This is a genomic window from Pseudomonas sp. B14(2017) (assembly GCF_002113255.1).
GTDB lineage: Bacteria > Pseudomonadota > Gammaproteobacteria > Pseudomonadales > Pseudomonadaceae > Aquipseudomonas > Aquipseudomonas putida_Z.
The window spans coordinates 1-98,058 of sequence record NZ_NEJY01000026.1 but is presented as its reverse complement, the minus strand read 5'-3'; the positions used below and the strand labels follow the sequence as shown (position 1 = coordinate 98,058).

The 98,058-nt window shown below is 64.1% G+C and carries 91 protein-coding genes and 5 tRNA genes; 39 read left to right on the top strand and 57 right to left on the bottom strand.

Annotated features, from left to right (window positions below; genetic code table 11):
• Positions 1–274 precede the first annotated feature (274 nt).
• Positions 275–739, top strand: coding sequence for a nuclear transport factor 2 family protein (locus CAG34_RS24685; protein WP_085592957.1), 465 nt, complete (start codon positions 275–277; stop codon positions 737–739).
• Here the strand turns inward: CAG34_RS24685 and CAG34_RS24680 are convergent, their stop codons facing one another.
• Entirely contained in the window at positions 740–2,095 is a 1,356-nt protein-coding gene (locus tag CAG34_RS24680) for an ATP-binding protein (protein ID WP_085592955.1), read from the bottom strand. It lies immediately after the preceding gene.
• On the bottom strand, positions 2,092–2,802 hold the full coding sequence (locus CAG34_RS24675; protein WP_085592953.1) for a response regulator: 711 nt from the start codon (positions 2,800–2,802) through the stop codon (positions 2,092–2,094). The genes CAG34_RS24680 and CAG34_RS24675 overlap by 4 nt, the downstream gene beginning before the upstream one ends.
• Positions 2,803–2,970: 168 nt before the next feature.
• Here CAG34_RS24675 and CAG34_RS24670 point away from each other — a divergent pair, with 168 nt between their 5' ends.
• The 5 genes from CAG34_RS24670 to CAG34_RS24645 all read left to right on the top strand — a co-directional run bounded on the left by CAG34_RS24670 (position 2,971) and on the right by CAG34_RS24645 (position 7,532).
• Entirely contained in the window at positions 2,971–3,753 is a 783-nt protein-coding gene (locus CAG34_RS24670) for a VacJ family lipoprotein (RefSeq protein WP_085592951.1), read from the top strand.
• Positions 3,754–3,766: 13 nt separating this feature from the next.
• The gene (locus CAG34_RS24665; protein WP_038408308.1) at positions 3,767–3,976 is read left to right on the top strand and encodes a hypothetical protein; all 210 of its coding nucleotides are present in this window, start codon (positions 3,767–3,769) and stop codon (positions 3,974–3,976) included.
• A gap of 257 nt (positions 3,977–4,233) precedes the next feature.
• On the top strand, positions 4,234–5,466 hold the full coding sequence (locus tag CAG34_RS24655) for an MFS transporter (RefSeq protein WP_085592949.1): 1,233 nt from the start codon (positions 4,234–4,236) through the stop codon (positions 5,464–5,466).
• Between the two features lie 36 nt (positions 5,467–5,502).
• Positions 5,503–6,276 (top strand): helix-turn-helix domain-containing protein, encoded by a 774-nt coding sequence (locus CAG34_RS24650; RefSeq protein ID WP_025338469.1) that lies wholly within the window; start codon positions 5,503–5,505, stop codon positions 6,274–6,276.
• Positions 6,277–6,383: 107 nt separating this feature from the next.
• Positions 6,384–7,532, top strand: a complete 1,149-nt coding sequence (locus CAG34_RS24645; protein WP_085592947.1) for a M14-type cytosolic carboxypeptidase — start codon at positions 6,384–6,386, stop codon at positions 7,530–7,532.
• 187 nt (positions 7,533–7,719) lie between these two features.
• Here the strand turns inward: CAG34_RS24645 and CAG34_RS24640 are convergent, their stop codons facing one another.
• From CAG34_RS24640 to CAG34_RS24610, 7 genes are read right to left on the bottom strand one after another with little or no spacing between them, the layout of a single operon-like run.
• The gene (locus tag CAG34_RS24640) at positions 7,720–8,688 is read right to left on the bottom strand and encodes a spore coat U domain-containing protein (RefSeq protein ID WP_085592945.1); all 969 of its coding nucleotides are present in this window, start codon (positions 8,686–8,688) and stop codon (positions 7,720–7,722) included.
• Positions 8,685–11,078, bottom strand: coding sequence for a fimbria/pilus outer membrane usher protein (locus CAG34_RS24635; protein WP_371858058.1), 2,394 nt, complete (start codon positions 11,076–11,078; stop codon positions 8,685–8,687). The genes CAG34_RS24640 and CAG34_RS24635 overlap by 4 nt, the downstream gene beginning before the upstream one ends.
• Positions 11,079–11,090: 12 nt before the next feature.
• Positions 11,091–11,867 carry a molecular chaperone gene (locus CAG34_RS24630; protein WP_075044624.1) on the bottom strand — a complete coding sequence of 259 codons (777 nt, stop codon included), beginning with the start codon at positions 11,865–11,867 and terminating at the stop codon, positions 11,091–11,093.
• A 39-nt stretch (positions 11,868–11,906) separates the two neighbouring features.
• Positions 11,907–12,410, bottom strand: coding sequence for a spore coat U domain-containing protein (locus CAG34_RS24625; RefSeq protein WP_085592943.1), 504 nt, complete (start codon positions 12,408–12,410; stop codon positions 11,907–11,909).
• 3 nt (positions 12,411–12,413) lie between these two features.
• Positions 12,414–12,944: a spore coat U domain-containing protein gene (locus tag CAG34_RS24620; protein ID WP_085592941.1), complete on the bottom strand. Its 531-nt coding sequence runs from the start codon at positions 12,942–12,944 to the stop codon at positions 12,414–12,416.
• A gap of 18 nt (positions 12,945–12,962) precedes the next feature.
• Positions 12,963–13,499 carry a spore coat U domain-containing protein gene (locus CAG34_RS24615; protein WP_075044621.1) on the bottom strand — a complete coding sequence of 179 codons (537 nt, stop codon included), beginning with the start codon at positions 13,497–13,499 and terminating at the stop codon, positions 12,963–12,965.
• A gap of 30 nt (positions 13,500–13,529) precedes the next feature.
• On the bottom strand, positions 13,530–14,057 hold the full coding sequence (locus CAG34_RS24610; RefSeq protein ID WP_024086641.1) for a spore coat U domain-containing protein: 528 nt from the start codon (positions 14,055–14,057) through the stop codon (positions 13,530–13,532).
• A 263-nt stretch (positions 14,058–14,320) separates the two neighbouring features.
• Between CAG34_RS24610 and CAG34_RS24605 the strand changes: the two genes are divergently transcribed.
• Genes CAG34_RS24605 through CAG34_RS24595 form a run of 3 tightly spaced genes read left to right on the top strand, consistent with a single transcriptional unit; the run spans position 14,321 to position 19,448 of the window.
• Entirely contained in the window at positions 14,321–16,570 is a 2,250-nt protein-coding gene (locus CAG34_RS24605; protein ID WP_085592939.1) for an ATP-binding protein, read from the top strand.
• 15 nt (positions 16,571–16,585) lie between these two features.
• A complete protein-coding gene (locus tag CAG34_RS24600; protein WP_015269730.1) occupies positions 16,586–17,047 on the top strand; it encodes a response regulator in 462 nt (153 codons plus the stop codon).
• 13 nt (positions 17,048–17,060) lie between these two features.
• Complete coding sequence (locus tag CAG34_RS24595) at positions 17,061–19,448, top strand: response regulator (protein ID WP_085592937.1); 2,388 nt, start codon at positions 17,061–17,063, stop codon at positions 19,446–19,448.
• 91 nt (positions 19,449–19,539) lie between these two features.
• On the opposite strand, the gene CAG34_RS24590 is transcribed toward CAG34_RS24595, so the two are convergent.
• A tRNA-Gln gene (locus CAG34_RS24590) sits at positions 19,540–19,614 on the bottom strand.
• 260 nt (positions 19,615–19,874) lie between these two features.
• Between CAG34_RS24590 and CAG34_RS24585 the strand changes: the two genes are divergently transcribed.
• Entirely contained in the window at positions 19,875–20,117 is a 243-nt protein-coding gene (locus tag CAG34_RS24585) for a DUF465 domain-containing protein (protein WP_025338457.1), read from the top strand.
• Between the two features lies 1 nt (position 20,118).
• Here the strand turns inward: CAG34_RS24585 and CAG34_RS24580 are convergent, their stop codons facing one another.
• Positions 20,119–20,544, bottom strand: coding sequence for a DUF1810 domain-containing protein (locus tag CAG34_RS24580; RefSeq protein ID WP_085592935.1), 426 nt, complete (start codon positions 20,542–20,544; stop codon positions 20,119–20,121).
• A gap of 159 nt (positions 20,545–20,703) precedes the next feature.
• Between CAG34_RS24580 and zapE the strand changes: the two genes are divergently transcribed.
• Complete coding sequence (gene zapE / locus CAG34_RS24575; protein ID WP_085592933.1) at positions 20,704–21,774, top strand: cell division protein ZapE; 1,071 nt, start codon at positions 20,704–20,706, stop codon at positions 21,772–21,774.
• Between the two features lie 127 nt (positions 21,775–21,901).
• On the opposite strand, the gene CAG34_RS24565 is transcribed toward zapE, so the two are convergent.
• Positions 21,902–23,791, bottom strand: a complete 1,890-nt coding sequence (locus CAG34_RS24565) for a propionyl-CoA synthetase (RefSeq protein WP_085592931.1) — start codon at positions 23,789–23,791, stop codon at positions 21,902–21,904.
• 180 nt (positions 23,792–23,971) lie between these two features.
• Between CAG34_RS24565 and CAG34_RS24560 the strand changes: the two genes are divergently transcribed.
• The gene (locus tag CAG34_RS24560) at positions 23,972–24,838 is read left to right on the top strand and encodes a LysR family transcriptional regulator (RefSeq protein WP_085592929.1); all 867 of its coding nucleotides are present in this window, start codon (positions 23,972–23,974) and stop codon (positions 24,836–24,838) included.
• Here the strand turns inward: CAG34_RS24560 and CAG34_RS24555 are convergent.
• The 5 genes from CAG34_RS24555 to CAG34_RS24535 form a co-directional block, all read right to left on the bottom strand.
• Positions 24,812–25,966, bottom strand: coding sequence for an HPP family protein (locus CAG34_RS24555; protein WP_085592927.1), 1,155 nt, complete (start codon positions 25,964–25,966; stop codon positions 24,812–24,814). The two genes, CAG34_RS24560 and CAG34_RS24555, sit on opposite strands and share 27 nt — an antisense overlap.
• A 567-nt stretch (positions 25,967–26,533) precedes the next feature.
• On the bottom strand, positions 26,534–27,853 hold the full coding sequence (locus CAG34_RS24550; protein ID WP_025338451.1) for a sensor histidine kinase: 1,320 nt from the start codon (positions 27,851–27,853) through the stop codon (positions 26,534–26,536).
• Complete coding sequence (locus CAG34_RS24545; protein WP_013971919.1) at positions 27,850–28,518, bottom strand: response regulator transcription factor; 669 nt, start codon at positions 28,516–28,518, stop codon at positions 27,850–27,852. Before CAG34_RS24545 ends, CAG34_RS24550 begins: the two co-directional genes overlap by 4 nt.
• Positions 28,519–28,833 carry a PepSY domain-containing protein gene (locus tag CAG34_RS24540; protein ID WP_025338450.1) on the bottom strand — a complete coding sequence of 105 codons (315 nt, stop codon included), beginning with the start codon at positions 28,831–28,833 and terminating at the stop codon, positions 28,519–28,521.
• Complete coding sequence (locus tag CAG34_RS24535; protein ID WP_025338449.1) at positions 28,833–29,144, bottom strand: PepSY domain-containing protein; 312 nt, start codon at positions 29,142–29,144, stop codon at positions 28,833–28,835. Before CAG34_RS24535 ends, CAG34_RS24540 begins: the two co-directional genes overlap by 1 nt.
• Positions 29,145–29,423: 279 nt before the next feature.
• Between CAG34_RS24535 and CAG34_RS24530 the strand changes: the two genes are divergently transcribed.
• Complete coding sequence (locus CAG34_RS24530; RefSeq protein WP_075044611.1) at positions 29,424–30,503, top strand: patatin-like phospholipase family protein; 1,080 nt, start codon at positions 29,424–29,426, stop codon at positions 30,501–30,503.
• 53 nt (positions 30,504–30,556) lie between these two features.
• The gene (gene queD / locus CAG34_RS24525; RefSeq protein ID WP_025338446.1) at positions 30,557–30,913 is read left to right on the top strand and encodes a 6-carboxytetrahydropterin synthase QueD; all 357 of its coding nucleotides are present in this window, start codon (positions 30,557–30,559) and stop codon (positions 30,911–30,913) included.
• A gap of 39 nt (positions 30,914–30,952) precedes the next feature.
• On the opposite strand, the gene CAG34_RS24520 is transcribed toward queD, so the two are convergent.
• Together CAG34_RS24520 and CAG34_RS24515 are read right to left on the bottom strand one after the other, a co-directional pair.
• Positions 30,953–32,221 (bottom strand): hypothetical protein, encoded by a 1,269-nt coding sequence (locus CAG34_RS24520; protein WP_085592925.1) that lies wholly within the window; start codon positions 32,219–32,221, stop codon positions 30,953–30,955.
• A gap of 71 nt (positions 32,222–32,292) precedes the next feature.
• On the bottom strand, positions 32,293–32,760 hold the full coding sequence (locus CAG34_RS24515; protein WP_161795747.1) for a DUF1289 domain-containing protein: 468 nt from the start codon (positions 32,758–32,760) through the stop codon (positions 32,293–32,295).
• Positions 32,761–33,166: 406 nt separating this feature from the next.
• On the opposite strand from CAG34_RS24515, the gene acnB reads away from it, so the two are divergent.
• On the top strand, positions 33,167–35,776 hold the full coding sequence (gene acnB / locus CAG34_RS24510) for a bifunctional aconitate hydratase 2/2-methylisocitrate dehydratase (RefSeq protein ID WP_025338443.1): 2,610 nt from the start codon (positions 33,167–33,169) through the stop codon (positions 35,774–35,776).
• A gap of 185 nt (positions 35,777–35,961) precedes the next feature.
• Here acnB and prpD read toward each other — a convergent pair whose 3' ends face one another.
• From prpD to CAG34_RS24475, 6 genes are all read right to left on the bottom strand, one after another.
• Entirely contained in the window at positions 35,962–37,446 is a 1,485-nt protein-coding gene (prpD, locus tag CAG34_RS24505) for a 2-methylcitrate dehydratase (RefSeq protein ID WP_085592923.1), read from the bottom strand.
• Between the two features lie 170 nt (positions 37,447–37,616).
• Positions 37,617–38,807, bottom strand: coding sequence for a 2-methylaconitate cis-trans isomerase PrpF (gene prpF, locus CAG34_RS24500; RefSeq protein WP_085592921.1), 1,191 nt, complete (start codon positions 38,805–38,807; stop codon positions 37,617–37,619).
• A gap of 157 nt (positions 38,808–38,964) precedes the next feature.
• A complete protein-coding gene (gene acnD / locus CAG34_RS24495; RefSeq protein ID WP_025338440.1) occupies positions 38,965–41,553 on the bottom strand; it encodes a Fe/S-dependent 2-methylisocitrate dehydratase AcnD in 2,589 nt (862 codons plus the stop codon).
• Positions 41,554–41,747: 194 nt separating this feature from the next.
• Positions 41,748–42,875, bottom strand: coding sequence for a 2-methylcitrate synthase (gene prpC / locus CAG34_RS24485; protein ID WP_075044544.1), 1,128 nt, complete (start codon positions 42,873–42,875; stop codon positions 41,748–41,750).
• Between the two features lie 167 nt (positions 42,876–43,042).
• Entirely contained in the window at positions 43,043–43,933 is an 891-nt protein-coding gene (gene prpB / locus CAG34_RS24480) for a methylisocitrate lyase (RefSeq protein WP_085592917.1), read from the bottom strand.
• On the bottom strand, positions 43,930–44,646 hold the full coding sequence (locus tag CAG34_RS24475) for a GntR family transcriptional regulator (protein ID WP_085592915.1): 717 nt from the start codon (positions 44,644–44,646) through the stop codon (positions 43,930–43,932). The genes prpB and CAG34_RS24475 overlap by 4 nt, the downstream gene beginning before the upstream one ends.
• Positions 44,647–44,975: 329 nt before the next feature.
• On the opposite strand from CAG34_RS24475, the gene CAG34_RS24470 reads away from it, so the two are divergent.
• The 5 genes from CAG34_RS24470 to CAG34_RS24450 all read left to right on the top strand — a co-directional run bounded on the left by CAG34_RS24470 (position 44,976) and on the right by CAG34_RS24450 (position 50,445).
• The gene (locus tag CAG34_RS24470) at positions 44,976–45,512 is read left to right on the top strand and encodes an ATP-dependent zinc protease (RefSeq protein ID WP_023662146.1); all 537 of its coding nucleotides are present in this window, start codon (positions 44,976–44,978) and stop codon (positions 45,510–45,512) included.
• 5 nt (positions 45,513–45,517) lie between these two features.
• Complete coding sequence (locus CAG34_RS24465; RefSeq protein WP_085592913.1) at positions 45,518–47,053, top strand: inactive transglutaminase family protein; 1,536 nt, start codon at positions 45,518–45,520, stop codon at positions 47,051–47,053.
• Entirely contained in the window at positions 47,053–48,033 is a 981-nt protein-coding gene (locus tag CAG34_RS24460) for an alpha-L-glutamate ligase-like protein (protein ID WP_025338436.1), read from the top strand. Before CAG34_RS24465 ends, CAG34_RS24460 begins: the two co-directional genes overlap by 1 nt.
• Before the next feature lie 201 nt (positions 48,034–48,234).
• The gene (pabB, locus tag CAG34_RS24455; RefSeq protein WP_085592911.1) at positions 48,235–49,578 is read left to right on the top strand and encodes an aminodeoxychorismate synthase component I; all 1,344 of its coding nucleotides are present in this window, start codon (positions 48,235–48,237) and stop codon (positions 49,576–49,578) included.
• 132 nt (positions 49,579–49,710) lie between these two features.
• Complete coding sequence (locus tag CAG34_RS24450; RefSeq protein WP_015269712.1) at positions 49,711–50,445, top strand: phosphoadenylyl-sulfate reductase; 735 nt, start codon at positions 49,711–49,713, stop codon at positions 50,443–50,445.
• Between the two features lie 139 nt (positions 50,446–50,584).
• On the opposite strand, the gene cysB is transcribed toward CAG34_RS24450, so the two are convergent.
• The 3 genes from cysB to CAG34_RS24435 all read right to left on the bottom strand — a co-directional run bounded on the left by cysB (position 50,585) and on the right by CAG34_RS24435 (position 53,256).
• The gene (gene cysB / locus CAG34_RS24445; protein ID WP_013971904.1) at positions 50,585–51,559 is read right to left on the bottom strand and encodes an HTH-type transcriptional regulator CysB; all 975 of its coding nucleotides are present in this window, start codon (positions 51,557–51,559) and stop codon (positions 50,585–50,587) included.
• A gap of 128 nt (positions 51,560–51,687) precedes the next feature.
• The gene (locus tag CAG34_RS24440; protein ID WP_085592909.1) at positions 51,688–52,185 is read right to left on the bottom strand and encodes a universal stress protein; all 498 of its coding nucleotides are present in this window, start codon (positions 52,183–52,185) and stop codon (positions 51,688–51,690) included.
• Between the two features lie 123 nt (positions 52,186–52,308).
• Positions 52,309–53,256: a putative 2-dehydropantoate 2-reductase gene (locus CAG34_RS24435; RefSeq protein WP_085592961.1), complete on the bottom strand. Its 948-nt coding sequence runs from the start codon at positions 53,254–53,256 to the stop codon at positions 52,309–52,311.
• Between the two features lie 231 nt (positions 53,257–53,487).
• On the opposite strand from CAG34_RS24435, the gene CAG34_RS24430 reads away from it, so the two are divergent.
• Positions 53,488–54,564 (top strand): 3-deoxy-7-phosphoheptulonate synthase, encoded by a 1,077-nt coding sequence (locus CAG34_RS24430; protein ID WP_085592907.1) that lies wholly within the window; start codon positions 53,488–53,490, stop codon positions 54,562–54,564.
• Between the two features lie 131 nt (positions 54,565–54,695).
• On the opposite strand, the gene CAG34_RS24425 is transcribed toward CAG34_RS24430, so the two are convergent.
• A complete protein-coding gene (locus CAG34_RS24425) occupies positions 54,696–54,977 on the bottom strand; it encodes a GNAT family N-acetyltransferase (protein ID WP_025338432.1) in 282 nt (93 codons plus the stop codon).
• Positions 54,978–55,486: 509 nt separating this feature from the next.
• On the opposite strand from CAG34_RS24425, the gene oprI reads away from it, so the two are divergent.
• A complete protein-coding gene (gene oprI / locus CAG34_RS24420) occupies positions 55,487–55,738 on the top strand; it encodes an outer membrane lipoprotei OprI (protein ID WP_003259780.1) in 252 nt (83 codons plus the stop codon).
• Positions 55,739–55,870: 132 nt separating this feature from the next.
• Here the strand turns inward: oprI and CAG34_RS24415 are convergent, their stop codons facing one another.
• From CAG34_RS24415 to CAG34_RS24405, 3 genes are all read right to left on the bottom strand, one after another.
• The gene (locus tag CAG34_RS24415; RefSeq protein WP_085592905.1) at positions 55,871–56,848 is read right to left on the bottom strand and encodes a L,D-transpeptidase family protein; all 978 of its coding nucleotides are present in this window, start codon (positions 56,846–56,848) and stop codon (positions 55,871–55,873) included.
• Positions 56,849–56,959: 111 nt separating this feature from the next.
• Complete coding sequence (locus tag CAG34_RS24410; protein ID WP_025338431.1) at positions 56,960–57,250, bottom strand: hypothetical protein; 291 nt, start codon at positions 57,248–57,250, stop codon at positions 56,960–56,962.
• 58 nt (positions 57,251–57,308) lie between these two features.
• Positions 57,309–57,914: an arylesterase gene (locus CAG34_RS24405; RefSeq protein WP_085592903.1), complete on the bottom strand. Its 606-nt coding sequence runs from the start codon at positions 57,912–57,914 to the stop codon at positions 57,309–57,311.
• Positions 57,915–57,924: 10 nt separating this feature from the next.
• Here CAG34_RS24405 and CAG34_RS24400 point away from each other — a divergent pair, with 10 nt between their 5' ends.
• Together CAG34_RS24400 and CAG34_RS24395 are read left to right on the top strand one after the other, a co-directional pair.
• Positions 57,925–58,608, top strand: a complete 684-nt coding sequence (locus tag CAG34_RS24400; RefSeq protein ID WP_016714756.1) for an ABC transporter ATP-binding protein — start codon at positions 57,925–57,927, stop codon at positions 58,606–58,608.
• Positions 58,608–61,115 (top strand): ABC transporter permease, encoded by a 2,508-nt coding sequence (locus CAG34_RS24395; protein WP_085592901.1) that lies wholly within the window; start codon positions 58,608–58,610, stop codon positions 61,113–61,115. Before CAG34_RS24400 ends, CAG34_RS24395 begins: the two co-directional genes overlap by 1 nt.
• Before the next feature lie 126 nt (positions 61,116–61,241).
• Here the strand turns inward: CAG34_RS24395 and greB are convergent, their stop codons facing one another.
• The 4 genes from greB to CAG34_RS24370 form a co-directional block, all read right to left on the bottom strand.
• Entirely contained in the window at positions 61,242–61,715 is a 474-nt protein-coding gene (greB, locus tag CAG34_RS24385; RefSeq protein ID WP_013971895.1) for a transcription elongation factor GreB, read from the bottom strand.
• A gap of 11 nt (positions 61,716–61,726) precedes the next feature.
• Positions 61,727–62,035, bottom strand: a complete 309-nt coding sequence (locus tag CAG34_RS24380) for a hypothetical protein (protein ID WP_025338428.1) — start codon at positions 62,033–62,035, stop codon at positions 61,727–61,729.
• A gap of 223 nt (positions 62,036–62,258) precedes the next feature.
• Complete coding sequence (locus tag CAG34_RS24375; protein WP_015269705.1) at positions 62,259–62,696, bottom strand: DoxX family protein; 438 nt, start codon at positions 62,694–62,696, stop codon at positions 62,259–62,261.
• Between the two features lie 113 nt (positions 62,697–62,809).
• The gene (locus CAG34_RS24370; RefSeq protein WP_085592898.1) at positions 62,810–64,216 is read right to left on the bottom strand and encodes a transglycosylase SLT domain-containing protein; all 1,407 of its coding nucleotides are present in this window, start codon (positions 64,214–64,216) and stop codon (positions 62,810–62,812) included.
• Between the two features lie 158 nt (positions 64,217–64,374).
• Between CAG34_RS24370 and CAG34_RS24365 the strand changes: the two genes are divergently transcribed.
• The 3 genes from CAG34_RS24365 to CAG34_RS24355 all read left to right on the top strand — a co-directional run bounded on the left by CAG34_RS24365 (position 64,375) and on the right by CAG34_RS24355 (position 67,313).
• Positions 64,375–65,172 (top strand): TatD family hydrolase, encoded by a 798-nt coding sequence (locus tag CAG34_RS24365; RefSeq protein ID WP_085592896.1) that lies wholly within the window; start codon positions 64,375–64,377, stop codon positions 65,170–65,172.
• Positions 65,173–65,390: 218 nt separating this feature from the next.
• Positions 65,391–66,869 (top strand): methyl-accepting chemotaxis protein, encoded by a 1,479-nt coding sequence (locus CAG34_RS24360; protein ID WP_085592894.1) that lies wholly within the window; start codon positions 65,391–65,393, stop codon positions 66,867–66,869.
• 75 nt (positions 66,870–66,944) lie between these two features.
• Positions 66,945–67,313: an Mpo1-like protein gene (locus CAG34_RS24355; RefSeq protein WP_038409214.1), complete on the top strand. Its 369-nt coding sequence runs from the start codon at positions 66,945–66,947 to the stop codon at positions 67,311–67,313.
• Between the two features lie 136 nt (positions 67,314–67,449).
• Here CAG34_RS24355 and CAG34_RS24350 read toward each other — a convergent pair whose 3' ends face one another.
• The 3 genes from CAG34_RS24350 to CAG34_RS24340 all read right to left on the bottom strand — a co-directional run bounded on the left by CAG34_RS24350 (position 67,450) and on the right by CAG34_RS24340 (position 69,400).
• Positions 67,450–68,247, bottom strand: coding sequence for an acyl-CoA thioesterase II (locus CAG34_RS24350; protein ID WP_085592892.1), 798 nt, complete (start codon positions 68,245–68,247; stop codon positions 67,450–67,452).
• 77 nt (positions 68,248–68,324) lie between these two features.
• Positions 68,325–69,104, bottom strand: coding sequence for a CHAD domain-containing protein (locus CAG34_RS24345; RefSeq protein WP_085592890.1), 780 nt, complete (start codon positions 69,102–69,104; stop codon positions 68,325–68,327).
• Positions 69,105–69,121: 17 nt separating this feature from the next.
• Positions 69,122–69,400 (bottom strand): hypothetical protein, encoded by a 279-nt coding sequence (locus CAG34_RS24340; RefSeq protein WP_003259403.1) that lies wholly within the window; start codon positions 69,398–69,400, stop codon positions 69,122–69,124.
• A 178-nt stretch (positions 69,401–69,578) separates the two neighbouring features.
• Between CAG34_RS24340 and CAG34_RS24335 the strand changes: the two genes are divergently transcribed.
• Positions 69,579–70,619, top strand: coding sequence for a patatin-like phospholipase family protein (locus CAG34_RS24335; protein ID WP_085592959.1), 1,041 nt, complete (start codon positions 69,579–69,581; stop codon positions 70,617–70,619).
• A 177-nt stretch (positions 70,620–70,796) separates the two neighbouring features.
• On the opposite strand, the gene CAG34_RS24330 is transcribed toward CAG34_RS24335, so the two are convergent.
• From CAG34_RS24330 to CAG34_RS24300, 7 genes are all read right to left on the bottom strand, one after another.
• Positions 70,797–72,668, bottom strand: a complete 1,872-nt coding sequence (locus CAG34_RS24330) for a SurA N-terminal domain-containing protein (protein ID WP_085592888.1) — start codon at positions 72,666–72,668, stop codon at positions 70,797–70,799.
• Between the two features lie 183 nt (positions 72,669–72,851).
• The gene (locus CAG34_RS24325; RefSeq protein WP_003259401.1) at positions 72,852–73,124 is read right to left on the bottom strand and encodes an HU family DNA-binding protein; all 273 of its coding nucleotides are present in this window, start codon (positions 73,122–73,124) and stop codon (positions 72,852–72,854) included.
• Between the two features lie 152 nt (positions 73,125–73,276).
• On the bottom strand, positions 73,277–75,673 hold the full coding sequence (gene lon, locus CAG34_RS24320) for an endopeptidase La (RefSeq protein WP_015269697.1): 2,397 nt from the start codon (positions 75,671–75,673) through the stop codon (positions 73,277–73,279).
• 163 nt (positions 75,674–75,836) lie between these two features.
• The gene (gene clpX / locus CAG34_RS24315) at positions 75,837–77,120 is read right to left on the bottom strand and encodes an ATP-dependent Clp protease ATP-binding subunit ClpX (RefSeq protein ID WP_025338419.1); all 1,284 of its coding nucleotides are present in this window, start codon (positions 77,118–77,120) and stop codon (positions 75,837–75,839) included.
• Between the two features lie 108 nt (positions 77,121–77,228).
• On the bottom strand, positions 77,229–77,870 hold the full coding sequence (clpP, locus tag CAG34_RS24310; RefSeq protein WP_003259400.1) for an ATP-dependent Clp endopeptidase proteolytic subunit ClpP: 642 nt from the start codon (positions 77,868–77,870) through the stop codon (positions 77,229–77,231).
• A 91-nt stretch (positions 77,871–77,961) separates the two neighbouring features.
• Positions 77,962–79,275, bottom strand: coding sequence for a trigger factor (tig, locus tag CAG34_RS24305; RefSeq protein ID WP_024086620.1), 1,314 nt, complete (start codon positions 79,273–79,275; stop codon positions 77,962–77,964).
• A 247-nt stretch (positions 79,276–79,522) separates the two neighbouring features.
• A complete protein-coding gene (locus CAG34_RS24300; RefSeq protein ID WP_025338418.1) occupies positions 79,523–79,822 on the bottom strand; it encodes a DUF6388 family protein in 300 nt (99 codons plus the stop codon).
• A 206-nt stretch (positions 79,823–80,028) separates the two neighbouring features.
• On the opposite strand from CAG34_RS24300, the gene CAG34_RS24295 reads away from it, so the two are divergent.
• Positions 80,029–80,385, top strand: coding sequence for a type II toxin-antitoxin system RelE/ParE family toxin (locus CAG34_RS24295; protein ID WP_085592886.1), 357 nt, complete (start codon positions 80,029–80,031; stop codon positions 80,383–80,385).
• Positions 80,382–80,684, top strand: a complete 303-nt coding sequence (locus tag CAG34_RS24290; RefSeq protein WP_085592884.1) for an XRE family transcriptional regulator — start codon at positions 80,382–80,384, stop codon at positions 80,682–80,684. Before CAG34_RS24295 ends, CAG34_RS24290 begins: the two co-directional genes overlap by 4 nt.
• Positions 80,685–80,757: 73 nt before the next feature.
• Here the strand turns inward: CAG34_RS24290 and CAG34_RS24285 are convergent.
• The 4 genes from CAG34_RS24285 to CAG34_RS24270 form a co-directional block, all read right to left on the bottom strand.
• Positions 80,758–80,833: transfer RNA gene (locus CAG34_RS24285), tRNA-His, on the bottom strand.
• A gap of 44 nt (positions 80,834–80,877) precedes the next feature.
• Positions 80,878–80,962, bottom strand: a tRNA-Leu gene (locus tag CAG34_RS24280).
• Between the two features lie 52 nt (positions 80,963–81,014).
• Positions 81,015–81,090 (bottom strand) — tRNA-His (locus tag CAG34_RS24275).
• 41 nt (positions 81,091–81,131) lie between these two features.
• A tRNA-Arg gene (locus CAG34_RS24270) sits at positions 81,132–81,208 on the bottom strand.
• A 271-nt stretch (positions 81,209–81,479) separates the two neighbouring features.
• On the opposite strand from CAG34_RS24270, the gene folD reads away from it, so the two are divergent.
• The gene (gene folD / locus CAG34_RS24265) at positions 81,480–82,334 is read left to right on the top strand and encodes a bifunctional methylenetetrahydrofolate dehydrogenase/methenyltetrahydrofolate cyclohydrolase FolD (protein ID WP_025338415.1); all 855 of its coding nucleotides are present in this window, start codon (positions 81,480–81,482) and stop codon (positions 82,332–82,334) included.
• Between the two features lie 170 nt (positions 82,335–82,504).
• Here the strand turns inward: folD and CAG34_RS24260 are convergent, their stop codons facing one another.
• The 6 genes from CAG34_RS24260 to CAG34_RS24235 are packed head-to-tail and all read right to left on the bottom strand — an operon-like array spanning position 82,505 to position 88,436.
• Positions 82,505–84,244 carry an ABC transporter substrate-binding protein gene (locus tag CAG34_RS24260; RefSeq protein WP_013971878.1) on the bottom strand — a complete coding sequence of 580 codons (1,740 nt, stop codon included), beginning with the start codon at positions 84,242–84,244 and terminating at the stop codon, positions 82,505–82,507.
• Between the two features lie 39 nt (positions 84,245–84,283).
• A complete protein-coding gene (locus tag CAG34_RS24255) occupies positions 84,284–84,556 on the bottom strand; it encodes a DUF2160 domain-containing protein (RefSeq protein WP_013971877.1) in 273 nt (90 codons plus the stop codon).
• 12 nt (positions 84,557–84,568) lie between these two features.
• Complete coding sequence (locus tag CAG34_RS24250) at positions 84,569–85,369, bottom strand: carbohydrate ABC transporter permease (protein WP_085592882.1); 801 nt, start codon at positions 85,367–85,369, stop codon at positions 84,569–84,571.
• Between the two features lie 3 nt (positions 85,370–85,372).
• Complete coding sequence (locus CAG34_RS24245; protein WP_013971875.1) at positions 85,373–86,236, bottom strand: carbohydrate ABC transporter permease; 864 nt, start codon at positions 86,234–86,236, stop codon at positions 85,373–85,375.
• A complete protein-coding gene (locus tag CAG34_RS24240) occupies positions 86,233–87,342 on the bottom strand; it encodes an ABC transporter ATP-binding protein (protein WP_085592880.1) in 1,110 nt (369 codons plus the stop codon). The genes CAG34_RS24245 and CAG34_RS24240 overlap by 4 nt, the downstream gene beginning before the upstream one ends.
• Complete coding sequence (locus CAG34_RS24235) at positions 87,342–88,436, bottom strand: ABC transporter ATP-binding protein (RefSeq protein WP_025338412.1); 1,095 nt, start codon at positions 88,434–88,436, stop codon at positions 87,342–87,344. Before CAG34_RS24235 ends, CAG34_RS24240 begins: the two co-directional genes overlap by 1 nt.
• A gap of 224 nt (positions 88,437–88,660) precedes the next feature.
• On the opposite strand from CAG34_RS24235, the gene CAG34_RS24230 reads away from it, so the two are divergent.
• The 7 genes from CAG34_RS24230 (at position 88,661) to CAG34_RS24200 (ending at position 96,962) form a co-directional block, all read left to right on the top strand.
• Entirely contained in the window at positions 88,661–90,409 is a 1,749-nt protein-coding gene (locus tag CAG34_RS24230; RefSeq protein ID WP_085592878.1) for a sigma-54-dependent Fis family transcriptional regulator, read from the top strand.
• A 339-nt stretch (positions 90,410–90,748) separates the two neighbouring features.
• Positions 90,749–91,813 (top strand): ornithine cyclodeaminase, encoded by a 1,065-nt coding sequence (locus tag CAG34_RS24225; protein WP_085592876.1) that lies wholly within the window; start codon positions 90,749–90,751, stop codon positions 91,811–91,813.
• Positions 91,814–91,965: 152 nt separating this feature from the next.
• On the top strand, positions 91,966–92,475 hold the full coding sequence (locus tag CAG34_RS24220) for an Lrp/AsnC family transcriptional regulator (RefSeq protein ID WP_085592874.1): 510 nt from the start codon (positions 91,966–91,968) through the stop codon (positions 92,473–92,475).
• 437 nt (positions 92,476–92,912) lie between these two features.
• Entirely contained in the window at positions 92,913–94,223 is a 1,311-nt protein-coding gene (locus CAG34_RS24215; RefSeq protein ID WP_003260726.1) for a C4-dicarboxylate transporter DctA, read from the top strand.
• Between the two features lie 44 nt (positions 94,224–94,267).
• Entirely contained in the window at positions 94,268–94,972 is a 705-nt protein-coding gene (locus tag CAG34_RS24210) for a FadR/GntR family transcriptional regulator (protein WP_025338408.1), read from the top strand.
• Positions 94,973–94,988: 16 nt separating this feature from the next.
• Positions 94,989–95,657, top strand: coding sequence for a GntR family transcriptional regulator (locus tag CAG34_RS24205; protein WP_025338407.1), 669 nt, complete (start codon positions 94,989–94,991; stop codon positions 95,655–95,657).
• Positions 95,658–95,900: 243 nt separating this feature from the next.
• Complete coding sequence (locus tag CAG34_RS24200) at positions 95,901–96,962, top strand: hypothetical protein (RefSeq protein ID WP_085592872.1); 1,062 nt, start codon at positions 95,901–95,903, stop codon at positions 96,960–96,962.
• A gap of 44 nt (positions 96,963–97,006) precedes the next feature.
• Here CAG34_RS24200 and CAG34_RS24195 read toward each other — a convergent pair whose 3' ends face one another.
• Positions 97,007–97,435, bottom strand: coding sequence for a PACE efflux transporter (locus CAG34_RS24195; protein WP_085592870.1), 429 nt, complete (start codon positions 97,433–97,435; stop codon positions 97,007–97,009).
• A 102-nt stretch (positions 97,436–97,537) separates the two neighbouring features.
• On the opposite strand from CAG34_RS24195, the gene CAG34_RS24190 reads away from it, so the two are divergent.
• The coding region (locus tag CAG34_RS24190; protein WP_143516536.1) for a LysR family transcriptional regulator at positions 97,538–98,058 on the top strand (521 nt) is incomplete at its 3' end.

Below are 98,058 nucleotides of genomic sequence, written 5' to 3'. Positions count from 1 at the left end.
CACAGCTACAACGGATACGAGACCCCGGTAGCCATGGAGGAAAAACTGAGGGCAGCGGCATAAACCTTAACCGGTGTCCAAAATTACTTGACCAGATCAAGGCCGCTCCCACAGGGATTGCGCAAGCTTTCAAATTTGAGCAAGACAGTTGCCCCATCTCGAGCGGTCTCAATTGTTCCACGCACTGCAATTATGATGTGCCAGGCACACCCATTCTCTGTTCGGCCAGCGGCTACTACTCTCCTACAAGCCAATCGAACTGAGGAGTACCCCGATGTCCCGCCCACCCCTGCCGCCCTTCACCCGCGAAAGCGCCATCGAAAAGGTCCGCCTGGCCGAGGATGGCTGGAACGGCCGCGACCCGGCCAAGGTCGCGCTTGCCTATACCATCGACACCGTCTGGCGTAACCGCGCCGAGTTCCCGCGTGGCCGTGCCGAGGTCGAGGCGTTCCTGACGCGCAAATGGAACCATGAACTGGAGTACCGCCTGATCAAGGAGCTGTGGGCCTTCACCGGCAATCGCATTGCTGTGCGCTATGCCTACGAGTACCACGACGACAGCGGCCAGTGGTACCGCGCCTATGGCAACGAGAACTGGGAGTTTGCCGACGACGGGCTGATGCAGAACCGTCATTCGAGCATCAACGAGCACCCTATCAGCGAAGCCGAGCGCAAGTTCCGCTGGCCGTTGGGCCGGCGCCCGGATGATCACCCCGGGCTCAGCGAACTGGGGCTCTGATCAGCCCTGCGGCAGCATGACCCTGACTTCCAGCCCGCCACCCGGGCGGTTGCCCAGGGTCACGCTGCCCCCCTGCTCAAGCACGATGGCCCGTGCTGCGGGCAGGCCCAACCCAACGCCACCGGTATTGCGGTTGCGTGAACCTTCGATACGGTAGAACGGCGCGAATACCTGCTCATGCAGCTCCGGCGCGATGCCCGGCCCGCGATCCAGCACGGTAATCTCGATCTGCCTGGCGCTTACCGCCAACACCACCGTTGGCTCACAGCCGTATTTCGCGGCATTGTCGATCAAGTTGACCAGCACGCGCTTGATACCCACGGGCCGCCCCGTGTACACACAGCGGCGCGGCCCGCTGAGGCCGACCTCGACCCCCGCGTCCTTGAAGTCGTCCACCACGGTCAGCAGCAGCTCGCCCAGGTCGAATACGGTCGTCTGTTCCAGCCGTGCGTCATCACGGAAGAACTCCAACGCCGCATCGACCATCGCCTGCATCTCGTCGACGTCCTTGAACAACTTGGCCTGTAGCTGGGCATCGTCGATGAACTCGGCGCGCAAGCGCATGCGCGTCAGCGGTGCACGCAAGTCATGGGAAATGGCCGCAAGCATCTGGGTACGGTCGTTGAGAAAATGCTTGAGCTGCGCCTGGGTGGCATTGAACGCAAGAATGGCCTGGCGCAGGTCGTGCGGGCCGACCACCGGAATGGGCGGGGCGTTGAAGTCCTTGCCAAAACGCCGCGCGCCTTCGGCAAAGCGTTCCAGCGGCTTGGCCAGGTAGCGCGTGGCCAGCAGCGCGACGGCAAGGCTGGAAACCAGCATCAGGCCGAGGATGATCAGGTTGCGCGGCAGTTCATCCAGGCCCCAGCTACGGCTGGTGGCACGGAACAGCACCCAGGACTTGTCGCTCAGCTCGATCATCAGCGCATAGCCACGTTCAGGTGCGTACTCCGGCATGTCGGACGGTTCGAAAGCCTCCACCCTGGCATCCGGGCGCTTGAGCAGCGCGCGCAGGATAGGCGTGCCCTCGCTGAACTCGGCATCGACCAGCACTGGCACGCCCGCTTCGTCATGGCGGCGCAGCCAGCGCACGGAATATGAGCCGTCGCCCGCCGCACTGGCGATGTTGGCGCGCTGCGCCATGGGCGCGGCATCGAGGATGCGGGTGACCGCTGCAACCTTCTCGATCACCCCGCTCTCCAGCAGCGGTGGCTGCGCCCAGACGCTCAGCAACAGGCTGAACAACCCCTTGAGCAGCAGCAGGAACAGCATCGCCGTCAGGGTGGTCAGTGCGATCCAGCGGGCAATGGTGATCCTGGGCCGTGGCAGGGCCTGGCGAACCCTGGCCAGCAGCTTCATCGCTTCGCGACCGTGGGCGTGAACAGATAACCGGCGTTGCGCAGGGTACGGATCAAGGGCTCGTTGCCGTTGTCGGTTTCAAGCTTGCGGCGCAGCCGGCTCACCTGGACGTCGATGCTGCGGTCATAGGCGTCGTAAGCATCGCCACGAGCCATGTCCAGCAACTGCTGGCGGCTGAGCACCCGCCGCGGATGCTCGGCGAACACCAGCAGCAACTCGAACTCACCGTTGGACAAGGGGATCATGACGTTGTCCGGCGAACGCAGCTCGCGTCGCACCACATCCAGCCGCCAGCCGGCAAACTCCAGGGTCGCGCAGGCATGGCCCGCCGTGCCACCGGCCGCTTCACCGGCACGGCGCAGCACTGCCCTCACCCGGGCCAGCAGTTCACGGGCGGCGAACGGTTTGGTCAGGTAGTCGTCTGCCCCCAGCTCCAGGCCAACCACCCGGTCGCTCAGCTCACCCATGGCGGTGAGCATGATCACTGCCACCTTGTGCTCGGCCAGCAGGCGCTGGCACAGCACCAGGCCACTGTCGCCAGGCAGCATCACATCCAGAATGACCAGGTCCGGCACCCGCCGCTCGACGGCCTGCCACAGCGCCTTGCCATCCTTGGCCACATCAACCTCGTAGCCATGCTGGCAGAGAAACTTCTGCAGCAGGTCGAGCACCTCGACATCATCGTCGACTATCAGCAAATGGCTCACAAAAAAGCACCGCAAAACAAGGTTACCAAGCCGTACTTTAAGGCCATCCCCACGCAGCCGTCATATATTTCAACCCGGAAACAAAGTGTCGACGCCGAGACAATCCGGACATTCCCCGGCAAAGAAAACTGCGCAGCATCGCCGCCAGTTCTTGCCAGGAATGTATCTATGTCCCGTTCATCATCCGCCTCCCGCTCAGCGCGCTCAGCCGCGCTGGCCTTGTCGCTGCTTGCGGCGGGAGGCTGCAGCCAACGTGCACCGGCCACGGCGGCCTGCGGCAATGTCGCCTATCAGGTCAGTGACCCGGCCGAGCCCGCCAACCGCGCCGTATTCGCCTTCAACCGCACGGTCGATGACTATCTGCTGGCCCCCGTCGCCCGGAGCTACACCGCGCTGCCCGGTTTTGCCCAACAGGGCATGCACAACTTTGCCAGCAACTTCGGTGAGCCCAAGGTGTTCGTCAACGACCTGCTGCAGGGCAATGGCGAACGGGCGATGACCAGCCTCAGCCGCTTCATCTTCAACACCACCCTGGGTGTGGCGGGGCTGGTCGACGTGTCTGGCAAGATGGGGCTGAGCCAGCATCGCTCGGACTTTGGCCAGACCTTCGGGGTGTGGAACATCGCCGCAGGCCCCATCGTCGAGCTGCCGCTGCTGGGCACCCACAACCTGCGCGATGCCAGCGGCACGCTGCTGGGCCTGGCACTGGACCCGTTTGGCGGCAACAGCGATACCGTCGAAACCATGGGCAACGTAGCCACGGCCGGCGGCATCGTCGATGCACGGGCCGAAGCACTGCCATTGACTGACCTGCTGCGCACCTGGCCTGACTACTACCTTGCGCTGCGTGACTATACCGCGCAGCGGCGCAGCAACCGGGTGGCAGAAGGCAAGGCCGGCGAGCCGGGGGAGTGGCCAGTGGATTGTGCAGGGGGTGCCCGTGAAGAATGATGCCCAAGCCGCCATGCTGCTGTTCAGGCGCCTGGAAGGCGCTGCCCGGCAACCGCTTTTGCTGCATGAACTGGAGGCCCGGGTTTCGGCCGATGGCCGGAGCCTGGTGCTGAGCCGCTATCGCGAACGCTTTACCGCCGAAGGCAAGCCCTACCGGCACGAGGCTCACCGCAGCGTACCGATTGCAGCATTGCTGCGCTGGGTGGCGCGGCAGGGTCAGTGAAATTGGGGCCGCTTTGCGGCCCTTCGCGGGCACGCCCGCTCCCACAGGTGTCGCGCTGAGCTCAGGAAGTACGCGGTTCCGGTGGGAGCGGGCGTGCCCGCGAAGGGCTGCAAAGCAGCCCCAATAAAGCCGCAGCCTCGATGGATATGTCCGAAACGCGACAGTGGCTGCCTGTTCGGCGTGAGACAGGCAAACCGGGCACTGGCTACCCTTCTTCGGCAAATGCCTTGTTCCCTTTCGCCAGAAGAAGATCGCCCATGACGACCTCCACCGCCTCCATGGCCGCCACCACACCTGCCGACCAACCCCAGGGCTTTCTGGTCCGCATCGTCGGCGCTGCCGCATTCGCCCATCTGCTCAACGACCTGATCCAGGCCGTGCTGCCATCCATCTACCCGATGCTCAAGAGCGATTTCGCGCTGAGCTTTGCCCAGATCGGCTGGATCGCCCTGATCTACCAGGTGACCGCGTCCCTGCTGCAACCCTGGGTCGGCCTGTACACCGACAAGCACCCGCAACCCTACCTGCTGCCGGCCGGCATGCTGGTGACGCTGGTGGGCATCGCCCTGCTCGCCTTCGCCAGCAGCTATGAAATGCTGCTGGTGGCCGCCGCGGTGGTCGGCGTGGGCTCGGCGACCTTCCACCCCGAAGCCTCGCGAGTGGCCAGGATGGCCTCCGGTGGGCGCTTCGGCACCGCGCAGTCGACCTTCCAGGTCGGAGGCAACACCGGCTCGGCCCTCGGCCCGCTGCTGACCGCTGCCATCGTCATTCCGCACGGCCAGCCGGCCATTGCCTGGTTCATGCTGGCGGCCGCGCTGGCGGTATTCGTGCTGCTGCGGGTGTCCGGCTGGACCGTACGCCACGGCCAGACCCGGCTCAAGTCCTTCGCCGGCCAGCAGGCCCCCGGCCTGTCGCGTGGCGCCATGTGGCGCGCCGTGGCGGTTATCGCCGTGCTGATGTTCGCCAAGTTCGTCTACATCGCCTCGTTCACCAACTACTTCACCTTCTACCTGATCGAGCATTTCGGCCTGAGCGTGCAGCACAGCCAGCTGTACCTGTTCGTGTTCCTCGCGGCCGTGGCCCTGGGCACCTTCGCCGGTGGCCCGGTGGGTGACCGTATCGGGCGCAAGGCGGTGATCTGGGTCTCGTTCCTCGGCGTGGCGCCCTTCGCCCTCGCCCTGCCCTACGCCAACCTGGCCTGGACGGCGGTACTGGCGGTGGCCATCGGCCTGGTGATGTCCTCGGCCTTCGCCGCCCTGGTGGTGTATGCCCAGGAGGCCGTGCCGGGCCGGGTCGGCATGGTGTCGGGGGTGATGTTCGGGTTGATGTTCGGTATCAGCGGCATCGGCGCCGCCGGGCTTGGCGAACTGGCCGATCGGCATGGCATCGAGTGGGTGTACCAGGTCATCTCGTTCCTGCCGCTGCTGGGGTTGGCCACCGCGCTGCTGCCGGCAACCCGCTCGCAAGCCCGCCCCAGCCGCTGCTGTTAAAGTGGGCGTGCCAGGCTGCCCGTACAAGAGGTCGAAATGCTGAAGCCGCAGCACGAATTGCTGGTGGAGGTGGATGAGTGGAGCTGGGAGGTCGGCAGCCGTGCGACGGACTACCCGACCGACTGGTTCATCGAGCCCCACAGCCATGCCAAGCACCAACTGATCTATGCCATCAAAGGCCTTATGATCGTCGAGTCCGGTAACGAACGCTGGACCGTGCCACCCAGCCGCGGCGTATGGATGCCCTGCGGCCAGGTGCACGCGATCCGCTGCGTGGGCGATGTGAAGATGCGTAGTGTTTTCGTGCGCACCGACGCGGCAGTGCAGTTGCCCGTGCAGAGCAAGGCTATCAGCATCTCGCCGTTGCTCAGCGAACTGATCAAGGCCTCCGTAGGCTTTACCGCGCCGTTTGCCGAAGACTCGCGTGAAGCCCGGGTGATGCGCCTGATCCTCGACGAAATCTGCGTGCTGCCGACCTTGCCGCTGAAGCTGTCGCAGCCCGGCGACAAGCGCCTGCAGGCAATCTGCGCCGCGCTGCACGAGCGGCCTGACGATAACGCCACCGTGGCCGACTGGGGCCAGCAGCTGGGGGTGGACGAAAAGACCATCCAGCGCCTGTTCCGCAAGGAAACCGGCATGACCTTCGGCCAGTGGCGCCAGCAGGCGCGGCTGATGCAGGCACTGGAGCGGATTGCCCTGGGCGAGCGGATCATCGATGTGGCGGGGACGCTGGGGTATGACAGCCCAAGTGCCTTCGCCAGCATGTTCAAGCGCCAGTTCGGTATCACGCCGAGTCAGTTCTTCAAATAGCCTGTAGGAAACGTATGATATCGCCCACGCGTTGCTGATCTCGCACAGCAACCCTGTCAAGCCGTGTACAGTACCCTCACAACAAAGCCCCAGAAGGAGCCCGGTACATGACCGTGACGCTGTCCCCCCTGCAGATCGACTGCGATTTCGACTCCGGCAACATCCAGGTGCTGGATGCCAGTAACCCGGCCCGGGTGCACCTGGCCATCCGCCCGGACACCCACAGCGGCCACTACCAGTGGTTCCACTTCAAGGTCAGCGGGCTGACGCCGGGCCAGGTCCATCGCTTCAGCCTCGACAACGCCTCCGGTTCCTCCTACAAGAACGCCTGGAGCGGCTACAACGCCGTGGCCTCCTACGACCAGCAAACCTGGTTTCGCGTCCCCAGCCAGTTCGACGGCACGGCGCTGTCGTTCGAGGTAAAGGCCGAACAGCCGCACATCTGGTTCGCCTACTTCGAGCCCTACCCGCGCGCGCGCCACAACCAGCTGATCGAGCGTGCACGGCAACTGCCGGGGGTCGAATTGCTCGCCAGTGGCCGCAGCGTACAGGGCCGCGACATTCCCCTGCTGCGCGCCGGTGATGGCGCCGCAGGCAAGCGCAAGCTGTGGCTGATTGCCCAGCAACACCCGGGCGAACACATGGCCGAATGGTTCATGGAGGGCGTGATCGACCGTCTGCAGGCCAACGACGCGGTGATCCGGCAGTTGCTGGCCAAGGCCGACCTGTACCTGATCCCCAACATGAACCCCGACGGCGCCTTCCTCGGCCACCTGCGCACCAACTTCAAGGGCAAGGACCTCAACCGTGCCTGGCAGGACGCCAGCGTCGAGCTCAGCCCCGAGGTGTTCTTCGCCCAGGCGCAGATGAAGCAATACGGCGTGGATGCGTTCATCGACGTGCATGGCGACGAGGAGATTCCCCATGTGTTCACCGCGGCCTGCGAGGGCAACCCCGGCTACACGCCGCGTCTGGCCAAGCTGGAAGAGCAGTTCCGCAGCACCCTGTGCAGCCTGACCCGCGACTTCCAGACCGTGCATGGCTACACCCGCGACGAACCGGGGCAAGCCAACACGACGCTGGCCTGCAATGCGGTGGGGATGGCGCATGACTGCCTGTCACTGACTCTGGAAATGCCGTTCAAGGACCATGACGATGCGCCGGATGCCGTCACCGGGTGGTCGGGGGCGCGCTCGAAGGCGTTGGCCGGGGCGGTGCTGGAGACATTGGCGAAGATGGTTGGCGATTTGCGCTGAGGCCAGCCGGGCGCTCACCCTGCCCGAGCGGCTGGCGCGCATCCTGTAGGAGCGGCCTTGTGTCGCGAAAGGGCCGCAAAAGCGGCCCCGGCGATATATGCGGCGAAGCTGAAAATGTGGGGCCGCTGCGCGCCCCTTTCGCGACACAAGGCCGCTCCTACAACGATCGCGTCAGCCGGGAGCCATGTCAGAACTGCACATCCAGAAGCACGCTGTCGGTATAGGTCGCAGCCGGGGGTGTAGCCTGGTCGGTGTAAACCTTGGCGTTGTAGTTGAACACCTGGCTACCGGTGCCGGTCCCCGTGCCGGGGTTCACATCGGCATCGGCACTGGCCCGTCGCGCAGCCCCTACCGAACCCCAGCGCACCGCACCGGCGCCCTTGAAAATGTCATAGGCCAGGTAGTTGTTGGCCGCCGACTTCATCCGCCGCCGCCCATTGGCCACGTTCTGCCCGTCATCCAGGCCCACGGTGTAGTTGCTGCCCTTGGTGCACGACACGCTCAGGCTCTGGCTAACCGTACCGAACCCCGCCACCACCGGCGCGCTGGCGAAATTGATGCTGGGTGTGGTGATCTGGCAGTCGTTGGTCACCGTCATGCTCACCAGCAGGGTCTTGGTACCAGTGCCCTGGTCTCGCCCTATGCAAAGCCCGCCAACACCAATCCCGTCGCAATAGTCCCAGGTCCACTCGACAGTGAGGGTTTCCTGATACAGTCCGGCCGATACGTTGCTGCCTACCTGCGTGCGCATGTAGATGGGCACGTTCTTCGGTGTACCGTTGAGCAACCCGAGCAAGTCGAGGATGCCGGTGGTCCTGAATTCGAAGGCGGTGCCACGGGTAATCGGATATGTGGTCGTGGCGTCGGCATACAGCGTGTAGGGGATCACATCCCCGGTAGGGCCTACCAGCCCGCTGGTGGTAGAGGTGACCTTGATCTTGAAGGAGTCGGTGCTGCTGAGCACGCTGATCACCGAACCGTTGCATTGCAGGCCCGAGTTGGTACTGGAAGCTGTCTGTACCGCGCCACGTACCTGGGTCGAGTTGAGCGAACCAAACGCCGCCGGCGTAGTCAGCACTGACGTGCACTTGGCCCAGGCCGAGCCCGCCCACAACAACAAGGCGCATGCCCACAAACCACGCCAGCAGGCCTTCACTTGCACACCAACGGGCCGATCAAAGGGATCGAACCTTGTGCTTCAGGCAGGTCGAACGCCACCTGGCACTGCCCGCCCCCTTCCAGCTCCACCTGCAGGCGGTTATGCGGCGCCAGGTTCTCCAGATACACCAGGCCATCCCAACCGACCACCGCCTGGCTGCCGCTTTCTGCATGGGTGACACGGCTGCCCAGCTTGAGCACCTGCCGGTCGGCGTCCACCAGTTCGACACTGGCCGCCAGCACGCGCCTGAGCGGGAACTCCAGCAGGTAGCCGCTGCCCCGGCGCACCGCCACCCGCTGCTCCACTTCCGGCGCGAGGATGTCCGGCGGCAAGTCCATGGGGTCGATCTCGTACTTGCCGCGGTAGTAACCGCTGCTGTACGGCACCAGCAGGTGGCCACCGGCATCGGTGCGGCCGACCTCCTGGTTTTCATAGCGCACAGGCACATCGGCGTAACCACCGGTGCTGACCACCACGAAGGCATCGTCGATGCGGTTGGCAGCGAACAGCCCGGCATCCATCCACACCAGCGAACCACTGGCGTCGGCCCAGCGGGTCATCTCGCCACTGCTGCCATACACACCGGCCTGCAACTGCACCGACTGCAGGCGCCAGGTGACATCGGCCTGGCGGTAGGCATCGCGCTCGCTACCGGCGGCGTAGCCCAGGTTGTAACCGACACCACCACCCACCGGCGTCGCGCGGCTGTAGTTGACCCGCTGCAGGCTTTCGCCTTGCTGGCTGCGCTCCATGCCCAAGGCCAGGGTGCCATGCAGGTCGAACGGGATCACCAGTTGCGCCTGCACCGCCCACTGGCTGTCCCCCACTTCACGGTTGGCCGACAGATACACGCTGCTGTTGCCCCACAGCGGCCTGCTGTAGCTGAGGTTGATCAACCGGGTTCGTGTGCCGTCACCGGCGCGCACATCGAAATAGCCGGCGCCGATGTTGCCGTATTCGTTCAGGTTCAGGCTCAAGGTGACCTGTTCGCTACGCTGGCTCAGCTGTATGTCCCGGCTGTCTACCCGGGTCAGGTCGGCATAGTCGCCATGGCGTTGCAGGCGCTGGTAGCTGAAGCCGATGCGCTGGCTGTTGTACTGGTAACCGAGGGCGACCTGGTGGCCCTGGTCGCCGTCGAACCGGCTCTGCGCCAGGGCCGCGTTGAGCACGCCGAAGTTGCCCAGCCGCATGTTGCCGCCCAGGCCGCCCAGCATCAGCGATTCGGCGCTTTCGGCATGGGTCTCCAGGGTGAAGATGTCGCTGACCCCGTAGCGCAGGCTGGCCGAAGCAACCCCTGGGCCGTAGGCAAAATCGCGCACCCCGTAGTCACGGCGCAGGCTGCCGGCTGCCACCGAATAGTCCGTCAGGCCCTGCTGCAGCAGGCTGCTGGTGACGTAGAACGGCAAGGTGGTCGACACCTGCCGGCCAAGGGCATCGGTGGTAACCACCACCGCCTCCCCGGCGCCGTTGATGAACGGCACGTTGGTCAACGTGTAGGGGCCCGGCTGCAATTCGCTGGTGCTGGACTTGTAGCCATTGATGAACAGGTCCAGCGAGGTCGGTACCGCCGCTTCACCGGAGAACGCCGGCAGCGGATAGGTGACCAGGTCGGGGCGCGCAGCGAAATCGCGCGACAACTGCAGGCCACCGACCCGCACCGAGCTGGTCCAGGGCAAGGCCCCGGTTATCAGGTCACCGGCTTCGTAGGTCAGCAGGCGCTGCTCGTCGGTAAAGCGCCAGGTGGTGTCGTAACGCAAGAAGCCCTGGCGCGTGTCGTCGGTCGGCGCACCATTGAACGACTGGCGCCATTGCCCGGTGCTGGAGAACGTACCCCAGCTGTCGAACAGACGCAGTTCGTTCCAGGCCGCCAGGTAGCTGCCGCCGTCATCGGTGTCGTTGAGGTACAGGTCGTAGTTGAACAAGGCGCCGAAACTGCTGCGCGCATCGCTGGCCGGGTACAGGTTGCGGTCGCCCAGCTGCTGGTCGGGCAGCCAGGCCGGCGGCACTTGCAGCAGCAGGCGCTGGTTCTGGCTGTCGTAGTCGGCGTGCAGCCCGGCGATGGCCTCCAGCGCCACCTCGCCCTGCGGGTTGTCCGGCAGCGAGACGCCGGCCGCCCGCAGCACGTCGCTGTCCAGGTACAGCTGCCCGGCGCGCTGCTGCACTGGCACCAGTTCAGCCCTGGGCATCTGGTTCACCAGCAGCTCGAGGTACAACGTGGCATCGGCGATCGCGGACAGTTCCGTGGGTGGTGGTGGCAGGTCGTCGGCCAGCACCAGGCCAGGGCCGATCAGGGCCAGCCCCAGGCACCAGCGGTGCGTCCTCGCTGTCAGCCCCCTCACACACGGTTTCCAACCATTGCCGGGTCCTCCCTGGCCCCTTCGCGGCATTCAGGCGCAGGCTCATTGGCTTTGGCGGATGGCGTCCGCGCTGCTCTGGCCGTTTACCCTCCCCTTCAGCACACTGCCGGCACTCGGTGCCAGCGGTGCCGGCCAGCGCATGCTGGCCCCCGGCAGCACATAACCCAACAGGCCATCGGCCAGTGGCTTGCTCTGGCTGCCCTGCTGCACCACCACATCGGTCAGCCGCGCATGCACCGCGCCGGTGTTGCGCAGCTCCACGTACGGCTTGCCCTGCACGGTCACCGCGCGCCAGCTGAGTTGCGGCTTGCCGACGCCCTCGGCATTTCGCTTGCCCGCGGGATCGGCCTTGCCCCACAGGCCTTCGCCGTAGACGAACAGGGGTACCGAGTAGCGCATCTGCAGGCGGATCGCCGCGGTGGTGCCGGGCTCGGCCTTGTCGACGGGGATGGCGGGCGGAATTTCGTCGATGATGATGCGGTAGGCCTGCTCCTGGCCGACTGGCGAGGGGCCGGTGCGGGTCAGGCGGATCAGTTGCTTCTGCCCGGGGGCGATGTTGGCCACCGGCGGGCTGCCAATGATCTCGCGCTGCGCCTGGTACTGTTCCTGGTAGTCACCCTGGCGCCAGGCGAACACCCGCACCTGCAGGTTGGCCGGTGCCGTGCCGCGGTTTTCCAGCCACAGTGCGCCGGCCTTCTGGTCAGCCTCCAGCACCGGGTCGATCGGCCAGATCAGCACCGAGGTGGCCGCCCCGGCCGGCAGGCTCGCCAGCCACAATGCTCCGATCAATCCACGCGCCCACTTCGCGCCTGCCCCCATGAAGCTCTCCTTGAATACCGGTCGTTGGTGCCGGTGCATTCACCAGGTCACCGTCACTTGCACCACATCGGTGTAGGTCCCCGCCGGCTGCGTGCCGGTCAGCTGGACCCGCCCGTACACCGGCAGCTTGATCGCCGTCGGGTCGGTGTAGCTCACGGCCACGCTCTGGCCGATCCCCAGGCTCTGGCTGTAGGCCGCGTCCCGGTACAACTGGTAGGCCAGCACCTGCGTGCCGCCCGTACGCTTGAGGTTGCGTGTGCCACTGGCACTGTTCTGCCCGCCATCCACGCTCATGCTCAAGGCCACCCCCGGGGTGCACTGGAAGGTCACCGTGCTGCCGCCCAACGAGGTGCCGATGACTCCGCTGGCCAGCGCCGATTGCGAACCGTAGTCGAGCGTCCCGAAGCTGCTCACACCGCCCACCACCAGGCACCCGGCAACGATCTGCGCCGTCACCTGGAAGCTGCTGGTGGTCGCCGCATCCAGAGGCGCGGCCAGCAGCACGCCGAGGCCGCTCAGGCTGCCCGCCAGCCAGCTGCGCATGGTTCAGAACGACAGCTCGACAGACACTGTGTCGGTGTACACCCCCGCCGGCAGGCCGGCCTTGCCGCGTGCCTGGCCATACAGGTTGACGGTCTGGGCCGTACCGCTGCTGATCGGCAAGGTGATGGTGCCGTTGATGGCCAACACCTGCGTGCGGCCGGAATCGGTGTAGAAGTCGTACGGCACGAAGTTGCCGGCGCCATCCGCCAGCGCACGGCTGCCCCCGGTCGACTGGCCATCGTGGACGCCTGCCCCCACGCGGATCACCGGTACCGTGCCGGCCGAGCAGAGAATGCTGATCGCCCCTCCTCCGCCGCCGATCACCTGGGCGTCTGCGCTGGTGAACAGGGCATCGCGAGTACCGAAGTCCAGGGCGCCGAAGTTCACCCCCGAAGTACCCGAGCTGCCATTGACCTGGCACGCCGCGGTCAAGGTCAGCGTCGAGTCGATGGTTCCGGTCGTGGCGGCCTGCGCCTGGGAAGCCAGCATCAGCCCCAGGCCGGCAAGGATGCAGCGTGGAAGGTTCGTTCGCATCGAAGTCTCCTTGTGTCGTTACCAGTCCAGGGTCACCCTCAGGGTGTCACGGTACAGCCCGGCCGGCAGCGCGCGCGGTTGCGCCACTACCACACCGTAGATGGGGATCGGTATCTGCCGGGTACTGCTGATGGTGAAGGCACGCGCCTGGCCGATGCCGTAGCGGCTGTTACCGCCTGGGTCGATCGCCAGTTGATAGGGGATCAGCTCGCGGCCGTTGCTCAGGCGCCGTATGCCGTCGCTGCCATTCAGGCCGCCGTTGATGCGCACGTTGAACGCCCGCACCTCGGGCGTGCAGCTGATCTGCAGGCTGCCCTCGCCGCTCACATCATCAACCCGGCTGCGCAGCGGCTGGTCCCAGTTCGGTCCGCGCTCGCCGAAGTCCATCAGGCCGGGGTTACCCACCGTTGCCGGTTGCGTCTCGTTGCTGCTGATCTGGCAAGCGGTGCTGATCACCAGCCGCGCCTGGATGAAACCGGTGCTGGTGCCATGCGCGGCACCACCGGGCACCAGCAGCGGGCCCAGGGAAAGCAGCAGGATCGAGGTACGGTTCATGGCGTCGCGTCCTTGAGCATGGTGGCATCCCTACCAGGTGACGGTGACTTTGAGCAGGTCGGCGTACAGGCCTGCAGGCGGTACCCAGGCCAGCTTGTCGATCCGTGCATACAACGGCAGCTCGACCGAACCGCTGTCCGGCACCCGCGCCGAATGCGCCACATTCACCGCCAGCGGCTCGCGCCAGGCAGCGTCGCGGTAGAGGCGATAAGGTATGAGCCGGGCTGTGTCATCGTCACTGGCCAGAAAGCGCAACTCGCCGACGCCGCCATGCTGCCCACCATCGACGCGGACCTGATAGGGGGTGTGGGGATTGCATTCCAGGCGTGGCGGGCGCTGGCTCAGCAGCGCGCCGGTGAGCGGCGCACCTGGGCCATCCAGCCGTGCAGCAGCGCCCAGATCGATGCGCCCCAGCGCCTGCGCCCCAGCATCGCGGGGCTGGTTGACCAACATGCAGCCGCGCTGCACCAGCACCCGCACCTCCACCAGGAAGTCCGCCGCCATGGCGCTGCTGCTCAACATAAGGCCCAACAGGGCGGCCAGGTAGCGCTCCGTCACCTAATTATCCTTGTCGATGTCTGCTGACCTGAGCGTAGCAGCGGAGTGGCATCACGCTGCTGGCATCGAGCCATTTTTTTGTATTAGCCAAAAAGCGCTACCACCTGAAAAAAAAGCCGCACGACACAGAACGCATCGCCGACATTCTCCTCAAATGGCCAAAGGCCGTTATCTGGGCCGATATTCTGTTAGGGTGTATCCCCTTCATCCTGCCTAGACTCATGCGGCATGCATGGAAGGACACGACAGGAGCGTTTTCATAGATGATTGCAGACAGCACGCTCACCCAAGCCCTCGAGCGCTGCGCCCAGGAGCCGATCCAGCTGCCTGGCAGCATCCAGCCCCACGGTTTCCTGCTGGTGCTGGACGAAACCGACATGCGGGTACTCCAGGCCAGTGAGAATGTCGAACACTGGCTGGGCATACCGGCCAGTGAACTGATAGGTCGCGATTTCGCCGAACTGGTCAGCGGTGCCTTCGACCTGCGCCTGCACCTGGCCCGCCTGCCGCAGGACGAGGTCTTTCCGTTTCACATCAGCGATGTGTACCTGCGCCAGGACGCTCCATATCGTGGCAACCTGCACCTGCTGGTGCATCGTCACGACCAGGTGCTGATCGCCGAATTCGAACCCCCTCGCCTGCCGGCGGACCTTGCCGGGCAAGGCGACTACTACCCGCTGGTGCGCAGCTTCGTAGGCCGCCTGCACCAGGCCGGCAGCCTCGAGGAACTGCTGCAGCAAACCGTGCTGCAGCTCAAGCGCATCACCGGCTTCGGCCGGGTCAAGGCCTATCGCTTCGATGCCGAAGGCAACGGCCAGGTGCTGGCCGAGGTGGCCGACCCGGGGTACCCGAGCTACCTGGGCCTGTGTTTCCCCGCTTCGGACATACCGCGCCAGGCGCGCGAGCTGTACCGAATCAACCGCATCCGCGTGATCGAGGACGCCAACTACCAGGCCTCGCCGTTGCTGCCAGCTGCCAACCCGCGCACCGGCAAGCCGCTGGACCTGAGCTTTGCCGCGCTGCGCAGCGTGTCGCCAGTGCACCTGCAGTACATGCGCAACATGGGTACCCTGGCATCGATGTCGCTGTCGATCGTGGTCGACGGGCAACTCTGGGGGCTGGTGTCCTGTCATCACGAACAGCCGCGCCCGGTGGACCTGCGCACCCGTACCGCCTGCGAGCTGCTGGCCAGTGTGCTGTCGCTGCAGATCGAGTCGCGCGAGTCCCACGCCAACACTCGCCGGTTGCTGGAGCTGCGCCAACACATCGTGCGCATGATCTCGTCCATGGCCGACCATGACAGTGTCGGCGACGGCCTGCGCGACTTGCCGGAAGTACTGCTGGCCTTCGCCGGCGCCCAAGGTGCCGCGGTCATATCCGCCGAACGTTGCGACCTGATCGGCAAGACCCCTCCGGCCGCGCAGGTAAACGCCCTGGTGCACTGGCTCTCCCAGCGTGGCGAAGAGAGCGTGTTCCACAGCGACAACCTGCGCCGCGACATCGATGAACTGCCCGAGCTCGCGGCCCATGCAGGCGGTGTGCTGGCAGTGGCCATTTCGCAGATCCACTCGCACTACCTGCTGTGGTTCCGCCCCGAGCAGGTGCGCACGGTGAACTGGGCCGGGCAGCCGAACAAACAGGTCGGGCCGCAGGGCAACCTCGACCCGCGGCACAGTTTCGAAAGCTGGCAGGAAAAACTGCGCGGCTACTGCGAACCCTGGCACCCGCTGGTCATCGAAGGCGTGCAGGAGCTGCGCACGGCAGTGCTCGGCATTGTCCTGCGCAAGGCAGAGGAACTGGCGCAGCTGGCTGGGGAGCTGCGCCGCTCGAACAAGGAGCTCGAAGCGTTTTCCTACAGCGTGTCCCATGACCTGCGCGCGCCCCTGCGCCATATTGCCGGCTACTCCGAACTGCTCGGCGAAATCGAGGGCCAGGGCCTCAGCGAGCGCGGCAGGCGCTTTCTGCAACACATCGAGGAAGCCGCGCATTTTGCCGGAAGCCTGGTCGACAACCTGCTCAACTTCTCGCAAATGGGCCGCTCTGCCCTGCGCCTGTCCGAGGTCGACCTCAACGCCCTGGTCGAGGCCATTCGCAGCGAACTGGCGCCCGACTACCAAAACCGCGAAATTGTCTGGGACATCGCCCAACTGCCCAAGGTGGTCGGTGACCCGGCGTTCATCAACATGGCCTTGCACAACCTGCTGGCCAACGCGATCAAATACACACGTGGGCGCACCCCGGCGCGCATCGGCATCAGCGCCGTGCAACATCCGGGCGAAACCGAGATCTGCATTCGCGACAACGGCGTGGGCTTCGACATGGCCTACGCCAACAAACTGTTCGGCGTGTTCCAGCGCCTGCACCGCATGGAAGACTTCGAAGGCACCGGGATCGGCCTGGCCAGCGTGCGTCGCATCATCGAACGCCATGACGGCCGGGTCTGGGCCCATGGCAAGGTTGGCCAGGGTGCAACCTTCCACTTCACCCTCCCGCGCCACCCCGCGACTACCTGAGGCACCGCTACCATCATGCTCAAACCCATCCTGCTGGTCGAAGACAACCCACGGGACCTGGAGCTGACGCTCCTGGCGCTGGAGCGCAGCCAGTTGGCCAACGAGGTCATCGTGCTGCGTGACGGTGCCGAGGCACTCGACTACCTGCTTCGGCGCAATGCCTATGCCGAACGTGACGATGGCAACCCCGCCGTGTTGCTGCTGGACCTGAAACTGCCAAAGGTCGACGGCCTGGAGGTGCTGAAGGAAGTACGCGCCACCGCCGAACTGCGCAGCATCCCGACGGTGATGCTGACGTCCTCGCGCGAGGAGCCCGACCTGCTGCGCGCCTACGAGCTGGGGGTGAACGCGTACGTGGTCAAGCCGGTGGAGTTCAAGGAATTCGTCGCCGCCATTTCCGACCTGGGGGTGTTCTGGGCGGTACTCAACGAACCGCCACCCGGCTCGCTGCGCCTGAACCGGCGTGGCAGCATCTGAGGTGCCCGCGACGATGCAGCCAACGCCGCTGAAACTGCTGATGGTCGAAGACAACTCGATGGACGCCGAACTGACCCTGATGCGCCTGGAGCGCAGCGGGCTGCAAGTGCAGGCGCAACTGGTGTTCGACCATGCCGGTGTCGAGCAAGCCCTGATCGAGGCCCGCTACGACCTGATCCTGTGCGACTGCGTGCTGCCGGGCTCGTCCGGCACCGAAGTGCTGGCCATCGCCCAGCGCCTGGCACCGGACATTCCGTTCATCTTCCTGTCTGGCATCTATGGCGAAGAACATGCGGTGGAAATGATCCGCCTGGGCGCCACCGACTATGTACTCAAGAAGAACCTGCCGCTGCTGCCCAAGGCCGTACGCCGGGCCCTGACCGAAGTGCAGGAGCGCCAGCGCCGACGCCGCGCCGAAGAAGCCCTGGCCGACGTCGAGGCACGTGCACGCATTGCCATCGACGCTGCCGGCATGGGCACCTGGGACATGCGCCCGCAAGAAGGCCTGTTGTTGTGGGATGACCGCTGCAAGACCCTGTTCGGCCTGCCCGCCGATACCGAAATGAGCCTCGAGGTGTTTTACGCTGGCATCTACCCCGACGACCTGCCGCAGGTGCGCGAGGCGGTGGAGCACGCCATGTGCCCGGAAAGTGGCGGCCTGTATCGGGTCGAATTCCGCATCGCCCAACCCGCTGGCCTGGAACCGCGCTGGCTGCTCAGCAGCGGCCAGAGCCAGTTCGTCGACGACCAGTGCGTGCGCTTCTCCGGGGTGCTGCAGGACATCCACGCCCAGCGCCTGGCCAACCAGGCACTGCACCAACTCAACGAGATGCTGGGTGAAAGGGTCGAGCGCCGCACCCGCGAACGCGACCGTGCCTGGGAGCTGTCGCAGGACTTGCTGGCCGTGCTCAACAAGGACCTGACCCCAGTCGCGCTGAACCCCGCCTGGGAAGCCAGCCTGGGCTTGTCCCGCGAACGCCTGAGCCAGTCGTCCTTGCTGCACCTGCTGCCCGAGCCCGACCAGGAGCTGCTGCTCACCGAACTGGCTGCCCTCGCCCATGGCCGCACCAGCGCCCGTTTTGTCGGGCGTATCCTGGATGCCGGTGGCCAGCAACGCTGGTTGTCGTGGGTGGTGGTGCCGGAAGACACCCTGCTGTACGTGGTGGCGCGCGACATCACCAGCGAGCGCGAAGCCGCCCTGGGCCTGGCCGAAGCCAACGCCCGCCTGCGCGAGCAGATCGCCGAGCGCGAACGTATCGAGGCCGCGCTGCAGCAGATGCAGCGGCTTGAAGCGGTCGGCCAGCTGACCGCCGGTGTGGCTCACGACTTCAACAACCTGCTGACGGTAATCCTCACCGGTGCCAGCTTCCTCGAGCGCGACCTGGCCAAAGCCGACGTTGAAAAAGCCCGGGCGCGGCTCACGCACATCCGCGAAGCCGGCGAGCGCGGCGCCAAGCTGACCTCGCAGTTGCTGGCTTTCTCCCGCCGCCAGCGCCTGGAACCAGTGGCGCTGAACCTCAACCGCACCCTGGCCGGCCTGGAAGAGTTGCTGCGCCGCACCCTGGGCGGCAATGTCTCGGTGCGCCTGGACCTGGAACCAACCCTGTGGCAGGCGCTGACCGACCCGACCCAGACCGAAATGATCATTCTCAACCTGGCGATCAATGCCCGCGATGCCATGCCCGACGGCGGCCAACTGACGCTGTCGACCCGCAACACCCGGATCGACGCCCGCCCGCAGCGCCCGGAAGACCCGGACCCTGGCGAGTACGTGATGCTGAGCATCCGCGATACCGGCTGCGGCATGAGTGAAGAGGTGCTGGCCAAGGTATTCGAGCCGTTCTTCACCACCAAGGATATCGGCAAGGGCTCGGGCCTGGGCCTGGCCCAGGTATTCGGCTTCGCCAAACAGTCCGGGGGTGGCGTGCGCATCGACACCACGCCTGGGCGTGGTACGCAGGTGGCCGTGTATCTGCCGGCAGTCAAGGGTGAAGCCGTCAACGAACCGGTGCCGTCGCTGTTCAGCCACTCGATAAGCGAAAGCGGCCGTAATCGCACCGTGCTGCTGGTGGATGACGACCATCTGGTACGCGACATGCTCGGCGATGTGTTGCGCCAGTACGGCTACCAGGTGCGCCAGGCGCACAGTGGCGAACAGGCCTTGGCCTTGCTGGATGAGCAGATCGACCTGCTACTGAGCGATTTCGCCATGCCCGAGTTCAACGGTGCGCAACTGGCACTGGCGGCACGCGAGCGGTACCCGCACCTGCCGGTGGTACTGCTAACCGGTTATGCAGAATTGCAGGGGCTGGAGTTGCCGGGCAGCCTGGTGATCCAGAAGCCGGTACAGGCCGATGAACTGGCCCGCTTGCTGAACGAGATGCTTGGAACTGCCAGGTGACCGAACAGCCCGCGACAAAACCTGCGGAAACGACAAAGCCCAGCGCTTGTCTTTCCAAGCACCGGACCGAGATACGTTTGAAGCAGGAAAATGGCAGGGGCGGCTGGATTCGAACCAACGCATGGCAGGATCAAAACCTGCTGCCTTACCGCTTGGCGACGCCCCTGTATCGGATGCAGCGTTTGCTGCTCTGACAATTCCAACTGAGTGACAACTGGGTTGTTGTCTTGGAATGCGCGGCACTTTAACAACAAACTTTCGGTCTGTGAACCCCCTGATGAAAAAAAATTACCAAAAAACAGCGAGTTAGTCATTTTCGGGGTTGGCGCGGCGACCATCCGTCGTTTTCCGCCCGCTTGGCTTCAACACAATCGCTTTCCTCCCTTCCAATCAGATGAGCCATCTGCATTGACCAAGGAGGACCCCATGCCTGTCTCCCACGACCTTTACCAGGACTTGCACTACCCGCGCGAAATCGTCCAGCAACGCCGTCAGCAGGACAAGGCACTGGACCGGCTGCTGGACGAGTACATGGACATCGACAACCAAGTGCTGGCCGCCGAGTCGATCTCGGCGGGCAACTTCGAGGATGAAGACCTGCGCCGCCTGAAAGAACGTCGGCTGGCAGTGAAGTACATGATCGAGCGCCAACTGGAGCACAAGGCTTGAGCTAACCCTGCAACATGGCCAGGGTCAGGGCGTCCTGATCACCGCCGTAAAACTGCACCAGCGCCAGCTGGAACAACGGGTTGTCGGGCGCCGCCCGGGCGAACAGGGTCAGGCACGAGCGCAGCTTGAGGTGGTCGGGGCTGCCGAGCATTTCACGGGCGCTCTTGTCGCTGTGCTGCAACAGCGCAGTCACGCAGGCCTCCAGGCGTGGGCCAAGCAGCGGATGAGCCAGGTAGGCACGGGCCTCGTCGATACCGGCCAGCGCATAGCGTTCGGCCATGGCGCTGTGGCCCAGGCCATCGAGCTGCGGGAACACGTACCACATCCAGTGGCTGCGCTTGCGCCCGGCCTGCAGCTCCTGCATCACCTGGTCATACACAGGGTTCTGCGCCTCGACGAAACGCTGCAGATCAAAGTCGGCGTGCATGCTCGCCCCTCCTCGCATCGGCTCCAGCCTCTACTGTACGCCTGCCATGGCAAACCTATCTCATCAGGCGATGATTGCCGCGCACTTTCTGTATTGGTCAAAATGGCCGCCCTCGGGCAAGCTGCACGCTGCCCCGCCATCGCCCAAGGAGCTTTGCTTTTGCCTGCCTGGATCCCTACCCCGCTACGCCAGCTTGGCCAACGCCTGCGCGGCGCCGCCGCCAACCAGAGCGAACTGCTCGGCTGGTTCGAGGACAAGGCGCACAGCCGCGGTTACCAGCTCAGCGACGGCCAACGCCGGGTGATCCACTGCATGGCCGAACAACTGGCGCAGCTCGAACAAGGCCAGCCGCGCAGCCTGTACCTGTACGGTTCGGTAGGCCGGGGCAAGAGCTGGCTGCTTGATGGATTTTTCCAGGCGGTGCCGGTGCAGGCCAAGCTGCGCCTGCACTTCCATGACTTCTTCGCCCGCCTGCATCAGGGCATGCACCGCCACCGGGCGCTGGACGATGCATTGGGCGCGACCCTCGACGAGCTGGTGGGCGATTGCCAGGTGCTGTGCTTCGACGAATTCCATGTGCACGACATTGGCGATGCCATGCTGCTCACCCGGCTGTTCAATGCGTTGTTCAGCCGCGGCGTGTTCCTGCTGGTGACGTCCAACTATGCACCCGAAGGGCTGCTGCCCAACCCGCTGTACCACGAACGTTTCCTGCCGGTGATCCGCCTGATCAACAGCGCGATGGAAGTGCTGGAAGTGGGTGGCGATACCGATTTCCGCAGCCTGCCGGCCAACCGCGAGCATCAGCGCTTTACCCGGGGCCACTATGTGTGGCCGGGCAATGCAGCGCAGCGCCAGGCGCTGAAGGTGCCCGAGCCGCAGCCGGTGATGCTGGAAGTGAACAAGCGCCCGCTGCGCGCGCTGGCCGTCGATGGCCGGCGGGTGGTGCTTGGCTTTGACGACCTGTGCGAAAAGGCCACGGCAGTGATCGACTACCTGGTGCTGGCCGGGCAGTACGATGAGTGGATCATCGATGGGCTGGATGACTTGTCGGAATGTTCGCTGGCGGCGCAGCAGCGCTTCGTCAACCTGGTGGATGTGCTGTATGACCAGGACCGGCAGGTGCTGGTGATCGGCAAGCGGCCGCTGGAAGAAAGCCTGGGCGGGCCGCTTGCCGACCTGATGCGTACGCGCAGCCGGTTGGGGCAGCTGCATCAGGTCGCCCCCTAGAACTGCATTGCCTGGGCCGGCCTCTTCGCGGGCACGCCCGCTCCCACAGGTATTGCACAGTTCTCAAGGCCTGTGACATCCCTGTGGGAGCGGGCATGCCCGCGAAGAGGCCAGCAAAGTCAAAACATCAACCCGCCCTGGGCAAATCCGCCAGCACCGCCTCGATCTCCCCCAACACCGCCGGGTCATCCAGGGTCGAAGGCGGCACATAGTCCTGCCCGTCGGCAATCTTGCGCAGCACCGCCCGCAGAATCTTCCCGGAGCGGGTCTTGGGCAGCCGCTTCACCAACCGCACCCGGTTGAAACACGCCAACGCGCCAATCTCCTCGCGCACGCTGCCCACCAAGTCCACCAGCAACTGTGCCTCGGTAATGCCCTCGCCGTCCTTGAGCACCACCAGGGCCAACGGCACCTGCCCCTTGATCTCGTCATGCACGCCAATCACCGCGCACTCGGCCACCGCCGGGTGGCGTGCCACCAGGTCTTCCATCTCGCCGGTGGACAGCCGGTGCCCGGACACGTTGATCACGTCATCGGTGCGCCCCATGATGTAGACGAAGCCGTCATCGTCCAGGTAGCCACCATCGCCGGTGTGGTAATACCCCGGGTAGGTCCGCAGGTAGGCCTGCAGGTAACGCTCATGGTCGCCCCACAGCGTCTGGCTGCACCCTGGCGGCAATGGCAGGGCGATGACGATCGAGCCCTGGTGGTTCGGCCCCAACAGGTGGCCCTCGTCATCCAGCACGCGCACGTGATAGCCCGGCACCGCCCGGTTGCTCGACCCCGGCTTCGCCGCGCTGCCTTCCAGCCCTACGCAGGGCGCGGTGACCGGCCAGCCGGTCTCGGTCTGCCACCAATGGTCGTGCACCGGCTTGCCACTGACCCGTTCCAGCCATTCGTGGGTGCTGGAATCCAGTTTCTCGCCAGCCAGGAACAACTGGCGCAGCGAGCTCAGGTCGTGCTTGCGGATCAGCTCCCCCTCGGGGTCTTCCTTGCGGATGGCGCGCATCGCCGTGGGCGCGCAGAACAATGCGTTGACCTTGTATTGCTCCACCACCCGCCAGTAGGCCGAGGCATCCGGGGTGCGGATCGGTTTGCCTTCGTAGAACACCGTGGTGCAGCCGCTCATCAGCGGCCCATAGACGATCAGCGAATGGCCGACCACCCAGCCCACGTCGGATATGCCCCACCACACATCGCCGGCCTGCATGCCGTAGATATGGCGCATGGCGTAGCACAGCGCCACGGCATTGCCGCCGTTTTCCCGCACGATGCCCTTGGGTTTGCCGGTGGTGCCAGAGGTGTACATGATGTAAAGCGGGTCGCCCGCATCCAGCTCCACCGGTGCCACCGGCTCGGCTTTGGTCAATGCCGCCTGCCAGTCCAGGTCGCGGCCTGGCTGCAGCTGGGCACGCGCCTGCGGGCGCTGCAGCACCAGCACGTTGCGCGGCTGGTGGCGGGCCAGTTGCAGGGCGCGATCGACCAGCGGTTTGTATTCGATTACCCGGTCGAACTCCAGCCCGCAGGAGGCCGTCAGCAGCAGCGCCGGCCGGGCATCGTCGATGCGCAAGGCCAGCTCGTTGGCGGCAAAGCCACCGAACACCACCGAGTGCACTGCGCCAATCCGCGCGCAGGCCAGCATGGCCATGGCCGCCTGCGGCACCATGGGCATGTAGATGATCACGCCATCGCCCTTGTTCACCCCCAGCTGGCGCAACAACCCGGCCAGACGCGCCACCTCGTCGCGCAATTGGCGGTAGGTGTAGGCCTGCTGCACGCCGGTCACCGGCGAGTCGTAGATCAGCGCCAGCTGCTCGCCACGGCCCTGCTCGATCTGATGATCGAGGGCCAGGTAGCAGCTGTTCAGGCGGCCATCGGCAAACCAGCGGTGGGTACCGTCGGCATTTTCTTGCAGCGCGAGGGCAGGCTTGCGGTGCCAGGCCAGGTGCGCGGCCTGTTCCGCCCAGAAAGCGGCAGGGTCGGAAATGGAATGGGCGTAGCTGTGCTGGTAGCTCATATCGAAAGAAACCCGGTACTTGTTGTTATTGAAGGGCGAAACTTGAGTATGGACCGCTACACCCGCGCCGCCATGGGACTAAAGTCACAACCGACCTGCAAATTTGCAGACAACGCAAAAACGCCCCATAACGGTGCAAAGCCTCTAGAATAGGCCACCCCTTCAGCCACCGAGCAGCTCATGGACATCGATCAGGCTCGTACCTTTCTGGAAATCGTGCGTTGCGGCAGCCTGGTCGCCGCCGCCGAACGCCTGTTCGTGTCACAGACGGCGATCACCGCGCGGGTGCAGCGCCTGGAGCAGCAACTGGGCTGCCAGCTGTTCGTGCGCAGCCGCAACGGCGCCAGCCTGACCAGCGACGGCGAGGCATTCGTCAGTTATGCCAACCAGATGGTGCAAACCTGGGAAGCGGCGCGCCGCGACCTGCCGCTGCCCGAAGGCTGCCAGCAAGTGCTGCACGTGGGCGCTGAGGTGAGCCTGGGCAACCCGATGCTGCTCGACTGGGTCAGTGCCCTGCACCGCGAGCTGCCCAGCCATGCCATCCGCAGCGAGGTGAGCGACGGCGAATCGCTGCTGCGCAAGGTCGAGATGGGCCTGCTGGATGCCGCGCTGGTCTACCAGCCGACCTACGGCCCGGGCCTGCAGGTGGAGCAGTTGATGGAGGAAAAGCTGATCCGTGTGCGCCGGGTCGCCCAACCGGACCCGTACATCTATATCGACTGGGGCGAAGCCTTCCGTCGCCAGCACGATGCCGCCCTGCCCGACTGCGCGCGCCCGGCGCTGAGCTTCAACCTGGGCCCGCTGGCCTTGCAGTTCATACTCGACCAGGGCGGCAGTGGCTACTTCCGCACGCGGGTGGTGCAGGCCTATCTGGACAGCGGCGTGTTCGAGCGGGTACCGCAGGCGCCGGAATTCACCTACCCGACCTTCCTGGTGTACCCGCGCAAGCGCGACAGCGAAGCCCTGCAACAGGCCTTCGCCATCCTGCGCCGGCTGGTGGCCGCCGGCGCCAGCGACTGGTCACAACGCTGGGACCCGGTTATCTGAAACCTCGGCCTTGCTGAGCAGCTGGCGCTTGAGGCCGGCGATCAGGTCGGTCTGGGTGATCACCCCCACCAACTGGTCGGCATCGAGCACCGGCAGGCAATGCAGGCCCTGTTCGCACAGCAATGGCAGCAAGCGCTCCAGCGGGTGCTGGCTGCTGACGCTGATTACCCGGCGGCTCATCACCTGCTCCATGCGCACCGCCTTGCGGCCGAACAAACCGCGCCAACTGAAGCGGCCGCGCTGCATGGCCGGGCCGACCAGGTCGCTGAGGCTGACTATTCCCACCAGTTTGCCCTGCTGCAGCACCGGCAGGGTTTTCAGGTGGTGGCTGGCCAGCATTTTCCAGGCCTGCTCCAGAGTGGTGTCGGGGGTGGCGAACTGCACGTCGCGGGACATCACCGAGGCTGCGGTGATGCCGCCGAGGCTGCGCTGCAGGGCGTGTTGCTCGGTGGCCAGGATGATGCGTTCCAGTTCGTCACGGGTGACGTCGACGAACTCGCCCAGTTCTTCCAGGGCCTGGTCAAGGTCTTCTCCACGGATGCCGACCCGCTCGCTGGGCAGCGGGTCATGGGTGTGGTGCAGGTCCTTGCGCGGCACCGTGCCTTTCGGGTAGCGCACGCCGGTGAGGCGGTTGTAGAGGATCGCCACCGCTACCAGGATCAACGCGTTGAGCAGCACCGGCTCCAGCAGGTGGTCGCCCATGGCGGTCAGCCCCGGGTCGGCCAGCACCGCGCTCACCGCCACCCCGCCACCTGGCGGGTGCAGGCAACGCAGCAGGCACATCACCAGGATCGAGATACCCAGGGCCGCAGCGGCCACCCACAGCTCCGGGCCGAAGCCCTGGCGCATGGCCAGGCCGACCGCGCCGGCCAGGGCGTAGCTGCCCAGCACCGGCCAGGGCTGGGCCAACGGGCCCGAGTGCACGGCGAACACCAGCACGGCCGAAGCCGCCAGCGGGCCGAGCAGGTGCAAGGCAATGCTGGGGCCATAGGCCATGCTGGTCAGCCAGCCGGCGAGGAACAGGCCGAGCAACGCGCCGATACCGGCACGCAACCATTCTTTGGGGGGAATATTCAGGGGCGCTGGCAACAGCCGCTGCAGACGACTTTCGGAACGCGAGGCAGACATGTAGGTAATCGGAATCTGTAGTTTTTCTGGTTAAAAAGAAAGCCCAGCCGAGGTGGCCTGGGCCTCGTATTGCGGTTGCAATAGCACAAGGGGCTCCGTCCGTGGAGAGATGGAAACCGCAGGGTTTCGTGGGGGAATTTTGCCGGGTGGGGTGAGATTGGGCTAATTCAAAAAAATGCGGCTGTACTGCAATTTTTTTGCAGTGGTGATATGGCCCATGGGGTCATGCTTGTCGGCTCCCACAATGGGGCTGCTTTGCAGCCCATCGCCGGCAAGCCAGCTCCCACAGGGCCCTGCACATGGCTTGAGGTCGATGCGAGCGGCGTGGGAACAACTGTCTTGCTCAAATTCTAAAAGTTGGCGCGATCCCTGTGGGAGCTGCCTTGTGTCGCGAAAGGGCTGCAAAGCAGCCCCAGCAATTTCAACTGTTGCGCATCAATCCTGGGGCCGCGTTGCGGCCCTTTCGCGACGCAAGGCCGCTCCCACAGGTACAGCGACAACCTCGAGAGCAACGCTGTACCTGTGGGAGCTGGCTTGCCGGCGATGGGCCGCAAAGCGGCCCCGGCATTACCGAGCCTTGCGCGGCAAGTCGATGCTTACCCGCAAGCCGCCCAACGGGCTATCCAGCAGCGCCAGGCGCCCGCCCCAGGCCTCGACGATATCGCGCACGATGCCCAACCCCAGCCCGTGCCCGTCTACCTGCTCGTCCAGCCGCGAACCGCGCTCCAGTACCTGCTGCCGCTGGCCCTCGGGGATACCGGGGCCATCATCATCGACCCACACCTGGTAGCCCTCGGCATTCGGTGCGATACCCAGCCGCACCTCGCTGTCGGCCCACTTGCAGGCGTTGTCCAGCAGGTTGCCGAGCAGCTCCAGGAAGTCCTCGCGGTCCCAAGGCAGCAGCAGCCCGGGCGGCACATCCCTGGCCAGCAGCAGGCCCTCGCCATGGATCATGCCCAGCGTTCCCAGCAACCCCGGCAGCTCGACATCGCAGTCGAACTGCGCGCCAGGCAGCGCATCCCCGGCCAGGCGCGCACGGTTCAGCTCCCGCGCCAGGCGCTGCTGAATCTGCTCCAGCTGCTCACGCATCTGCGCGCGAACATCCGGCAGGTCCTTCAGGCGCTCGCTGGAGGCCAGGCTCAGCAGCACCGCCAGTGGCGTCTTCAGCGCATGGCCCAGGTTGCCCAGGGCATTGCGCGAGCGGCGCAGGCTGTCTTCGGTATGGCTCAGCAGGTGGTTGATCTGCCCCACCAGCGGCGCCAGTTCGCTGGGCACTTCGGCATCCAGCTGTGAGCGCTGGCCCTGCTGCAACTGGGCGATCTGCTGGCGAGCCCGCTCCAGTGGCCGCAGCGAGCGGGTCACGGTGATGCGCTGCAACACCAGCACCAGGATCAGCGCCACCAGGCCCATGCCCAAACCGATCTGTTGCAGGCGCCGGAAACCTTCGCGTACCGGTGAATAATCCTGTGCCACGCTGATCGAGATGTCCTGGCCCAGGCGCCGGTAGTCGGCACGCAGGGCAAGCAGTTGCTGGCCTTCCGGGCCGAGTTCGTGGCTGTCGGAAAGGCCCGGCGCGGCGGGCTTGGGCATGTCCAGATCCCACAGCGAACGGGAGCGCCAAGTGCCTTTATCGAAATCGATGCGGAAGTAATAGCCGGAAAACGGCCGCTGGTAGGCGGCCGAGATACGCCGCTCATCCAGCTGCAGGCCCGAAGGCCCGCGCACCAGGGCCACCAGCAGGTTCTCGCTTTCCTTGCGCAGGCCGTTCTCCAGATAGCGCTGCAGGCCGACCTCGAACAGCCACAGGGTCAGCTGCGCCAGCACCAGGCCGACCACCACCAGCACCGCCACCAGGCCCAGGCTCAGGCGCGCCTGGATCGACTTCACGCGGCGCTCCCGGCGTAGATGTAGCCCTGCCCGCGGCGGGTCTCGATGACGCTGCGGCCCAGCTTGCGCCGCAAGTGGTTGACGTGCACTTCCAGCACGTTGGAGTCGCGCTCGGTTTCACCGTCGTAGAGGTGCTCGGCCAGGTGGCTCTTGGACAGGATCTGCTGCGGATGCAGCATGAAGTAGCGCAGCAGGCGGAACTCGGCGGCGGTCAGCTGGATATCCACGCCGTCACGGTTCACGCACTGCCGGCTTTCGTCCAGGTGCAGGCCTGCCGCTTCCAGCGTCGGCTGGTTGGCCAGGCCACGGGCACGGCGCAACAACGCCTGGATGCGCAGCTGCAGTTCTTCGGGGTGGAAGGGTTTGCTCAGGTAGTCATCGGCCCCGGCCTTCAGCCCTTCGATACGCTCGGCCCACGAGCCACGGGCAGTAAGGATCAACACCGGCGTGGCCAGGCCGGCGGCACGCCACTGGGCCAACACCTCCAGACCCGGCAGGCCCGGCAGGCCAAGGTCCAGGATGATCAAATCGTAGGGTTCGCTCTGGCCCTGGTACACCGCGTCGCGGCCGTCGGCCAGCCAGTCCACGGCGTAGCCCTGGCGCTGCAGGCCGGCAGTCAGTTCATCGGCCAGCGGCACATTGTCCTCGACAAGCAACAGGCGCATTCAGTCGTCTTCCTCGTCTTTGAGCAGGGCACCGCTGCTGGCGTCGAGCTTGATCTCGCGCACCACGCCTTCAGCCGTCAGCAACTCGACTTCGTATTCGTAGCGATTGTCGTCTTCTTCCAGCTCGGCCTCCAGCAGGCGCGCCCCGGGGTGACGCCCCAGGGCGGTTTCCAGCAGATGCTCGAGCGGCAGGATGATGCCCTTCTGGCGCAGCTCCAGGGCTTCGTCCTGGTCCAGGTCGCGGGCAACGGCCAGGGAACACACGGCCAGCAGGGCCAGCGCGAGGTAGCGCGCCGGCCGCAGTAGGTGGGTCATCAGTTGTCCCGCTCGTCCTTCAGCACTTCACCGGTCTTGGCGTCCAGCGCCACGTCCCATTCGACGTTCTGCGTGTCGCGCAGCTCGACCTTGTAGATGTAGCGGCCGTACTCGTCTTCAAGCTCCGAGTCGGTGACGGTGGCACCCGGGTGCTTGGCCACGGCGGCGGCCTTGAGTTCGTCCAGCGACTTGACGGTCTTGGCATTGACCAGTTTGACCACTTCGTCGGGCTGCACATCCTTGGCGATGGCGGAATGTGCACCCAGGGCAAGGGCGGCGGCTACGGTGAACAGGGCAGTCATGTGTTTCATCGTTCTTCTCTCCTGAGAACTGTGCAAGTTGTCTACGGGGTTAAGATTAACCACCGGTCCTTAATTCAACCTGAAAACAACTGGCGCCATGATAGCGCAGGTCAGGCTGCTGTCTCGCCATCACCGAATCCTGCGCGGTCCCTGTGGGAGCGGGCTTGCCCGCGAACACCGGCGCAGCCGGTGCCATACACCACGTTGCATGCTTCGCGGGTGAACCCGCTCCCACAGGGTATTCGCATGAAGCCTTATAATGACCGCCTGCTGCCCAAGAGATCCGCCATGAGCGCCATTCACATCAAATACCCCGCCCTCACCTTCAAGGCCGGCCAACGTGCCCTGCGGCAGGTCCGCGAGCGCGGCCTGCAGGCGGCCGATGTCGGTGTGTTGCCGGGTGCGGCTGGCGGGCCGAAGCCGCTGGGCATCCAGGGCCTGGACCTGGCGCTGTTCGGTGAGTGGCTGCCGTCGGCACCACGCCAACGTGCGCTGATCGGCGCCTCGATCGGCGCCTGGCGCTTCGCCAGTGCCTGCCTCGACGACCCGGTCGCAGGCATCCGTCGCCTGGGCGAACTGTACACCGAGCAGGATTTCGCCAAGGGCGTCACCCCGGCCGAAATCAGCCGCAGCTGCCAACACATGCTCGACAACCTGCTGCAAGGCCGCGACGGCCAGCTGCTGGCCAACCCGCACTATCGCCTGAACATCCTGGTAGTGAAGAGCCATGGCCAGCTCGCCCACGACCATCGCGGCCGCCTGGGCCTCGGCCTGGGTTCGGTGATCGCCAGCAACCTGCTCGGCCGTTCGCGCCTGGCCCGGCACTTCGAGCGCATCATCCTGCACGACGGCCGCGCCACGCCGCCGCTCGACGCACTGACCGACTTCCCCTCGCGCTGCCTGCCGCTGGACCAGGCCAACCTGCGCCATGCCTTGCTCGCCTCAGGGTCCATCCCCATGGTCATGGAAGGCGTGAAAGACATCCCAGGCGCAGGTGCAGGCACCTACCGCGACGGCGGCCTGCTGGACTACCACCTCGACCTGCCCTACCGCGGCGACGACCTGGTGCTGTACCCGCACTTCACCGACAAGGTCGTACCCGGCTGGTTCGACAAGGCCCTGCCCTGGCGCAAGGGCGATGCCACCCGCCTGCAGAACGTGCTGCTGATGACACCCTCGCCGCAGTACCTGGCGGCGCTGCCCTACGGCAAGCTGCCCGACCGCAACGACTTCAAGCGTTTCATGGGCGATGCGCCTGGCCGCAAGCGCTACTGGTACAAGGCCATTGCCGAGAGCCAGCGGCTGGGCGACGAGCTGCTGGAGCTGATTGCCACCGGGCGGTTGCATGAACGCCTGCAAGCCTTGTAGCGGCCATGCTGGTAGACTGCGCGCATTCTTGATTCACATAGAGTTATGACAGCGTGGAAATCTTCAAGGAATTCACATTCGAATCGGCCCACCGCCTGCCACATGTACCTGCCGGGCACAAATGCGGTCGCCTGCACGGCCACTCGTTCAAGGTCGGCCTGCACCTGACCGGCCCGCTCGACCCGCACACCGGCTGGATCCGCGATTTCGCCGAGATCAAGGCGATCTTCAAGCCGATCTACGAGCAACTGGACCATAACTACCTGAACGACATCCCGGGCCTGGAAAACCCCACCAGCGAAGTGATCGCCAAGTGGATCTGGGACCAGGTCAAGCCGCTGCTGCCGGAACTGTCGAAGGTCCGCATCCACGAGACCTGCACCAGCGGCTGCGAGTACAGCGGCGACTGAACCCCGGCAAGGGCGCTGTAGCAGCGCCCTTGCGCTCCCCTAGAACCTGGCCGAGGTTTCCAGCACCTGCACAGTCAGGGATCCTTCCTCACCCAGCGCCTCCGTACCCAGCCTGCGTTCGCTGCGATCTGCCAGCTTCACGACTCGGCCACTGCTGTGCCTGAGTTTCACGTTGGCCACTGTTGCCCCCACCTGCAAGGCAGCCGAGTCCAACCCGTCCAGATGCCAGAGAAAATCCGCCTGCGCACGATCCGATTGCCAGCGCTGCGCCAGGCTCATGGTCCAGCCCTTCTGTTTGCGCAGGGTGAAGTTCAGGCGCCGACCAAGCTCGTCAAGCGGCCAGATCTCATACGCATACACCCCGTTATCAAGGTAAGCGGCAAACCAGAAACGCTCGCATGCCGGTCGGGTTTCATCGTCGCGCCAGCGCGCGCCCAAAGCATCGGTCTGCTCCACACTCAACCTTGCCCGTGGGTTCCACTCCCAGCCTTCGTCAAAGCGAGCTGCCACCAAGCCCTGCACGCCGTCCGTGGAGCCGGCAGGGCCGACTGGCGTCTCGTCGGGCCGCCAGCACAAACTGGCGATGAAACTGTGCTCTGCCTTGAACACATGACTGCTGCCCGCCCGCTGCAGGCCCGTGCCCCAGGCGACATCACGCGCTTCATGGGCGTAGTCCAGCACTTCGAGGGCCATCAGGCCCGGCTCGCCGGACAGCGTGTTTATCAGCCACGCCTCCCGGTTGGCGATGCGCCGGGCCCGTTGCCCGGCAGCGTCGACCAGAACGACATTGCATAACCGCGCCCCGCGCTTGATATCCTTGTGGTTGATACCCGAAAGGTTCCACAGGTGCTGCGGGTCGGCCAGATGCTGACGCCCGGCCGCCGCCTCGGTCTGGTCCTTCACGCCCGCATAGCCTGCAAAGCCTGACAGCGCCCCCGGCTTACTGTAGACAATCCGGTTCAGCGGTTTCCAGTTCCGGTCATAAGGCCGCATTTCATAGCGCAGCGTCGCCCCGGTCCGGTCCGTACCGCTGACATAGGCTCCGAACCAGAACAGCTCGCCATACACATGACTGGGCAAGGTGTAGCTCCATGGCTCCAGCTGCAATGGCCCGGTGCCTTCGGGCTCGGCCCGCAGATACCGGTACCAGTGGTCATTGTGAAACCCGGCTCCGCCATAATGCAGCCACATGGGGGCAAGCCTGGCGGTCGAAGCGTCCCACTGATCGGGATGCAGGAGCTCATCGCCCAGCTGCCACCAGCAGCGAGCCAAAAAGGAAAATTCCGGGTGGTAGACATAGTCGCTCATGGGCGCTTCCTGTACATGGAAAACGCCGGACACTACGCGAGCGATGCCGCCCGAAATCAGCGGGAAACAGCCTACTCCAAAGCCTGTTGCAGGAACGCCGGGGCGATGTAGCGCTGGTAATGCGCCTCGGACAGCAGGAAGAACTCGCGGTCGATGGCGTCGCGCAACTGCGGCAGCTCCCAGTCGCGGAATTCCGGCAGCAGCACCATGCCGTAGGCTTCCAGGTCGCGGATCATCCGCGCCCCGCGGGCAATCAGCTGGTACGCCCAGCAATATTCCGACTGCTGCTCGACAAAGCGGATGGAACGCTGCTCCAGTTGCTGGCGCAGCAGGCCTTTGTCGAACACCTCCAGCTTGGCCATCATCACCTGCACCAGCAGCTGCTCCAGGCGCAGCCACACGGCGCGCTTCTGCGCATCGTCGTAGCCGTTCCAGTTGATCACTTCGTGGTGGAACCGCTTGCAGCCACGGCAAACCGTGTCTCCGTAAACCGTGGAGCACAGGCCGACGCAAGGGGTCTTGATGGACTTGTTGGACATGAAAAACAACAGCTTGGCGGTGGAACACGGGCTCATGTTAGCCCTTTGTCTAACCAGGGTCACTCGTTAAAGTCATCTTCGCCGCCTTACGTTCGAGCTTTTTTTGCCGTAGAATCATCCCGCCTTTTCAAAGGCAACAATGTCCGTTGGAAGCTGTTTTCAAAGCGTCACGAGCACAGTTCATCCGGTAGAACGGCGTTGGCCCGGGCCATGCATCCCTCGCATGCCCGTGCCAGCCCTCATCAGCTCCCCGTTCTGCAGGCGTAAAACTTTGAAAGCAGCTTCTGTAAGGATTCTTTGCGACTCTGGCTGGGCGGCCCACAAAGCCGTGGCAGCGCATGGGTGCATTGAATGCTGGATGAGCGTCCCGGACCCCCTTTAGGGACCACTGATGAGGGAAATAACTGTGCTTGAAGCCTACCGCAAACACATCGAAGAGCGTGCCGCCCTGGGTATCGTGCCCCAGCCGCTGAACGCCGAACAAACTGCAGGCCTGGTCGAGCTGCTGAAAAACCCGCCGGCCGGCGAAGAAGCCTTCCTCGTAGACCTGATCACCAATCGCGTACCGCCAGGGGTCGACGAAGCTGCCTACGTCAAGGCCGCTTTCCTCTCCGCCGTCGCCAAGGGCGAAGCCAAGTCGCCTCTGATCGACCGCAAGCACGCCACCGAACTGCTGGGCACCATGCAGGGCGGCTACAACATCGAAACGCTGGTCGCACTGCTGGATGACGCCGAACTGGGCGCCGTCGCGGCCGAACAGCTCAAGCACACCCTGCTGATGTTCGATGCCTTCCACGACGTGGCCGAAAAAGCCAAGGCCGGCAACGTTCACGCCAAGGCCGTGCTGGAATCCTGGGCTGCCGGCGAGTGGTTCACCTCGCGTCCGGCCATCGCCGACAAGTACACCCTGACCGTGTTCAAGGTGCCTGGCGAAACCAACACCGACGACCTGTCCCCTGCCCCGGACGCCTGGTCGCGCCCTGACATCCCGCTGCACGCCCTGGCCATGCTGAAAATGGCCCGCGACGGCATCGAGCCGCAGCAGCCTGGTTCGGTCGGCCCGCTGGCCCAGATCGAAGCCGTCAAGGCCAAGGGCTTCCCGGTTGCCTACGTCGGTGACGTGGTCGGTACCGGTTCCTCGCGTAAATCCGCCACCAACTCGGTGCTGTGGTTCTTCGGCGACGACATCCCGTACGTGCCGAACAAGCGCGCCGGTGGCTTCTGCTTCGGCACCAAGATCGCCCCGATCTTCTACAACACCATGGAAGACGCCGGCGCCCTGCCGATCGAATTCGACTGCACCAACCTGGGCATGGGCGACGTCATCGACGTTTACCCGTTCAAGGGCGAAGTGCGCCGTCACGGCAGCGACGAACTGGTCACCAACTTCGAGCTGAAAACCGAAGTGCTGCTGGATGAAGTCCGCGCTGGCGGCCGTATCCCGCTGATCGTCGGCCGTGGCCTGACCGAAAAAGCCCGTGCCGAACTGGGCCTGGGTGCTTCCGACCTGTTCAAGAAGCCGGAGCAGCCTGCCGATTCGGGCAAGGGCTTCACCCTGGCACAGAAAATGGTCGGCCGTGCCTGCGGCCTGCCAGAAGGCCAGGGCGTGCGCCCAGGTGCCTACTGCGAGCCGAAGATGACCACCGTCGGTTCCCAGGACACCACTGGTCCGATGACCCGCGACGAGCTGAAAGACCTGGCGTGCCTGGGCTTCTCCGCTGACCTGGTGATGCAGTCGTTCTGCCACACCGCGGCCTATCCGAAGCCGATCGACGTCACCACCCACCACACCCTGCCAGACTTCATCCGCACCCGTGGCGGCGTGTCGCTGCGCCCGGGCGACGGCATCATCCACAGCTGGCTGAACCGCATGCTGATGCCTGACACCGTGGGTACCGGTGGCGACTCGCACACCCGCTTCCCGATCGGCATCTCGTTCCCGGCAGGTTCCGGCCTGGTGGCCTTCGCCGCCGCCACCGGCGTCATGCCGCTGGACATGCCAGAGTCGATCCTGGTGCGCTTCAAGGGCAAACTGCAGCCAGGCATCACCCTGCGTGACCTGGTTCATGCCATCCCTTACTACGCCATCCAGAAGGGCCTGCTGACCGTCGAGAAGAAAGGCAAGAAAAACGCCTTCTCCGGCCGCATCCTCGAGATCGAAGGCCTGAACGATCTGACCGTCGAGCAAGCCTTCGAGCTGTCCGACGCCTCGGCCGAGCGTTCCGCTGCCGGTTGCACCATCAAGCTGCCAGAAAAGGCCATCGCCGAGTACCTGCAGTCCAACATCACCCTGCTGCGCTGGATGATCGGCGAAGGCTACGGCGATGCCCGCACCCTGGAGCGCCGCGCCCAGGCCATGGAAGCCTGGCTGGCCAAGCCTGAGCTGCTGTCGGCCGACGCCGATGCCGAATACGCCGAAATCATCGAAATCGACCTGGCCGACGTGAAAGAGCCTGTGCTCTGCGCGCCGAACGACCCGGACGATGCCCGCCTGCTGTCTTCGGTACAGGGCGAGAAGATCGACGAAGTGTTCATCGGTTCGTGCATGACCAACATCGGCCACTTCCGCGCTGCCGGCAAGCTGCTGGACAAGGTCAAGGGCGGTATCCCGACCCGTCTGTGGCTGGCTCCGCCAACCAAGATGGACGCTCACCAGCTGACCGAAGAAGGCTACTACGGCATCTACGGCAAGGCTGGCGCGCGCATGGAAATGCCAGGCTGCTCGCTGTGCATGGGTAACCAGGCACGTGTGCAGACTGGTTCGACCGTGGTCTCCACCTCGACCCGTAACTTCCCGAACCGTCTGGGCGACGCCACCAACGTGTACCTGGCATCGGCCGAGCTGGCTGCTGTCGCTTCGATCATCGGCAAGCTGCCGACCGTTGAAGAGTACATGCAGTACGCGAAGGACATCGACAGCATGGCTGCCGACGTTTACCGCTACCTGAGCTTCGACCAGATTGCCGAGTTCCGCGAAGCGGCAGCCAACGCCAAGATCCCGGTGGTTCAGGCGTAAGCTGAGCGGCAAGCTGTAAGCTGTAAGCTACAAGAAGAAGCCCTGGCAGAGATGCCGGGGCTTTTTTGTGGGGTTGTGTCGGCTTTACCGGCCTCTTCGCGGGCTTGCCCGCTCCCACAGGTACACCACTGCCATCAGGCCTGCGTTGTGCCTGTGGGAGCGGGCAAGCCCGCGAAGAGGCCGATTCAGATCACGAACAGGTCGACAAACCTGTGCACCGCCATCTGCTCCAGCTTCTGCTGGTCCTTGCAGACTTCCACAATCTCCCCACACCGCTGCCGCGCAAAGCGCGTCGCCAGGTTGTCCCTGAACTTGGCCTCCAGCAACGGTATGCCCTCCCCTCGCCGCCGGCGATGCCCGATCGGGTATTCCACCACCACCTGCTCGGTACTGCTGCCATCCTTGAAGAACACCTGCAGCGCGTTGGCGATCGAGCGTTTGTCCGGCTCCAGGTATTCACGGCTGAAGCGCGGGTCTTCCACCACCTCCATCTTCTCGCGCAGGCGGTCGATACTGGGGTGGTTGGCATGGAAGGTGTCTTCGTAATGCTCGGCCACCAGATGACCGAAAATCAGCGGCACCGCCACCATGTACTGCAGGCAGTGGTCGCGGTCGGCGGCATTGGCCAGCGGGCCGCTCTTGGAAATGATGCGGATCGCCGACTCCTGGGTGGTAATGACGATACGGTCGATTTCGTGCAGGCGGTTACGGACCAGTGGATGCAAGGTTACCGCTGCTTCGCAGGCGGTCTGGGCGTGGAACTCGGCAGGGAAACTGACCTTGAACAGCACGTTTTCCATCACGTAGCTACCCAAGGCTTGCGGCACGCGCAGCTCTTGCTGCTCGGACGGCTTGAGCGCGAGGTCCTTGTTGGTGTGACTGAACAGCACATCATAGAAGCCCCACTGCGGCGCAGTGAGCACGCCCGGCACGCCCATCTCGCCACGCAGGGCAATATCGGCCAGGCGCACGCCACGGCTGGAAGCATCACCGGCGGCCCACGATTTGCGCGAACCGGCGTTGGGCGCATGGCGGTAGGTACGCAGCGCCTGACCGTCGACGAAGGCATGGGACAAGGCGCTCAGCATCTGCTCACGGTTGGCCCCCATCAGCCTGGCGCACACGGCGGTGGAGGCCACCTTGACCAGTATCACGTGGTCGAGGCCAACGCGGTTGAAGGCGTTTTCCAGCGCCAGCACGCCCTGGATCTCGTGAGCCATGACCATGGCTTCGAGCACATCGCGCATCAACAGTGGCGTTTCACCTGCGGCTACGCGCTTCTGCGACAGGTGATCGGCAACGGCCAGGATGCCGCCGAGGTTGTCCGAGGGGTGGGCCCATTCGGCGGCCAGCCAGGTATCGTTGTAGTCCAGCCAACGTACCGTGCAGCCGATGTCCCAGGCGGCCTTGACCGGGTCCAGGCGGTAGGCGGTGCCGGGCACGCGGGCGCCGTTGGGCACCAGGGTGCCTTCCACCTGGGGGCCGAGCAGCTTGGTGCATTCGGGGAAGCGCAGGGCCAGCAGGCCGCAGCCGAGGGTATCCATCAGGCAGTTGCGCGCGGTGTCCAGGGCTTCGGCAGATTCGACCCGGTACGTGAGGGCGTAATCGGCGAGGGTTTGCAGCACCCGGTCGTAGTCCGGGCGGGCGTTGAGGTCTACGTTGGCGCTCATATGCAGCTCCGTTCAGAATTGCCGGGGCTGCTGTGCAGCCCTTCGCGGGCTTGCCCGCTCCCACAAGTACACCACAGCCTTCGGAACCTGTGATTACCTGTGGGAGCGGGCAAGCCCGCGAAGGGCCGCCAAGCGGCCCCAACTCACTAAAGCCGAGCGCCAGTGGTGCGTTAGAAGCTATCGCCAGGCACGCGAACCCAGCCCTCCATCAGCACGCGAGCACTGCGGCTCATGATTGCCTTGGTCACTGTCCATTCACCATTCACCTGGCGCGCCTCGGCCCCCACCCGCAGGGTGCCCGAGGGGTGGCCGAAACGCACGGCGCTGCGCTCGCCCCCGCCTGCGGCGAGGTTGACCAGCGTGCCCGGAATGGCCGCCGCGGTGCCGATGGCCACCGCGGCCGTCCCCATCATTGCATGGTGCAGCTTGCCCATCGACAAGGCCCGTACCAGCAGGTCGATATCACCCGCCTGCACCGCTTTGCCACTGGACGCAGTGTAGGTGCTCGGCGGCGCGACGAAAGCCACTTTCGGCGTGTGCTGACGCCCGGCAGCCTGGTCGACGTTGCCGATCAGGCCCATGCGTACGGCGCCATAGGCGCGAATCGTCTCGAAGCGCAGCAGCGCCTGCGGGTCGCCGTTGATGACGTCCTGCAGTTCGGTGCCGGTGTAGCCGATATCCGCCGCATTGACGAAGATGGTCGGGATGCCGGCATTGATCAGGGTCGCCTTGAACGTACCGACACCCGGCACCTCGAGGTCATCGACCAGGTTGCCGGTGGGGAACATCGCCCCGCCGTCGCCATCTTCGTCGGCCGCTGGGTCGAGGAACTCCAGCTGCACCTCGGCGGCCGGGAAGGTCACCCCGTCCAGCTCGAAGTCGCCGGTTTCCTGCACTTCACCTTCGGTGATCGGCACATGGGCGATGATGGTCTTGCCGATGTTGGCCTGCCAGATGCGCACGGTGGCGATGCCGTTGCGCGGAATGCGCGCCGGGTCGACCAGGCCGCTGCTGATGGCGAACGAACCGACCGCGGCAGAGAGGTTGCCGCAATTGCCGCTCCAGTCGACAAAGGCCTTGTCGATGCTGACCTGGCCGAACAGGTAGTCGACATCGTGTTCAGGCTTGATGCTTTGCGACAGGATCACGGTCTTGCTGGTGCTCGAAGTGGCGCCGCCCATGCCGTCGATCTGCTTGCCGTAGGGGTCGGGGCTGCCGATCACCCGCAGCAGCAGTGCATCACGGGCAGGGCCGGGGATCTGCGCCCGTTCGGGCAGGTCTTGCAGGCGGAAGAACACGCCTTTGCTGGTGCCGCCACGGATGTAGGTGGCGGGGATTTTTACTTGCGGTACATGAGCCATGGATGTGCTGTCCTGTCTGATAGGCATAAAAACCCGGGGCTGCCATGCAGCCCATCGCCGGCAAGCCAGCTCCCACAGGAACCCAGCTGGCTGCAGGATGTGCAATCCCTGTGGGAGCTGGCTTGCCGGCGATGGGCCGCAAAGCGGCCCCCTGCAATTAGGCAGTCGCTTCGAGGAAGTCCTGGGCGAAGCGCTGCAGCACCCCGCCGGCCTCGTAGATCGACACTTCCTCGGCGGTGTCCAGGCGGCAGGTCACCGGTACCTCCAGGCGCTCGCCGTTGGCGCGGGTAACCACCAGGGTCAGCGTCGCCCGCGGCGTACGCGCGCCCAGTACGTCATAGGTCTCGCTGCCATCCAGGCCGAGGGTCTTGCGGTCGGTGCCCGGCTTGAACTCCAGCGGCAGTACGCCCATGCCCACCAGGTTGGTACGGTGAATACGCTCGAAGCCTTCGGCGACGATCGCCTCGACACCAGCCAGGCGCACACCTTTGGCCGCCCAGTCACGGGACGAACCCTGGCCGTAGTCGGCACCGGCGACGATGATCAGCGGCTGCTTGCGATCCATGTAGGTCTCGATCGCCTCCCACATGCGGGTGACCTTGCCTTCCGGCTCGATACGCGCCAGCGAGCCCTGCTTCACGCTGCCGTCTTCCTTGCGCACCATTTCGTTGAACAGCTTGGGGTTGGCAAAGGTAGCGCGCTGGGCGGTCAGGTGGTCGCCACGGTGGGTAGCGTAGGAGTTGAAGTCCTCCTCCGGCAGGCCCATCTTCGCCAGGTACTCGCCGGCAGCGCTGTCGAGCATGATGGCGTTGGACGGCGACAGGTGGTCGGTGGTGATGTTGTCCGGCAGCACTGCCAGCGGGCGCATGCCGCGCAGGGTCCGTTCACCGGCCAAGGCGCCCTCCCAGTACGGCGGGCGGCGGATGTAGGTGCTCATCGGGCGCCAGTCGTACAGCGGCGCCACCTTCGGCCCACGGTCTTCCTCGATGGCGAACATCGGGATGTACACCTTGCGGAACTGCTCCGGCTTGACCGCGGCACGCACCACGGCGTCGATCTCTTCGTCGCTGGGCCAGATGTCCTTGAGGCGGATTTCCTTGCCATCGACCACGCCCAGCACATCCTTCTCGATGTCGAAGCGGATGGTACCGGCGATGGCGTAGGCCACTACCAGTGGCGGCGAAGCGAGGAAGGCCTGCTTGGCATACGGGTGGATACGCCCGTCGAAGTTGCGGTTGCCCGACAGCACGGCAGTGGCGTACAGGTCACGGTCGATGATTTCTTGCTGGATCACCGGGTCCAGGGCGCCGGACATGCCGTTGCAGGTGGTGCAGGCGAAGGCGACGATGCCAAAGCCGAGCTGTTCCAGCTCCTTCTCCAGCCCGGCCTCTTCCAGGTACAGCTGCACGGCCTTGGAGCCAGGCGCCAGCGACGACTTGACCCACGGCTTGCGGGCCAGGCCCAGCTTGTTGGCATTGCGCGCCAGCAGGCCTGCGGCAATCACGTTGCGCGGGTTGCTGGTGTTGGTGCAGCTGGTGATGGCGGCAATGATCACCGCGCCATCTGGCATCTGCCCTGGCACTTCTTCCCAGCTGCCGGCGATGCCTTTGGCCGCCAGGTCGCTGGTGGCGACGCGGGCATGCGGGTTTGACGGGCCAGCCATGTTGCGCACCACGCTCGACAGGTCGAAGCTCAGGGTGCGCTCGTAGACTGCGCCGCCCAGGCTGTCGGCCCACAGGCCGGTGGCCTTGGCATAGGTTTCCACCAGCTTGACCTGCTGCTCTTCGCGGCCGGTCAGGCGCAGGTAGTCGATGGTCTGCTGGTCGATGGCGAACATCGCCGCAGTGGCGCCATATTCCGGGGCCATGTTGGAGATGGTGGCGCGGTCGCCCAGGGTCAGGGCACGGGCACCCTCGCCGTGGAACTCCAGGTAGGCGCCGACGACTTTCTGCTTGCGCAGGAATTCGGTCAGGGCCAGCACCAGGTCGGTGGCGGTGATGTTCGGCGCCAGCTTGCCGGTCAGCTCGACGCCGACGATTTCCGGCAGGCGCATCCACGAGGCACGGCCCAGCATCACGTTCTCGGCTTCCAGGCCACCCACGCCGATGGCGATCACGCCCAGGGCGTCGACATGCGGGGTGTGGCTGTCGGTGCCGACGCAGGTGTCCGGGTAGGCCACGCCACGGTCGTTGTGAATCACCGGCGACATCTTCTCCAGGTTGATCTGGTGCATGATGCCGTTGCCCGGCTGGATCACGTCGACGTTCTTGAACGCCTTCTTGGTCCAGTTGATGAAGTGGAAGCGGTCTTCGTTGCGGCGGTCTTCGATGGCGCGGTTCTTTTCGAAGGCCTGCGGGTCGAAACCGCCGCACTCGACGGCCAGCGAGTGGTCGACGATCAGTTGCACCGGCACCACAGGGTTGACCTGGGCCGGGTCGCCGCCTTTGTCGGCAATGGCGTCACGCAGGCCGGCGAGGTCGACCAGTGCGGTCTGGCCGAGAATGTCGTGGCACACCACGCGGGCCGGGAACCACGGGAAGTCGAGGTCGCGCTTGCGCTCGATCAGCTGGCCCAGCGAGGCGTCGAGGGTAGCCGGGTCGCAGCGGCGCACCAGGTTTTCGGCGAGTACGCGAGAGGTGTAAGGCAGGCCATCGTAGGCGCCGGGCTTGATGGCCTCGACCGCCGCGCGGGCATCGAAGTAGTCCAGGTCGGTGCCTGGCAGGTGCTTGCGGAATGCAGTGTTCATATCGTTATCAGGCTCGGTCACGGTACGGTCGTGGATAGCTTTCTGGTTGCAGCCCTGTGTCAGCTGTTCCGGCCTCATCGCCGGCAAGCCGGCTCCCACAGGTATTGCACTGCTCCTGAGGCTGGTGCAGTCCCTGTGGGAGCCGGCTTGCCGGCGATGAGGCCGGAACAGGCCACCCCCACAGGTACGGCCTGTCAGCGCTGTTCGATCGGCACGAACTGGCGCTGCTCGACGCCGACATACTCGGCGCTCGGGCGGATGATGCGGTTGTTGGCGCGCTGCTCGAAGACGTGCGCAGCCCAGCCGGTCAGGCGCGAGCAGACGAAGATCGGGGTGAACAGCTTGGTCGGGATACCCATGAAGTGGTACGCCGAGGCATGGTAGAAGTCGGCGTTGGGGAACAGGCGCTTCTGCTCCCACATGGTCTTGTCGATGGCTTCGGAAACCGGGTACAGCACCTTGTCACCCACTTCGTCGGCGAGCTGTTTCGACCAGCCCTTGATCACCTCGTTGCGCGGGTCGGACTCTTTGTAGATGGCATGGCCAAAGCCCATGATCTTGTCCTTGCGCTCGAGCATGCGCAGCAGCTCGGCAGTGGCTTCCTGCGGGTTCTGGAAGCGCTCGATCAGCTCCATCGCCGCTTCGTTGGCACCGCCATGCAGCGGGCCGCGCAGCGAACCGATGGCAGCGGTTACGCAGGAGTACAGGTCGGACAGGGTCGAGGCACAGACGCGGGCGGTGAAGGTCGAGGCGTTGAACTCGTGCTCGGCGTAGAGGATCAGCGACACGTTCATGACCTTGACGTGCAGCTCGCTCGGCTTCTTGCCATGCAGCAGGTGCAGGAAGTGGCCACCGAGGGTGTCTTCGTCGCTGGTGCAGTCGATACGCACGCCGTCGTGGGTGAAGCGGTACCAGTAGCACATCACTGCCGGGAACAGCGCCAGCAGGCGGTCGGTCTTGTCACGCTGGGCCTCGAAGGTCAGTTCGGGCTCCAGGGTACCCAGCACCGAGCAACCTGTGCGCATCACGTCCATCGGGTGGGCGTCACGCGGGATGCGCTCGAGCACTTCCTTCAGGGCTTGCGGCAGGTCACGCAGGCCCTTGAGCTTGCGCTTGTAGTCGGCCAGTTCGGCTTTGCTCGGCAGCTCGCCGTACAGCAGCAGGTAGGCGACTTCTTCGAACTCGGCACCCGCGGCCAGGTCACGCACGTCGTAACCACGGTAGGTCAGCCCGGCACCGGCCTGGCCCACGGTCGACAGCGCGGTCTGGCCGGCCACCTGGCCGCGCAGGCCTGCGCCACTGAGTACTTTTGCTTCGGCCATGGTGTTTCTCCTTTCTTGAACTTGTTATGGATTCTTTCTGGCTAATTCGGGGGTGGCTGTATCGGCCCTATCGCCGGCAAGCCAGCTCCCACAATGCCTTGCACAGGGCTCGAACCTTGTGCGGTACCTGTGGGAGCCGGCTTGCCGGCGATGAGGCCCTCACAGGCTCAACCTTTTTTCTGGGCAAACAGCGCATCGAGGCTCTGCTCGAAGGCGTGGTAACCAATGGCATCGTAGAGCTCCATGCGGGTCTGCATGGTGTCGATCACGTTCTTCTGCGTGCCGTCGCGGCGCAGCGCGGTGTACACGTTTTCGGCCGCCTTGTTCATGGCGCGGAACGCCGACAGCGGGTACAGCACCAGCGACACGTCGACCGAGGCCAGCTCTTCGGTGGTGTACAGCGGCGTGGCGCCGAATTCGGTGATGTTGGCCAGGATCGGTGCCTTCACCCGGTCGGCGAAGGTCTTGTACATCTGCAGTTCGGTGATGGCTTCCGGGAAGATCATGTCGGCACCGGCCTCGACGCAGGCGGCGGCGCGGTCCAGGGCGGCGTTCAGGCCCTCGACGGCCAGGGCGTCGGTACGCGCCATGATCACGAAGCTGTCATCGGTACGGGCATCGACTGCGGCCTTGATGCGGTCGACCATTTCCTGCTGGCTGACAATTTCCTTGTTCGGGCGGTGGCCGCAGCGCTTGGCGCCGACTTGGTCCTCGATATGGATGGCGGCAGCGCCGAACTTGCTCATCGAGCGCACGGTACGGGCAACGTTGAAGGCAGAGGCGCCGAAGCCGGTGTCGACATCCACCAGCATCGGCAGGTCGCACACGTCGGTGATGCGGCGCACGTCGGTGAGTACATCGTCCAGGCCGCTGATGCCCAGGTCCGGCAGGCCCAGCGAACCGGCGGCAACGCCGCCACCGGACAGGTAGATGGCCTTGAAGCCGGCGCGCTTGGCCAGCAGGGCATGGTTGGCGTTGATGGCGCCAACCACCTGCAGCGGATGTTCAGCGGCAACGGCGTCGCGGAAACGCTGACCGGGGGTGCTCTTCACAGTCATTTCTCACCTCGTGGGCTGTTGTTGTGGGCGTCCAGGTAGTGACGCTCGATATTGCGCTTGGACGCGCCGATGTGGCGGCGCATCAGGAGTTCGGCCAGCTCGCCGTCACGGTCGGCGATGGCATCGAGAATGCGGTGGTGTTCGGCAAAGGCCTGGCGCGGCCGGTTGGGCGTGGCGGAAAACTGGATGCGGTACATGCGCACCAGCTGGTACAGCTCGCCGCAGAGCATCTTGACCAGGGTCTGGTTACCGCTGCCCTGGATGATCCGGTAATGGAAGTCGTAGTCGCCTTCCTGCTGGTAATAGCCCAGGCCGGCCTGGAACGCGGCATCGCGCTCGTGGGTGTCGAGCACCCGGCGCAGTTCGTCGATGTCGGCCTGGCTCATGCGTTCGGCGGCCAGGCGGCAGGCCATGCCTTCCAGCGATTCGCGAATTTCGTACAGCTCGATCAGTTCGGCGTGGTTGAGCGACACCACCCGCGCCCCCACATGCGGCACGCGCACCAGCAGGCGCTGGCCTTCGAGGCGGTGAATGGCCTCGCGCAGCGGCCCGCGGCTGATGCCGTAGGTACGCGCCAGCTCCGGCTCGGAAATCTTGCTGCCGGGGGCGATATCGCCCTTGACGATGGCCGCCTGGATGCGCCGGAAGACGTTTTCGGACAAGGTTTCCGTTTCGTCTGCCAGCATCGGGCTGGGGGTGGATAGGTCCTGCATATTGTCGACACCTTGCAAATCTCTTTGCCAGAAATTAGCTAATTCGACCGCAGCAGTCAAAGACAAAATGAATATTGTCGACAATCGTCTAAGAACGAACTAATGCCAGCCCGGTGCTGTCAGATCGCGCACCGCTGGCGTCAAGGCGCCGGCGTGATAGAATGCCGCGCCTCCGATGGAGTATGGATAGCCTGTCTGTCATCCATTCATGCTGTTGACAGATGAACGAGGAAGCTTGCGCAGTCGCTGCCAGTCGCCTTGCCCTGAACACGGCTCTGAACATGGCTTTGAAAACAGCCCCGAACCTTGCACTGCACCGCGCCAGGAATATGAGACTTACACCCGCATCATTGCTGCTCTGCCTCACCCTGCTGCCGGCCCTTGGCCAGGCCGCGGGCAAGACCGTGTACGGTCTCAACGAATATGCACGCCTGGGCGACCTGGACCTGGAAGTGGCCGCCAAGCTCGACACCGGCGCCAAGACCGCGTCGCTCAGCGCCCGCGACATCAAGCGTTTCAAGCGCAACGGCGAAAGCTGGGTGCGCTTCTACCTGGCCATCGACGCCGCCCATTCGCACCCCATCGAACGCCCGCTGGCACGCGTAAGCAAGATCAAGCGCCGGGCCGGCGACTATGATGCTGAATCGGGCAAGGCCTACACCGCGCGCCCGGTCATCGAACTTGAAATCTGCATGGGCCAGGCCATGCGCACCATCGAAGTCAACCTCACCGACCGCAGCGCCTTCCAGTTCCCGCTGCTGATCGGCTCCGAGGCGCTCAAGCACTTCGACGCGCTGGTCGACCCAAGCCTTAAATACGCGGCCGGCAAACCTGCCTGTGCCACCGACGCTCCCAAAGCAGAGTAATCCCGATGCGCTCTCTTACCCTCCATCTGAAAGTCCTGATCACCGTGCTGGTGCTGTTGGGCGTGGCGGTCACGGCTTATCAGATCTTCGTACTCGGCATCCCGGTAACCGAGGATGAAACCGACGACCTGTGGAACATCGACGCCAAGGTCGAGTTCGTGGCCAGCACCAAGGACCCGGTCAAGGTGCAGATGTTCGTGCCACCGCTGAACCGCGACTACGTCAGCCTCAACGAGAGCTTCATCTCCAACAACTACGGGGTGAGCGTCAACCGTGCCGACGGCAACCGCAAGGTCACCTGGTCGGCCCGCCGCGCCAGCGGCAACCAGACCCTCTACTACCGCCTGGTGCTGACCAAGCGCTATAGCAACGAGAAGACCACGGTCAAAGGCCCGACCTTCCGTGACAGCCTGGCAGTGGAAGGCCCCGAGAAGATCGCCGCCGAGGCCCTGATGGCGCCGATCCGCCAGCACTCGGCCGACGTCGAGACCTTCGTCAGCGAGACCATCAAGCGGGTCAACAACCTCAACGACGACAACGTCAAGCTGCTGCTGGCCGGCGACACCACGGCCATGAAGAAGGCCCAGGTCATCGACCTGCTGCTGTCGATCGCCCACGTACCGATGGAGAAGGTGCACACCATCCGCCTGGTGGCCGACACCCCGCAAACCCCGGAACTGTGGCTGCGCAGCTTCAACGGCACCGACTGGCTGTACTTCAACCCGGACACCGGCGAGCAGGGCCTGCCCAGCGATCGCCTGCTGTGGTGGACCGGTGACGACAACCTGATCACCGTCGATGGCGGCAAGAAGGCCAACGTTACCTTCAGCATGAACAACAGCGAGATGAACGCCATCCGCCTGGCCAAGCTGACCGACGAGAATACCGACGCCGACTTCCTCGAATATTCGCTGTACGGCCTGCCGCTGCAGACCCAGCAAACCTTCATGATCATGGTGATGATCCCGATCGGCGTGCTGGTGATCCTGGTGCTGCGCAACCTGGTCGGCCTGCAGACCCTGGGTACCTTCACCCCGGTACTGATCGCCCTGGCCTTCCGCGAGACCCAGCTTGGCTTCGGTATCGTGCTGTTCACGGTAATCACCGCCCTGGGCCTGTCGCTGCGCTCGTACCTGGAACACCTGAAGTTGCAGATGCTGCCACGCCTGTCGGTGGTACTGACCTTCGTCGTGGTACTGATTGCCGCCATCAGCCTGTTCAGCCACAAGCTGGGCCTGGAGCGCGGGCTGTCGGTAGCGCTGTTCCCGATGGTGATCCTGACCATGACCATCGAGCGCCTGTCCATCACCTGGGAAGAGCGTGGCGGCGGCCATGCCATGAAAGTGGCCATCGGCACCCTGTTCGCCGCTTCCCTGGCGCACCTGTTGATGATGGTGCCGGAGCTGGTGTACTTCGTTTTCACCTTCCCGGCCGTGCTGCTGATCCTGGTGGGCTTCATGCTGGCGATGGGTCGCTACCGCGGCTACCGCCTGACCGAGCTCGTACGCTTCAAGGCATTCATGAAGAAGGCTGACGCCTGATGTTTGGCCTGATCAAGACGTGGAAAGCCCTGGAGGCCCGGGGCATCATGGGTATCAACCGGCGCAACGCGGACTACGTGTTGAAGTACAACAAGCGCCACCTGTACCCGATCGTCGACGACAAGATCATCACCAAGGAGCGCGCCCTGGCGGCCGGCATCCATGTGCCGGAAATGTACGGCATCATCGAGACCGAGAAAGAGATCGAGAAGCTCCACCAGATCATCGGCGGGCGCAGCGATTTCGTCATCAAGCCGGCGCAGGGCGCCGGTGGTGACGGCATTCTGGTGATCGCCGACCGCTTCGAGGACCGCTACCGCACGGTGTCCGGCAAGATCATCAGCCACGAGGAAATCGAGCACCAGATCTCGAGCATCCTCACCGGCCTGTACTCGCTGGGCGGGCACCGCGACCGTGCGCTGATCGAGTACCGGGTCACCCCCGACCAGATCTTCAAGAGCATCAGCTACGAAGGCGTGCCGGACATCCGCATCATCGTGCTGATGGGCTACCCGGTGATGGCCATGCTGCGCCTGCCGACCCGCCAGTCCGGCGGCAAGGCCAACCTGCACCAGGGCGCCATCGGCGTGGGTGTCGACCTGGCCACCGGCGTGACCCTGCGCGGCACCTGGTTGAACAACATCATCAGCAAGCACCCGGACACCACCAACGCGGTGGATGGCGTGCAACTGCCGAACTGGGACGGCTTCATGAAGCTGGCCGCCGGCTGCTACGAGCTGTGTGGCCTGGGCTACATCGGTGTCGACATGGTATTGGACCAGGACAAGGGGCCGCTGATTCTCGAGCTCAACGCCCGCCCCGGCCTGAACATCCAGATCGCCAACGACTGCGGCCTGACCCAGCGCACCCACGCCATCGAGGCGCACCTGGAAGCGCTGGCCAAGGATGGCATCAGCGAAGATGCCGAACAGCGCGTGCGGGTATCGCAAGGCTTGTTCGGGCACGTGCACCCGCGCTGAAATCGCCAAGGGCCGCCTTGCGGCCCATTCGCAGCACAAGGCTGCTCCTACAGGATATCGCGTGATCTTGTAGGAGCAGCCTTGTGCTGCGAATGGGCCGCAAGGGCGAAACCCAGTGCTTGAATGTCGCCACAAAGCTAGGCGCATTTCCTGCACAGGTCTACAATCGCCCTCCTCGCTTTTACATCGCCGTCCACACTGATGCCGACCTGTACGCTCCACCCCCTGCCCTACCAGCCCGACCCTGCCGCCTATTTCGCCCGCCTGCGCCAGGCCCCCGGTGCGATCCTGCTGGACAGCGCCCGCCCCGGCGCCGAACGCGGGCGCTTCGACCTGCTCAGCGCCTGGCCGCTGCAACACCTGCAGGCGCAGCCCGACGAAGATGGCCGCACCTTCCTCCAGCGCCTGCGCGCCGGTCTGGCACGACTGGGCCATGCGCAGTTGCCCGCAGGCAGCGAGCTGCCGTTCGCTGGCGGCCTGATCGGCTACCTGAGCTATGACTTCGGCCGCCGCCTGGAACACCTGCCCCGCCTGGCCGTGGACGACCTTGGCCTGCCGGACGCGCAACTGGGGCTGTATGCCTGGGCACTGGTGACCGACCACCAGTGCGCGACCAGCCAACTGGTGTTCCACCCGAGCCTGCCCGGCAGCGAACGGGAACGGCTGATCGCCCTGTTCGAAGGTGTCGACAACGCGGAAAGCGGCAGCTTCCAGCTACTCGCGCCGATGGCCGGCGACCTGCAGCCCGAGCAGTACAAGGCCGCCTTTGACCAGGTGCAGCGCTACATCCAGGCCGGCGACTGCTACCAGATCAACCTTACTCAGCGCTTCCGCGCGCCCTGCCAGGGCGACCCGTGGCACGCTTACCAGGCCCTGCGCAAAGCCTGCCCCACCCCCTTCTCCGGCTACCAGCAACTGGCCGACGGCAGCGCCCTGTTGAGCTTTTCGCCCGAGCGCTTCATTCGCGTCAGCCAGCGCCAGGTGGAAACCCGGCCGATCAAGGGCACCCGCCCGCGCGCCAGCAACCCGGCAGAAGACATGCGCAATGCCGAGGAGCTGCTGCACAGCCCCAAGGATCGCTCGGAAAACCTGATGATCGTCGACCTGCTGCGCAACGACCTGGGGCGCACCTGCGAGATCGGCTCGGTGAAGGTGCCGGAGCTGTTCAGCCTGGAGAGCTACCCCAACGTGCACCACCTGGTCAGCAGCATCACCGGCCAGTTGGCCAGCGACAAGGACGCCCTTGACCTGATCGGCGACAGCTTCCCCGGCGGTTCGATCACCGGCGCGCCGAAGATCCGCGCCATGCAGATCATCGATGAACTGGAGCCGGCACGCCGGGCGCTGTACTGCGGCTCACTGCTCTACGTGGATGTGCGCGGCGAGATGGACAGCTCGATTGCCATTCGCAGCCTGCTGGTCAAGGGTGGACAGGTCAGCTGCTGGGGCGGCGGCGCGGTGGTGGCCGACTCCGAGTGGCAGGCCGAATATGAAGAGTCGATTGCCAAGGTGCGGGTATTGATGGAGACCCTGCAGGGCTTGTGATCGGCGGCGCCTGCTTCGCGGGCGCGCCCGCGAAGGGCCAGACACCGATATCAGCCCGTCTACCCCGCCATTTTTTGTTACCATCACCTTACTACGAGCGCACAGCGCCACAGCCACGATGGAAACCGCCTGATGAGCCAACCCTTCGACGTCGCCGCACTGGCCGCGACCTATGCCAACAAGTCCCCGCAGGACATCCTCAAGCTTGCCTTCGAGCACTTCGGTGATGACCTGTGGATCTCCTTCAGCGGCGCCGAGGATGTGGTGCTGGTGGACATGGCCTGGAAGCTGAACAAGCAGGTCAAGGTGTTCAGCCTCGACACCGGCCGCCTGCACCCGGAGACTTACCGGTTCATCGACCAGGTCCGCGAGCAGTACAACCTGCCGATCGAGATCCTCAGCCCCGACCGCGCCAAGCTCGACCCGTTCGTCAAGGAAAAGGGCCTGTTCAGCTTCTACAAGGACGGCCACGGCGAGTGCTGCGGTATCCGCAAGATCGAGCCGCTGCGTCGCAAGCTGGCCACCGTGAGCGCCTGGGCCACCGGCCAGCGCCGCGACCAGAGCCCGGGTACCCGCAGCCAGGTGGCGGCAGTGGAAATCGACAGCGCCTTCTCCACCCCCGAGCGCACCCTGTACAAGTTCAACCCACTGGCGCAGATGACCAGCGAGGAAGTGTGGGGTTATATCCGCATGCTCGAGCTGCCGTACAACAGCCTGCACGAGCGCGGCTTCATCAGCATTGGCTGCGAGCCCTGCACCCGCCCGGTGCTGCCAAACCAGCATGAGCGCGAAGGGCGTTGGTGGTGGGAAGAGTCGACGCAGAAGGAATGCGGGTTGCACGCGGGCAACCTGATCAGCAAGGCATAACACAGCTGGGGCCGCTTCGCGCCCCAATCGCCGGCAAGCCAGCTCCCACAGGAACATCACAAGCCTTCAGGCAACGGTAATCCTGTGGGAGCTGGCTTGCCGGCGATTGGGCCGCAAAGCGGCCCCGTACGATTCTAGATCAGTGCACCGGCAGCTCGACGCCTTCGAACAGGTCTTCCAGCTCTTGCTTGTTGTGGCACTGGATGGCCTTGGCCATCACTTCACGGGTCAGGTGCGGGGCGAACTTCTCGATGAAGTCGCACATGAAACCACGCAGGAAAGTGCCGCGGCGGAAGCCGATCTTGGTGATGCTGGCTTCGAACAGTTCGCTGGCATCCAAGGCCACCAGGTCGCTGTCGAGCTTTGTGTCCACCGCCATCTTGGCGACGATCCCCACGCCCAGCCCCAGGCGCACATAGGTCTTGATCACGTCGGCGTCAGCGGCGGTAAACACCACTTTCGGCGTAAGGCCGCGGTGGTTGAACGCTTCGTCCAGCTTCGAACGGCCGGTGAAACCGAACACGTAGGTAACGATCGGGTATTCGGCGACCGCTTCCAGAGTAAGCTTTGGCAGCTTGGTCAACGGATGGCCCTGCGGCACCACCACGCAGCGATTCCACTTGTAGCACGGCATCATGATCAGGTCGCCGAACAGCTCCAGCGCCTCGGTGGCGATGGCGAAGTCGACCGTACCGTCCGCGGCCATTTCGGCAATCTGCATGGGCGAACCCTGGTGCATGTGCAAGGACACTTCCGGGTACTGCTTGATGAAGTTGCTGATCACCGGCGGCAAGGCATAACGCGCCTGGGTGTGGGTGGTGGCGATGGACAGCGTGCCCTTCTTCTCGTTGGAGAACTCCTGGGCAATCTGCTTGATGCTTTCGACCTTGCGCAGGATTTCGCCGGCGGTATTGATGATGCGCTCACCCGCCGGGGTAACGCGGGTCAGGTGCTTGCCGCTGCGGGCAAAGACTTCAACACCCAGCTCATCCTCGAGCAGGCGGATCTGCTTGCTGATACCTGGCTGGGAGGTATACAGGCTCTGCGCCGTCGCGGAGACGTTGAGGTCATGGTGCGCCACTTCCCAGATGTAGCGCAGTTGTTGAAGCTTCATAGGTTCCCCTCGGTTCAGCGATGAGTCCGCGGCAGCAGGCAGCGACGATATATAACTATATTAGTGGTTCTGGAAATAAATCTAGAACTATTTTGTTACATACCCCCGGAAATGGCCTACGGCCATCTTCATGCTTTCCTACGCCCCAAATGCTGCGCCAGCGGCACCATGTACACCGGTACCGACGACAGCTGCAGCAGCCGTACCGCCGTGCGCCCCAATGGCACATCCACGCCGGCGCCAGCACTGTGGCTACCGAAAATCAGCAGGTCGACGCTCAGCCGCTGCGCCTGGTCGAGGATCACCTGCGCAGGGTCGCCCTGGCGTACTCGCACCGCCTTGATCACCGCCAGGTCGGCCTCCTCGCCCAGTTCGTCACGAAAGTTTTCCAGCACACGCTGCTCGATATTGGCCATCACCGTGTTCACCCCCTGGCTGTGCAGCTGGTCGAGCGTCTGTTCATCGAGGTAGCTTTGCAGGAGAGATTCAGCGAACTGGCCCATGGGCTCTACCGCGTGGATCACATACAACTCGGCGCCGAATGTGCGCGCCAGCGCCAGCGCGTGTTGCATGACAAAAGGGGCGTAGACACCGAGGTCGGTGGCGTACAGCATGGAGTGGATCATTCGACCTCCTCGACTGCCGCTGCGGCAGAGCAAGCTTCAGCTTAGCAGCGCGCCGGACGCACGCTTTGCCGTCCGGCGTGCTGCTGATGCGGGCTGGAGGGCCCTGGCGGGCCAGAGCCACCCTCAGCGGGGCTGTTCGCCCCGATCGATGAACGCCAGCGCCTGGTACAGCATCTCCATGCGCGGCAAGTGGCAGCCTGCCGCACGCGCCTGTGCCAACGGCTCGGCATAGATGGCCTGCAGCTCCAGCGGGCGCTTGTGGACATGGTCGTGGTACATGCTGGGCCAGTAGTCGGGCATGCGCTCGGTCACCTGGAACAGGTGCTCGGCATACCCCTCGGGCAACACATGGCCACACGCCGCCGCGCCCTGCACCACCTCGGCCATCAAGGCCTGGATCAGGGCGCGGCCATGACTGTCGGCCATCAGCGGCGTGGTGCTGGCGCCGAGCAGCACCGACAGGCCGTTGTAGGGCACGTTCCACACCAGCTTCTGCCAGCGTGCCTGGGCCAGGTCGGGCATGGCCTGCGAGTCAATGCCCGCAGCCCGGAACAGCTCCGCGCCTTCATTGACCAACTCGGCACCACCATCGTTGGCCGGCCCGCTGTGGTAGCCGAGGTTGACCGCGCCCAAGGCCTGGTGGCGGATCATGCCGGGCGCCTGGCGGTTGACGCAGATGAAACACAGGCCGCCGAGCAGGTGCATGTCGCTGCGCAAGGCCGGGCGCAACTGCTCCTCCACGCCCAGGCCGTTCTGCAGCAGCACCACCTTGGCGCCCGGTGCGGCCGCCTGCACGATCAGCGGCGCCAACTGGTCATTGCTGGTGGCCTTGGCCCCCACCAGCAGCCAGTCGCAGGGCGGCATGTCGGCGGCACTGGCATAGGCCTGCACCTTCATCTGCAAGTTACCATGCACGGCACTGTCCACGGCCAACCCCTGCTCGCGGACAACCTCGTACTCGCTGCGCAACAGAAAATGCACATCGAAGCCGGCCCGGGCCAGCATCAACCCATAGAAGCCGCCGATGGCGCCACTGCCGATGATGCCGATACGTGGTGTGTGCGGAAGCATGCCGATCTCCAGGTAAAAGTCAGCCCTCTTTTTACACAGGTTGCGCAGCGCTGGGCAGCCCATGCACGGCAAACACCTGCCATCTCGGAAAAACCCCACACGGACTGGGCCCAGCCCATTGTCGCGCCACCTGTAACGCGCTAAGGTTCGGCTCCCCGCTGCGATTATTCTTGCTGCTGGGCCGCACGGGGATAGTTGGCGGCCGGCACCCGTGACCTGACGAGTAACACGATGGCTGATTTACCGATCGATGACTTGAACGTTGCCTCCAACGAGACCCTGATCACCCCCGATCAGCTCAAGAAGGAAATCCCCCTCAGCGCCAAGGCCCTGCAGACCGTGACTGCCGGCCGTGAAGTGGTGCGCAATATTCTCGACGGCAAGGACCATCGCCTGTTCGTCGTGGTCGGCCCTTGCTCGATCCACGACATCAAGGCCGCCCACGAGTACGCCGAGCGCCTGAAAGTGCTGGCCGAGGAAGTGTCCGACACGCTGTACCTGGTCATGCGCGTGTATTTCGAAAAACCGCGCACCACCGTCGGCTGGAAAGGCCTGATCAACGACCCGTACCTGGATGACTCGTTCAAGATCCAGGATGGCCTGCACATCGGCCGCAAGCTGCTGCTGGACCTGGCCGAAATGGGCCTGCCGACCGCCACCGAAGCGCTCGACCCGATTTCCCCGCAGTACCTGCAGGACCTGATCAGCTGGTCGGCCATCGGCGCCCGCACCACCGAATCGCAGACCCACCGCGAGATGGCTTCGGGCCTGTCCTCGGCAGTCGGCTTCAAGAACGGCACCGACGGCGGCCTGACCGTTGCCATCAACGCCCTGCAGTCGGTGTCCAAGCCGCACCGCTTCCTCGGCATCAACCAGGAAGGCGGCGTGTCGATCGTCACCACCAAGGGCAACCCGTACGGCCACGTGGTACTGCGCGGCGGCAACGGCAAGCCGAACTACGACTCGGTCAGCGTCGCCCTCTGCGAGCAGGACCTGGCCAAGGCCAAGATCAAGGCCAACATCATGGTCGATTGCAGCCACGCCAACTCCAACAAGGACCCGGCCCTGCAACCGCTGGTGATGGAGAACGTCGCCAACCAGATCCTCGAAGGCAACCAGTCGATCATCGGCCTGATGGTCGAGAGCCACCTGAACTGGGGCTGCCAGTCGATTCCGAAGAACCTGGACGAGCTGCAATACGGCGTGTCGATCACCGATGCCTGCATCGACTGGCCGGCTACCGAGAAGACCCTGCGCAGCATGCGTACCAAGCTGAAGGATGTGCTGCCGCAGCGCAAGCGCGGCTGATACAAGAAAGCGGGGCCGCTTCGCGCCCCATCGCCGGCAAGCCGGCTCCCACACGTACGGCGAAACGCTTGAAATGTGGGAGCTGGCTTGCCGGCGATGGGGCGCGAAGCGGCCCCGCTTTTTTTACAGAATCAGACCTTGCTCGAATGCCGCTGCTGGCGCTCCATGTAGCGCTCCACGTACGAGCAGGACGGAATCACCGTGTAGCCCATCTGTTCAGCGTACTCCAGGGCCCGTTCGGTCAGGGCGGCAGCAATCCCGCGGCCACGCAGGGCGTTGGGTACGAAGGTGCGATAGATGTCCAGCGTCTGCTTGCCCAGGTCCATATACGTCAGATAGGCACGATGACCGTCCACGTTGGTCTCGAACTGATGACCGGCCTGGTCATGGTGGATGGTCAGCGCTTCGCTCATCACTACTCCTCGCAGGTCTTCTCGGCAGACCCATACCTTAACCGATGGTGGTTTATCCGGCACAGAATCCTCTACGCCACCTGTTGCCCCCTTCGACCACTGGACGATTGCAATCGTTCGGATCCTCTGGCACTCACAAGATAGTAGGCGCCGCAGGCGGGATTGCTCAAGGTGGTGGCGGTTAAAAATGGCGAAAATGCAGCCAGATGCCATTCTTGGCAACGCGCCAGGCAGCCACCGGATGTACTAGGGCTTAAGACGCCGAAGGACAGTTAAAGTCACCCTTAGTTCAACAAAAAAGTTCCTGTACTACAGTCGCTTGCGAACCCTGTACGTTTTTTTCACAGGCGTGTCGCAAATCTTGTCGGAAAGGCGTCAAGCAACATTTTTTTTGCAGTTCTTGCGCTTAGTCAGTTTACTTACTACAAGTAATGGGTACTATGTACGCCGGCCAGTTTCTCTTTTCCGAGAGATGGCTATTTAATAGAAAGTCCTTGAAGGGGAACACGATGAACAACGTTCTGAAATTCTCTGCTCTGGCTCTGGCCGCAGTTCTGGCTACCGGTTGCAGCAGCGTATCCAAAGAAACCGAAGCTCGTCTGACTGCGACTGAAGACGCAGCAGCTCGCGCTCAAGCTCGTGCAGACGAAGCCTACCGTAAGGCTGACGACGCACTGGCAGCCGCTCAGAAGGCTCAGCAGACCGCTGACGAAGCCAACGAGCGCGCTCTGCGTATGCTGGACAAAGCCAGCCGCAAGTAATAATCCTCACGGATTGTTATGGAGCCGACCCACTTGTGGGTCGGCTTTTTTATTGCCTGCGCACAAGGCAAACGCGCCAGGCAGAAACGAAAAGGCCTGCACTAAGGCAGGCCTGGGTGTGTCGCAATTACCTTACTGCAGTTCGGGCGGAATGCTCGAAACCATCGGTGCGCCACCCTGGTTTTCGGTCGGCACGGCAATTTCCACCGGCATGCCATCTTCCGCGGCCACCACGTCACGGACCATGTCCCAGTTCATGCGTAGGTTATTGGCCAGGTCTTCACGCTTGAGCAAGGCGTTGATAACAGCAGTGTGTTTATCGACCACCGACGGATTACCCTGATCGTCCAGCGGCGTGTGCGCCTCCAGATAGACCTTGCCGCCACTGATACCAAACTTGTAGGGCTCGTTGATGATGCGCACCGGCGTACCCACCGGCACCATCTTCGACAGTTCCAGCACGTTGTTGTTGAGCATGCGGAAGCAACCGTGGCTGGTACGCATGCCAATGCCGAACTTCTTGTTCGAACCATGGATCAGGTAGCCCGGCACGCCGAGGGTGAACTTGAACGGCCCCAGCGGGTTGTCCGGGCCGGCTGGCACCACGCTCGGCAGGATGTCGCCGTCAGCCGCGTGCTCGGCACGGATCGACGCTGGCGGGGTCCAGGTCGGGTTCGGCGTCTTGGCGGTGATCTTGGTATTGGCGATCGGCGAACCCCAGCCTTCACGGCCAATGCCCAGCGGGAAGGTATGCACCACGTTCTGCCCTTTCGGGAAGTAGTACAGGCGGTACTCGGCCAGGTTGATGACGATGCCCTCACGCGGGCCCGGCGGCAGGATGTAGCGGGTCGGCAGGATGATCTCGGTGCCGGCACCTGGCAGCCATGGGTCCACGCCCGGGTTGGCGGCGATCATTTCCAGGTAGCCGAGGTCGTTGGCAGTGCCGATATCGGCGAACGTGTCCTCGTACTTTGCCTTGATCACATGCACCTGGCCGATGATGTCTTCACCGGGTGGTGGCAGTGGCAGCTCCAGCGCAGCAGCGGGGCCTGCTACCAGCAGGGCGGCCAGGGACAGGCTACGGGTGACGGCAGGAAAGCGCGGCAACATCCGGTAAATCCTTCGAAAGGTGGGTCAAGAGAATCGATTGTACACCTGCGCCGATGCCAGCGGGAGGCATTGGCGCCATGCAAGCGTTCCAGATGATGAAAGGCGCGGTGTTCAGGCGCCCTGCAGCTCCGGCCACACCGGGCGCATGCCGCGCCGCTGGGCATCGAGGATGGCGCGGCACAGGTCGCACAGGCGGCCGTCGCGGTAGATCGAGCGCGCCACCCCCGACCAGCGCGGTTGCGCCGGCAGCAGGCCACCGCACAGCGTGCGGTCGGCCGGTACGCCCAGCTCGAGCTGGCGGGCCACGAGGTGGACGCGAATTTCCTGGCAGGCGAACAGGTCGAGCTGCTCATCAGGCTCGATCAGTTGGTAGGCATACAGGGACCAGGCAGGGCGCGGCATCGGTGGCACTCGAAACGGGGGGCGCAACATTAGCCGAAAGCCGGCGCCGTTTAAAGCGTCACAGCAAGGGTTTTATCGCCGGCCAGGCATTTTCCAGCAGGCGCTGCTGGGCAGCCTGGGCCGGGTGAATGCCATCCGCCTGCATCAACTCAGGCGCGCCCCCTACCCCCTCGAGGAAAAACGGCACCAACGGCACCTGTTTTTCTGCCGCCAGCTGTTCATACACCTGGGCGAACGCGGTGGTGTAGCGCACGCCATAATTGGGTGGCAGGCGCATGCCCAGCAGCACCACCTTGGCACCGGCCTTGCGCGAACTTTCAATCATCGAGGCAAGATTTTGTTGCAATTGCGCTGGCGACTGCCCGCGCAGGCCATCGTTGCCGCCCAGCTCCAGCACCACCAGGCTCGGCTTGTGCGCTGCAAGCAGCGCCGGCAGCCGCGCCTGGCCACCTGCACTGGTGTCGCCGCTGATCGATGCATTGACCACTTTGTCGTCGAAACCTTCGTCCCGCAGGCGGGTCTGCAACAGGGAGACCCAGCCCTGGCGGGTATCCAGGCCAAAACCGGCGCTGATACTATCGCCGACAACCAGCAGTGTTCCCGCCGCCGCGCTCTGGGCCAGGCAATACAGGGCCAGACCGGCACTCAACCACCACACTCGCATCGGATTCTCCATGGGCCCCAGCATTCTCGTTGCGCAGAACCTTAGCAAAGTGGTCCCCAGCGCGGAAGGTGACCTGACCATCCTGCATGCGCTGTCCCTCGACCTGGCCCAGGGCGACAGCCTGGCCATCGTCGGCGCCTCGGGCTCGGGCAAGTCGACCCTGCTCGGCCTGCTCGCCGGTCTCGACCAGCCCAGTGCCGGCAAGGTCATCCTCGCAGGCCACGACCTGGGGCCGCTGGATGAAGACCAGCGCGCGCGGGTGCGCGCCGAACATGTGGGCTTCGTGTTCCAGTCGTTCCAGCTGCTCGACAGCCTCAACGCCCTGGAAAACGTCATGCTGCCGCTGGAGCTGGACGGCCGCCGCGATGCCCGCGAACACGCGCGCACCCTGCTCGAACGGGTCGGCCTGGGCAAGCGCCTGAGCCACACCCCGCGCCAGCTTTCGGGCGGCGAACAGCAACGGGTGGCCATTGCCCGTGCCTTCGCCGCGCAACCGGCAGTGCTGTTCGCCGACGAACCCACCGGCAACCTCGACAGCCACACCGGCGAGCGCATCAGCGACCTGCTGTTCGAACTGAACAAGGAACGCGGCACCACCCTGGTGCTGGTTACCCATGACGAACGCCTGGCCCGCCGCTGCCGCCGCCAGATCCGCCTGGATGCGGGCCGCCTGGTGGCCCCGGTGGAGGCCTGATGAACCACATGCCGCTGTCCCGCCTGTGCGGCCTGGCCCTGCGCCAGTTGCTGCGCGACATTCGCGCCAGCGAAGTGCGCGTGCTGTTCTTCGCCCTGCTGGTGGCGGTCGCAGCCAGCACTGCCATCGGCTATTTCGGTGCCCGCCTCAACGGCGCCATGCAACTGCGCGCCAGCGAGTTCCTCGGTGCCGACCTGGTGCTGCAGGGCAGCGCCCCGGCCCGCGACCAGCAGATAGAAGCCGGCAAGGCGCTTGGCTTGCGCCACGCCCAGGTGGTCGAGTTCACCAGCGTGGTCGGCGGCGACAACGGTATCCAGCTGTCCAGCGTCAAGGCTACCGATGGTGCCTACCCGTTGCGCGGGCAAGTGCGCAGTGCTGCGGCGCCCTATGCCGCAGAAACCCCGGGCGGCGGCCCGGCACCTGGCGAAGCATGGGTCGAATCACGCTTGCTGGCGGCACTGGGGCTGAAGGTTGGCGACAGCATCGACGTGGGCATGAAGACGCTGCGCATGAGCCGCGTACTGACCTACGAACCGGACCGCGCCAACAACTTCTACAGCCTTACCCCACGGGTAATGATGAACCTGGCCGACCTGCAAGCCACCGGCGTGATTCAACCGGGCAGCCGGGTCACCTACCGCGACCTGTGGCGCGGCGATGCCGAAGCGTTGGCCCAGTACCGCGGGGCGTTGAAAAAGGACCTGGCCGCCAACCAGCGCCTGCGCGACACCCGCGATGGCAACCAGCAGGTCGGCGGCGCCCTGGGCAAGGCCGAGCGCTACCTGAACATGGCCAGCCTGGTGGCGGTGCTGCTGGCAGGCGTCGCCGTGGCCCTGTCGGCCAGCCGCTATGCCGCACGCCGCCTGGACGCCAGCGCCCTGCTGCGCTGCCTGGGCCTTTCGCGCCGCCAGGCACTGGGCCTGTACTGCCTGCAATTGGCCATGCTCGGCCTGGTCGCCGCGCTGGCCGGCGCCCTGCTCGGCTGGCTGGCGCAACTGGGCCTGTTCCGCCTGCTGCATGGCCTGCTGCCAAGCGTGGTACCTGCAGGCGGCATCGTCCCGGCCCTGGCCGGCATCGCTACCGGGCTGGTGGCCCTGGCCGGCTTCGCCCTGCCGCCAATTGCCGCGCTGGGCCAGGTGCCGCCGTTGCGCGTGCTACGCCGCGACCTACTGCCGATACCGCCCAGCAGCTGGCTGGTGTACGGCGCGGCCCTGTTCGCCCTGGGCCTGATCATGTGGCGCCTGAGCCTCGACCTGCTGCTCACCTTCGCCCTGCTCGGTGGCGGCCTGGTCGCCGCGCTGCTGCTCGGTGGCCTGCTGCTGCTCGGTTTGCGCAGCCTGCGCCAATTGCTGGCCGGGGCACCACTGACCTGGCGCCTGGGGCTGGGCCAACTGCTGCGCCACCCCATGGCCGCTGCCGGCCAAGCCCTGGCCTTCGGCCTGATCCTGCTGGCCATGGCCCTGGTCGCGCTGCTGCGCGCGGAACTGCTCGACACCTGGCAAGCACAGCTGCCCAAGGATGCACCCAACCATTTCGCCCTGAACATCCTGCCGGATGACCGTGAGCCCTTCGCCCAACACCTGCAGCAGGTCAATGCCACCTCGGCACCGCTGTACCCGGTGACACCCGGCCGCCTGGTGCGCATCAACGAGCAACCGGTGCAGCAGGTGGTCAGCAAGGATTCGGCAGGCGAGCGCGCCGTGCAGCGCGACCTCAGCCTGACCTGGGCAGCCGAACTGCCCGAAGGCAATGCACTGACGGGCGGCAACTGGTGGCAGGCGTTGCCCGCCGAAGATGAAATCCCCGGTGTGTCGGTGGAGGCGGAACTGGCCAGCAGCCTGAAGCTGCAACTGGGCGACCTGCTGACCTTCGACATCGGCGGCCAGCAGCGCCAGGCCCGGGTCAGCAGCCTGCGCAGCGTGCACTGGGACAGCTTCCAGCCGAACTTCTACATGATCTTCCAGCCCGGCACGTTGCAGGGGCTGCCGACCACCTACCTGACCAGCTTCTATCTGGCACCGGGCCATGACCTGGATGTGGTGGCGCTGTCACGGGCATTTCCGGCAGTGACCATCCTGCAGGTGGACGCCTTGCTCGATCAGCTGCGCAGCATCCTCGCCCAGGTGACCCTGGCGGTGGAGTATGTGTTGCTGTTCGTGCTGGCAGCCGGGTTGGCGGTGCTGTTCGCTGGCTTGCAGGCGACGCTGGACGAGCGCATCCGCCAGGGCGCCTTGCTGCGTGCGCTGGGCGCGGCGCGGCCATTGCTGGTCAAGGCGCGGCGGATCGAGTTCGGCTTGCTGGGTGCGGCCAGCGGCTTGCTGGCGGCGGTCGGGTGCGAGCTGATTACCTTGGTGCTGTACCGCTATGCCTTCGACCTGCAATGGAGCCCGCATGTGTGGTTGCTGCTGTTGCCGCTGGCAGGGGCGCTGCTGGTAGGTGGTGCGGGGGTGCTGGGGACGCGGCGGGCGTTGAATGCCAGCCCGTTGGCGGTTTTACGCGAGAGTTGATGACAGCCTGCACCGGCCTCTTCGCGGGCTTGCCCGCTCCCACAGGCTCACCACAATACTTGAAACCTGTGTCGGACCTGTGGGAGCGGGCAAGCCCGCGAAGAGGCCGGCACAGGCAACATCAGATCACTGCCCGTAGCTGATGCTGTTCACATACCAGGTCGCTTCACCGGTAGGCGTATGCACCACCACCTCATCACCCTCCTCCTTCTTCAGCAAGGCACGAGCCATGGGCGAGTCGATCGAGATGTAGTCATTGCGCCCATAGATCTCGTCATACCCGACAATGCGAAACTTCATGGTCTCGCCCTCGTCGTTCTCGATCTCCACCCAGGCACCGAAAAACACCTTGCCCTCCTGCTGCGGCGAGTAGGCCACCACCTTCACGTCTTCAAGACGCTTGCGCAGATAACGCACCCGACGGTCGATCTCGCGCAGCAGCTTCTTGTTGTACTGGTAGTCGGCATTCTCGCTGCGGTCGCCCAGCGATGCCGCCCAGGTAACCTTCTGGGTAATCTCCGGGCGGTATACCCGCCACAGGTGGTCCAGTTCTTTCTTCAGCGCCTCATGGCCTTCCGTGGTGATGATGTTGGTACTCAACAGCGCGCTCCTCAGCGGCGGGTAATCAGGCCTTGGCGCGCGATACGGGTGAGGTGGCCGATGATTTCGGCGGCCTCGTCCGGCGCCGGGGCCTGGATCACGGCCAGGTCGAAACGGTCATTGCCATACTGTGCGAGGTGGCAGCCGGTATCGGCGAACTGGATCAGAAATGCACGCGCCTGGCCCTTGCGCCGGGACAGGCCTTCAAGGTGACGTAAAAGAGTGGGTTGATGCTGGCCGCCGAGCAGGATGCGCGGTGTGCGGGACGCCTGGCTGGCAGGCAAGGGGCTCAAACAGACACTGGTACGTGGGCAACTCATGGAGCTTCTCTCCGCCTCGCGAATCCCGCTGGGCAGCGGTGGGAGGCGTCACCGAACCAGCGCTTTAGCGGTATTTCGGATGACCCGGAGAGGGGCTTTCCTGCGCCCCGCAAGTAGCTGTTTAAATCGGCGCAGACGGTATGCTAGAGCTACAAGCGGCAAGATACAAGCCTCAAGCCGAAAGTGATCGGCCTGAGGCTTGTATCTTGGCATTTGCGGTGGATCAGCGGGCGATCAGGCGGTCCAGCGAGAAGCGGCCAGCGCCTTCGATCAGTACCGCGACGGTGCCAGCCAGCAGGGCCAGGCCGAACTCATAGCCGTTGTTGGACATGAACAGGCCGTTGCCGATGTGCACCGAGAGGATCGCCACCACCAGGGTCACCGCCAGCACCAGGGCCGCCGGGCGGGCCAGCAGGCCGATCACCAGGGCCAGGCCGCCGAAGAACTCGGCACTACCAGACAACAGGGCCATCAGGTAACCCGGGGCCAGGCCGATGCTCTCCATCCATTGGCCGGTGCCTTCCAGGCCATAGCCACCGAACATGCCGAACAGTTTTTGCGCACCATGCGCAATGAAGATGATGCCGACCAGGATACGGATGACGCTCAGGCCAGCGCCGGCGCGGGTGGAGAACAGAGCGTTGAGGGTAGCGTTGTTCATGTCGAAGACTCCTTGAAGCGGGGAAGTTGTGTTGGGATGAGCGCCATCATAATCGATTCAATAGATATGAAAATCGCAAAAATCCCAATATAACAATCGATAAAATCGATTTGTCAGCGTTTAGCCACACGCTCCAGCGCGGCACGCTCCCGGTTGAACGCTACAAAGTACTTGTTGACGCTATTGACGAAGTTGACTGGCCCCATGCCCACCTGCTCCATGGCGATACGTTCGGTCTGGAAAAACCACTGGTCGCCATTCAGCCCGCGCCGCCGCGCTTCGGCGCGCATGGCCTGGACGCGCTCGGGGCCCAGGTTGTAGGCCGCCAGCACGAAGGCCATGCGCTCGCGCTCGTTGATCTTGGCGCTGGCAAAGAACTTGCGCCGGATCAGCGCCAGGTAACGGGCGCTGGCCTGGACATTGCCATCCACCGTGGCGGTGTTGCTCACCCCCACGCGCTGCGCCGCCGAAGGGGTGATCTGCATCAGGCCATGGGCCCCTCCGGTGCCGCGCGCGGCCGGGTTGAGCGTCGACTCCTTGAAGGCCAGCGCGGCCAGGTTGAGCCAGTCGATCTGCTGCGCCTCACCGTGTTTCTGCAGCACCGCCCGCAGCGCGGTCAGGCGCTGGCGATTCTTGCTGGCCAATGGGTCGTGCACCCGGTACTGGCGGCGGTAGATGCGCTCGAACGCGGCGTCCTGGTTGTCCGGCGCGCGGTAGCCCTGCAGAAAGCGATCGACCGTGGCCTGCAACTGCGGCGCATCGGGCCTCACATACCAACGCATGGCTTGCGGCGCCCCCAGTTTCACGCGGCTGTCCAGGCGCAGGCGCGGCATCACCCGGGCCCAGCGCCGGGCGATCGGCTGCTCGACCACGGTCAGGTGATAGATGCCGGCCTGGACCATTTCCAGCACATCCTCCACCGCCAGGGTCGAGTCGACCCACTCCACCTTGATCGGCGCGCGCTTGCGCAGCGCCAGCTGCTGGTTGACCTGCTGGATCAACGGGCCGGCGGCACTGGCGCTGGTCAGGGCCACGGTACGCCCGGACAACTGCTCGACATGGCTGAAGCTGCGTTCGCCCTTGCGCCCCACCAGCAGCAGCGGCACCTGGTCGAGCACCGGCGCGCTGCTGCTGACCCCGCGCACCACGGCGGGGTCGAGCAGTTCACCCGGTGCGGCCAGGTCACCCTCGCCCCGGGCCAGGGCGCCGAGCAACTGCTCCTTGGCCCGCGGGATCAGCTTGAGCTGGATCTCCTGGCCGTCGGCGGCGCGGGCATTGAGGTAATGTTCCAGGGCACGCAGGCGATAGTATTCGATACCGACCGGCTCGCCCTTGACCTCACCGGAGCTGTTGCGGCTCTGGTTGACCAGCACCCGCAGCACCTGGCTGGTGCGAATCTGTTGCAGGTCACGAACCTTGGCCGGCGCGATGTTCTGCTGCGGTCCCGGCACGCGCGCGTGAGCAGGCCCGGTCAAGGTCAGCCCAAGCGTCAGCAGGAAAATGAGCCAGCATCGCTGCATGCGAAAACGTGTCCGTGGTCGGTGGGCGGCATCCATGGGGTTGCACCGCCAAGAGAGAAATGACGGTAAAAGACCACGGCAACAGCATGAAGTTCTTGGTTTTTTCAGAAAAACACGGTTTTTGCTATGCTGGCCGCCCCGCGGCACGAGATAGCACCATGCAACTGATCGATATCGGCGTCAACCTGACCAACAGCAGTTTCCACGACCAGCAGGCGGCAATCGTCGAGCGCGCCCTTGAGGCCGGGGTCACGCAGATGGTGCTGACGGGCACCAGCCTGGCGGTCAGCGAACAGGCGCTGGAGCTGTGCCAGCAACTGGATGCGAGCGGCGCTCACCTGTTCGCCACGGCAGGGGTACACCCTCATGATGCCAAAACCTGGGATGCCGGCAGCGAGCGTCAGTTGCGCCAGTTGCTGAATGAATCACGCGTGCGCGCCGTGGGCGAATGCGGCCTGGACTTCAACCGCGACTTCTCCCCTCGCCCACTGCAGGAAAAAGCCCTGGAGGCACAGTTGGCACTGGCTGCCGAACTGCATCTGCCGGTGTTCCTGCACGAACGCGACGCCAGCGAACGCCTGCTGGCGATCCTCAAGGATTACCGCGACCACCTGACCGGCGCAGTGGTGCACTGCTTTACCGGCGAGCGCGACGCGCTGTTCGCCTACCTGGACATGGACCTGCACATCGGTATTACCGGCTGGATCTGCGACGAACGCCGTGGCACCCACCTGCACCCGCTGGTGGGCAACATTGCCGAGGGGCGGCTGATGCTGGAGAGCGATGCGCCTTACCTGCTGCCGCGCAGCCTGCGGCCCAAGCCGAAGAACGGGCGCAACGAACCAGCGTTCCTTCCAGAGGTGTTGCGTGAAGTGGCCTTGCACCGGGGCGAGTCGACCGAACATACGGCGGCACATACCACGGCAACGGCGCGGGCGTTTTTCCAGATATCCTGAAGCTGTAATGGCCCTATCGCCGGCAAGCCAGCTCCCACAGGGGGGTAGCGCATGGCTCGAGGCCGATGCAGTCGAGGTGGGAGCTGGCTTGCCGGCGATAGGGCCATTACAGGCGGCGGAATTTTCTTGATACACATCAAGAAAGGCCCTGGCTTGCGCAGGCACAATGATGGCACCTTGCCAATATTGTTCCCGCTCAACTCAGAGAAGACCTGCCCATGGGTGCCTGGCTTAGCAATGTTTCCCTGAAGTACAAGTTCTGGGCCGTCAACGCGGTGGCCTTTGTCACGACCTTGCTGCTGGTGCTCTATGCCGTGCACCTGGAGCAACGCGCCCGCGCCGAGGCCGCGCAGGCCCAGGCGGCCGCGCAGGCCCAATTGCTGGCTGCCTGGCCGGCCGGCCAGCCGCTACCCCGGCCGGCCAACGTCATCAGCTGGTCAGCCGGGCAAACGCCCACCTTCGCGGGTGAACCCCTCGAGGCCTTGCGCAATGCCCAAGGCTGGGTCGAACTGCCCGCCGCCCGGCTCTTGGGCAACAACCCGCTACAAGGCGCGCAGGTGCTGCGCAACGGCGATCAGCAAATGGCCGTGCTGGCCCAGTCGCCAAGCCTGCGCCAGGTGTTCTTCGACCGCTTCAGCAACTACGCGGTATGCGTGCTGATCCTGATGTTGGCCATGCTCGGCGCCTCGCAGCTGCTGATCCGCTTCCTGCTCAGCCAGCTCAACACGCTCAAGGACGTGATGCTGCACGTGGAAAAAACCGGCGACCTGTCGGCCCGCGTACCGCTGGCCTGTGGCGACGAGGTCGGCCAGATGGCCGGGGCCTTCAATGCCATGCAGGCGACCTACCACCGCGTGGTCAGTACCGTCGCCCACACCGCAGCGCAGCTGGACTCCGGTGCCGCGCGCCTGGCTGCGAGCATGAGCGACGTGCGCCACGGCATGCTCGGCCAGCAGAGCGAAACCGACCAGGCCGCTACCGCGATCAACGAAATGTCGGCGACGGTGCACCACATCGCCCAGCACGCCGGCGCCACCCGTGACCTGTCACAAACCGCCGACACCCTGGCCGGTAGCGGCCAGGAGGTGGTCAGCCGGGTGCAGGATTCGATTTCCGGGCTGTCCAGCGGCGTTCAGCAAACTGCCGAGATGATTCGCCAACTGGCCGAAGACAGCCAGAAGATCAATGGCGTGGTCAGTGTGATCCACAGCATCGCCGAGCAGACCAACCTGCTGGCGCTCAATGCCGCCATCGAAGCAGCGCGCGCCGGCGACCTCGGCCGCGGCTTTGCCGTGGTGGCCGATGAAGTGCGCAACCTGGCCAAGCGCGTGCAAAACTCCACCGACGAGATCACCACCATGGTCTCGGCCCTGCAGTCGGGCACCCGCGATGCAGTGGATTTCATGCAGGAAAGCTCGTACAAGGCCGACGACTGCGTCAGGCAGGCCCAGGAGGCCGGCGAAGCACTGGCCGAGATTACCGGTGCCGTAGCGCAGATGCGCGAAAGCAACACCCAGATTGCGGTGGCAGCCGAGCAGCAAAGCCAGGTGGCCGAGGAAATGAACCGCGCCGTGGTGAGTATTCGCGATGTCACCGAACAGACCGTGCAACAGACCGTGGGCTCGGCGACCACCAGCAGCGAACTGGCGACCCTGGCCGGTGAACTGAACAAGGCCATTGGCCAGCTCAAGCTATAGTCACCATAGCCAGCCTCGATTGGCCCCCACCTGGGGGGCGCACTAAGCTTTGGGCATGACCGAGAGGAAATGCCCATGAGCAAACGCCTGCCCAACCTGCCCGCCTGGCAATGGCGCGGCTACCACCACAACCACCGCCACCCGACCAACCTGGTGCTGCACCTGATCGCCGTGCCGTTGTTCATCCTTGGCGCGTTGCTGATTCTGTCCGGCCTGTTCGGTCTGGATCTGGGCCAGATTGCCGTTGGCATCATTGCCTTGATCGCCGGCCTGGGCCTGCAGCGCCAGGGCCATCGCCTGGAAGCCGAGCAACCCGAGCCCTTCGCCAACCGCAAGGATGCCGTGCAACGCCTGCTGACCGAGCAGTTCATCACCTTTCCGCGCTTCTTGCTGAGCGGGGCCTGGTGGAAGGCCTGGCGGGAACGACACAAGCATCGGCGCTGATGCCATTGGGGCTGCTCTGCAGCCCAATCGCGACGCAAGGCCGCTCCCACAAGAACCGCGCATGTCCTGAAATTTACGCGATCCTGTGGGAGCGGCCTTGTGTCGCGATTGGAGCGCAACGCGCTCCCGGGTTCGGTCAGGCAAACACGGTAACCGTCTGCCGGCTCAAGGCCAGCAACTCGCCCTGCGCCGTCCTCAACGCGGCAGCGGCATGCCCATAACCATCCCGCGCATGCTCGGTTTCCACGCAATAACGGCACCAGTCCAGGGTCGACAGCTGCGCCGTGGGCTGCATGAATTCGATGGTCCAGGTCAACGTACTGCCGGCGGCCGGCTGCTTGAGAAACGGCATCAGGCTAGGCGGCCAGGCATCGACCAACGCCAGCAGGTGCGCCTCGTTGACCGGTTCTTCGGCCACCCCGCGCAAACGTACCCAGCCGCCCATCTGGCGCGACTGATTGCCACTGAACGGCAACCCACCCACCGCCCAGCGCAAGGCAACATGCTGCATGAACTCCGGAGTAACGCCTTTGATATGGGGCAACTCGGGGGCTGCGTCTTCGAGCGCTTTCATTTCCGTGGCCGGCAACGCCGGCACATCGACCACCGATGGCCGCCCCGCACCGAAATTGCCCTGCACCAGGGTCACCACCTGGCCGTCTTGAACGGCACGGCCCAGCAAGGTGCTGACTGCCTTGCCTTCACGCAGCACCTCCACGTCGAAGCGGATTGGCACATCCGCCGCGGCCGGCGCCACAAAGCTGATGGCCAGCGAACGCACGGGGCGGTCATCGGAGATTTTCTGGCGCATGGCTTCATACACCATGGCCGCCATCAGCCCACCAAAGGCGGCGCGACCCTGGGCCCAGCTTGGCGGGACGCTCACCGCTTCGGGGTTGGCCCGCACGGCGTCGAGCAGTTGGTTGAAATTCATTTGCCGGCTCCTGCCTGCAGCGAAAAAGGTCTGTCCATCCTAGCCAGCAAACCCTTGTCGATCAGCCCGCATATCGGTCATTTTTCGGGCTTTCGCCGCGCCAGCGCCTGCTGCAGTGCATCCAGCGTCACATCCGAATGGCGCTCGGCCTCGTGCAACTCCTGCTCCCAGGCGGCCTTGCACGGTGCCAGGTCGGCATGGTCGCGCGCCTGCAACAGCCATTGCAGGCGATCATGCCAGTCACCCAGGTCGCCCTGGGCCTGCTTCAGCAAGCGCCGCAACTGCTTGCCCGCATGGTCGAGCTGCGGGTATGCCTCGTCACCGTAGCGCGCACGCTTGATCAGCAAACGCAGGCGGTGGCGGTCGTGGGCCGGGTCCTGCAGCGCTTTGTGCAATTTGCGCCACTGTTTGACCAGGCGTTTGTCGACTCGCTTTTCCAGCGCCTTGACCAGGCCCTCGCGGCCGGCTGCACGCAGGAACAGCGGAAACGCGTCGACAATCGCCAGCACCCGGGTCAGCTGCGGGCTGACGGCAACACTGGCGAAGGTCCTGCCACGCCCTTCTAGGCGCCGCTGCCCGGCCTCGGCAAAACCACGCCCGATCAGTTCGGCTGCCAGCACCTCACGGTCACGCAACGGCGTGGTCAGTGTACCCAACGACTTGGCGGCGTCCTCCAGTTGCTCCACCCCCGGCAGCCCACGCAGCGGCCGCAGCAGGCTGCGCAGGCGCCGCAGGGTGGTGCGCAGGTCATGCAAGGCCTCACTGTCGGTATCGGCAGCCAGGCGCTCGCGGCAGGCCAGCAGGCGCACCTGCAAGGCCACTATCTGGGCAACCACATGGTCGAGCATGGCAGACATCGAAAGACGCTCCTTGGTCAGCGCCCGGCGCGAGACTCACGAATGTAGAAACGGGCCTTTTCGGCTTTTCTGGTACAGCTTTCATAACCTTCGAACTGCTGCTGGGTCTTGGCCCCGGTCAGCAACGACAAGGCCTTGGAGTAGCTCACCGCACCGGCAAAGCCTTCGGCCTTGGCCAGGTCCAGTTCCTTCCAGGCGGCATCCAGTTGGGTCGCGCAACTCTCGCGGTAGGCCGTCTTGCCTGCGCAGCCAGCAAGGGCCAGGGCGATCAAGGGAAGGCAGATCCAGGCTTTCATCGGTAATACCTCAAAAGAAAAAACGTTGGCTTTTTGACGCCTCGGCAGCTGAAAAGTGCCCTGCCCAGCCAGCTTGGCCCAGCCAGTTTTATTACAGTAGCTCAGCGCGATGCACATTGAAGCACAGGTGGCGATGGGTGCATTGTAGGACCATGGTTGCACTGGCCGGGGAATGTTCATGAGCAAACGCGTGGCACTGGTACTGGGATCCGGCGGAGCCCGGGGGTATGCACATATCGGGGTGATCGAGGAAATCGAGCGCCGTGGCTACGACATTGCCTGCATCGCCGGCTGCTCCATGGGCGCGGTGATCGGCGGCATCTATGCCGCCGGCAAGCTGGAAGACTACCGCAACTGGATCGAGAGCCTCGACTACCTGGATGTGTTGCGCCTGGTCGATGTCAGCTTTCGCCTCGGCGCAATTCGCGGCGACAAGGTGTTCGGGCAAATCCGCAAGATCGTCGGCGAGATCAACATCGAGCAATTGCGCATCCCCTACACGGCGGTTGCAGCCGACCTCACCAACCAGCAGGAAATCTGGTTCCAGGAGGGCTGCCTGCACCAGGCCATGCGCGCCTCGGCGGCCATCCCCAGCCTGTTCACCCCGGTGATGCAAGGCAACCGCATGCTGGTCGACGGCGGCATCCTCAACCCACTGCCGATCGTGCCGGTGGTGTCCAGCCACTGCGACCTGATCATCGCGGTCAACCTCAACGCCACCAACCAGAAGCAGTACCAGTTACCGGTGATCGAACGCCCGGCGGCGTTCAAGATGCGTTTCGATGCCCTGCTCAGTTCGCTGGGCTCGCGCTTGCCGTTCCGGCGCAAGCCGGCGGAGGAGCTGATCCGCATCGAGCAGGAAATCGTCGCCGAAGGGCTTGCGCCGCCAAATCCATGGCTGGCCGATGCCGCCAACCCGGAAGGCCAGCAACCGGCGGCGGCGCCGGAGCGCGAAGGCGCACCGAAGTCGGCGACCGGCTCGTTCATCATCGACAACGTGGGGCCCGCTTCGCTGCTGGACTTGATCAACCAGAGCTTCGAGGTCATGCAGACGTCGTTGGCGCAGTACAAGATCGCCGGCTATCCGCCGGATGTACTGATCAACGTGCCCAAACGGGTGTGCCGGTTTTTCGAGTTCTACAAGGCGCCGGAGCTGATTGCCCTGGGGCGGGAAATTGCGCGGGATACGCTGGATAACCATGAAGGGGTGAAACGCTAGGCCTTGTACTGCCTGTAATGGCCTCATCGCCGGCAAGCCAGCTCCCACAGATACCCCGCAATGCTTGAGGCAAGTGTGATACCTGTGGGAGCTGGCTTGCCGGCGATGAGGCCGGAACAGGCAGCAGAAACGAAACAGGCCGCACTGGGCGGCCTGTTCGTTCATGCATCCATCACCTTAGTAACGGGTGATGTCCGCCTTGGCTTCCAGCTGCTTGCGGTACGCCGCGAAGTCTTGCTGGCCAGCACGCGACGCGAGGTAGCGGCGGATCTGCTGCTTCTCTTCGTCGGTGGCAGTAGCACCTTCGTTGACACCCTTGAGCTGCAGTACCACCAGGCTACCGTCACGCAGCACGACGCTGCCATAAACCGGCTTGTCCTTGGCTTGTGGCTTGCCCAGGCGGAACAGTGCCTGCAGCTCGGCCGGGTCGATACCGTCCTCGCCGCGGGTAACTGCTTCATAGGCCTTCCAGCCCTGCCCTTCGTGCACACTGCCCGCTGCGATGGAACCGTCACGCAGGCCGGCAATCAGCTTGTCCGCCTTGGCCTTGAGCTCGGCAGTCGCCTTCTCCTTGGCCAGGTGCTCGCTGATGTTCTTGGCCACGGCTTCCAGCGGCAGCTGCTCAGGCTTGCGGTGCTCCTTGACGCGCAGTACCACGGTGGTTTCCGGGTCGAGCTCGATGGCGGTGCTGTTGGCACCCTCCTCCAACACTTCTTCGGAGAATGCGGCCTGCACGACCGAACGGTTGGCAGTGATGCCTTCACCACCCTCGCGGCCGAAGGCTGCGGAGGTTTGCACCTTCAGGTTCAGGTCCTGGGCCGGCTGGGCCAGGTCGGAAGCCTCATAGGCGGCATCCTGCAGCTGCTTGCTGGCATCTACGTAACGCTGCTCGACCAGCGGGATCTTAAGGTCACGGGTCAGCTTGTCCTTCAGGCTGGCGAAGCTCGGCACTTCCGGCGCCTGCACGCCCAGCAGCTTGATCAGGTGGTAGCCGAACTCGGTGCGCACCGGCGCCGAGACCTGGCCATCCTGCAACTTGTACAGCGCATCTTCGAACGCCGGGTCGTAAACGCCCGGGCCAGCGAAGCCAAGGTCACCGCCGCTATTGGCCGAACCCGGGTCCTGGGAGAACTCCTTGGCCAGCGCGGCAAAGTTTTCACCCTTGGCCAGACGCTGCTCGATCTCGTCGGCGCGGGCCTTGGCCTGGGCGTCGGTGACCTTATCGTTGACCTCGATGAGGATATGCGCGGCATGGCGCTGCTCGGCGAGGTTGGCGATTTCCTTCTCGTACTGGGCCTTGAGCTCTTCGTCGGTCACCTTGACCTGATCGAAGAACACCGACTTCTTCAGCTCGATGTAGTCGATCACCACCTGGTCTGGCGACATGAACTCCTTGGCGTGCTGGTCGTAGTGCGCCTTGATCTCTTCATCGCTGACCTTGACCGCGGCCGGGTCGGCCTTGAAGGTCAGGGAAGCAAAGTCACGGGTCTGCTTCTCGAGGCGGGCAAAGGCATCGACCTGCTGGTCGGTGACGAAGCTGCTGCCGGCCAGGCCGGTGCGCAGCTGGCCGATAAGCATTTCCTCGGCGAGCATGTCGCGGAACTGCATGCGGCCATAGCCCATCTGGCGAATGACCTGGTCAAAACGGTCGGCACTGAACTTGCCGTCCACCTGGAATTCCGGCGTCTGCAGGATCACTTGATCCAGCGCGGCCTCGGAGAAGGCGAATTTGGCATCTTCGGCGCCTTGCAGCAGCAGCTTGCGGCTGATCAGGCCTTTCAGTGCCTCTTCACGCAGCAATTTGTCGTCCAGCAGCGCCGGGTCGAAATCCTTGCCCAACTGTTGCATCAGCTGACGGCGCTGCATGTCGGCCGCCTGGCTCAGCTCGTTCTGGCTGATGGTCTGGCCGTTCACCTTGGCGGCGTCCTGGCTATGTGTGGCGGCCTGGAAAATGGCTTCGAAGCCGGTCAACGCCATCAACACGACGATAAGGCCGATGATGGTCTTGGCAATCCAACCTTGTGAATTGTCCCTGATATTTTGCAGCATGCGTCCCCCAGAAACGGCTGTACCACTGCGTCGACAACCGCGGAGCGTGGGTAGAAACCTGATAAAAGAAAGGCGCATCCGAGGATGCGCCTTTTCTTAGCAAACGTGTCAGGCGGGAACGTTTGCGCCCCGCCATCACCGTGCTCGGACCTGGCCAGGCCGGGTCCGGCTGAAAGAGACGACTTAGTTGACGGCGTCTTTCAGGCCTTTGCCAGCCTTGAAGCCTGGAACCTTGGCGGCAGCGATCTTGATCGCGTTACCGGTTTGCGGGTTGCGGCCGGTGCGCTCTGCACGCTCCTTGACCGAGAAGGTACCGAAACCAACCAGTACCACATCGTCACCTTGCTTCAGGGCGCCGGTGACGGATTCGATGACTGCGTCCAGCGCACGGCCGGCTACAGCTTTCGGGATGTCAGCAGATGCGGCGATAGCGTCAATCAGTTCCGACTTGTTCACTCTAAGTCCCCTTATTTCTCTATTGAGTTTGTTTCTAAGTATGTAATGAAAAGCTTATGAAACGTGCGCTGGGTGGCCTGATGACAATAGCGTGCCGCTTTATAGCAAGGCCCCGAAAAAACTGTCAAGGAAAGCCCCCCAGCCAAAAACTACTAGTGCGTGCTAATTCTTTCCTTAGCATCGCCGTCGCGCTTTTCATCTTTCGCGACAATCTCCGGAGCCACATCTGGCAAGGGCTCCGGGGCGTATTGCAGCGCAATTTGCAGGACTTCGTCAATCCATTTGACCGGTTTGATCTGCAGATCCTGTTTGATATTTTCCGGAATCTCCTTCAGATCGCGAACATTCTCCTCGGGAATGATCACCGTCTTGATCCCGCCACGGTGTGCCGCCAGCAGTTTTTCCTTCAACCCGCCAATGGCCAGCACCTGGCCACGCAGGGTGATTTCGCCGGTCATGGCCACATCGGCACGTACCGGAATCTGCGTCAGCGCCGACACCAGCGCGGTGCACATGCCGATACCGGCACTCGGGCCGTCCTTCGGCGTGGCGCCTTCCGGCATGTGGATATGGACGTCGTGCTTCTCGTGGAAGTCGGCGGCGATACCCAGGCTGCGGGCACGGCTGCGCACCACGGTCTGCGCGGCGGTGATCGACTCGACCATGACGTCGCCCAGCGAGCCGGTCTTGATCAGCTGGCCCTTGCCGGGGATGACCACGGCTTCGATGGTCAGCAGTTCGCCACCCACCTGGGTCCAGGCCAGGCCGGTAACCTGGCCGATCTGGTCCTGCTGCTCGGCCAGGCCGTAGCGGAACTTGCGCACACCCAGCAGGTGTTCCAGCTGCTCGCTGGCCACCTTGACCTTGACCTGCTTCTGCCCGGTATGTTCCTTGACCACCTTGCGGCAGACCTTGGCGATTTGCCGCTCCAGGCCACGCACACCGGCTTCGCGGGTGTAGAAGCGGATGATGTCGCGGATCGCCGAGACGTCGACTTCCAGCTCGTCCTTCTTCAAGCCGTTGGCCTTGACCTGCTTGGGCACCAGGTACTTGACCGCGATGTTGATCTTCTCGTCCTCGGTGTAGCCCGGCAGGCGGATGACTTCCATCCGGTCGAGCAGCGCCGGCGGGATGTTCATCGAGTTCGAGGTGCACAGGAACATCACGTCCGAGAGGTCGTAGTCGACCTCCAGGTAGTGGTCGTTGAAGTTGTGGTTCTGCTCCGGGTCGAGCACTTCGAGCAGTGCCGAGGCCGGATCGCCACGCATGTCGCTGCCCATCTTGTCGATTTCGTCCAGCAGGAACAGCGGGTTACGCACCCCCACCTTGGTCATCTTCTGGATCAGGCGGCCAGGCATGGAACCGATGTAGGTACGGCGGTGACCACGGATCTCGGCCTCGTCACGCACACCACCCAGGGCCATGCGCACGAACTTGCGGTTGGTGGCAGCGGCGATCGACTCGGCCAGCGAGGTCTTGCCGACGCCGGGTGGGCCGACCAGGCACAGTACCGGCCCGCGGATCTTCTTGACGCGCTTTTGCACGGCAAGGTACTCGAGGATGCGTTCCTTGACCTCTTCCAGGCCGTAGTGGTCCGCATCGAGGATTTCCTCGGCCTTGGCCAGGTCCAGGCGCACCTTGCTCTGGGCCTTCCACGGCACCTGCACCAGCCAGTCGAGGTAGGACCGGACCACGGTGGCCTCGGCCGACATCGGCGACATCTGCTTGAGCTTGTTCAGCTCGGCTTGGGCCTTGGCCAGTGCGTCCTTGGGCAGGCCAGCGGCTTCGATGCGCTTTTTCAGCTCTTCGACTTCGTTGTGGCCTTCGTCGCCATCGCCGAGCTCTTTCTGAATGGCCTTCATCTGCTCATTCAGGTAGTACTCGCGCTGGCTGCGCTCCATCTGCTTCTTGACCCGACCGCGAATGCGCTTTTCGACCTGCAGCAGGTCGATTTCGGCATCCAGCAGCGCCAGTACGTGCTCGACACGGGTCGGCAGGTCGACGATTTCGAGAATTTCCTGTTTCTGCTCGATCTTCAAGGCCATGTGTGCGGCCATGGTATCGACCAGGCGCCCTGGCTCTTCGATGCTGTTCAGCGACGACAGCACTTCGGCAGGGACTTTCTTGCCCAGCTGCACGTACTGCTCGAACTGCGACAGCAGCGTGCGCACGAACACTTCCGACTCGCGCTCGGCGGCGTCGACTTCGTCGATCAGGGAAACTTCGGCACGGATGTGCCCTTCTACTTCGCTGAAACGCTCCACGGCGCCGCGCTGCTCGCCCTCGACCAGCACCTTGACGGTGCCATCGGGCAGTTTCAGCAATTGCAGCACGGTGGCAACGGTACCGACGCGGTACAGGGCGTCTTCGCCCGGATCATCGTCGGCCGGGTTTTTCTGGGCCAGCAGGAGGATCTGCTTTTCGCCCGTCATCGCCGCCTCAAGGGCTTCGATGGACTTTTCGCGCCCCACGAACAGCGGGATGACCATGTGCGGGTAAACAACGACATCGCGCAATGGCAAAAGAGGCAAGTCGAGGGTGGTCTTCATGATTTCGCCTCTACAGCGGCCTTATGGCCGGAAACCGGTGGAAATGATGCTTGGACCTAATGTGGGGGCACACTTGGGAAATTACAAGCGCTAGCGCAGGAAAAGCAGAAAGGGGCCCGTAGGCCCCTTCTTGCTTGCAACCGTCAACCGGCCATTGCCTGGATCAGGCGTCCGGTGCGGCCTTGGCTTGCGGCTCGCTGTTCTCGTAGATCATCAGCGGCTGCGAGGTGCCATCGATGACGCTCTCGTCGATCACCACCTTGCTGACATCCTTCTTCGAAGGAATCTCGTACATGGTGTCGAGCAGCACGCCTTCGAGGATCGAACGCAGGCCACGGGCGCCGGTCTTGCGCTCCAGGGCCTTGCGCGCCACGGCCTTGAGCGCATCGCTGCGGAACTCGAGGTCGACGCTTTCCATCTCGAACAGCTTGGCATACTGCTTGGTCAGGGCGTTCTTCGGCTCGGTGAGGATCTGCATCAGCGCAGCCTCGTCCAGCTCGTCGAGGGTTGCCAGTACCGGCAAGCGACCGACGAATTCCGGGATCAGGCCAAACTTGACCAGATCGTCCGGCTCGACCTCACGCAGGGACTCGCCAACCTTCTTGCCCTCTTCCTTGCTGCGTACTTCGGCGCCAAAACCGATGCCACCCTTGGTGGAGCGGTTCTGGATGACCTTTTCCAGGCCCGAGAAGGCGCCACCGCAGATGAACAGGATGTTGCGGGTATCGACCTGCAGGAATTCCTGTTGCGGGTGCTTGCGGCCGCCTTGCGGCGGAACCGAGGCCACGGTGCCTTCGATCAGCTTAAGCAGTGCCTGTTGCACGCCCTCGCCCGAGACGTCACGGGTGATGGACGGGTTGTCCGACTTGCGCGAAATCTTGTCGATCTCGTCGATGTAGACAATGCCCATCTGGGCCTTTTCCACGTCGTAGTCGCACTTCTGCAACAGCTTCTGGATGATGTTCTCGACGTCCTCACCCACGTAACCGGCTTCGGTCAGGGTGGTGGCGTCAGCAATGGTGAACGGTACGTTCAACAGGCGTGCAAGGGTTTCGGCGAGCAGGGTCTTGCCCGAGCCGGTTGGCCCGATGAGCAGGATGTTGCTCTTGCCGAGTTCGACTTCGTCACCCTTCTTGTCACGCTGGTTCAGGCGCTTGTAGTGGTTGTACACCGCTACGGCAAGCACCTTCTTCGCGCGTTCCTGACCAATGACGTACTGGTCCAGGATACCGCTGATTTCTTTCGGCGAAGGCAATTTGTGCGCGCTGCTCTCGGCCTGGGCTTCCTGCACCTCCTCACGGATGATGTCGTTGCACAGGTCGACGCACTCGTCGCAGATAAATACCGAGGGCCCGGCAATCAGTTTGCGCACTTCGTGCTGGCTTTTGCCGCAGAAGGAGCAATAAAGCAATTTGCCGCTGTCCTCGCCGTTACGGGTGTCAGTCATTCGATCGATCCAATCCGGTAGGCTTGCAACACAAGATGAAGGCAATTGCGGGCTTTTTCAAGTCCGCAGGTAGGCGCTTTCGGCGCCCACCTGCTCTGGCACCCCGGTTCAGGAGGCCAGTTGCCGCTTGTCGTAGACCGAGTCGATCAGGCCGTACTCGGCCGCGCGCGAGGCGCTCATGAAGTTGTCACGTTCGGTGTCGCGCTTGATGGTCTCGAGATCCTGGCCGGTGTGGTAGGCCAGCAGCTCGTTCAGGCGGGCCTTGATATTGAGGATTTCCTGGGCGTGGATCTCGATATCGGTGGCCTGACCCTGGAAGCCGCCCAGCGGCTGGTGGATCATCACGCGCGAGTTCGGCAGGCAGTGACGCTTGCCCTTGGCACCTGCAGCCAGCAGGAAGGCGCCCATGCTGCAGGCCTGGCCGATGCAGATGGTCGAGACGTCCGGCTTGATGAACTGCATGGTGTCGTAGATCGACATGCCGGCGGTGACGGAACCGCCCGGCGAGTTGATGTACAGATGGATATCCTTGTCCGGGTTTTCCGCTTCAAGGAACAGCAGTTGCGCGACGACGAGGTTGGCCATGTAGTCCTCTACCGGGCCAACCAGGAAGATCACACGCTCCTTCAACAGGCGCGAGTAGATGTCGTAAGCGCGTTCGCCACGGGCGGACTGCTCGATAACCATCGGGACCAGGCCGCCTGCGGCCTGGATGTCAGAGCTCTGCTGAATATAAGAATTGCGGGACATGTCCTGCGCTCACTCCCAAATAGTCATGGCTTGAATACGCACAAGCCAGCTCGAAGGCTGGCTTGTGGGGGTTTCCTACGAGAGAAGCCTGTTACTCAGCGGCGGCTGGAGCCTGTGCTGGTTTAACGGCATCTTCGTACGAGACCGACTTGTCGGTCACAGTCGCTTTCTGCAGAACAGTATCTACAACTTGTTCTTCCAGCACAACCGAACGGACTTCGTTCAGTTGCTGGTCGTTCTTGTAGTACCAGGCGATGACCTGCTCAGGCTCTTGGTAAGCCGAAGCCATTTCTTCGATCATTTCGCGAACCTTGCCTTCGTCCGGCTTCAGCTCGAACTGCTTGACCACTTCGGCCACGATCAGGCCCAGGACCACACGGCGCTTGGCTTGTTCTTCGAACAGCTCGGCCGGCAGTTGCTCAGGCTTGATGTTGCCACCGAACTGCTGAACAGCCTGCACGCGCAGACGGTTGACTTCGTTTTCCAGCAGGGCCTTCGGCACTTCGATCGGGTTGGCAGCCAGCAGACCGTCCATGACCTGGTTCTTCACCTTGGCCTTGATGGCCTGGCGCAGTTCACGCTCCATGTTCTTGCGAACTTCGGTGCGGAAGCCTTCCAGGGTCGATTCCTTGATGCCGAACTGGGCGAAGAACTCTTCGTTCAGCTCTGGCAGCACAGGAGCAGCAACGCTGTTGACGGTGATGGTGAACTCGGCGGCTTTGCCAGCCAGGTCCAGGTTCTGGTAGTCCTCAGGGAAGGTCACGTTGACAACGCGCTCTTCGCCAGCCTTGGCGCCAACCAGGCCATCTTCGAAGCCTGGGATCATGCGGCCGGAGCCCAGTACCAGCTGGGTGCCCTTGGCCGAACCACCGGCGAACACTTCACCGTCGACCTTGCCGACGAAGTCGATGTTGACCTGGTCGTCGTTCTGCGCGGCGCGCTCGACGGCCTCGAAGCGGGTGTTCTGCTTGCGCAGCACTTCCAGCATGTTGTCCAGGTCGGCGTCAGCCACTTCGGCGCTCAGGCGCTCGACGTTGATCGACTCGAGGCCGCCAACGGTGAACTCCGGGAACACTTCGAAGATGGCGACGAATTCCAGGTCCTTGCCCTTTTCGAAGGACTTCGGCTCTACCGCAGGGGCGCCAGCCGGGTTCAGCTTCTGCTCGACGATGGCTTCGTAGAAGGAAGCCTGGACCAGGTCACCGAAAGCCTCTTGACGGGCATCGGCTTCGAAACGCTGACGGATCACGCTCATCGGCACTTTGCCTGGGCGGAAGCCGGCAACCTTGGCGCGCTTGGCAGTCTGTTGCAGACGCTTGTTGACTTCGTTCTCGACGCGCTCGGCCGGAACGGCGATGGTCATGCGGCGCTCGAGAGCGGAAGTGTTTTCAACAGAAACTTGCATGGATATTCCTCGTTGCACAGACGTTAGCCGGCGTTAGCCCGACTCCAGAATCAAGGGCAAGCATTCTAGTGAGTCGCGCAGCAGAAGTCACCCCACTCGGGACGACGGGAAACCACGCCGGTCGATTAACTTTCAAGGCCCGCACGACATAACGCCGGGCCTGTTTCAATGGGGGCCGCACGACGCCCGGGGCGACCTGCAGCCGAAATACCTTGTCAAACAACTACCAGGAACGAATTCGCTGCCTTTATTCAGGGTCGATTTCGTTGAACTGGCAGTACTCCTCCCACTCCATCCCCAGCGCCTCAGCTACCTCGCGGTGCGTCTCCAGGCGCATGGCCTGCAGCTGCTCGGGGGTTTCGGCGATCAGTTGCAGGGCCAGCTCCCAAGGCTGGATACCCTGCTCCTCGGCCGCATCCTCGAACGCCCACTCGATCTGCTGGGCCTGCTCGCGCGCATCCAGCTCACGGATCTCTTCGAGCAGCTGCGGGTTGGCCTCGGCAAAGCGCTGTAGCGCCAGGGCCTGACGGGCTTCTTTTGCGATCATCGGGCTGTTCCTCTGCCGGCCAAATGGGCCGGTGTTTCAACCGGCTGAAATCTAACAGCTTTTATTGGGATGTCACTAGAGGATTGCAAGGGCCGGGCTCGATTGATTTGCAACCCGGCGAACACTCCTACAGCGCTGCGGGAAACACGCTATCGCACAAGCGATTGCCCTGCGCTTGAATGGAGTACCTTTTTTGGTACACTTCCATGGACAGGAACGCAACAACACTAGAAGTCCGCTTCTTTCGCACCGAAGCCGGCAATGAGCCTGTACGCGAATGGTTGACCTCACTCCCCCGCACCCACAAACACCTGATTGGAACCGAGATCAAGACAATACAAATCGGATGGCCGCTAGGCATGCCCATTGTCAGGAAGCTCGGGAAAGGCCTATGGGAGGCCAGGGTCAACCTTGAGAACACGATCGCCCGGGTTCTTTTTACCGCGGATGGAAACACCATGGTCCTGCTTCACGGCTTCATCAAGAAGAGCCAGAAAACACCAGCGCCAGACCTGGCCGCCGCCAGGCAGCGCCAAGCCGCCATAAAGAGGCACAAGCAATGACCACACATATCGGCTCCGACTTCGACGACTTCCTGGCAGGCGAGGGCCTTGCAGAGGAGGTATCCGCAGCTGCCCTGAAGCGCTTGATCGCCTGGCAGATCGCTGAGGCCATGAAAGCGCAGAAGATCAGCAAGAAGGCATTGGCCGAGCGCATGCACACCAGCCGCACTGCGGTTGACCGGGCGCTCGACCAGAACGACCCTGGCATGACACTGGCAACCTTGGCCAGCGCAGCGCGTGCCCTCGGGCATCGCGTAGAGGTGCGCCTGGTACCGGAAAACAGCCCTGCCCTCACCTGAGCGCAGCGCCACCAGATCAGGGCGCAAAACAAAAAGGCGCCCGATCTCACGATCAAGGCGCCTTCGAAGAATATGGGGTGGACGATGGGAATCGAACCCACGACAACTGGAATCACAATCCAGCGCTCTACCAACTGAGCTACGCCCACCATATTGCAGTCTTGCGATGTTGCGGTACAGCCTTACAGAAGCATGGTGCGGACGAAGAGACTCGAACTCTTACAGCTTGCGCCGCTGGAACCTAAATCCAGTGTGTCTACCAATTTCACCACGTCCGCGTAACGCTTAAAACAAAGGCGCCAGATGCTATCGAGGCGCCTTTGAAGAATATGGGGTGGACGATGGGAATCGAACCCACGACAACTGGAATCACAATCCAGCGCTCTACCAACTGAGCTACGCCCACCATATTGCATTACAGCCTACTTGCTTGCCAAAGCTGCCTAATGGCGCACCCGGCAGGACTCGAACCTGCGACCATCCGCTTAGAAGGCGGATGCTCTATCCAGCTGAGCTACGGGCGCTTAAGCTTGAAGCCTAACCGAACGAGACCTTAACAGGTAACTGCTAAACCACTCATTCTGCCCGACTTAGCCAACCAGTGCTAGGCTGTGCCCGACAAGTGCGGCGAATCTTATAGGCGGGCCTGATAGTCGTCAACACCTTTCTCAAAAAAATTTAAATTATTTAAGGGCTTAGGGGATTTGCCCGACCACCCGCCTTTGCCCTTGGCCCATGTCGTGCGAGAATGCGCCCTCTTTAATTGTTTCCTTCTCGATGGTTAATCACGCGTCTATGACTGCACACCTAATCGATGGCAAGGCGATCGCCGCCAGCCTGCGCCAGCAGATCGCTCAACGTGTCGTGGAGCGTCGCCAGCAAGGCCTGCGTACGCCGGGCCTGGCGGTGATCCTGGTCGGCACCGACCCCGCCTCCCAAGTCTATGTCTCGCACAAGCGCAAGGACTGCGAAGAGGTCGGCTTCATTTCGCAGGCGTTCGACCTGCCCAGCGAAACCACGCAGCAGGCCCTGACCGAGCTGATCGACCGCCTCAATGACGACCCGGCCGTCGACGGTATCCTGCTGCAGTTGCCACTGCCGGCGCACCTGGACGCCTCGCTGCTGCTCGAGCGCATCCGCCCGGACAAGGACGTGGACGGCTTCCACCCGTACAACATCGGCCGCCTGGCCCAGCGCATCCCGCTGCTGCGCCCGTGCACGCCGAAGGGCATCATGACCCTGCTGGAAAGCACCGGCCAGGACCTGTACGGCATGAACGCGGTCATCGTCGGCGCCTCCAACATCGTTGGCCGCCCGATGGCCATGGAGCTGCTGCTGGCCGGCTGCACCGTGACCGTCTGCCACCGCTTCACCAAGGACCTCCCCGGCCATGTCGGCCGCGCCGACCTGGTGGTAGTGGCCGCAGGCAAGCCGGGGCTGGTCAAGGGTGAGTGGATCAAGGAAGGTGCCATCGTCATTGACGTGGGCATCAACCGCCAGGAAGACGGCAAGCTGGTCGGCGACGTGGTCTACGAGACCGCCCTGCCGCGCGCCGGCTGGATCACGCCGGTGCCGGGCGGCGTCGGGCCGATGACCCGCGCATGCCTGCTGGAGAACACGCTGTATGCGGCGGAAGAGCTGCACAAGTAATACCGCGTGACATGAAAACGGCACCTCTGGCAGGTGCCGTTTTTTTTGCCCGTAAAATATGCACTGGCTTTACCGGCCTCTTCGCGGGCTTGCCCGCTCCCACAGGTACTGCGCGGGGTACTTGTGGGAGCGGGCAAGCCCGCGAAGAAGCCAGCGCGGTATTCAGCCGGTCACTTCCTGGCCGCCTCCCACGACTTCAGCAGTTCGTTGTAGCTGACCGTCTCGCCCTTGGGCTTTTCGTTGGCCAGTTTCGGTTTCGGCGCCCCGGGCTGGTCGAACCAGTACTGGGCGTCCTTCTCCGGGTTCAGCTTCGGTGCGCAGGTGGCCTGGGCGTTGGACCGCTGCAAGCGCTCCATCATCCGGTCCTGGTCGCGGGCCAGGCCGTCCAGCGCTTCCTGCGGGGTCTTCTCGCCACTGGCCACTTCGGCGATGTGGCTCCACCACAACTGCGCCAACCGCGGGTAATCCGGCACGTTGGTGCCGGTCGGTGTCCACTGTACCCGCGCCGGGCTGCGGTAGAACTCCACCAGCCCGCCCAGCTTGGGCGCCAGTTCGGTCATGGCCTGGGAGTTGATGTCCGACTCGCGAATCGGCGTGAGGCCGACGATGGTCTTTTTCAGCGACACGGTCTTGGAGGTAACGAACTGGGCGTACAGCCACGCAGCCAGGCGTTGCTTCTCGGGGGTGGACTTGAAGAAGGTCCACGAACCGGTGTCCTGGTAGCCCAGCTTCATCCCCTCCTCCCAGTACGGCCCCTTCGGTGAAGGCGCCATGCGCCACTTCGGCGTGCCGTCGGCGTTCACCACCGGCAAACCGGGCTTGGTCATGTCGGCGGTAAACGCGGTGTACCAGAAGATCTGCTGGGCGATGTTGCCCTGGGCCGGCACCGGGCCGGCTTCGGAGAAGGTCATGCCCTGGGCTTCCTTGGGCGCATAGGCACGCATCCAGTCCACGTACTTCTGCGTGGCATACACGGCGGCCGGGCCGTTGGTGTCGCCGCCACGGGTCACGCTGGACCCCACCGGGTGGCAGTCCTCCACGCGAATGCCCCATTCGTCCACCGGCAAACCATTGGGCAGGCCTTTGTCGCCGCCACCCGCCATGGAGAACCAGGCATCGGTGAAGCGCCAGCCCAGCGACGGGTCTTTCTTGCCGTAGTCCATGTGGCCATAAACGCGTTTGCCGTCGATTTCCTTGACGTCTTCGGTGAAGAACCTGGCAATGTCCTCGTAGGCCGACCAGTTCACCGGTACGCCCAGCTCGTAGCCGTACTTTTCCTTGAACCTGGCCTTCAGCTCGGGCCGCTCGAACCAGTCGGCACGGAACCAGTAGAGGTTGGCGAACTGCTGGTCGGGCAGTTGGTAGACCTTGCCATCCGGCGCGGTGGTGAAGGAAATGCCGATGAAGTCCTTCAGGTCCAGGGTCGGCGAAGTGTAGTCCTTGCCTTCGTTGGCCATCAGGTCGGTGATCGATTCCACCTTGCCGTAGCGAAAGTGCGTACCGATCAGGTCGGAGTCGTTGACCCAGCCGTCATAGATGTTCTTGTCCGACTGCATCTGTGTCTGCAGCTTTTCCACCACGTCGCCTTCCTGCAACAGGTCGTGGGTCAGCTGTATACCGGTGATCTCGCTGAAGGCCTTGGCCAGCACCTTGGACTCGTATTCATGGGTGGTGATGGTTTCCGACACCACGTTGATCTTCATGCCGCGGAACGGCTCGGCAGCCTTGATGAACCACTTCAACTCGGCCAGCTGCTGTTCAGGGGTAAGGGTCGAAGGCTTGAACTCACTGCCGAGCCACTTCCTTGCCGCATCCTCGTACTGGTCGGCCCAGGCTGTGCCCTGCACGCTGGCCAGTACCAGCAACGCGGCCAGGGTCAAATGTCGCCTGTTGTACTTGTTGTCGAACATTGTGATCTCCCGTTTCAGTTATCCCACAGGGCCGCTCGCTCAGCCCCAGCGCAGCACCACCACCAGCCACGCCAGCGACAGCAGCGAGGCCACCCACAATGGCCATTCGCTGACGCCAACCACCAGCAAATGCAGGTAGGCGCTGGCCAGCAGGCCGATGAACAAGCGGTCGCCACGGCTGGTGACCAGCGGCAGGAAGCCGCGTCGCTCCACGCAGGGGCGGCGCAGTTCGAGCAGGGTCATGCCCAGCAGCAGCACGCCAACGGCGGCGAAGAACAGCGCCGTCGGCAAGGTCCAGGCCATCCACTCCATGCCTTGCCCTCCTCAAACCCGGCCCAGGGCGAAGCCCTTGGCCACATGGTTGCGCACGAACCAGATCACCAGCATGCCCGGCAAGATGGTCAGTACCCCCGCCGCCGCCAACACGCCCCAATCGATGCCCGAGGCCGACACGGTACGGGTCATCACCGCGGCGATCGGTTTGGCATTCACCGAGGTCAGGGTGCGCGCCAGCAGCAGCTCGACCCAGGAGAACATGAAACAGAAAAACGCCGTCACGCCGATGCCGGAGCCAATCAGCGGGATGAAGATCTTCACGAAGAAGCGCGGGAAGCTATAGCCGTCGATGTAGGCTGTTTCGTCGATTTCCTTCGGCACACCAGACATGAACCCTTCGAGGATCCACACCGCCAGCGGCACGTTGAACAGGCAGTGGGCCAGGGCCACGGCGATATGGGTATCGAACAGGCCGATCGACGAATACAGCTGGAAGAACGGCAGCAGGAACACCGCCGGTGGCGCCATGCGGTTGGTCAGCAGCCAGAAGAACAGGTGCCGGTCACCGAGGAAGCGGTAACGCGAGAAGGCATATGCCGCTGGCAGCGCCACCAGCAGCGAAATCACCGTGTTCAGGCACACGTAGTACAGCGAATTGATGTAGCCGCTGTACCAGCTGGCATCGGTGAAGATTACCCGGTAGTTGTCGAGGGTGAACGCCTGTGGCCACAGGGTCAGGCCGCCGAGGATCTCGGTGTTGCTCTTGAACGACATGTTCAGCAGCCAGTAGATAGGCACCAGCAGGAAGACGAAGTACAGCAAAAGGGCCAGCGATTTGCGCGTGCTCATGGCCTAGTCCTTGTCGGCATGGGTCATGGCTGTGTAGAACAGCCACGAAACCAGCAGGATGATCAGGAAGTACACCAGCGAGAATGCCGCCGCCGGGCCCAGGTCGAACTGCCCCACGGCCATGCGCGTGAGGGTCTGGCTGAGGAAGGTGGTGGCGTTGCCGGGCCCGCCACCGGTCAGCACGAAGGGTTCGGTATAGATCATGAAACTGTCCATGAAGCGCAGCATCACCGCGATCAGCAGCACGTTCTTCAGCTTGGGCAACTGGATATGGCGGAACACCGCCCAGCCCGAGGCGCGGTCGATGCGCGCAGCCTGGTAGTACACGTCGGGGATGGCGCGCAGCCCCGAATAACAGAGCAACGCCACCAGCGATGTCCAGTGCCACACGTCCATCACCAGCACGGTCAGCCAAGCGTCGAACGGGTCGCCGGCGTAGTTGTAGCTGACCCCGAGCTTGGCCAGGGTGGCGCCGAGCAGGCCGATGTCGGCCCGGCCGAAAATCTGCCAGATGGTGCCAACCACGTTCCACGGGATCAGCAACGGGATGGCCATGACGATCAGGCACACCGAGGCCATGCGCCCCTTGGTCGGCATGGTCAGGGCAATGGCGATGCCCAGCGGGATCTCGATCAGCAGCACGCAGGCGGAATAGATGAACTGGCGCAGCAGCGCATCGTGCAGCGCCGGGTCGCGCAGCACCTGGCGGTACCAGTCGGCGCCGACGAAGTAGCGGTTGGACTGGTCGAAGATGTCCTGCACCGAGTAGTTGACCACCGTCATCATCGGCACCACCGCACTGAATGCCACCAGCAGGAACACCGGCAGCACCAGCCACCAGGCCTTGTTGTTCGGCACCTTGTTCATGGCCCGGCCTCCAGCAGTACATCGTCGACGTACAGCATCAGCCACTGCGCCGGCAGGCTGACCCAGGCCTGGGCCACCGGCAGCGGGCGGTCCTCGCCCAGGCGCGCCTTGAGCGCGACACCGCCCAGTTCGAGGGTGACGATGCGGTAGGTGCCCAGGTCCTCGACGTCCAGCACCCGTGCCGGGTAGGCGTCATCGAACGGGCTGTCCCACAGCTGCACGAATTCCGGGCGGATGCCTACCTGCAGGCGTCCACCGCCTGTGGCCGCCAGGCGCTCTCGCAGGTGCTCCCGCAGTTGCCCGGGCAGCACCAGGTGAATATCGCCGAACGCCACCCCGTCCGCTTCGGCGCATACCTCGATCAGGTTCATCCCCGGGCTGCCGATGAAGTAACCGACGAAGGTATGCCGCGGCCGCTCGAACAGTTCGCGCGGGGTGCCGAACTGAACGATGCGCCCGCCGTGCATCACCGCGATCTTGTCGGCGAACGTCGAGGCTTCCAACTGGTCGTGGGTGACGTAGATCATGGTGATGTTGAACTGCTCGTGGATCTGCTTGAGCTTGCGCCGCAGCTTCCACTTCAGGTGCGGGTCGATCACCGTCAGCGGCTCGTCGAACAGGATCGCCGACACGTCATCGCGCACCAGGCCACGGCCCATGGAGACCTTCTGCTTTTCGTCGGCACTGAGGTTGCGCGCCTTCTTGCGCAGCACGGCCGAGAGGTCGAGCACCTCGGCAATTTCCTCCACCCGGGCCTGCACCCGGGCTTCGTCCAGCCCCTGGTTGCGCAAGGGAAACGCCAGGTTGTCGAACACCGTCATGGTGTCGTACACGACCGGGAACTGAAACACCTGGGCGATGTTGCGCGCCTGTGGTGACAGCTGGTTGACCGGCTTGCCGTCGAACAGCACCTCGCCGTGGGACGGTGTCAGCAGCCCGGAAATGATGTTGAGCAAGGTCGACTTGCCGCAGCCCGACGGCCCGAGCAAGGCGTAGGCACCGCCCTGCTCCCACACATGCTCCAGCGCGTGCAGGGCATAGTCTGCCTCGCTGGCGGGCTGGCGGCTGTAGCTGTGCGCCAGTTGGCGCAGGCGGATCTCGGCCATCACCCTCTCCTTGCCTGGCGCAGCCCCGGGGCCTGCACCAGCGCCCCAGCGCTGTCGAACACGAACAGCTTGTGGGTGGGGATGAACACGCGGATCGGCGTGTCCACCTGGTATTCGTGCACCCCTGGCAGGTGCAGGATCATGCGCCAGTGTTCGTTGCGTACATGCAGGAAGGTCTCTGAACCACTGATCTCGGCCAGTTCCACCAGCACCGACAATTCCAGGTCGTCGTCGTGGGCCGGCACCAGGCTGATGTGGCTGGGCCGCACGCCAAAGCGGTAGTCACCCTCGGCAAGCGGCTGCAGGTCGGCATTGCGGGCAAAGTGCACGGCCTGGGCCAGGCTCACGTCGTTGCCGCTGATACGGCCAGGCACCAGGTTGATCGGCGGCTCGGAAAACAGCTCGGCAGCCAGCACGCTGCCCGGGCGCTGGTAGACCTCGGCGGTAGGCCCGCTCTGGACGATACGGCCCTCATGCACCAGGGTGGTGGTGCCGCCCAGAGCCAGCGCCTCGTTGGGCTCGGTGGTGGCATACACGGCAATGCAGTGGCGTGCCGCGAACAGTTCGCGCAGCTCCTGGCGCAGGCCCTCGCGCAGTTTGTAGTCGAGGTTGACCAGTGGCTCGTCGAACAAAATCAGCGAGGCATCCTTGACCAGCGCCCGGGCCATTGCCGTGCGTTGCTGCTGGCCACCGGACAGCTCCAGCGGCAGGCGCTGCAGGTAGGCTTCGATGCGCAGCATTTCGGCGGTTTCCTGCACACGTCGGCGAATCTGGGGCTCGTCCATGCGTGCCTGGCGCAGCGGTGACGCAATGTTCTCGTACACGCTGAGGGTCGGGTAATTGATGAACTGCTGATACACCATCGACACATTGCGCTGGCGCACCGGCACGCCAGTCACGTCCTGGCCATCCATCAGCACCCGCCCCCGGTCCGGGCGATCGAGCCCGGCCATCAGGCGCATCAGGCTGGTCTTGCCGGCCAGGGTGCGGCCCAGCAGCACGTTGAACGAGCCGGGTTCGAAACGCAGTGAGGCATCGACGATCCAGGCCTGGTTGTCGACGCTGCGGCTGACCTGTTCCAGCACCAGGGACATGGCGTGGCCTTCTTGTGGTTTTTGTCTGCCGGGCACAGCCAGTTTCGTGCCAGTTGCACCGCAACCGTCTGGCCCGGGGCCTTGCTGGCAACACCGGCCAATCGCAGGTTCACAAGTGAACACAAGCACTGAACAACTGAACACTTGCCGGTTTGACATTGAACAACCGTGCACGACACTGAACAGCGGTCGGCCCCATGACAACAATCACACAGGACAGGCCCATGGCCGCATCCGCTTCGCCCCATGCCCAACTGATCCAGGCCTCCTGGGCTCGCTGCCGCGACCACGGCCTGCAACCTCAGCACGCCCCGGACTTCGACTGCCTGACCCGCGCCGAGCTGAACGCCCTGCTGGAGCAGCGCCAGGCCCTGCTGCGCCTGACCCGCGAAGCGGTGCTGCCGCAATATGCACACCTGCTGGGCAATGCCAGCTACCTGGTGATGCTGGCCGATGCCAGTGGCTGCCTGCTCGACAGCTGGGGCTCGCGGCGGTTCATCGAGCCGCGCCAGCAGCATGGCTTCAGCGCCGGTGCCCACTGGCACGAGCGCGGTGTCGGCACCAATGCGCTGGGCACCGCACTGGTCTGCGCCGAGGCGATTCACGTTGGCCAGGACGAACACTTCCTGCGCCAGAACCGCTACATGTCCAGCGCCGCCACGCCGCTGTTCGACGCCGAGCGGCAGCTGGTCGGGGTGCTGGATGTGGCCAGCGACGGCTACCTGCCCGCCAGCCAGACCCTGGGTCTGGTACGCATGATGGGCCAGAGCCTGGAGAACCGCCTGATCCTCGCCAAGCACGCCGACCAGCACGCGCAACTGATCTTCAACAGCGCCTCCGACAACCTCGACAGCCCCTGGGCCGGCCTGCTGGTGTTCGATGAGCACGGGCAGGTGCTGGCCGCCAATCACCGAGCCGACACCCTGCTCGGGGGCAACCCGCTGCAGCAGAACATCGCGCAACTGTTCCAGTTGCCCCTGCAACAGCTGCTCAGCCATCCCCGGCAACAGCCCTTCGCCCTGCAAGCCACCGGGCGCAACCGCTTTCATTGCCAGTGGCAGCCGCCGCGCGAGGCCCCCGGCCGCCCCGCCGCCAGCAGCGCCGAGCCACGCCTGGAGAAGGCCCTGGCGCAGGCCGGTCTGCTGCTGGAAAAGGACATCCCGGTGCTGGTGCAGGGGGAGACCGGCGTAGGCAAGGAGGTATTCGTCGATACCCTGCACCGGGCCAGCAGCCGCGCCAGCCAGCCGCTGATCGCGGTCAACTGCGCGGCGATCCCGGCCGAGCTGGTGGAGTCGGAACTGTTCGGCTACGACAAGGGCGCGTTCACCGGCGCCCACCAGAAGGGCAACCCGGGGCTGATCCGCAAGGCCCACCACGGCATCTTGTTCCTCGACGAAATCGGCGACATGCCGTTGCCCACCCAGGCCCGCCTGCTGCGCGTGCTGCAGACGCGCAGCATCCAGCCATTGGGCAGCGGCGAACCGGTGGCGGTGGATATCCGCGTGGTGTCGGCGAGCAACCGCGACCTGGCCGAAGAAGTGCGCGCCGGGCGCTTTCGCCAGGACTTGTATTACCGCATCGCCGGGCTGGCGGTGGTGTTGCCGCCGCTGCGCGAGCGCAGTGACCGCCGGCAACTGATCGAGCAGGTGCATGCGCGCTACCGCGACCCCGGGCAGCCTGCGCGGCTGCCTGCGGCCATTATCGAACTGCTCGATCAGCACCCCTGGCCGGGGAATATGCGTGAACTGGTGAGTGTGCTGCAGGTGGCGCTGGCCTTGGCGGGTAATGGGCCTGTCGGCGTCGAGCACCTGCCTGCAGGATTTCTGGCCGAGTTGCAGGCCCCCGTGCTGCTTGCCACTGAGGAAGCGGACCTGCACGCGCTGGTGGAGCAAGCCAACGGCAACCTGTCGGCGGTGGCGCGCGGGCTTGGGATCAGCCGCACCACGCTGTACAAGCGGTTGCGTGAGCGATGATTGCCTTTGCCTGTGCTGGCCTCATCGCCGGCAAGCCAGCTCCCACAAGGGAATGTGGCACGCTCTCGAACATTGTTCCCTGTGCGACAGCGCAGCCCAAAGGACTGGGCAATCTCCCACAGGTACAGCGCCGCTCTCAAGGCCTGTGATATCCCTGTGGGAGCCGGCTTGCCGGCGATAGGGCCGGGCCAGGCAACCACAGCCGATTCGGCTGCCAGCGCAGCGAAATCAGCCAAAGCCGCTACCGCCACAGCCCATTACAGCCAGCTTTACCTCCCCACCCGCCGCACAATGAAACCAGAGCCCACTCTGGAAGCGTCGACCGCAGGGAGACCCCTCATGACCCGCTATATCGATGTGCAAGACCTGGCCCGCCTGGTCAACCGCAAAGGCCTGCCCACGTGCCTGCTGGAAATGGCCGAGTACATCCGTCAGGACTACCTGCGCTGGCCCGCCTTCGAAAAGTGTGCCCGGGTGGCCAACCATTCAGCGGATGGCGTGATCGAGCTGATGCCAATCTCGGACGCCAGCCGCTACGCCTTCAAGTACGTCAACGGCCATCCGAAGAACACTCGCCATGGCCTGCCCACAGTGATGGCCTTCGGCGCCCTGGCGAGCGTCGATACTGGTGCACCGTTGCTGCTCAGCGAAATGACCCTGACCACCGCCATCCGCACTGCGGCCACCTCGGCCCTGGCCGCCCGCTACCTGGCGCGCGAAGACAGCCGCAGCATGGCGTTGATCGGCAATGGTTCGCAAAGCGAGTTCCAGGCCATCGCCTTCAATGCCCTGCTGGGCATCGATGAAATCCGCCTGTACGACATCGACCCGGCCGCTTCGGCCAAATTGGTCGCCAACCTGGCCAACCGCCCCGGCCTCAAGCTGAGCATCGCCAGCTCCGTGGCCGATGCGGTGCGCGGGGCCGATATCGTCACCACGGTGACCGCTGACAAGGCCTGCGCCACCATTCTCACCCCGGAGATGATCGAGCCGGGCATGCACCTGAACGCCGTAGGCGGTGACTGCCCAGGCAAGACCGAGCTGCACCGGGCGATTGTCGAGCGGGCCCGGGTGATCGTCGAGTACGAGCCGCAGAGCCGGGTGGAAGGCGAGATCCAGCAGATGCCGGCGGACTCGCCAGTGACCGAGTTCTGGCGTGTGGTTGCCGGGGAAGCCAAGGGGCGTGAGCGCGCCGAACAGGTGACGCTGTTCGACTCGGTGGGGTTTGCCCTGGAGGATTATTCGGCCTTGCGCTATGTGCTGGATACGGCGCAGGCACTGGGTATCGGCACGGATATCGGGCTGGTGCCGGTGCTGGAGGATCCGAAGGATTTGTATGGGTTGTTGCAGCCGCGGGTGGTGGAGTTGCGGGCAGTAAACAAGGCTAACTCCGTCTGTGCCTGATAGACCTTGGGGCTGCTGCGCAGCCCTTTCGCGACACAAGGCCGCTCCCACAAAAGGCCGCCGCCATTTCGAATGGTTGCGCGATCCCTGTGGGAGCGACCTTGTGTCGCGATGGGCCGCGCAGCGGCCCCCTTTACCGCCTAACCTTTTCCATGCCCTCTTCCGAACGAAGCCCAAGCGCATGGACACCAAGGACGCCAACGCCCCCCCCCCTCGACCGCATCGACGAAGCGATCATCGACATCCTGCGCCATGACGGCCGCATCACCTTCGAAAAACTCTCCAGCCTCGTCCACCTCACCCCCCGCCCCTGCCTGGAGCGTGTACGCAAGCTGGAGCGCCGTGGCGTGATCCGCGGCTACGGGGCAATCATCGACCTGCAGAAGGTGGCGCCCGGGGTGTCGCTGCTGGTGCTGGTCGCCCTGTCCAACCAAAGCGGGCGGGCCGCGCAGAAGGCCTTCGAAGCCACCCTGCGCAACTGCCCGGAAGTGCACGAGTGCCAGCTGATCAGCGGCCACTTCGACTACAGCCTGCGCCTGCGCTGCCGCGACATGGAACACTACCGGTTGCTCAGCGAAAGCTGGATGAACGACGACACCCTGCACATCGACAAGCTGGTCGCGCACCCGGTACTGGCCGAGGTCAAGCCAATGGCTCGCTGACGCGCTATCAAGAGTCGCGCCATTGCGCCGGGCGCGAACTCTACGAGGTCACCCGCATAATGCAAATAACCCTTATGAATCATGGCGTTATCGAAAATACTGAGGTCGGCATGGCGCTTGGCAAGCTGATTGCAAAGGTACCCGAGGCACTGGCCAAAGCCTGATCTGATTCATGTGCGCACGCGGTTCGCCGCTGCGATTCACCTGCGAACGGCCGCACTGCGGCCCGATCAACCAGACGCACCGAATTAGAGCGAGGCAGGCTGGATTGCCCCACAACTGGTCAGACCGGTAAGGCCAAAAACCTTGCAAAGTCGGATTTTTCGCGCTTTCATGGCTTCGCGCTGAACAAACCGGTAAGACCACAATAATTAAGTCCTGCGCTCTTTCGCCCCGTGCGGCTACCGAAGCAAGGACACCGATCAGAGATCCCTCCCATGCTCAAATGGTGCTCGCGTTCGATCTTCCTTCAAGTCGTGCTCGGCCTTGCCCTCGGCATCGCCTGCGGTCTCAGCTTCCCCGACCTTTCCCTGCAACTCAAACCCCTTGGCGACGGCTTCATCAAGCTGATCAAGATGCTCATCGGCCTGATCGTGTTCTGTGTGGTGGTCAGCGGTATCTCGGGCGCCGGAGACCTGAAAAAGGTCGGGCGCATCGGCCTGAAGTCGGTGATCTACTTCGAAGTGCTGACCACCCTGGCGCTGGTGATCGGCCTGGTGTTCGCCTTCACCAGCGGCATCGGCAGCGGCGCCAACATCCACCTGGACCAACTGTCCAGCGCCGACGCCAGCAGCCTGGCCGAGCGCGGCCAGCACATCCACGGTGCCACGGCATTCTTCATGGACCTGATCCCCACCTCGGTGATCGGGGCCTTCGCCGACAACAACATCCTCCAGGTGCTGCTGTTCTCGGTACTGTTCGGCAGCGCGCTGAACCTGGTGGGTGACTCGGCAGCCGGCATCTCGCGGCTGATCAACGAACTGAGCCACGTGATCTTCCGCATCATGGGCATGATCGTGCGCCTGGCACCGATCGGCGTGTTCGGCGCCATCGCCTTCACCACCAGCAAGTACGGCCTGGAATCGCTGCAACACCTGGGCGGGCTGGTGGCGCTGTTCTACCTGACCTGTGCCGGCTTCGTACTGATCGTGCTGGGCACGGTCATGCGCCTGTCGGGCCTGAAGCTGCTGCCACTGATCAAGTACCTGCGTGAAGAGCTGACCATCGTGCTGGGCACCGCCTCGTCCGATGCCGTACTGCCACAGATCATGCGCAAGCTCGAGCACCTGGGCATCGGCAGCTCCACCGTCGGCCTGGTGATCCCCACCGGCTATTCGTTCAACCTCGATGGTTTCTCCATCTACCTGACCCTGGCCATCGTGTTCATTGCCAACGCCACCGGCACGCCACTGGCAATGACCGACCTGCTGACCATCCTGCTGGTGTCGCTGGTGACTTCCAAGGGCGCTCACGGCATCCCAGGCTCGGCGCTGGTGATCCTTGCCGCTACCCTGACTGCCGTGCCGGCGATCCCGGTGGTCGGCCTGGTACTGGTACTGGCGGTGGACTGGTTCATGGGCATCGGCCGGGCGCTGACCAACCTGATCGGCAACTGCGTGGCCACCGTGGCCATCGCCCGCTGGGAGAAGGACATCGACCTGGAGCGCGCGCACAACGTGCTCGACGGCAAGCCCGGCTTCGCCCCCACGCCACGCAAGCAGCCCAACCCCCATCAACAGGAATTCTGAGCGAACGTGGCCGGCACTGATGCCGGCCCTTCCAGGAGCGAACCGTGATCAGCTCATCTACCGTCGTCAACTCAGTGGTGGAAAAACTGCGCCAGGCCCTCGCCCGAGGCCAATGGCGTACCGGCGACATGCTGCCAGGCCAGCGCGAGCTGGCCGAACAACTGGGTATCAGCCGCCCCAGCCTGCGCGAAGCGGTGACCGTGCTGGAAACCCTGGGCCTGGTGCGTTCGCTGCCGGGCAAGGGCGTGCTGGTGCTGGATGCCGATGCCGCCGCCCAGGAGCCGGGCGTGGACACCAGCGCCGCAGCCAGCCTGGCCGACGTGCTGGAGCTGCGCTACACCCTCGAGCCCTTCATCGTCGGCCTGGTGGCGCAGTCGGCCAACAGCCAGGACATCGGCCAGCTGCGCCTGACCCTGATGGACATGCGTGAAGCGCTGGAGGCCGATGACAGCGAAGCCGGCGTCAGGGCCTACATCGCCTTCCATGAAGCGCTGTTCGCCCTGACCACCAACCCGATCTTCCAGAGCGTGGTGCAACAGACCGGCAATGCCCTCAAGCAGAGCGCCGACATGCTGCGCAATTCGCCAGAGCACCTGGCCGCGCGGCTGAAGGAAAACGAAGCGGTGGTGCGCGCCATACGTGAGCGCAGCAGCGCCCAGGCCAGTGCCCAGATGCGCCAGCACATCCTGGCCGAAGGGTTGCGCATGGGCATCCCGTTGAACATCCCGGACGAACACCCGCATCCATGACCCCAGGAGAGCGACCATGAACGCCGCCCCTCACTTGCCGGCCCTGCTCGCGGCCGGCGAAACCCGCCTGTCGGCCGAGCAGATCTACCCGCGGCTGTTCGATGCCATTCTCGAACAGCGCCTGCCACCTGGCAGCCTGTTGCCCGAACAGGCGCTGGGCCACGCCTTTGGCGTCAGCCGTACAGTGATCCGCCGCGTGCTCGGGCGCCTGTCCGACCAGCAGGTGGTGGTGCAGCGCCCCAGCCACACTGCGCATCTGGCCGCGCCCGACCCGGAGCAGGCCCGCCAGGTGCTCAGCGCCCGGCGCCTGGCCGAAACCACGCTGATCACCCTGGCCGCGCAACGCGCCCGGCCGGTACAGATTCGCCAGTTGCGACAACTGGTGGAGCGCGAGCGCCAGCACCATGAGAACGGCGAGCGTTGTGCGGCGATCCGCCTGGGCGGCGAGTTTCACCTGAAACTGGCACAGGTGGCCGCCAATGCGCCACTGGCACGGTTCCTCAACGGCCTGGTGCCGATGACCTCGCTGATCATCGCCCGCTACGAGTCGCCATGCTGCGACCACTGCGCGTGGCAGGAACATGCGGCGATCATCGATGCCGTGGAGCACGGCGATGCCGAGGCAGCGCTGGGGCTGATGCACAAGCATCTCGACCGCCTGGAAGAAAAGCTCGACCTGGAATGACCGATTCAAGCTGACGCCCCCCTTGTAGGAGCGGCCTTGTGTCGCGATGGGGCGCGAAGCGGCCCCAGGATTTCAGCTGTGCAGCAGAAATTGCCGGGGCCGCTTTGCGGCCCTTTCGCGACACAAGGCCGCTCCTACATGGATCGCGTTGGCCGGGCGATGGCCGATAGGCTGCACGGCAGCCCTTCACTCCCCACCCTATACTCCGAGAACCACCCCAGCCTCTATCAGGGAGGCGGTTGCGTGAGCACTCGAGTCCTCCTGCTGCTGTGCCTGCTGCTGGCCCTGGCCGGCTGCGCAGGCAAGCCGCCACCTGTCCCGCCACCACCGGTGGTGCTCACCCCCGCCGCCTGGCAACGCATCGACCAGGAACTGATCGAAGCCTCGGTCGGCGCCGCCAGCTCGGCCAACGACTATGCCCGGCGCTCCATGCGAGTGTGGAAGGAACAGGTGCAGCAGCGCACCGAAAGCGACTTTGTCCCGTGGTTCACCGGCTACTGGACCCAGCAGTGGCTGACCCTCAAGGTGGCCTGGTACAAGATCGACAGTGGTGAAGGCCGGGAGCCGGCGGAAAAGCGCCTGGCGCTGTACCTGCAGGAGCAGTACCACAAGCGGGTGATCGAACCGGTGGCCGAGCAGATCAACCCCGAAGGCATCCGCGACCGTGCCAGCGAGCTGTACCTGCAACTGCTCGGCCAGCAGCTGCCGGCCATCATCAGCCGCTACAACGCGCCCCCCGAGCAGTTCAGCCAGCGCCTCAACCGCATCCCCGCCATCGCCCTGGGGCCGCCGGATGCGCGCAATGCCAGCCTGTACCAACTACTGCGGGCCAAGTCGCTAGCCCAGCAACCGGCCTGGCAAGCCATGCGCCAGCACCTGCACCAGCAGGCCGGCAAAGGCCCCGGGAGGACCGATGTCGGGCTGAACTCGGTGGCCAACCAGGCCAGCGAAAAGCTCGGCGCCACCCTGGCCCCGCGCGGCATCGCCAGTGCCGTGGCGTCGGCGGTGGGCAAGGTGGCGGGGGCGATGATTTCGATTGCGGCGGCCGGTTACGGGATGATGACCCATGACCGCGAACACCCGCAGATGGTCGAGCAGTTGCGGGTGATCCTCAACGTGGCGCTGAACCAGGAATGGCAGGAGCTGATGGAGAACCGCCAGAGCGGGGCCATGTCGGGGGTGTACTACCTGTCGGGGCAGGTCGAGGACAGCTTGCTGGCCAGTGCGCCAAAGCCGGCTGAACAACCGGTTGAGCAGCAGGTGAAGCAGCAGCAGGAGCCTTTGATCATTCGCTTGCCGCCTTAGTAGTGGTTTTCTGTGCCCGCGAAGAGGCCGCCACAGGTATCGCGTCAGGCCGTAGCCAACGCAGAACTGGGCAAGCCAAAGATCCGGTCGAACGCCCAGTTGTAGGCAAAGGTGTAGCACGGCACCAGCACGATGAACGCCATATCCACCAGCAACGCCTCCAGCAATGTCATGTCCAGCCACCAGGCAATCAGCGGGATCAGGTACACCACCAGGGTCAGCTGGAAGCCGATGGCATGCGCCACCCGCCGTGCCACACTGCGCCCGCGCGTGGCCTGGCGGCTCTCCCACCACTCGAACAGGGTGTTGTAGATCAGGTTCCAGAGCATGGCGATGGTGGTGATCATCACCGCCAGAGGCCCGGTATGCGACGCTTGGGTGTCCGACAGGTAGGCCAGCCCGAGGGTCGACATGCACAGCCCGATCAGTTCATAGAAAGTCACGTAGACCAGTTTGCGTTTGAGTCCCTGCACCCGGGGTTACCTCCAATGACAAAAGCGATGGGGCGCGATCATGCTTCATCATGCTTGACAGCAAAAGTCAGCAGCTGTCAGATCTACTGACAGGAGGCTGCCATGAACTTTTCCAGCGACAATATCCAGCTGTTTCTCGCCGTGCTCGACCGCGGTTCGTTTTCCGCCGCCGCGCGCGCCCTGCAGCGGGTGCCTTCGGCCGTGAGCATGGCCATCGGCAACCTCGAGGCCGAACTGGGCTACACCCTGTTCGAGCGCGGCCCGCGGGAAGTCCGCCCGACCGCCCAGGCCATGGCGCTGGAACCCCGTGCCCGGCTGATCGCCGAGCAGTTGGGGCTGCTGCAGGTGCATGCCCTGGAGCTGTCCCAGGGGCTGGAGAGCAGCCTGACCCTGGCGGTGGTGCCGGACATCGACCACCGCCCGCTGCTGGCGGCCATCGCTCGCCTGGGTGAGCGGCACCCGCTGCTGGACATCGCCTTGCTCAGCGCCCCGCAGGAAGAGGCCGTGCACCTGCTGGACAGCGGCCGCGCCGACCTCTGCGTAGCCTTTGCCGGGCTGCAGGTCGATGCCCGGCGCGGCTTCCAGCACATCGGCATGGAGTCGCTGGTGGCCACCCTGTCGCC

Coding starts and splice junctions, on each gene's coding strand:
- CAG34_RS24685 (WP_085592957.1), top strand. CDS start 275: ATGTCCCGCCCACCCCTGCCGCCCTTCACCCGCGAAAGCGCCATCGAA.
- CAG34_RS24680 (WP_085592955.1), bottom strand. CDS start 2,095: ATGAAGCTGCTGGCCAGGGTTCGCCAGGCCCTGCCACGGCCCAGGATC.
- CAG34_RS24670 (WP_085592951.1), top strand. CDS start 2,971: ATGTCCCGTTCATCATCCGCCTCCCGCTCAGCGCGCTCAGCCGCGCTG.
- CAG34_RS24665 (WP_038408308.1), top strand. CDS start 3,767: ATGCTGCTGTTCAGGCGCCTGGAAGGCGCTGCCCGGCAACCGCTTTTG.
- CAG34_RS24655 (WP_085592949.1), top strand. CDS start 4,234: ATGACGACCTCCACCGCCTCCATGGCCGCCACCACACCTGCCGACCAA.
- CAG34_RS24650 (WP_025338469.1), top strand. CDS start 5,503: ATGCTGAAGCCGCAGCACGAATTGCTGGTGGAGGTGGATGAGTGGAGC.
- CAG34_RS24645 (WP_085592947.1), top strand. CDS start 6,384: ATGACCGTGACGCTGTCCCCCCTGCAGATCGACTGCGATTTCGACTCC.
- CAG34_RS24635 (WP_371858058.1), bottom strand. CDS start 11,078: ATGCCGCGAAGGGGCCAGGGAGGACCCGGCAATGGTTGGAAACCGTGT.
- CAG34_RS24630 (WP_075044624.1), bottom strand. CDS start 11,867: ATGGGGGCAGGCGCGAAGTGGGCGCGTGGATTGATCGGAGCATTGTGG.
- CAG34_RS24625 (WP_085592943.1), bottom strand. CDS start 12,410: ATGCGCAGCTGGCTGGCGGGCAGCCTGAGCGGCCTCGGCGTGCTGCTG.
- CAG34_RS24620 (WP_085592941.1), bottom strand. CDS start 12,944: ATGCGAACGAACCTTCCACGCTGCATCCTTGCCGGCCTGGGGCTGATG.
- CAG34_RS24615 (WP_075044621.1), bottom strand. CDS start 13,499: ATGAACCGTACCTCGATCCTGCTGCTTTCCCTGGGCCCGCTGCTGGTG.
- CAG34_RS24605 (WP_085592939.1), top strand. CDS start 14,321: ATGATTGCAGACAGCACGCTCACCCAAGCCCTCGAGCGCTGCGCCCAG.
- CAG34_RS24600 (WP_015269730.1), top strand. CDS start 16,586: ATGCTCAAACCCATCCTGCTGGTCGAAGACAACCCACGGGACCTGGAG.
- CAG34_RS24595 (WP_085592937.1), top strand. CDS start 17,061: ATGCAGCCAACGCCGCTGAAACTGCTGATGGTCGAAGACAACTCGATG.
- CAG34_RS24585 (WP_025338457.1), top strand. CDS start 19,875: ATGCCTGTCTCCCACGACCTTTACCAGGACTTGCACTACCCGCGCGAA.
- CAG34_RS24580 (WP_085592935.1), bottom strand. CDS start 20,544: ATGCACGCCGACTTTGATCTGCAGCGTTTCGTCGAGGCGCAGAACCCT.
- CAG34_RS24565 (WP_085592931.1), bottom strand. CDS start 23,791: ATGAGCTACCAGCACAGCTACGCCCATTCCATTTCCGACCCTGCCGCT.
- CAG34_RS24560 (WP_085592929.1), top strand. CDS start 23,972: ATGGACATCGATCAGGCTCGTACCTTTCTGGAAATCGTGCGTTGCGGC.
- CAG34_RS24555 (WP_085592927.1), bottom strand. CDS start 25,966: ATGTCTGCCTCGCGTTCCGAAAGTCGTCTGCAGCGGCTGTTGCCAGCG.
- CAG34_RS24545 (WP_013971919.1), bottom strand. CDS start 28,518: ATGCGCCTGTTGCTTGTCGAGGACAATGTGCCGCTGGCCGATGAACTG.
- CAG34_RS24540 (WP_025338450.1), bottom strand. CDS start 28,833: ATGACCCACCTACTGCGGCCGGCGCGCTACCTCGCGCTGGCCCTGCTG.
- CAG34_RS24535 (WP_025338449.1), bottom strand. CDS start 29,144: ATGAAACACATGACTGCCCTGTTCACCGTAGCCGCCGCCCTTGCCCTG.
- CAG34_RS24530 (WP_075044611.1), top strand. CDS start 29,424: ATGAGCGCCATTCACATCAAATACCCCGCCCTCACCTTCAAGGCCGGC.
- CAG34_RS24520 (WP_085592925.1), bottom strand. CDS start 32,221: ATGAGCGACTATGTCTACCACCCGGAATTTTCCTTTTTGGCTCGCTGC.
- CAG34_RS24515 (WP_161795747.1), bottom strand. CDS start 32,760: ATGTCCAACAAGTCCATCAAGACCCCTTGCGTCGGCCTGTGCTCCACG.
- prpD (WP_085592923.1), bottom strand. CDS start 37,446: ATGAGCGCCAACGTAGACCTCAACGCCCGCCCGGACTACGACCGGGTG.
- prpF (WP_085592921.1), bottom strand. CDS start 38,807: ATGGCTCATGTACCGCAAGTAAAAATCCCCGCCACCTACATCCGTGGC.
- acnD (WP_025338440.1), bottom strand. CDS start 41,553: ATGAACACTGCATTCCGCAAGCACCTGCCAGGCACCGACCTGGACTAC.
- prpC (WP_075044544.1), bottom strand. CDS start 42,875: ATGGCCGAAGCAAAAGTACTCAGTGGCGCAGGCCTGCGCGGCCAGGTG.
- prpB (WP_085592917.1), bottom strand. CDS start 43,933: ATGACTGTGAAGAGCACCCCCGGTCAGCGTTTCCGCGACGCCGTTGCC.
- CAG34_RS24475 (WP_085592915.1), bottom strand. CDS start 44,646: ATGCAGGACCTATCCACCCCCAGCCCGATGCTGGCAGACGAAACGGAA.
- CAG34_RS24470 (WP_023662146.1), top strand. CDS start 44,976: ATGAGACTTACACCCGCATCATTGCTGCTCTGCCTCACCCTGCTGCCG.
- CAG34_RS24465 (WP_085592913.1), top strand. CDS start 45,518: ATGCGCTCTCTTACCCTCCATCTGAAAGTCCTGATCACCGTGCTGGTG.
- CAG34_RS24460 (WP_025338436.1), top strand. CDS start 47,053: ATGTTTGGCCTGATCAAGACGTGGAAAGCCCTGGAGGCCCGGGGCATC.
- pabB (WP_085592911.1), top strand. CDS start 48,235: ATGCCGACCTGTACGCTCCACCCCCTGCCCTACCAGCCCGACCCTGCC.
- CAG34_RS24450 (WP_015269712.1), top strand. CDS start 49,711: ATGAGCCAACCCTTCGACGTCGCCGCACTGGCCGCGACCTATGCCAAC.
- cysB (WP_013971904.1), bottom strand. CDS start 51,559: ATGAAGCTTCAACAACTGCGCTACATCTGGGAAGTGGCGCACCATGAC.
- CAG34_RS24440 (WP_085592909.1), bottom strand. CDS start 52,185: ATGATCCACTCCATGCTGTACGCCACCGACCTCGGTGTCTACGCCCCT.
- CAG34_RS24435 (WP_085592961.1), bottom strand. CDS start 53,256: ATGCTTCCGCACACACCACGTATCGGCATCATCGGCAGTGGCGCCATC.
- CAG34_RS24430 (WP_085592907.1), top strand. CDS start 53,488: ATGGCTGATTTACCGATCGATGACTTGAACGTTGCCTCCAACGAGACC.
- CAG34_RS24425 (WP_025338432.1), bottom strand. CDS start 54,977: ATGAGCGAAGCGCTGACCATCCACCATGACCAGGCCGGTCATCAGTTC.
- oprI (WP_003259780.1), top strand. CDS start 55,487: ATGAACAACGTTCTGAAATTCTCTGCTCTGGCTCTGGCCGCAGTTCTG.
- CAG34_RS24415 (WP_085592905.1), bottom strand. CDS start 56,848: ATGTTGCCGCGCTTTCCTGCCGTCACCCGTAGCCTGTCCCTGGCCGCC.
- CAG34_RS24410 (WP_025338431.1), bottom strand. CDS start 57,250: ATGCCGCGCCCTGCCTGGTCCCTGTATGCCTACCAACTGATCGAGCCT.
- CAG34_RS24405 (WP_085592903.1), bottom strand. CDS start 57,914: ATGCGAGTGTGGTGGTTGAGTGCCGGTCTGGCCCTGTATTGCCTGGCC.
- CAG34_RS24400 (WP_016714756.1), top strand. CDS start 57,925: ATGGGCCCCAGCATTCTCGTTGCGCAGAACCTTAGCAAAGTGGTCCCC.
- CAG34_RS24395 (WP_085592901.1), top strand. CDS start 58,608: ATGAACCACATGCCGCTGTCCCGCCTGTGCGGCCTGGCCCTGCGCCAG.
- CAG34_RS24380 (WP_025338428.1), bottom strand. CDS start 62,035: ATGAGTTGCCCACGTACCAGTGTCTGTTTGAGCCCCTTGCCTGCCAGC.
- CAG34_RS24375 (WP_015269705.1), bottom strand. CDS start 62,696: ATGAACAACGCTACCCTCAACGCTCTGTTCTCCACCCGCGCCGGCGCT.
- CAG34_RS24370 (WP_085592898.1), bottom strand. CDS start 64,216: ATGCAGCGATGCTGGCTCATTTTCCTGCTGACGCTTGGGCTGACCTTG.
- CAG34_RS24365 (WP_085592896.1), top strand. CDS start 64,375: ATGCAACTGATCGATATCGGCGTCAACCTGACCAACAGCAGTTTCCAC.
- CAG34_RS24360 (WP_085592894.1), top strand. CDS start 65,391: ATGGGTGCCTGGCTTAGCAATGTTTCCCTGAAGTACAAGTTCTGGGCC.
- CAG34_RS24355 (WP_038409214.1), top strand. CDS start 66,945: ATGAGCAAACGCCTGCCCAACCTGCCCGCCTGGCAATGGCGCGGCTAC.
- CAG34_RS24350 (WP_085592892.1), bottom strand. CDS start 68,247: ATGAATTTCAACCAACTGCTCGACGCCGTGCGGGCCAACCCCGAAGCG.
- CAG34_RS24345 (WP_085592890.1), bottom strand. CDS start 69,104: ATGTCTGCCATGCTCGACCATGTGGTTGCCCAGATAGTGGCCTTGCAG.
- CAG34_RS24340 (WP_003259403.1), bottom strand. CDS start 69,400: ATGAAAGCCTGGATCTGCCTTCCCTTGATCGCCCTGGCCCTTGCTGGC.
- CAG34_RS24335 (WP_085592959.1), top strand. CDS start 69,579: ATGAGCAAACGCGTGGCACTGGTACTGGGATCCGGCGGAGCCCGGGGG.
- CAG34_RS24330 (WP_085592888.1), bottom strand. CDS start 72,668: ATGCTGCAAAATATCAGGGACAATTCACAAGGTTGGATTGCCAAGACC.
- lon (WP_015269697.1), bottom strand. CDS start 75,673: ATGAAGACCACCCTCGACTTGCCTCTTTTGCCATTGCGCGATGTCGTT.
- clpX (WP_025338419.1), bottom strand. CDS start 77,120: ATGACTGACACCCGTAACGGCGAGGACAGCGGCAAATTGCTTTATTGC.
- clpP (WP_003259400.1), bottom strand. CDS start 77,870: ATGTCCCGCAATTCTTATATTCAGCAGAGCTCTGACATCCAGGCCGCA.
- tig (WP_024086620.1), bottom strand. CDS start 79,275: ATGCAAGTTTCTGTTGAAAACACTTCCGCTCTCGAGCGCCGCATGACC.
- CAG34_RS24300 (WP_025338418.1), bottom strand. CDS start 79,822: ATGATCGCAAAAGAAGCCCGTCAGGCCCTGGCGCTACAGCGCTTTGCC.
- CAG34_RS24295 (WP_085592886.1), top strand. CDS start 80,029: ATGGACAGGAACGCAACAACACTAGAAGTCCGCTTCTTTCGCACCGAA.
- CAG34_RS24290 (WP_085592884.1), top strand. CDS start 80,382: ATGACCACACATATCGGCTCCGACTTCGACGACTTCCTGGCAGGCGAG.
- folD (WP_025338415.1), top strand. CDS start 81,480: ATGACTGCACACCTAATCGATGGCAAGGCGATCGCCGCCAGCCTGCGC.
- CAG34_RS24260 (WP_013971878.1), bottom strand. CDS start 84,244: ATGTTCGACAACAAGTACAACAGGCGACATTTGACCCTGGCCGCGTTG.
- CAG34_RS24255 (WP_013971877.1), bottom strand. CDS start 84,556: ATGGAGTGGATGGCCTGGACCTTGCCGACGGCGCTGTTCTTCGCCGCC.
- CAG34_RS24250 (WP_085592882.1), bottom strand. CDS start 85,369: ATGAGCACGCGCAAATCGCTGGCCCTTTTGCTGTACTTCGTCTTCCTG.
- CAG34_RS24245 (WP_013971875.1), bottom strand. CDS start 86,236: ATGAACAAGGTGCCGAACAACAAGGCCTGGTGGCTGGTGCTGCCGGTG.
- CAG34_RS24240 (WP_085592880.1), bottom strand. CDS start 87,342: ATGGCCGAGATCCGCCTGCGCCAACTGGCGCACAGCTACAGCCGCCAG.
- CAG34_RS24235 (WP_025338412.1), bottom strand. CDS start 88,436: ATGTCCCTGGTGCTGGAACAGGTCAGCCGCAGCGTCGACAACCAGGCC.
- CAG34_RS24230 (WP_085592878.1), top strand. CDS start 88,661: ATGGCCGCATCCGCTTCGCCCCATGCCCAACTGATCCAGGCCTCCTGG.
- CAG34_RS24225 (WP_085592876.1), top strand. CDS start 90,749: ATGACCCGCTATATCGATGTGCAAGACCTGGCCCGCCTGGTCAACCGC.
- CAG34_RS24220 (WP_085592874.1), top strand. CDS start 91,966: ATGCCCTCTTCCGAACGAAGCCCAAGCGCATGGACACCAAGGACGCCA.
- CAG34_RS24215 (WP_003260726.1), top strand. CDS start 92,913: ATGCTCAAATGGTGCTCGCGTTCGATCTTCCTTCAAGTCGTGCTCGGC.
- CAG34_RS24205 (WP_025338407.1), top strand. CDS start 94,989: ATGAACGCCGCCCCTCACTTGCCGGCCCTGCTCGCGGCCGGCGAAACC.